The 115,343-nt window shown below is 71.7% G+C and carries 84 protein-coding genes, 3 pseudogenes and 1 riboswitch (2 of these 88 cut by a window edge); of the genes and pseudogenes, 54 read left to right on the top strand and 33 right to left on the bottom strand.

Annotated elements, in window-relative coordinates:
* The 12 genes and pseudogenes from ACA514_RS00620 to ACA514_RS00565 form a co-directional block, all read left to right on the top strand.
* Positions 1-419 carry the 3' portion of a nuclear transport factor 2 family protein gene (locus ACA514_RS00620; RefSeq protein ID WP_375038954.1) on the top strand. It extends 118 nt beyond the left edge of the window, so 419 of the gene's 537 nt are visible here — the last part of the coding sequence; its start codon lies off the left edge, out of view; its stop codon occupies positions 417-419.
* Positions 420-510: 91 nt separating this feature from the next.
* Positions 511-894, top strand: a pseudogene (locus ACA514_RS00615) (SDR family NAD(P)-dependent oxidoreductase); the annotation flags it as partial.
* An 85-nt stretch (positions 895-979) separates the two neighbouring features.
* A complete protein-coding gene (locus ACA514_RS00610) occupies positions 980-1,318 on the top strand; it encodes an SDR family oxidoreductase (RefSeq protein ID WP_375038953.1) in 339 nt (112 codons plus the stop codon).
* A 386-nt stretch (positions 1,319-1,704) separates the two neighbouring features.
* Positions 1,705-2,859, top strand: coding sequence for an acyl-CoA dehydrogenase family protein (locus tag ACA514_RS00605; RefSeq protein ID WP_375038952.1), 1,155 nt, complete (start codon positions 1,705-1,707; stop codon positions 2,857-2,859).
* A complete protein-coding gene (locus ACA514_RS00600) occupies positions 2,856-3,788 on the top strand; it encodes an acyl-CoA dehydrogenase family protein (protein ID WP_375038951.1) in 933 nt (310 codons plus the stop codon). The genes ACA514_RS00605 and ACA514_RS00600 overlap by 4 nt, the downstream gene beginning before the upstream one ends.
* Positions 3,781-4,569, top strand: a complete 789-nt coding sequence (locus tag ACA514_RS00595; RefSeq protein ID WP_375038950.1) for an enoyl-CoA hydratase/isomerase family protein — start codon at positions 3,781-3,783, stop codon at positions 4,567-4,569. Before ACA514_RS00600 ends, ACA514_RS00595 begins: the two co-directional genes overlap by 8 nt.
* On the top strand, positions 4,569-5,753 hold the full coding sequence (locus tag ACA514_RS00590; RefSeq protein WP_375038949.1) for an acyl-CoA dehydrogenase family protein: 1,185 nt from the start codon (positions 4,569-4,571) through the stop codon (positions 5,751-5,753). The genes ACA514_RS00595 and ACA514_RS00590 overlap by 1 nt, the downstream gene beginning before the upstream one ends.
* Positions 5,750-6,946, top strand: coding sequence for an acyl-CoA dehydrogenase family protein (locus ACA514_RS00585; RefSeq protein ID WP_375038948.1), 1,197 nt, complete (start codon positions 5,750-5,752; stop codon positions 6,944-6,946). Before ACA514_RS00590 ends, ACA514_RS00585 begins: the two co-directional genes overlap by 4 nt.
* Positions 6,943-7,200 (top strand): annotated as a pseudogene (locus tag ACA514_RS00580) (acyl-CoA dehydrogenase family protein); the annotation flags it as partial. The gene ACA514_RS00585 and the pseudogene ACA514_RS00580, both read left to right, overlap by 4 nt.
* A 53-nt stretch (positions 7,201-7,253) precedes the next feature.
* Positions 7,254-8,039 (top strand): acyl-CoA dehydrogenase family protein, encoded by a 786-nt coding sequence (locus ACA514_RS00575; protein WP_375038947.1) that lies wholly within the window; start codon positions 7,254-7,256, stop codon positions 8,037-8,039.
* Positions 8,040-8,108: 69 nt separating this feature from the next.
* Positions 8,109-8,873, top strand: coding sequence for an SDR family NAD(P)-dependent oxidoreductase (locus tag ACA514_RS00570; RefSeq protein WP_375038946.1), 765 nt, complete (start codon positions 8,109-8,111; stop codon positions 8,871-8,873).
* A gap of 275 nt (positions 8,874-9,148) precedes the next feature.
* Positions 9,149-10,171 carry a Rieske 2Fe-2S domain-containing protein gene (locus ACA514_RS00565; protein ID WP_375038945.1) on the top strand — a complete coding sequence of 341 codons (1,023 nt, stop codon included), beginning with the start codon at positions 9,149-9,151 and terminating at the stop codon, positions 10,169-10,171.
* 59 nt (positions 10,172-10,230) lie between these two features.
* On the opposite strand, the gene ACA514_RS00560 is transcribed toward ACA514_RS00565, so the two are convergent.
* A complete protein-coding gene (locus ACA514_RS00560) occupies positions 10,231-10,995 on the bottom strand; it encodes an enoyl-CoA hydratase/isomerase family protein (RefSeq protein ID WP_375038944.1) in 765 nt (254 codons plus the stop codon).
* Positions 10,996-11,122: 127 nt separating this feature from the next.
* Here ACA514_RS00560 and ACA514_RS00555 point away from each other — a divergent pair, with 127 nt between their 5' ends.
* Positions 11,123-12,292, top strand: coding sequence for an acyl-CoA dehydrogenase family protein (locus tag ACA514_RS00555; protein ID WP_375038943.1), 1,170 nt, complete (start codon positions 11,123-11,125; stop codon positions 12,290-12,292).
* 100 nt (positions 12,293-12,392) lie between these two features.
* Here ACA514_RS00555 and ACA514_RS00550 read toward each other — a convergent pair whose 3' ends face one another.
* Entirely contained in the window at positions 12,393-13,265 is an 873-nt protein-coding gene (locus tag ACA514_RS00550; RefSeq protein WP_375038942.1) for an SDR family NAD(P)-dependent oxidoreductase, read from the bottom strand.
* Positions 13,266-13,333: 68 nt separating this feature from the next.
* Here ACA514_RS00550 and ACA514_RS00545 point away from each other — a divergent pair, with 68 nt between their 5' ends.
* Entirely contained in the window at positions 13,334-14,557 is a 1,224-nt protein-coding gene (locus tag ACA514_RS00545) for an acetyl-CoA C-acetyltransferase (protein WP_375038941.1), read from the top strand.
* A gap of 64 nt (positions 14,558-14,621) precedes the next feature.
* Here ACA514_RS00545 and ACA514_RS00540 read toward each other — a convergent pair whose 3' ends face one another.
* Positions 14,622-15,503, bottom strand: a complete 882-nt coding sequence (locus ACA514_RS00540; RefSeq protein WP_375038940.1) for a hypothetical protein — start codon at positions 15,501-15,503, stop codon at positions 14,622-14,624.
* 88 nt (positions 15,504-15,591) lie between these two features.
* Here ACA514_RS00540 and ACA514_RS00535 point away from each other — a divergent pair, with 88 nt between their 5' ends.
* A complete protein-coding gene (locus tag ACA514_RS00535) occupies positions 15,592-17,712 on the top strand; it encodes a hydantoinase B/oxoprolinase family protein (RefSeq protein ID WP_375038939.1) in 2,121 nt (706 codons plus the stop codon).
* Positions 17,713-17,789: 77 nt separating this feature from the next.
* Here ACA514_RS00535 and ACA514_RS00530 read toward each other — a convergent pair whose 3' ends face one another.
* The 3 genes from ACA514_RS00530 to ACA514_RS00520 are packed head-to-tail and all read right to left on the bottom strand — an operon-like array spanning position 17,790 to position 21,631.
* The gene (locus ACA514_RS00530; RefSeq protein WP_375038938.1) at positions 17,790-18,806 is read right to left on the bottom strand and encodes a hypothetical protein; all 1,017 of its coding nucleotides are present in this window, start codon (positions 18,804-18,806) and stop codon (positions 17,790-17,792) included.
* Positions 18,807-18,830: 24 nt separating this feature from the next.
* Complete coding sequence (locus ACA514_RS00525; protein ID WP_375038937.1) at positions 18,831-19,571, bottom strand: enoyl-CoA hydratase; 741 nt, start codon at positions 19,569-19,571, stop codon at positions 18,831-18,833.
* Positions 19,568-21,631 (bottom strand): hydantoinase/oxoprolinase family protein, encoded by a 2,064-nt coding sequence (locus ACA514_RS00520; protein WP_375038936.1) that lies wholly within the window; start codon positions 21,629-21,631, stop codon positions 19,568-19,570. Before ACA514_RS00520 ends, ACA514_RS00525 begins: the two co-directional genes overlap by 4 nt.
* A 307-nt stretch (positions 21,632-21,938) precedes the next feature.
* On the opposite strand from ACA514_RS00520, the gene ACA514_RS00515 reads away from it, so the two are divergent.
* From ACA514_RS00515 to ACA514_RS00470, 10 genes are all read left to right on the top strand, one after another.
* Positions 21,939-23,126 carry an ABC transporter substrate-binding protein gene (locus ACA514_RS00515; RefSeq protein ID WP_375038935.1) on the top strand — a complete coding sequence of 396 codons (1,188 nt, stop codon included), beginning with the start codon at positions 21,939-21,941 and terminating at the stop codon, positions 23,124-23,126.
* Positions 23,127-23,136: 10 nt separating this feature from the next.
* Positions 23,137-23,889 (top strand): ATP-binding cassette domain-containing protein, encoded by a 753-nt coding sequence (locus ACA514_RS00510; protein WP_375038934.1) that lies wholly within the window; start codon positions 23,137-23,139, stop codon positions 23,887-23,889.
* Complete coding sequence (locus ACA514_RS00505) at positions 23,886-26,600, top strand: ATP-binding cassette domain-containing protein (RefSeq protein WP_375038933.1); 2,715 nt, start codon at positions 23,886-23,888, stop codon at positions 26,598-26,600. The genes ACA514_RS00510 and ACA514_RS00505 overlap by 4 nt, the downstream gene beginning before the upstream one ends.
* Entirely contained in the window at positions 26,597-27,607 is a 1,011-nt protein-coding gene (locus ACA514_RS00500; protein ID WP_375038932.1) for an LLM class F420-dependent oxidoreductase, read from the top strand. Before ACA514_RS00505 ends, ACA514_RS00500 begins: the two co-directional genes overlap by 4 nt.
* A 31-nt stretch (positions 27,608-27,638) precedes the next feature.
* Positions 27,639-29,225: a class I adenylate-forming enzyme family protein gene (locus ACA514_RS00495; RefSeq protein ID WP_375038931.1), complete on the top strand. Its 1,587-nt coding sequence runs from the start codon at positions 27,639-27,641 to the stop codon at positions 29,223-29,225.
* A complete protein-coding gene (locus ACA514_RS00490) occupies positions 29,225-30,280 on the top strand; it encodes a phosphotransferase family protein (RefSeq protein ID WP_375038930.1) in 1,056 nt (351 codons plus the stop codon). Before ACA514_RS00495 ends, ACA514_RS00490 begins: the two co-directional genes overlap by 1 nt.
* Entirely contained in the window at positions 30,277-31,974 is a 1,698-nt protein-coding gene (locus tag ACA514_RS00485; protein ID WP_375038929.1) for a class I adenylate-forming enzyme family protein, read from the top strand. The genes ACA514_RS00490 and ACA514_RS00485 overlap by 4 nt, the downstream gene beginning before the upstream one ends.
* Positions 31,975-32,060: 86 nt before the next feature.
* Positions 32,061-34,391 carry a hydantoinase B/oxoprolinase family protein gene (locus ACA514_RS00480; protein ID WP_375039373.1) on the top strand — a complete coding sequence of 777 codons (2,331 nt, stop codon included), beginning with the start codon at positions 32,061-32,063 and terminating at the stop codon, positions 34,389-34,391.
* A 34-nt stretch (positions 34,392-34,425) separates the two neighbouring features.
* Entirely contained in the window at positions 34,426-36,534 is a 2,109-nt protein-coding gene (locus tag ACA514_RS00475; RefSeq protein WP_375038928.1) for a hydantoinase/oxoprolinase family protein, read from the top strand.
* Positions 36,535-36,659: 125 nt separating this feature from the next.
* The gene (locus tag ACA514_RS00470) at positions 36,660-37,322 is read left to right on the top strand and encodes a TetR/AcrR family transcriptional regulator (RefSeq protein ID WP_375038927.1); all 663 of its coding nucleotides are present in this window, start codon (positions 36,660-36,662) and stop codon (positions 37,320-37,322) included.
* A 313-nt stretch (positions 37,323-37,635) separates the two neighbouring features.
* On the opposite strand, the gene ACA514_RS00465 is transcribed toward ACA514_RS00470, so the two are convergent.
* Positions 37,636-38,160, bottom strand: coding sequence for a PaaI family thioesterase (locus ACA514_RS00465; RefSeq protein ID WP_375038926.1), 525 nt, complete (start codon positions 38,158-38,160; stop codon positions 37,636-37,638).
* Between the two features lie 284 nt (positions 38,161-38,444).
* Here ACA514_RS00465 and ACA514_RS00460 point away from each other — a divergent pair, with 284 nt between their 5' ends.
* The 5 genes from ACA514_RS00460 to ACA514_RS00440 all read left to right on the top strand — a co-directional run bounded on the left by ACA514_RS00460 (position 38,445) and on the right by ACA514_RS00440 (position 43,054).
* Positions 38,445-39,599: a CaiB/BaiF CoA transferase family protein gene (locus tag ACA514_RS00460; RefSeq protein ID WP_375038925.1), complete on the top strand. Its 1,155-nt coding sequence runs from the start codon at positions 38,445-38,447 to the stop codon at positions 39,597-39,599.
* Between the two features lie 60 nt (positions 39,600-39,659).
* On the top strand, positions 39,660-41,258 hold the full coding sequence (locus ACA514_RS00455; RefSeq protein ID WP_375038924.1) for an AMP-binding protein: 1,599 nt from the start codon (positions 39,660-39,662) through the stop codon (positions 41,256-41,258).
* A complete protein-coding gene (locus tag ACA514_RS00450; protein ID WP_375038923.1) occupies positions 41,255-42,100 on the top strand; it encodes an enoyl-CoA hydratase/isomerase family protein in 846 nt (281 codons plus the stop codon). The genes ACA514_RS00455 and ACA514_RS00450 overlap by 4 nt, the downstream gene beginning before the upstream one ends.
* 134 nt (positions 42,101-42,234) lie before the next feature.
* Positions 42,235-42,831: an LLM class flavin-dependent oxidoreductase gene (locus tag ACA514_RS00445; RefSeq protein WP_375038922.1), complete on the top strand. Its 597-nt coding sequence runs from the start codon at positions 42,235-42,237 to the stop codon at positions 42,829-42,831.
* Positions 42,800-43,054, top strand: coding sequence for a hypothetical protein (locus ACA514_RS00440; protein WP_375038921.1), 255 nt, complete (start codon positions 42,800-42,802; stop codon positions 43,052-43,054). The genes ACA514_RS00445 and ACA514_RS00440 overlap by 32 nt, the downstream gene beginning before the upstream one ends.
* Before the next feature lie 201 nt (positions 43,055-43,255).
* Here the strand turns inward: ACA514_RS00440 and ACA514_RS00435 are convergent, their stop codons facing one another.
* The gene (locus ACA514_RS00435) at positions 43,256-44,005 is read right to left on the bottom strand and encodes a TetR/AcrR family transcriptional regulator (protein WP_375038920.1); all 750 of its coding nucleotides are present in this window, start codon (positions 44,003-44,005) and stop codon (positions 43,256-43,258) included.
* A gap of 103 nt (positions 44,006-44,108) precedes the next feature.
* On the opposite strand from ACA514_RS00435, the gene ACA514_RS00430 reads away from it, so the two are divergent.
* Positions 44,109-44,666 (top strand): dihydrofolate reductase family protein, encoded by a 558-nt coding sequence (locus ACA514_RS00430; RefSeq protein WP_375038919.1) that lies wholly within the window; start codon positions 44,109-44,111, stop codon positions 44,664-44,666.
* A gap of 187 nt (positions 44,667-44,853) precedes the next feature.
* Complete coding sequence (locus tag ACA514_RS00425; protein ID WP_375038918.1) at positions 44,854-45,228, top strand: CU044_2847 family protein; 375 nt, start codon at positions 44,854-44,856, stop codon at positions 45,226-45,228.
* 36 nt (positions 45,229-45,264) lie between these two features.
* On the opposite strand, the gene ACA514_RS00420 is transcribed toward ACA514_RS00425, so the two are convergent.
* The 3 genes from ACA514_RS00420 to ACA514_RS00410 form a co-directional block, all read right to left on the bottom strand.
* Positions 45,265-49,197, bottom strand: coding sequence for a trypsin-like peptidase domain-containing protein (locus ACA514_RS00420; RefSeq protein WP_375038917.1), 3,933 nt, complete (start codon positions 49,195-49,197; stop codon positions 45,265-45,267).
* 70 nt (positions 49,198-49,267) lie between these two features.
* A complete protein-coding gene (locus ACA514_RS00415) occupies positions 49,268-50,581 on the bottom strand; it encodes a DUF6236 family protein (protein WP_375038916.1) in 1,314 nt (437 codons plus the stop codon).
* 436 nt (positions 50,582-51,017) lie between these two features.
* Entirely contained in the window at positions 51,018-51,209 is a 192-nt protein-coding gene (locus ACA514_RS00410; protein WP_375038915.1) for a hypothetical protein, read from the bottom strand.
* A gap of 217 nt (positions 51,210-51,426) precedes the next feature.
* Between ACA514_RS00410 and ACA514_RS00405 the strand changes: the two genes are divergently transcribed.
* From ACA514_RS00405 to ACA514_RS00380, 6 genes are read left to right on the top strand one after another with little or no spacing between them, the layout of a single operon-like run.
* On the top strand, positions 51,427-54,099 hold the full coding sequence (locus tag ACA514_RS00405; RefSeq protein ID WP_375038914.1) for a hypothetical protein: 2,673 nt from the start codon (positions 51,427-51,429) through the stop codon (positions 54,097-54,099).
* Between the two features lies 1 nt (position 54,100).
* Positions 54,101-58,795 (top strand): DUF6603 domain-containing protein, encoded by a 4,695-nt coding sequence (locus ACA514_RS00400; RefSeq protein ID WP_375038913.1) that lies wholly within the window; start codon positions 54,101-54,103, stop codon positions 58,793-58,795.
* A gap of 37 nt (positions 58,796-58,832) precedes the next feature.
* Complete coding sequence (locus tag ACA514_RS00395; protein WP_375038912.1) at positions 58,833-59,993, top strand: Kelch repeat-containing protein; 1,161 nt, start codon at positions 58,833-58,835, stop codon at positions 59,991-59,993.
* Positions 59,990-63,184: a hypothetical protein gene (locus ACA514_RS00390; RefSeq protein ID WP_375038911.1), complete on the top strand. Its 3,195-nt coding sequence runs from the start codon at positions 59,990-59,992 to the stop codon at positions 63,182-63,184. Before ACA514_RS00395 ends, ACA514_RS00390 begins: the two co-directional genes overlap by 4 nt.
* Positions 63,181-68,400, top strand: a complete 5,220-nt coding sequence (locus tag ACA514_RS00385) for a hypothetical protein (RefSeq protein WP_375038910.1) — start codon at positions 63,181-63,183, stop codon at positions 68,398-68,400. Before ACA514_RS00390 ends, ACA514_RS00385 begins: the two co-directional genes overlap by 4 nt.
* Complete coding sequence (locus ACA514_RS00380) at positions 68,393-70,195, top strand: hypothetical protein (RefSeq protein WP_375038909.1); 1,803 nt, start codon at positions 68,393-68,395, stop codon at positions 70,193-70,195. The genes ACA514_RS00385 and ACA514_RS00380 overlap by 8 nt, the downstream gene beginning before the upstream one ends.
* On the opposite strand, the gene ACA514_RS00375 is transcribed toward ACA514_RS00380, so the two are convergent.
* Positions 70,163-70,984, bottom strand: a complete 822-nt coding sequence (locus tag ACA514_RS00375) for a BTAD domain-containing putative transcriptional regulator (protein WP_375038908.1) — start codon at positions 70,982-70,984, stop codon at positions 70,163-70,165. The two genes, ACA514_RS00380 and ACA514_RS00375, sit on opposite strands and share 33 nt — an antisense overlap.
* A gap of 407 nt (positions 70,985-71,391) precedes the next feature.
* Between ACA514_RS00375 and ACA514_RS00370 the strand changes: the two genes are divergently transcribed.
* Entirely contained in the window at positions 71,392-73,398 is a 2,007-nt protein-coding gene (locus tag ACA514_RS00370; protein WP_375038907.1) for a hypothetical protein, read from the top strand.
* A 399-nt stretch (positions 73,399-73,797) separates the two neighbouring features.
* Here ACA514_RS00370 and ACA514_RS00365 read toward each other — a convergent pair whose 3' ends face one another.
* The 9 genes from ACA514_RS00365 to ACA514_RS00325 all read right to left on the bottom strand — a co-directional run bounded on the left by ACA514_RS00365 (position 73,798) and on the right by ACA514_RS00325 (position 86,736).
* Positions 73,798-75,657, bottom strand: a complete 1,860-nt coding sequence (locus ACA514_RS00365; protein WP_375038906.1) for an FAD/NAD(P)-binding protein — start codon at positions 75,655-75,657, stop codon at positions 73,798-73,800.
* Entirely contained in the window at positions 75,654-76,874 is a 1,221-nt protein-coding gene (locus ACA514_RS00360) for an amidohydrolase (protein WP_375038905.1), read from the bottom strand. Before ACA514_RS00360 ends, ACA514_RS00365 begins: the two co-directional genes overlap by 4 nt.
* A gap of 11 nt (positions 76,875-76,885) precedes the next feature.
* On the bottom strand, positions 76,886-78,886 hold the full coding sequence (locus ACA514_RS00355; RefSeq protein ID WP_375038904.1) for a hydantoinase B/oxoprolinase family protein: 2,001 nt from the start codon (positions 78,884-78,886) through the stop codon (positions 76,886-76,888).
* Positions 78,883-81,012: a hydantoinase/oxoprolinase family protein gene (locus ACA514_RS00350; protein ID WP_375038903.1), complete on the bottom strand. Its 2,130-nt coding sequence runs from the start codon at positions 81,010-81,012 to the stop codon at positions 78,883-78,885. Before ACA514_RS00350 ends, ACA514_RS00355 begins: the two co-directional genes overlap by 4 nt.
* A complete protein-coding gene (locus ACA514_RS00345; protein ID WP_375038902.1) occupies positions 81,009-81,878 on the bottom strand; it encodes an ABC transporter permease in 870 nt (289 codons plus the stop codon). The genes ACA514_RS00350 and ACA514_RS00345 overlap by 4 nt, the downstream gene beginning before the upstream one ends.
* Complete coding sequence (locus tag ACA514_RS00340; protein WP_375038901.1) at positions 81,871-82,752, bottom strand: ABC transporter permease; 882 nt, start codon at positions 82,750-82,752, stop codon at positions 81,871-81,873. Before ACA514_RS00340 ends, ACA514_RS00345 begins: the two co-directional genes overlap by 8 nt.
* 2 nt (positions 82,753-82,754) lie before the next feature.
* Positions 82,755-83,966, bottom strand: a complete 1,212-nt coding sequence (locus tag ACA514_RS00335; protein WP_375038900.1) for an ABC transporter ATP-binding protein — start codon at positions 83,964-83,966, stop codon at positions 82,755-82,757.
* Positions 83,933-85,018 carry a PotD/PotF family extracellular solute-binding protein gene (locus tag ACA514_RS00330; protein ID WP_375038899.1) on the bottom strand — a complete coding sequence of 362 codons (1,086 nt, stop codon included), beginning with the start codon at positions 85,016-85,018 and terminating at the stop codon, positions 83,933-83,935. The genes ACA514_RS00335 and ACA514_RS00330 overlap by 34 nt, the downstream gene beginning before the upstream one ends.
* A 92-nt stretch (positions 85,019-85,110) precedes the next feature.
* A riboswitch (SAM riboswitch) is annotated at positions 85,111-85,226 on the bottom strand.
* Positions 85,227-86,268: 1,042 nt separating this feature from the next.
* A complete protein-coding gene (locus ACA514_RS00325) occupies positions 86,269-86,736 on the bottom strand; it encodes a hypothetical protein (protein WP_375038898.1) in 468 nt (155 codons plus the stop codon).
* Positions 86,737-87,043: 307 nt separating this feature from the next.
* Between ACA514_RS00325 and ACA514_RS00320 the strand changes: the two are divergent.
* A pseudogene (locus ACA514_RS00320) lies at positions 87,044-87,169 on the top strand (IS5/IS1182 family transposase); the annotation flags it as partial.
* 52 nt (positions 87,170-87,221) lie between these two features.
* On the opposite strand, the gene ACA514_RS00315 reads toward ACA514_RS00320, so the two are convergent.
* Positions 87,222-87,839, bottom strand: coding sequence for a TetR family transcriptional regulator (locus ACA514_RS00315; protein ID WP_375038897.1), 618 nt, complete (start codon positions 87,837-87,839; stop codon positions 87,222-87,224).
* 107 nt (positions 87,840-87,946) lie between these two features.
* Between ACA514_RS00315 and ACA514_RS00310 the strand changes: the two genes are divergently transcribed.
* Positions 87,947-88,666, top strand: a complete 720-nt coding sequence (locus ACA514_RS00310; RefSeq protein ID WP_375038896.1) for an alpha/beta fold hydrolase — start codon at positions 87,947-87,949, stop codon at positions 88,664-88,666.
* 29 nt (positions 88,667-88,695) lie between these two features.
* Here ACA514_RS00310 and ACA514_RS00305 read toward each other — a convergent pair whose 3' ends face one another.
* From ACA514_RS00305 to ACA514_RS00270, 8 genes are all read right to left on the bottom strand, one after another.
* Complete coding sequence (locus ACA514_RS00305; RefSeq protein ID WP_375038895.1) at positions 88,696-90,615, bottom strand: hypothetical protein; 1,920 nt, start codon at positions 90,613-90,615, stop codon at positions 88,696-88,698.
* A gap of 142 nt (positions 90,616-90,757) precedes the next feature.
* Entirely contained in the window at positions 90,758-91,069 is a 312-nt protein-coding gene (locus ACA514_RS00300; RefSeq protein ID WP_375038894.1) for a hypothetical protein, read from the bottom strand.
* A 317-nt stretch (positions 91,070-91,386) separates the two neighbouring features.
* Positions 91,387-92,250, bottom strand: a complete 864-nt coding sequence (locus tag ACA514_RS00295) for a S8 family serine peptidase (protein WP_375038893.1) — start codon at positions 92,248-92,250, stop codon at positions 91,387-91,389.
* Positions 92,247-92,558 (bottom strand): hypothetical protein, encoded by a 312-nt coding sequence (locus ACA514_RS00290; protein WP_375038892.1) that lies wholly within the window; start codon positions 92,556-92,558, stop codon positions 92,247-92,249. Before ACA514_RS00290 ends, ACA514_RS00295 begins: the two co-directional genes overlap by 4 nt.
* A 20-nt stretch (positions 92,559-92,578) precedes the next feature.
* Positions 92,579-92,827 carry a hypothetical protein gene (locus ACA514_RS00285; RefSeq protein ID WP_375038891.1) on the bottom strand — a complete coding sequence of 83 codons (249 nt, stop codon included), beginning with the start codon at positions 92,825-92,827 and terminating at the stop codon, positions 92,579-92,581.
* Positions 92,824-93,723 carry a hypothetical protein gene (locus ACA514_RS00280; protein ID WP_375038890.1) on the bottom strand — a complete coding sequence of 300 codons (900 nt, stop codon included), beginning with the start codon at positions 93,721-93,723 and terminating at the stop codon, positions 92,824-92,826. Before ACA514_RS00280 ends, ACA514_RS00285 begins: the two co-directional genes overlap by 4 nt.
* A complete protein-coding gene (locus ACA514_RS00275; protein ID WP_375038889.1) occupies positions 93,720-94,004 on the bottom strand; it encodes a hypothetical protein in 285 nt (94 codons plus the stop codon). The genes ACA514_RS00280 and ACA514_RS00275 overlap by 4 nt, the downstream gene beginning before the upstream one ends.
* 14 nt (positions 94,005-94,018) lie before the next feature.
* On the bottom strand, positions 94,019-95,014 hold the full coding sequence (locus tag ACA514_RS00270; protein WP_375038888.1) for a hypothetical protein: 996 nt from the start codon (positions 95,012-95,014) through the stop codon (positions 94,019-94,021).
* 872 nt (positions 95,015-95,886) lie between these two features.
* Between ACA514_RS00270 and ACA514_RS00265 the strand changes: the two genes are divergently transcribed.
* Positions 95,887-96,090, top strand: coding sequence for a hypothetical protein (locus tag ACA514_RS00265; protein WP_375038887.1), 204 nt, complete (start codon positions 95,887-95,889; stop codon positions 96,088-96,090).
* Between the two features lie 84 nt (positions 96,091-96,174).
* On the opposite strand, the gene ACA514_RS00260 is transcribed toward ACA514_RS00265, so the two are convergent.
* A complete protein-coding gene (locus tag ACA514_RS00260; RefSeq protein ID WP_375038886.1) occupies positions 96,175-96,723 on the bottom strand; it encodes a hypothetical protein in 549 nt (182 codons plus the stop codon).
* 737 nt (positions 96,724-97,460) lie between these two features.
* Here ACA514_RS00260 and ACA514_RS00255 point away from each other — a divergent pair.
* The 4 genes from ACA514_RS00255 to ACA514_RS00240 all read left to right on the top strand — a co-directional run bounded on the left by ACA514_RS00255 (position 97,461) and on the right by ACA514_RS00240 (position 102,694).
* Positions 97,461-97,934: an SHOCT domain-containing protein gene (locus tag ACA514_RS00255; protein ID WP_375038885.1), complete on the top strand. Its 474-nt coding sequence runs from the start codon at positions 97,461-97,463 to the stop codon at positions 97,932-97,934.
* A 100-nt stretch (positions 97,935-98,034) separates the two neighbouring features.
* Positions 98,035-98,415: a hypothetical protein gene (locus tag ACA514_RS00250; protein WP_375038884.1), complete on the top strand. Its 381-nt coding sequence runs from the start codon at positions 98,035-98,037 to the stop codon at positions 98,413-98,415.
* 947 nt (positions 98,416-99,362) lie between these two features.
* Entirely contained in the window at positions 99,363-100,157 is a 795-nt protein-coding gene (locus ACA514_RS00245) for an ABC transporter ATP-binding protein (protein ID WP_375038883.1), read from the top strand.
* Positions 100,157-102,694, top strand: coding sequence for an ABC transporter permease (locus ACA514_RS00240; protein ID WP_375038882.1), 2,538 nt, complete (start codon positions 100,157-100,159; stop codon positions 102,692-102,694). Before ACA514_RS00245 ends, ACA514_RS00240 begins: the two co-directional genes overlap by 1 nt.
* 557 nt (positions 102,695-103,251) lie before the next feature.
* On the opposite strand, the gene ACA514_RS00235 is transcribed toward ACA514_RS00240, so the two are convergent.
* Positions 103,252-103,569, bottom strand: coding sequence for a hypothetical protein (locus ACA514_RS00235; protein ID WP_375038881.1), 318 nt, complete (start codon positions 103,567-103,569; stop codon positions 103,252-103,254).
* 873 nt (positions 103,570-104,442) lie between these two features.
* Here ACA514_RS00235 and ACA514_RS00230 point away from each other — a divergent pair.
* The 8 genes from ACA514_RS00230 to ACA514_RS00195 all read left to right on the top strand — a co-directional run bounded on the left by ACA514_RS00230 (position 104,443) and on the right by ACA514_RS00195 (position 112,557).
* Positions 104,443-105,666 (top strand): MFS transporter, encoded by a 1,224-nt coding sequence (locus ACA514_RS00230; RefSeq protein WP_375038880.1) that lies wholly within the window; start codon positions 104,443-104,445, stop codon positions 105,664-105,666.
* 26 nt (positions 105,667-105,692) lie between these two features.
* Positions 105,693-106,097: a MerR family transcriptional regulator gene (locus ACA514_RS00225; protein WP_375038879.1), complete on the top strand. Its 405-nt coding sequence runs from the start codon at positions 105,693-105,695 to the stop codon at positions 106,095-106,097.
* A 447-nt stretch (positions 106,098-106,544) separates the two neighbouring features.
* Positions 106,545-106,778 carry a hypothetical protein gene (locus ACA514_RS00220; protein ID WP_375038878.1) on the top strand — a complete coding sequence of 78 codons (234 nt, stop codon included), beginning with the start codon at positions 106,545-106,547 and terminating at the stop codon, positions 106,776-106,778.
* Positions 106,779-107,052: 274 nt separating this feature from the next.
* The gene (locus ACA514_RS00215; RefSeq protein ID WP_375038877.1) at positions 107,053-109,596 is read left to right on the top strand and encodes a DUF4132 domain-containing protein; all 2,544 of its coding nucleotides are present in this window, start codon (positions 107,053-107,055) and stop codon (positions 109,594-109,596) included.
* 105 nt (positions 109,597-109,701) lie between these two features.
* Positions 109,702-110,124: a VOC family protein gene (locus ACA514_RS00210; RefSeq protein WP_375038876.1), complete on the top strand. Its 423-nt coding sequence runs from the start codon at positions 109,702-109,704 to the stop codon at positions 110,122-110,124.
* Between the two features lie 326 nt (positions 110,125-110,450).
* Positions 110,451-111,245, top strand: coding sequence for a muconolactone Delta-isomerase family protein (locus ACA514_RS00205; protein ID WP_375038875.1), 795 nt, complete (start codon positions 110,451-110,453; stop codon positions 111,243-111,245).
* Positions 111,246-111,425: 180 nt separating this feature from the next.
* Complete coding sequence (locus ACA514_RS00200) at positions 111,426-112,118, top strand: type 1 glutamine amidotransferase domain-containing protein (protein ID WP_375038874.1); 693 nt, start codon at positions 111,426-111,428, stop codon at positions 112,116-112,118.
* A 31-nt stretch (positions 112,119-112,149) separates the two neighbouring features.
* Positions 112,150-112,557, top strand: coding sequence for a nuclear transport factor 2 family protein (locus ACA514_RS00195; RefSeq protein WP_375038873.1), 408 nt, complete (start codon positions 112,150-112,152; stop codon positions 112,555-112,557).
* A gap of 211 nt (positions 112,558-112,768) precedes the next feature.
* Here ACA514_RS00195 and ACA514_RS00190 read toward each other — a convergent pair whose 3' ends face one another.
* A protein-coding gene (locus tag ACA514_RS00190) for a LamG-like jellyroll fold domain-containing protein (RefSeq protein ID WP_375038872.1) crosses the window boundary here: on the bottom strand, positions 112,769-115,343 show its 3' portion. The gene runs 6,053 nt beyond the window's last position; the window shows 2,575 of its 8,628 coding nt (coding positions 6,054-8,628); the start codon falls outside the window, past its right edge; it ends in the stop codon at positions 112,769-112,771.

Genomic DNA, 115,343 nt, shown 5'->3' with positions numbered 1-115,343 from the left:
TTCAATCCGTTTATGCGGAAGGCGGTACCGACCACCACGGGCCGTTCGACGGGCCCGGCGTCGACTTCGCGCATGTCGTCGTCGATGGCGCAAGGACCGTGTGGGACGCCGTAGGCAACCACCACATCACCAACCATTACATCCAGTTGGAGGACGACAAGGCCCGGGCCGAGGTCTATTTCCTGGCCTGCCACCCGCACATGGACAACGGCCGCCCAGAGCTCGCGATCATGTCAGGGCGCTACCTCGACGAGCTGGAGAAACGGAATGGAAAGTGGGGAATCGTCCGGCGGATTGTCATATCCGACTGGACCAGGAACCACTTGGACGGTCCGGACTGGGAGAAGACGACCGAGCGCGGCGGGTACATCGGCGGCCGGCGGGGCAAGGCGGACCGCTCCTACGAGTTGTTCGAGTGAACGCGGCGGCGCGCTGAAACCGGGAACGGTCGTGCGGAATCCCGCCGAGCCGTGCGCTCGAACTTCGAGACAGAGCAACGCGGAGGGATACATGGGGCGTCTGACGGGCAGAGTCGCTTTCATCACCGGGGCCGCGCGGGGGCAGGGACGGGCGGAGGCCGTCCGGTTGGCCGCCGAAGGCGCGGACGTCATCATGACCGACATCGCCGGCCCGGCGAGCGGTTTTGTCCGCTATGACGCCTCCACGCAGGCCGATCTCGATGAGACGGTCAGGCTCGTGGAGGCGCAGGGGAGGCGGGCCGTGGCGTGCAGGGCCGATGTGCGGAACCTGGACGAGCTGGATGCCGCGGTTCGGGACGGCCTGGCGGAGCTCGGCCGGCTGGACGTGGTGGTGGCCAACGCCGGAATCGTCAACTGCGGCCGCACCTGGGAGCTCGACGAGGAGCAGTGGCAGGACGTCATCGACACCAACCTCACCGGGGTGTGGAAGACGGTCAAGGCCACCGTGCCGACGCTCATCGAGCAAGGGCAGGGCGGTTCCGATCATCATCACCAGCTCGGTGGCGGGCCTGAAGGGGCTGCCCTTCCTGGCGCACTACGCCTCGTCGAAGCACGGCGTCGTGGGCCTGGCGAAGGTCCTCGCCAACGAGCTGGGCGAGCACGACATCCGGGTCAACACCGTCCACCCGCACGGGGTACGGACCGGGATGACCGACGGCTCGATGAGGGAACTGCTGGCGCAGAGCCCGATGCTCGGGCCCATCTACATGCCGGCGCTGCCCTACGAGATGGTCGAGCCGGAGGACATCGCGAACATCGTCGCGTTCCTGGCCTCCGACGAGGGCAAGTACATCACCGGCGCCCAGCTGCCCGTCGACCTCGGCGCCCTCAACCGCTAACAGGACCACCCCGCCAGCACGATCAAGCGCCGCTCAAGTGATCGAGCACTGGCTGCCTACCTGGTTTTCGAGCGTCGACGGCCCTCGTACCCAACCAGGTTACCGATAACGAGGTGGGTTGGGCTCTCCTCGGGATGGAGCGCTGCGGCGGACGTCCGCCGCGGCTTCGACCGGCGTCGGGGTCGATGAGACCGCCGCACATCAGTGCTTGCCTGCGCCGTCTCGACTGTGATGGGCACCGGCTCGTTCTGCGTGACGCACATCCCAGGAGGCTGATCCGTTCGCGGTAGGACCGGTCATCGACTCCACGCAGATAGCAAATCGACCGATTGGTTGGTTATACTCGCGATGCCTCCTACTTCGGCGACGACAAGGATCGAGACATCGTGCCTCTGGATTTCGAGATGGGACTTAGTGCCGGTTCCCTGCGTGGTGAGCTGCGCCGGCTCGTCGCGGAGCACGTGCCCGCGGACTTCCTGGGCGCCTTCACCGACGACCCCGCGGACCTGGAGACCGCCCAGCGGTTCTGCCGGGTGCTGGCCGAACAGGACATGCTGTGCCTGGCCTGGCCGGAGGAGTTCGGGGGCCGCGGCGCCTCGGTATGGGAGCAGACCGTGGTCCGCGAGGAGATGTGGGCGCACCATGAGCCGCGCGGCGCGCAGTACATGGGCGTCAACTGGGTCGGCCCGGCCATCATGAAACACGGGACGCCCGAGCAGCGGAGCCGGCATCTGCCCGCCATCGCGCGCGGCGAGGTGATCTGGTGCCAGGGGTTCAGCGAGCCCGACTCCGGCTCTGATCTGGCCTCGCTGCGCACCGCGGCCCGGCGCGAAGGCGACGGGTGGTCGGTCACCGGCCAGAAGATCTGGACGTCCTACGCCCGGATGGCGCAGTGGTGCTTCCTGCTCGCCCGGACCTCGACGCGGGAGCGCAAGCAGCACGGCCTCACGGTCTTCCTGGTTCCGATGTCCGCCCCGGGCATCGAGGTCAGGCCGATCCCGGCGATGCTCGGCCCGCACCACCTGAACGAGGTCTTCTTCGACGGCTTGCGGGTCACCGAGGCCGATGTGCTCGGTGAGGTGGACCAGGGATGGGCGCTCGTGCAGGAGGTGCTCGCGTTCGAACGCGTGGGCATCGCCCGCTACGCGCGCTGCGAGCGGCTGCTGCTCGCGGCGCCGCACGTCCTCGGCGGGCAATGGGAGGCCCTTCCGGAGGAACTGCACGCCCGGTGGGCGCGGATGCTCGTGCACTGCCGGCGGGCGCGCATGCTCGCCTACCGCGTCATCGCACTCCAGGACGCGGGCGCGGTCTCCCCGCCGGACGCCGCGGCGTACCGGATCGCCGTCACCAGGCTGGACCAGGAGAGCGCTGAAGTGCTGATGGACATTCGCGGTCTCGCGATGCTGTCCGGGCCGGACGGCGACTGGTTCCGCGCCGAGGTGGAAGACCATTGGCGCTATTCGCAGGCATCGACCATCGCCTCGGGCAGCATCGAGATGCAGCGCATCCTGCTGGCGCGTTCGCTGCTGAAGGCGTCATGAACGTCGAACTGAGCGAGGAGGCCCTCGCCTACGGGAGCACGGTGCGGCAGGCGTTCGCGGACGCGGGCGGTGACCGGCTCGTCCGGGACGCCGAGCTCGAGCCGGCCAAGCGTGAGAGCGCATACGCGCCGGTTCTCGCCGAGGTGGGCGCATGGGAGCTCGAGCCGCGCGCGGACGGCGACGACCTGGAAGCGTCCGCGGCCGTCTGCCGGGCCGCCGGGTACTGGTGCGCCGCCTACCCCGTGGCCGAACGGCTCGCCCGTCCCGCGGACGGGGAGGCCGACGGCCTGCTCGTGGTCGGGGCACCGGTGCGAGCGGCCGCCGTCGCAGGCCTCGACCTGCGCTGGGCCACGGTGACGGTCGACGGGCGGCGGGGGCTCGTCACCGCCGTCCGGCCGGACGGTGCCCCGCGCACCACGGCATTCGTCGGCGAGCTCGAGATCGCCGACGCCGCCGGGGACGGGGCCGAGGACCTCGCGCTCGGACTCGTCCTCCCCTGCTGGACGCTGCTGGGGATGCTCGACCGAGCGCTCGATCTGGCGCGTGATCACGTGCTGGTCCGCGAGCAGTTCGGTCAGCGGCTGTCGTCGTTCCAGGGAGTGCAGTTCCAGGTCACCGAGGCCGAGGTCGAGCGCGCCGGCCTGGAGATGCTCGCCAAGTATGCGCTGTGGTCCGTCCGCACCCGCCTGCCGGCCGCGGTCGCCGACGCGCTCGCGCTGAGGCTGGCGGCGATCGAGGCGGCGGAGGTGGTCTTCCGGGTCGCTCACCAGCTGCACGGCGCGATCGGGTTCTGCGATGAGACGCAGCTGTCGTGGCTGTCGCGCTACAGCCAGCCGTTGCGGAGGCTGCCGCTCGGCCTGTCGGCGACCCGGTCCGCACTGGTGAGGAAGATCGGCCGGCAGGGACTCCCGGGCCTGTTCCATGAGTGACCGTTACGACCTCCCGGACGAGCTCACGGTCACCCGCGACGGGCCGGTGCGAATCGTGACGCTCAACCGGCCGGAGCAGCTGAACACGATCGACGAACGGTTGCACCGCGCCCTGGCCGACGTCTGGCGGCGGCTGTCCGCCGACCGGGAGGCGGCCGCCGTGGTGCTCACCGGGGCGGGGCGCGCGTTCAGCGCGGGCGGTGACCTGGAGTGGATCTCGTCCTTCCTGGACGACCCGGTGGCCCGCGACGAGAGCCTGCGCGAGGGCGCACAGATCATCGAGGAGCTGCTCCGCTTCCCGCTGCCGCTGATCACCGCGGTGAACGGTCCGGCCGTCGGGCTGGGCTGCAGCGTCGCGGTGCTCAGCGACATCGTGCTGATCTCCGATCGCGCGTTCCTGGCCGACCCGCACGTCTCGGTCGGACTCGTCGCCGGGGACGGCGGCGCGGCGTTCTGGCCGCTGCTCACGCCGATCCTCCGCTCGCGCGAGTACCTCTATACCGGTGACCGGATACCGGCGCGGGTGGCGGTCGAGTTGGGGCTCGCCTCCCGGACGGTGGCCGCCGACGAGCTGCTGTCATCGGCGCTCGAACTGGCGCACCGGTTGGCGAGGCAGCCGGCGCAAGCGCTCCGTGACACCAAGCGGGTCGCGGGGATGCACCTGGCCCAAGCCCTGTCGGGCGCGATGCAGGCGGGTTTCGCCGCCGAACGGCAGACCATGATGAGCGCCGAGCACCGCAGGCGGGTCCTGGCACTGCGGAAAGGAGCGGGAGCGAGCTGATGCCGATCCCGGAGACAGATCTCGACGACTTCCGATCAGCTGTTCAGGAATGGTGCCGTGAGCACGTCCCGGCCGGCTGGCGAAAGGCGCAGACCGGCGTGCCGGACGAGGAGTACATCGCCTTCCAGCAGTGGTGGTTCGCGCGACTGCGCGAAGCCGGGTACGCCGTGCCGCATTGGCCGGCGCGGTGGGGCGGCGGGATGCCGCTCGCGCAGCAGGCCGTGCTCTACCAGGAACTCGCCGCACATGATGCGCCCCGGCTCGTGCTGGCGTTCGTCGCGATCCACCACGCGGCGGCCACGTTGCTGGAGGCGGGGACCGAGGAGCAGCGCGCCCGGCACCTGCCTGCCATCCTCGACGGTGAGATCTGGGCCCAGGGGTTCTCCGAACCCGAGGCCGGGTCGGACCTGGCCTCGCTGCGCACCACCGCCCGGCCCGACGGCGACCGCTACATCGTCAACGGCCAGAAACTGTGGGCCAGCGGCGCCGCCTACGCGGACTGGTGCCTGCTGCTCGCCCGCACCGATCCGGCCGCGCGCAAGAGGGACGGCATTTCCTATTTCCTACTCGACATGCGCACGCCCGGCATCGATGTCCGCCCGATCCAGAACGCGGTCGGCGAGTCCCACTTCTGCGAGATCTTCCTCAACGACGTCGCCGTCCCCGCGGCGAACCTCGTGGGAGCGGAGAACACCGGCTGGCGGGTCGCGCAGGCGACGCTCGGCGCCGAGCGCGGGCTGACCATGCTCGAACTCGCCGAGCGGTTGGGCAACGCGGGGTTCCGGTGGCTGGTCGAGGCGTGCGGGCGGCTCGGCCTGCTCACCGACTCGCTGACCGCCGACCGGCTCGCCGGGTTCGAGACCGAGATCACCGGATTGCGCGCCCTGTGCCAGGACCTGGTCGAGCGGCATGAGAGCGGACGCGCGGGCCCGGCCGACGCCTCGATCGTCAAGCTGTACTACAGCGAACTGCTGCAGCGGATGACCGGGTTCGGCGCGGAGGTCACCGGCCTGCCCGCGCACGCGCTGCTGCACAAGCCGGCGTCGAGCGGATGGGAGTCCGGTGCCTGGATGCTCGACCACATCGGCTCGTGGGAGTGGACGATTCCCGGCGGAACCAGCGAGATCCAGCGGAACATCATCGCCGAGCGCGGACTCGGCCTGCCGAGGGAGGCGTCGGCATGACGGTCGATTTCGCCGATGAGCCGGCCGAGATCCGCGCCGAGCTGCGCGCGGTCGCCCGTGCCGTGCTCGGCAAGGCGGGACGAGGGGCCGCCGCGGACTGGTCGGCCCTCGCCGCATCGGGGTGGCTGGGCCTGGAGACGCCGGGCGCGCTCGGCGGCGCGGACGCGACGTTCGCCGAGGTCGGGATCATCGCCGAGGAACTGGGCAGGACGATCACCCGTGCCCCGTACCTGGGCGCGATCGTGCTCGGCGTCGGCGCCCTGTGCGCGGTCGCGCCCTGCGACGGCCGGGACGACCTGCTCGCCGCGGCGTCGGCGGGCGAAGCCGTCCCGGTGGCGGTGCTCACGGAGGACGCGGCCTTCCGCCTCGAGCGCGGGCCGGACGGACGACTGCGGCTGTTCGGCCGTGCGTCCTTCGTCCCGGACGCGGCGGAGGCCTCGCGGCTGCTGGTCGCGGCCCGGCGGGACGGACGGGGCGAGCCGGTGATCGCCGCCGTCGGCCCGGAAGCCGCCGGAGTCACGGTCACGCCCAGGGCGGTGCTGGACGAGACGCGCAATCTCGCCGACGTCGACGCCGACGGCGCCGACGTGCCACCGCAGGCGGTCTGGCCGTTCACCGGCGACACCCATGCCGCCGTGCAGCGCCTCCTCGACCGCGCCGCGGTGGCGCTCGCCTGCGACAGCCTCGGCATTGCGGCGGCGATGCTCGAGGCCACAGTGTCCTACACCCAGGTCCGGCACCAGTTCGGCCGTCCCATCGGCTCGTTCCAGGCCGTCAAGCACGCTTGCGCGGACATGCTCGTCCAGACCACCGTGGCCCGCGAGCTGGTCGCCGCCGCGGTGACCGCTCTCGCCGGACCCCGGGTCATGGACGCGCGCGCGGCCGCGTCGATGGCGAAGTCCTACGCGTGCGCCGCGGCGGTCGACGTCGCAGGTAAGGCGATGCAACTGCACGGCGGAGTCGGGTACGCGCGGGAGAGCGGCGTCCACGCCTATCTGAAGCGAGCCGCGCTGAACCGCGCCCTGTTCGGCTCACCGAGTGCCCATCGCGCGCGGCTGGCGGAGCGGTACCGATCGGTGAGCACCCCGACTCCGAACGAACGGCCGGAGACCGCTGACGGGATCGGTGCCGAGCGGCGAAGCGGGCCGCCGGTCCGTGCGGGAGCGGAACACGGGCATCCCGGTGCCCGGTGAGAGGAGACCCAGTGAGAACGGCCCTGACCGACACCGACCTGACCGAGGACGAGGCGTTGCTGGCCGAGTCGGTGCGCGCCTACTTCGACGACTTCGTCGACAACACCTACCTGAACCGTCAAGAGGAGTCCGGCGACGGCTACGACCATGGGCGCTGGAAGCAACTGTGCGACCTCGGCTGGACGGGCGTCAACCTCCCGGAGCGTGTGGGCGGCGGTGGCGGAACGCTCGCCGACGCGGGAATCGTCGCCCGCGAGTGCGGCCGTGCCGCCTTCGCCTCGCCCGCTCTGCAGACCGCTTCGACGATGTGCTCGGCCGCGTCGCCCAGGGCGCACCCGCGGCGCTGGTCGCGCCGCCGGAGCGTACCCTCCGCGCGACGGCGGCAGGCGGCGGTTACCGGATCTCCGGCGAGCCGGCCATCGTCGAGTGGCTCGACCAGAGCGAGGACGTCGTCCTTCTCCTGCCCCTCCTGGAGGCGGGCGCGTGGCTGTGCGCCGTTGTGGGCCGCAGCAGCCTGGACGGCCGGAGCACCGCCGTGCCGAGCATCGACAACGAGCGCATGGCCCGCCTCGACCTGGACGGCTTCGAGTTCGCGCCCGGCTCCGCCCGGCTCGTCGAGGTACCGTCGGCCGCGGCGGAGAACGCCCTCGCCCGCGCGAACCTCCTGCGGGCGAGTTCGATGGTGGGCGGCTGCGAAGCGGTGCTGGAGCGCACGGTCTCCTACTCCCTCGAACGCGCCCAGTTCGGCCAGGTGATCGGTGCGTTCCAGGCGGTGCGCCACCACGTGGCGCGGATCGCCATCGCGGCCGACGCCGCGCGGCTGGCGTGCAACGACGCGCTGGCCCGCGCGGACATGGGGGAGGACACGACCGCGATCGGGGCCGTGGCGCTGTTCGCCGCCGGCCGGTCGTACACGAGCGCCGTGCTGACCGCCGCGCAAGTCCACGGCGGTGTCGGCACCACGATCGAGCATGTGCTCCACCACCACTTCCGGCGCGCGAAGGCCATGCAGCTGCGCTCAGGGAAGCCGGCCGCCCGGCTCAGGGAGATCCACCGGGCCCTGGTGGTGCGCCACGAGGGCAGCCTGTGGTGACCGCGCCGGACCCGCCCGCCGGACCGTGCACGAGGAGGAACGATGGGGCGTGAGCACAGCAGGGTCGCCGTGGTCACCGGCGGCGGCCGCGGGCTCGGCCGTGCCATCGCGCTTCGGCTGGCCGCGGACGGCGCCGACGTGGCGGTTCTCGCCCGCTCGCTCGCCGAAGTGGAGGCCGTCGCGGACGAAGTTCGGTCGTGCGGTGTACAGGCGCTCGCGCTCCGAACCGACGTCACCTCGACGCAGGACGTCCAAGAGGCCCGCGAAGAGATCGAGGGCCGGCTCGGAGCGGTCAGCGTCATCGTCAACAACGCCGGGACCGTGCTGTACAAGCCTTTCGTCCCGCTGCCCGGCAAGCAGGCCTTGCTGCCCGGCTGGGAGCAGCCGATCACCGACCAGGAATGGGACGACATCCTCGCCGTCCATCTCGGAGGTGCCATCCGGTTGTTGCGCGCGTTCGGTCCCGGGATGCTCGAGCGCCGCCATGGGCGCGTCGTGAACATCGCATCCAACGTCGTGCGGCGCACTGTTCCGTACACCATCGCCTACGACACGGCCAAAGGCGGCCTTGTGCAGTTGACCCGCTCTCTGGCGCGCGAGTGGGGCCGCTACGGGGTCACGGTGAACGCGGTGGCGGCCGGCCACTTCGAGACGGCGATGAGCAAGCCCCAGTTCGAGGATCAGGAGACGCAGAAGGCGATGCTCCGCCGGGTGCCCGTCGGCCGTGCCGGCGAGGTGGAGGAGCTCGCCGCGCTCGTGGCGTTCCTTGCCGGAGACGCCGGCGGCTTCATCACCGGCGAGACCGTCGGCATCGACGGCGGCGAGACGCTCTGACCCCTACGGCCGCCGCCCGCCCGGCGTCCGGCGGCGCCGCTCGGGACGGACGGCCCGCCGCAGGGCTCCGAGGACGAGCGCGATCTCCCCGCTTGATCCAAATAACCATCCTCCTAGTTGAATATCCTGCCCAGCGGCCGGGAGGGCTCGGGATGAGTGGCCGGAGACTCGTGAGCAGCAGGTGAGCAGCCGTTCTTCGCAGGAGGTTGACGCGGCTTCCAGTGGTGCCTACATTACCAACCAGATGGTTGAGTACGACTGATCGGAGAGCGTAGATGAAGGACTGGCCGTACGACGTCTTCCCGACCGGCTGGTACCAGATCGGGTACACGGCCGAGCTGGCCGCGGGCGATGTGCGCCCGGTGAAGTACTTCGACCGGGAGCTCGTGCTGTTCCGTACGCAGGAAGGCGAGGTGGCACTGCTCGACGCCTACTGCGCCCACCTCGGAGCGCACCTGGGGTACGGCGGCACGGTGAAGGGCGAGTGCATCGAATGCCCCTTCCACGGCTGGCTGTGGACGCGAGAGGGCTCCCTGGCGCAGATTCCCTACGCGCCGGGCGAGGCGCGCCGCGTCAAGCTCGACGCGTGGCAGACGCGGGAGATCGACGGTCTCATCCTCGTCTGGTACGACTCGTTCGGCCGCGACCCCTGGTGGGAGTGGCCCGGTATCCGGGAGTTCAAGGACACCGCCGGCTGCTACCCGATCTACCCGCAGGGCGCCGACCACATCGGCATCAGGAAGATCATCCCGCAGTCCCCGGTCGAGAACACCCCGGACTACTACCACTTCATGTGGGTCCACGGTGCCGGCCAGCCGGGCAAGCCGCTGCTGTGGGAGGAGGACGGCCACTTCCTGCACACCCGCATCGGGTTCGTGTTCGGGCACGGCAAGACGTCGACCTGGCTGACCCCCGACGGCCCGGTCACCGGCGAGATCGAGACCGAGGCGTGGGGCCTCGGCCTGTCGAACGCCCGGTTCGTGCTCGACGACTTCGTGACTTCGCAGCTCACCGCCGCGACGCCGGTCGACCGGGAGCACTCGCAGCTCTTCGACACGATCACCTGCACCCGGGAGCCGGGCAGCGACGCTCCGGAACCGACCGGCACGGCGGCCCGCATGCTGGAGTTCCAGAAGGGCCAGATACGCCAGGACTTCGCGATCTGGGAGAACCAGCGGTACGTCGAGCACCCGCCCTTCGCCGGAGGCGAAGAGGAGCACTACGCACGGTTCCGCCGCTGGTCGCGACAGTTCTACGAGAACGCGCCGGAGCCGGCGCGCGAGCCCGAGCCGGCTTGAGGGCGCGTCCCGCGCGAGGGCGCGGCGGCGGCCCGCCGCCGCGCCGCCTCGGACCGCCGTCAGCGGCCCTTGAAGACGGGCGCGCGCTTCTCCCGCAGAGCCGCGAACGCCTCGGCGGTGTCCTCGGCGGCCATGTTGGCCGCCGCCGCCGTCGCCTCGCGGTCCAGTGCGTCGTCGAAGCCGATCGTGGAGGACTGGTTGAGCAGGTCCTTCGTCAGGGCCATCGCGATGGGCGGGCCGTCCGCGAGCCGCCGCGCGAGGCGCGTGGCGGCCGCGTCGAGCTCTTCGGGAGCGACCACCTCCGCGGCGATTCCGAGGCGCGCGGCCTCGTGCGCGTCGATGATGTCGCCGAGCAGCGCCAGCCTCTTGGCCGTGTGCAGGCCCACGATTCGCGGCAGGAGCCACGAGCTGCCGAAGTCGGGGGACAAGCCGCGCTTGACGAAGACCTGGCCGAACTTCGCGGCGGTCGACGCGACGACGAGGTCGCATCCGAGGGCCAGGCTCATGCCGGCACCGACCGCGTGGCCGTTGACGGCGGCTATGCACGGCTGCGGCATCCGGTGGAGCACGCGAGCGGTCTCGTTGATCCGCCGCATGAGGACGATGGGCGGCACCTGCGGGCCGTCGGACGGGAGGAAGGCGCCGGCGCAGAAGGCGGTGCCCTCGCCGGTCAGCACGACCGCCCGCTCGCCCGGGGACGCCGCGATGGAGGCGAGGACGTCGCGCAGCTCGGCGAACTCCTCCGGCGTGAGGGCGTTGCGGCGTTCGTGCGCCGCCAGGGTGACGCGGGCGATCCCGTCCGCGCTCTCGAACTCGATGCTCATGCGGGCATCGTAGCTGACCGACTTGTTGGTTGGTTATAATCGCCGTCAGGCACGGCGACGCCACGGCTCGGCGCGGAGCCGCCGGCGCATGGACGGCCGTCACGCCGGCGGCCCGGGAGGACAATCGATGAAGACGGCGATCGGAACGCGGCAGCTCGAGTTCCTCGCGGAGTTGCGCGCCTACCTCGACGGACTCGAGCCCGAGCTGATCGAGGCGGCCCGGGCGGAGAACACCGAGGATCCCATGCAGCCGCGCGAGCACGGCAGGCGCTTCCTCAAGCGGCTGGGCGCGGACGGCTGGCTCGGAATCTCCTGGCCGCGCGAGTACGGAGGTCAGGGCCGGACGCCGATCGAGCAGTGGCTCTTCGCGGAAGAGCTCTATGACCGCCGCCTCCCGAACGGGCTGCTGACGCTCAACTCGATCGGCCCAACGCTGATGCTGATGGGCACCGACGGGCAGAAGGCGGACTTGCTGCCGCGCATCCGCGGCGGTGAACTCGAGTTCGCCATCGGTTACAGCGAGCCGGACGCGGGCAGCGACCTGGCGGCGTTGCGCACGCGGGCGGTCCGCGATGGGGACCATTACGTGGTCAATGGGCAGAAGATCTGGACCACGGGCGCGTCGGTGGCGACCCACCTCTGGCTGGCGGCGCGGACCGGTGCCCAGGAGGCCAGGCACCGGGGGGTCAGCCTGTTCATCGTCCCGATGGACGCCCCGGGGATCAGCGTTACGCCGATCATTACCCAAGGGGGCGAGCGCACCAACGCCGTCTTCCTCGACGACGTGCGCGTTCCGGCGTCAGCGATGATCGGTGAGGAGAACGGCGGCTGGGAGGCCGTCACGGCCGCGCTGAACTTCGAGCGGATGTTCTACCACAACGAGGCCAGGTGGGAGTTGCGCCAGCTCGAAGAGTGGGCCTCCGCCCGCGGGCTCCTGGACGGCGACGACGCCGAGGCCCACATGCTTCAGGTGGTGATGGGCGAGCACGCCGTCGATGTCGAGATCTGCCGTCTGTTCGCGCTGCGCGGTGCGCGCATGCTCGCCGCGGGGAAGGTGCCTTACGCCGAGGCCTCGATGAACAAGATCTGGTGGGGGGAGTTGCGCCAGCGGATCTGCGACACCGGCCTGGACCTGAGCGGCGAGGAGGGCGCGATCGCGACGGGATCGGAGTACGCCCCTGCGCACGGCCATCTGGAGCACGGCCTGCAGTCGTCGCCGGTGTGGCGGTTCGGCGGCGGCACCAACGAGATCCAGCTCGACATCATCGCCACCCGGGGCCTGGGCCTGCCGCGGTGATCAGGAGCCCTCAGACCGTGACGCGGCCGTGAGGGCCCGGCGGGTCGGGAAGGAAGCGTGCCGCCTTCCCGACCCGTTCCGTCCGGGGGCGAGGTCCGGGTCAGATGTCGGGCGTTGCCAGCGCTTCGGTGGGGATCGTCCACTCGGAGGTGTCCATGATCCGGCCGAGGTTCGCGGCGATGTCCTCGACCGTGGCTCCGGGATTCCTGTATCCGGCGGTCTGGATGATCAGGTCGCGGGCGTAGTTCCCGGCGGCCGCGAAGAAGATCTCGCCCGTGACCGCGCAGGACTCGTGGCAGAGGTAGCCGACCATCTGCGCCACCCGGTCGGGGGACATCGCCGCGTGCAGCTCCGCGGGCAGTGCCGCGGAGGTCATGTCGGTGGCGGCGCCCGGGGAGACGATGTTGACCTTGATGTTCTTCCGTGCGCCCTCGATGGCGAGCGTCCGGCCGAGGCCGACGAGGCCGGCTTTCGCGGAGGAGTAGTTCGCCTGGCCGAAGTTGCCGAACAGGCCGGCGACGGACGTCGTCATGACCACGCGCCCGTACTGCCGCTCCGCCAGGTGCGGCCAGGCCGCCTGGGTGAGCCGGAAAGAGCCGAGCAGGTGCACGTCCAGGACGGCCCGCAGTTCCTCCTCCGACATCTTGGCGAACGACCGGTCCCTGACGATCCCGGCGTTGTTGACGACGATGTCCACTCGCCCGAACGCTTTGAGGGCGGTCTCCACCGCCTCCGTGCCGGCGCCCGGTTCGGCGATGGAGGCGTCGAAGGCGATCGCGGTGCCTCCCGCTTCGCTGATCTGCTCGCAGACGACCGCCGCGGGCGTGCGCCCGTCCTCGCCCGGGCGGTCGATGTCGTTGACGACGACCGCGGCGCCGCGCGAGGCGAGCAGCCGCGCGTGGGCGCGCCCCAACCCGGCTCCGGCTCCGGTCACGATCGCCACCCGGTCGTCGTAACGCAGTTCCTCGGTCACCGAACCTCCTCGAGATGTGGTGAGCACACTATAGCCAACCAAACGGTTGGCTTGATAGTGTCGGTTTCATGCAGAGTGCCGTGATCGTCGACGTCGTCCGCACGCCCCGGGGGAGGGGCAAGCCCGGCGGCGCGTTGTCCGGGATCCATCCGCAGGAACTGCTCGCCGGGGTGCTCGGTGAACTGGAGAAGCGGACCGGGCTGGACCCGGCCGATGTCGAGGACGTGCTCACCGGCTGCGCCAACGCCGTCGGAGACCACGGCGACTGCATCGCCCGGCTGTCGGTGCTGGCCGCGGGCTGGCCACAGCACGTGCCCGGCCTGACGATGAACCGGTTCTGCGGTTCCGGCCAGCAGGCGGTGAACACGGCCGCGATGATGATCGCCGCCGGGCAGGCGGAGACCGTGGTGGCCTCCGGCGTCGAGATGATGTCCCGCTATCCGGCCGGCGGAGCCCTCACGCTGGACGGCGGGAACGCGAAGCTGCGCTCCCGCCATCCGCTGGTTCCCCAGGGCATCTCCGCCGATCTGATCGCGAGCCTCGACGGAGTCGGCCGCTCCGACGTCGACGCGTACGCGCTCGAGTCGCAGCGCCGGGCCGCCGCGGCCATCGCGGACGGCCGGTTCGCCGGATCGATGGCGCCGGTGCTGGCCGAGGACGGCTCCGTCGTCCTGGACCGCGAGGAACTCCCGCGGGCCACCAGCGCGGAGAGGCTGGCCGGGCTCCAGCCGTCCTTCGCGCGCATGGGCAGCGCGGTCCTGGAGGGCTACGACCGTTCCTTCGACGAGATGTGCCGGCAGGCGTACCCCGAGCTGGCGGTGGTCGATCACGTCCACCATGCGGGGAACTCCTCGGGCCTCGCCGATGGCGCCGCGGCGGTCCTCCTGACCAGCGAGGAGACGGCGCGTGAGCGCGGCTGGCGCCCCCGCGCCCGTGTGCTGTCCACGGCGAGCGTGGGCGCGGAACCGGTGATCATGCTGACCGCCCCCGCCCCGGCGACGTCCAGGTGCCTCGCGCGGGCCGGGATGACGATGGCGGACATCGACCTCTTCGAGGTCAACGAGGCGTTCGCGTCCGTCGTCCTGCGCTTCATGCGCGAGACCGGGGTGGACGCGTCGAAGGTGAACGTCAACGGGGGCGCCATCGCCCTGGGGCATCCGATCGGCGCGAGCGGCCCGATCCTGCTCGCGACCCTGCTGGACGAGCTGGAGCGCCGCGACCTGTCGACCGGCGTCGTCACGATGTGCACCGGCGGTGGCATGGCCACGGCCACGGTCATCGAGCGCATCTGACCGTCGCGCGATGGCGCGGCCCCGGGCCGGCGGGCGATGACGCACCGCCCGCCGGCCCGGGTCGTCAGAACGGATCGGGTAGTTCGAGAGCGGGCTCGGTCGCCGGTGCGGCGACGGTGAGGCGCGTTCGCCGCTCGACGAGGCCGAGGCCGGTGACGCCCGATCGGACGAAGACGAACGGCGCGCAGCTCCACACCGGCAGGCCCGGGGTGCTCGGGTCCGGCCGCAGGGCGGTCACCCGCTGCTCCGGGTCCCGGATCTCGGCCGCGGCGCCGGCGGGAGACGGGCCGCCGGCCGCCCAGGAGACCGTCCGCCCGAGCCGCTCGGACCCCGCGCTCCGCACCGCGAAATCGTGGACCGTCACCGCCCGGATGCGGCTGTTGTGGACGAGCGCCGCGGCGAGCCCGGTGGAGGCCGCGGTCACGAAGAGCGCCGACCCGTCCTGGAAGACCGCACGTGCCCGGCGGTCCCCGGGCGCGCCCGGGCCGTCGGCCGACCAGGCGGACCCTTCGACGCGATGGATCACACTGCCCACGGCCACCGAGCCGGCCCCTCGGGCCAGGGCCACGCGTTCTCCAGGTGCCGTTCCCGATTCCAGCACCAGGTGCCCGGAAGCCTGCTCGAAGGCGATGTCGATGGAGACCGGTACCGACGGTCCCGTGGCGGCTCCATCGTCGATCGGGCGGTCGGGGGCGGCCACCGGTACCGCCCGCGCCGACAGCCGCAGGCCGTACCGGCCGCCGGAGCCGCGGCTCCGGACGGCGAGTGCGGCCGGGGAGCCGCCGCCGAGCGCGGGATCGACCCAGAGCGCCCGGCCGGACGCCGGGAAGATGACGGCCCGCTCCAGTACGGGACGCTCGTCGCCGCGATAGGTCACGGCGACGACGGTGCCGGTGTCCGCGCACATGAAGACGAGGTCGTGGCAGGCCGTGATCGAGTCGTTCATCCGCTCACTATAACCAGCCGATTGGTTGACTACAACGACGGGCGGTCCTAAGCTCCTCGCATTACCAGGCTGTTCGCGGAGGTGTTTCGTGGCCCAGGAAGGCGCAGTCGGAAGGGATCCCTTCGATGCGGTCGGTCTCGAGATCCTGCGGTCCCGCCTGCAGGCGGTGGCCGAGGAAGGGGCGATCGCGATCGAGCGGACGGCGATCAGCACGGTGATCACCGAGTGCCGCGACTACTCCTGCACGCTGCTCGACGCCACCGGGGCGCTCATGGTGGCGGGCGGCGCGGTGACGCACCATTTCGGCGTCTGCCGGTACGCGGTGCAGGTGACCATCGAGACGCACGGCGACACGATCACGGAAGGGGACGTCTTCTTCGCCAACGACCCCTACAACGGCGGTGGCCTGCACGCCCAGGACGTCCTCGTGCAGATGCCGGTCTTCGTGGACGGGCGGCTCGTGGCCTGGGTGGTCAACTCTGGGCATGTGATGGACATGGGCGGCATGGTCTTCGGGTCGTGGACGCCGGAGGCGACCGACTGCTTCCAGGAGTCGCTGCGGCTGCCGCCGGTCCGGCTGTTCCAGGCGGGCGTCGAGCAGCGCGACATCTGGCAGGTGCTGCGCACCAACGTCCGCATCCCCGACGTCGTGGAGATGGACGTCCGCAGTCTGGTGGCGGGCTGCGAGGTGGCCGGAAACAAGCTCGCCGAGATCGCCGCGACGATCGGCGCCCAGGGCTTCGTCGACGGGACGGACCAGTTGCGGCGGCTCGCCGAGCGCGAGATGCGCCGCCGGATCTCCCAGCTCGCCGACGGCGTCTACCGCACCACCACCTGGACCGAATGGGGCGAGGAACTGTACGAGGTGCCCTGCGAGCTGACCGTCGCGGGCGACGCGATGACGTTCGACTTCACCGGTGCGCCGCCGCAGGCCACGCACTACTTCAACACGCGGCCGCACATCGTCGTCGCCGGCGTGGTGGCCGACCCGTCCGACGCGTTGACCTGGGACATCCCGCTGAACGAAGGCATGTTCGACCCCATCACGGTCATCTGCCCGCCCGGCACGATCGTCAACAGCTCGCCGCCGGCGCCGATCGCGTCCGCGCACTGCGACGTCGCCATGAACGCCGGCATGACCGCTGAGGCGTGCGTGATGCTCGCCATCGCGGCGTCGCCGGACTCGGAGGTCCGCCGGCTGCAGACCGGGCCGGTGGCGCACACCGCGATGGGCATCCAGACGTGGGCCTACACGACGCCCGACGGCCACCCCGACGGGTGGATGATGCTGGACGGCGCGATGGGCGGCGCCGCGGGGAGCATCGACCGCGACGGGACCGACATGTGGACCTTCATGGTGACGCGCAAGCCGATCATGGAGGCGATCGATGTGGAGATGCTCGAGGCCTTCTACCCCGTCCTCGTCGACTTCAAGAAGATCCGCAAGGGCACGTTCGGCGCCGGCGCCCACCGCGGCGGCGGAGGGTGTCACATGCGGTTCCGCCCGCACGGCGCGGAGGCCATCGTCGGCCAGCTGATCGGCATCAGGGAACGCCTGCCGCTCAACGGCTGGGCGGGTGGCGGGCCCGGCGCGGTGAACACGGTGATCCGCCACCGGGCCGACGGTTCGGCGGAGGAACTCCCGCCGAAGAGCAGCAACGTCACGATCGCCGCCGGTGAGAGCATCGAGTTCGGCCTGCCGTCCGGCGGCGGCTGGGGGGACCCCCTCGACCGCGATCCCGAGGCCGTGGCCCGCGACGTGCGGCAGCGCCGCCTGACGGAGCAGGAGGCCGGTCGCGTGTACGGCGTGATCGTCGACGGCGGCGTCGACCTGGCCGCCACGCGGGAGCGCCGGGCACGGATCCGGCTCGAGCGCCTTGCCGCCGCCGCACCGGCCGTGTCCCCGGTCACCGGCCCGGCTCGCCCCGGCGACCTCGATCTGGCGCCGGTGCCGCTCTTCCCCGGGGTCGAGCAGCGAGGGATGAGCGCGGTGGCGAGCGAGAGCGGCGCGGTCCTCGCGCATGCCCCCGGAGCCTGGACCGACGGTTGCCCCGTCATCGAGACGAAGGTGGTGGACGGGCTCGTCGAGCGGACGTATCTGGACCCCGCCGGCGGCCGGGCGCTGATGGCCGAGGTCGTCCCGGAGACCGCTCCGTGCAGCGTCGTGAGCCTGCCCGCCCGGTGGACCGGCGCGACCGTCCGAGCGTAGGCCGCCCGCCCCGGAAGACGCACAGCCGCGACCGCCCTGCTCTGCCGGGCGGTCGCGGCTGTACGGAGCCGAGCCGGCTATCGGGTCATCGAGACCGGACGGCCGTCGACCAGCCGATCGAGGACCTCGACGATGCCCAGGCCGCGGCGCCCGTCACCGAGGTGGAAGTCGTACGGCGAGTACCCGATCCGGGTCACCCCCTCCGAGGTTCCCTCCTCCGCTCGATGGTGCCGCAGCGGCACGAACCGCTCGGGCCTACGGGCGGTGGCGGTGAGCCGCAGGTCTCCCAATGCACTCTTGACCGGGCAGGACAGGCGGCGGCAGAAGCCGTCGCCGGTCCACTCCATCGTCACCTCGCCGAGCTCCGCCTCGTACGCCACCCCTCCCGAGGCGACCGCGGCGCGCAGCGTCATGCCCCCGTCGGGCCGGGCGACCTGCAACCCCATGACGGCGAGCCCGTCGTCGAACGAGGCGGAGATCCACCGGTAGTACAGCGGTCCGGCCCAGTCACGCGGTCCCCAGGAGTGGTCGCGCAGCCCGCCGCCCTTGATCCGGTACTCCCGGTCGTTGACGCGCAGGACGCCGTCCAACCGGATGAACTGCTCGTAGTGGCCCAGGGCCATGCTCTCTTCGAGCACGTTGGCCGGATCGTCCCCGCCGGCCCCGAAGGAGTCGCCGTTGCCGGTGACCGCCAGGTCGAGGCGCACGTCCGCGACCGGCGCCTCGCGGAACGCCCGCCCCGGGTCCGCCAGCACCCGCGGGTCGGAGAAGACCGACACCGAGTCCTCGAAGGTCAGCCGCTGCCTGCGGTGCGGCTCCTGGATCTCGATCTCGATCGGGCCCACCGCGAGCGCGTCCGCTCCGGTCTCGCCCACCCGCCTGAACGTCATCAGCGTCTCGCCCTCCGGCAGGAAGAGCAGCGCCGTCGCCTGCCCGGCCGGCCGGTTCGGCTGCACGGCGATGCGCAGCCAGCCGACGACCCCGGAGTCCGGCGAGGTGAAGTTGTAGTAGGTGGACTCGTTGTAGGCGGGCGTCTCGTCCGGCGTGTGCCGGTACTCGTGGACGGGGTCGATGGACTCGACGAACATGGACATGGGTTCCCCTTCGGTGCTCTCGTGTTACGTCCGAGGCTCGTCCCAGGTGACGTGGGACGCCCGGGCCTCGGCTTCGAGGGCCTCTCCGCCGGAACCGTCGCGCGCGATCGTGTAAAGGTCGCGGATGCGGCGCGCCGTCTCCGGATCGGTCCGCGCGATCAGGCCGGCGAGTTCGACGGCGCGGTCGATGAGCCGATCGTGGCGGACCACTTCGTTGAGCAACCCGATGCGCAGTGCGGTCCCGGCGTCGACGAACGATCCCGTGAGGGAGATCTGGCGTGCCCATGCCTGACCCACGGCCTGCGGCAGCCGGGCCGCCATGCCCCAGGCGGGCGTGAAGCCCAGCCGCGCGTGGGTGTCGGCGAAGCGCGCCAGCTCGCTGCCGATCCGGAAGTCGCAGGCCAACGCGAGTTCGAGGCCGCCGGTGACCGCCGCGCCGTTCACCGCGGCGATGACGGGGACGGGCGCCGTCCGCAGACGCCGGATCGCGTCCGGCGGGAAGTCGTCTCCCGCCGCTATGCCGTCGAGGTCGACACCGGCGCAGAAGGCCGGATCGGTTCCGGTGAGCACGACGGCACGGGTCGCGGGTTCGTCGAACCACGCTCGGAGCAGCGCGTCCAGTTCGGTCAGCAGAGCGGCCGACAGCGCGTTGTTCTTGGCCGGCCGGTTGAGCGACAGCATGACCACACCGGCGGCCGGGCGGTCGACCACCATGAGGGGGCCGGCGTCTGTGGGACGCGCGGCCCGGTCCGCCTCGTCCGTCACGTCGCCGCGCTCAGGTGCAGCGTGCGCAGCGAGTCGACCGAGGCGATCTGGCCCTCGGGGACCCACACCGTGGTGTCCGGCGCGTCGACGAGTGCGGGTCCGGCCAGCTGGTGTCCGGGGCGCAGGTCGGCGCTGTTCACGACCGGCACGCGCAACGGGGGCCGCTGCTGGGAGACGTGGACGGGCCGGTACCTGCTGATCGGCGCGGCATCCGCGGTCTGGGCGGTGTCCGCGGTGAGAGTCGCGCGGACGGTCCGGCCCGTGCCCACGGCGTGCAGCGTCACGATCTCCACGGGCGCCCCGGACACGATGGCGCCCCTGCCGTACCTGGATTGGTACTCGGCACGGAACCGTTCGAGATGCTCGGCCTGGTTCGCGGCGTCGAAGCCGCCGGTCCACGGTATTTGCAGCTCGTGCTTCTGCCGGCTGAAGCGCATGTCGGCGACGAGTTCGACGTGCATGGCGTCCGCGCCGATGCCGTCGGCGGCCAGGTCCGCGCGGACCTCGGCGGTGAGCCGGTCGGCGACCTCGGCCAGCGGTTCGGCCGCGGCCGGGACGACCGCGGTGACGGAGCGGCTCCGCTCGCGTCGCACATCGGAGGTGGCCGCACCGAAGGCCGACATGACGGACGCGAGATCGGGAATGAGCACGCTCCGCAGCCCGAGCTCCTGGGCCAGTGGAGCGCTGACGAGGGCGCCGCAGCCGCCCATGCTGATGAGGGAGAACCCGCGGGGGTCGCATCCGCGCTCGGCGAACCGTGCGCGCAGTGCTCTGACCATGGTCGCCTTGGCCACCTCCCAGATGCCCCATGCCGTCTGGAGGGCGTCCATGCCGAGTTGCGCGCCGAGCCGGGCGCAGGCCTTCAGCGCGGCGTCGCCGTCCAGGACCATGTCGCCGCCGAGGAACATGTAAGGATCGATGTAGCCGAGGACCACGAGGGCGTCGGTGACCGTGGGGTCGGTGCCGCCCCGCCCGTAGCAGGCCGGGCCCGGCTGCGCGCCCGCCGAGCGAGGTCCGACCCGGAGGATCCCGAGCGCGTCCGCCCAGCCGACGGATCCGCCGCCCGCGCCGACGGAGTCGATGTCGATCATCGGCAGCGCGGTCCAGACGCCCATCAGCTCGCCGCGGTTGCGCCGGGTCGGTTCGCCCGCCGAGATGAAGGACACGTCGAATGACGTGCCCCCCAGATCCGCGGTCACCGCGTCGGTGACGCCGGTGGCGGCGCAGAAGGCCAGTCCCGCGACGACCCCGGCGGCGGGCCCGGACTCGGCCAGCGTGGCGGGCGCGCCGTGGCCCTGCGCGACCGAGATGGACCCGCCGCCGGAGTGGACCAGCAGCGGCGGGTTCGGCAAACCGAGTGCCACGAGGTCCTCGACGAGCGTCTCGACCCCGGCCAGGGCTCCGGAAGTGTAGGCGTTGAGCAGCGCGAACTGCGTCCGCTCGAACTCACGGACCACCGGCAGGAGTTCGGCGCCGGAGAACACCTGGACGCCGGGGAACGCGGCCCTGAGCAGTTCGGCCGCGGCCCGTTCGTGCGCGTCGTTCGCGCACGACCACAGGAACGAGACGACCAGCGCCTCGGCGCCGTGGCCGTGCACGAGATGCCGGCCGGCGGCCTCGACCTCGCCCGCGGCCAGACCGGTGATCACCGTGCCGGTGCGGTCGATCCGCTCGGTGACGCCCACGATGCGCTCGGGATCGATGAGGCCGGCGGGCGGCATCAGCCAGCCGTCGCCCGACGGCACGCGCAGCGCCTTGGCGATGGGGACGAGATCCTCGAACCCGGCCGTGGTGACCAGGCCGATCCGCCGGCCGGTGCGCGAGGCGATCGCGTTGGTGACCGCGGTGGTGCCCAGTCCGAACCGGGCGACGTTCGGAAGCAGGGCCTCCAGCGTCGTGTCCGCGGCCGCCGCGACGAGCCGGCAGGCGTCCAGGACTCCGCGGCCCAGGTCGCCCGGCGTGGTCGCCGCCTTGGCCCGCCACACGTGCGCGCCGTCGGAGAGCACCACATCGGTGAACGTTCCGCCAACGTCGACGCCGATGCACGTGGCACCCGTCATCATCCTCACCACCGTGTCAGAGTCGGGCGATCTCGGATCACCTATTCTCAACTGAATGGTCGATTAAAGCAAGAAGTCGGATGGCGGCCCAGTGATGCACTCCTCGGGCTTGCGGCAGGTCGCACCGGCTTTATCGGGTCGAGCATTGACGTCCGCCCGCGACATTGCTAGCTTCCCCAGCCAACTGGTTAGTCGGTGACGCCAAGGTGCTCGCTGATCGCCGAGGGGAGCGGATCGCGATCGCCGCGCCATCGAGTCCTACCTGACCGGTCAGTTGGGTCATGTCCCGACGGTGAGAGGAACACCCGTGAGGCGAACGACCACCCCATTCCTGGCCTGCGCACTGATCGCGGCCCTCGCCACGGCCTGCGGTAACTCCGAATCCGGGGCCGGCTCCGCGGCGGCGGACTCCCCTGTGACGATCATGGTGTCCGGCACGCTGTCGAGCCCGAACCTGTCCTACCCGCAGGCCGCGACCGGCGCGCTGGCGGCGGCACAGGCCATCAACAAGGCGGGCGGTGTCGACGGCCACCCGATCAAGGTCGTCCAGTGCAACGACCAGCTGAACCCGTCCACCGCGCTCGCCTGCGTGCGGAAGGCGGCACAGCAGCGCGTGGTCGCCATGGTGGGGGGCATCGACCTGTTCACCGCCCAGCTCTGGCCCACGCTCAAGGCCGCGGGCATCCCCTGGGTAGGTCTGGACGTGATCTCGGCCGACCAGGCCACGAACGCGATGTCCTACCCGATGACCGGCGGGACCGTGACCGGCTTCTACCAGGCCGGACGGCTGGCCGTGCAGAAGGGCGGCAAGAGGGTCGCCATCGTCAAGCACGAGAACCCGCAGTCGGCCTTCGTGGCCGGCCTCATCTCCGCGGGAGTGGCGGCCGCCGGGGGCACGGTGGCCGGCCAGGTCGTCTCCAAGATCGGCAACTCCGACCCGTCGCCCGCCGCCGCCCAGGCCACCGGCAAGAAGCCCGACGCGATCGCCTGCGCCTGCAACGCCGGGGACGGTGCGCGCATCCTGAAGGCGGTCCGGCAGGCCGGGTTCTCCAAGCCCTTCGCCGCCGGATACCCGACGCTGCTCGACACCGACATCCAGAGCCTCGGCCCGCTGGCCGACAACACCTACACGCCGAGCGACATCGCCGACCCCGGCGATCCGAAGGCGTCGATGTTCTTCACGCAGATGCAGGCGCAGGACCCGAAGGCCAGGCGGGACGGCATCTCCGCCGGCGCCTGGCTCGGCACGTACGCGATCGCCCAGCTGCTCAAGGGCCAGTCCTCGCTGACCAGCGCCACACTGGTCCGCCGGCTCAACACGGCGCCGGCCATCGACACCCACGGACTCACCGGCGGATCGATCAGCTTCGCCAAGCCCGGAGTCCTGCCCCAGTACCCGCGGATCGCCGACCCGTACGTCATCGACTACGGGGTGACGAACGGCAAGCGGACCCCGGTCACCAGGTCGTTCGTCAGCGTCTACGGCGGGGCATAGGAGGCGGGCGGTGGCGACGGCGCGCAACGAACCGGCCGGCGGAGACGACCCGTCGCCCGCCCAGGTCGTCCTCCAGACGACGGCGCTGGCGGTCGGCTACCAGGACCTTCAGGTCGTCCAGGGCATCGACCTGGCCGTCCGGAAGGGAAAGATCACGGCCCTCCTCGGGGCCAACGGCTCCGGCAAGACCACGGTGCTGCGCACGGTCGTCGGACTCCAGCGCCCGCTGGGCGGCGAGATCCGGCTGTTCGGCGAAGTGACGCGAGCGGCACTGCACGCCCGCGCCCGCGCGGGACTGGGCTACATCGCCGAGAACCGGTCGCTGATCCCCGCCCTCACCGTCCGCGACAACCTCCGGCTAGCCAAGGTGGACACTGCCGCCGTCGTGGCCCTCGCGCCCCCGTTGGAGAAGCTGCTGAGCCGCCGGGCGGGACTGCTGTCCGGCGGCGAGCAGCAACTCCTGAGCGTCAGCCGGGCGCTCGCCAGGCGCCCCCGCCTCCTGGTCGTCGACGAGTTCTGCCAGGGGCTGGCGCCGCTGGCCGCGGAAACGGTCTCGGCCCTGCTCCGCCGGGCCGCGGAAGCCGGAACGGCCGTGCTGCTCGTTGAGCAGGTGCTCCAACGGGCGCTGGCACTGTCCGACCGGTTCCTGGTCCTGCGCCAGGGCGCCGTCGCCCTGGCGGGCCCCTCGGCCGACTACCGGAACCGGACAGAGGAGATCGAACGGCTGACGATCGCCACCGACGACAGCGCGAGGCTGCCATGAACGTTCTGCTCTACGCGATCATCGGCCTGGGCGGCGGCGCGATCTACGGACTGCTCGCCCAGGGGATCGTCGCGGTCTACCGCAGCTCCGGCGTGCTCAACTTCGCGCAGGGCGCCATCGCGATGGCCGGCGCGTACGTGTTCGTCGACCTGCACACCCGTCTCTCCATCCCGGCCGCCGCGTCCGTCGCCATCGTGACCGCGCTCGCCGCCCTTTTCGGCGTGCTCTTCCACTTCCTCGTGATGGCGCCCATGCGCCGGGCGTCGGCCCTGGCGCGGGTAGCGGCCACCCTGGGCCTGTTCATCACCCTGCAATCGGCGGTGGCCCTGCACTACGGCACCGACAGCCGGCTCGTGCACAGCTACCTGCCCAGCTCCGCCGTCCACCTGTGGAGCGGTGCGGCGGTCGGCGTGGACCGGCTCATCCTCGTGGCCATCGCCATCGTGGTGACGGCGATCGCCTGGTACGCCTACCGGTTCACCCAGTTCGGCCGGCTGACCACGGGGGTGTGGCACGACCCCGACGCGGTCGCGGCGCTCGGCGGCTCGCCCCGGCTCGTCGCGGCCGCGAACTGGGCGGTCGGCAGCGGGCTGGCCGGGCTCTGCGGCTGCCTCATCGTCCCGTTGACCGGTCTGCAGACCGAGACGCTGCCCATGCTCGTGGTGCCGGCCGTCGCGGCGGCCATCGCCGGCGGGTTCTCCTCCTTTCCCGGTGCCCTGGCCGCCGGCCTGCTGCTCGGGGCCGCGGAGTCCGTCGTCGGCAACTACATCTCCACTCCGGGCTGGCCGCAGGCGGTCCCCTTCCTCGGGATCGCCGCCCTGTTCGTGGCGCGCGGCCGGAGCCTGCCGGTGCGCGCCGAGATCCAGGAGGCCCTGCCGAAGGTCGGCCGGGCCGCCTTCGGACGCACCGGAGTCCTGGGGGCCGTCGCGGCGCTGTTCCTGGCCGCCCACCTCGGACCGGCGTCCTGGGTCGGCCCGGTCACCACGACGAGCATGGTCGCCATCGTCGGGCTCTCGATCGTCCTGGTCACCGGGTACGCGGGCCAGCTGACCCTGGCGCCGTACGCGCTCAGCGGCATAGGCGCGCTGCTGGCGGCCAACGCCGCCCACTCCTGGGGCTGGCCGCTCGTTCCCAGCCTGCTCGCCGGAGGACTCACGGCCGTCCCGGCCGGGCTCCTGGTCGCCATCCCCGCCCTGCGCACGCGTGGCGCCAGCCTGGCCGCCATCACCCTGGCCCTCGGGGTCGTCGTCAACGATGTCGCGTTCAACAACACGGACTGGACCGGCGGCTTCACCGGGCTGACGACCGGGCCGCTGTCGGTCTTCGGCTGGTCGGTGGACACGGCGCTGCACCCCGTCCGGTACGCCGACCTGGTGCTGGTGATCCTCCTGCTGGTCGGGCTGCTGATGGTCCACATCCGCAAAGGGGCCTTCGGCCGCCAGCTCCTGGCCGTGCGGGGCAACGAGCGCGCCGCCGCCTCCATCGGCATCAGCGTCCGGTCGGCCAAGCTGGTCGCGTTCTCCCTCGCCGCGTTCATCGCCGGGCTCTATGGCGTCCTGGCCTCGTTCCAGACCGGCGTCGCCACCTTCACCGGCTTCGGCGCGTTCAGCTCCATCCTGCTGGTCGGCACCGTCGTGCTGGGCGGCGTCGGCTACGGCGGCGGTGCCGTCATCGGCGGGGTCATCGCCACCGGCGGCATCGTGTCCACCTGGCTCGGCTTCACCGGCATCGCCGACTACCTGCCATTGATCAGCGGTTTGGCGCTCATGCTGACCCTCGTCATGCAGCCGAGCGGGATCGTCCCCGAGACGTTCGCGGCCTGGCGGCGGATCGGCGCCCTGCTCGCCGAGCGCTTCCCGTCCGCGATGCGGCCGCGTCACCGCCGCGCGGTCTCGCACGAGGCGGCCGAGCCGGAAAAGGCGGTTGCGCGCGTGCGCCCCCTCGGACTGCGGGTCGAGGATCTCGGCGTCCGGTTCGGTGAGGTCCGGGCCGTCGAGGAGCTGTCGCTGACCGTGCGGCCCGGGGAGATCCTCGGACTCATCGGCCCGAACGGCGCGGGCAAGACCACGGCGATCGACGCCATCTCCGGTCTCGTCCCGGCGCGCGGCCGGGTGTTCCTCGGAGACGAGGTCATCTCGGACCGGCCGCCGCACCGCCGCGCGGGCACCGGGCTCGCCCGGTCGTTCCAGGGCATCGAGCTGTTCGACGACCTGACGGTCGGCGAGAACGTCATGGTCGGGCACGAGGGCGGCCGGTTGGGCGGTCTGCTCATGGACCTGGTCCGGCCGGCCCGCAGCGAGCTGTCGGCGACCGGCCGGGCGGCGGTCGGCCTCTTCGGGCTGGAGCGGTGCTCCGCCGACATGCCGGGCGAGATCTCCTTCGGCCTGCGCCGCCTCGTCGGGATCGCCCGAGCCGTGGCAGGGGCGCCCTCGGTCCTGCTCCTCGACGAACCGGCCGCGGGCCTCGGGCCGGGGGAGGTCCGGGAGCTCATCGTCCTGCTGCGCAGGCTCGCCCGCGAGTGGGGCATGGCCGTCGTTCTCGTCGAGCACCACATGGAGATGGTGATGACGGTCTGCGACCGCGTCCAGGTGATGAACCTGGGCCGGACCCTCGCGGTCGGCACGCCCCAGGAGATCGAGCGGCATCCGGCCGTCCGGGCGGCCTACCTGGGCGGCGGCGAGCCGTTGACGCCGGGGACGGTGCCGTCGTGACGCCGCGGCTCGCCGTGAGCATGACCGGCGCCGACGAGCGGCTGGACCAGGTCGGTGAGAGGGTCGAGGAGTTCACCGCGGCCGGGTACCGAGAGCTGTGGACGAGCGAGCTGACCGGTTCCGACGCCTTCGCCCCGCTGCTCGCGGCGGCGGTGGGCCGGCCGTGGCTGCGGCTCGGGACCGCGGTGGCCTCCGTCTTCACGCGCTCGCCGGGCCTGCTGGCGATGCAGTCGCTCAGCCTGGCCGAGTCCAGCACCGAGCCGGTCCACGTCGGCATCGGCGCATCGAGCGAGGCCGTGGTCGCCGGATGGCACGGCGTCCCGTTCCGTCGCCCGTACACGCGGGTCAGGGACACGGTGCGGTTCCTGCGCGAGGCGTTCGAGGGCGGCCGCGTCACCTTCCGCTCCGACAGTTTCGACATCGACGGCTTCCGGTTGGCGCGGACGCCGCCGCACCGGCCGCGCGTCCTGGTCGCCGCTCTGCGGGAGAAGATGCTGCGCCTGGCCGGAGCGGAGGCCGACGGCGCGGTCCTCAACTGGCTCAGCCCGGACGACGTCCGGAAGGTGGCGCCCCTCGTACTGGAGGGCAACCCGGACGCGGAGGTCGTCGCCCGGCTGTTCGTCGTCGCCGCCGGGGACCGCGAGTCCGCCCGCGAGTACGCCCGAAGGCATATCGCCGGCTATCTCAACTCCGGCGTCTACGCGGCCTACCATGCCTGGCTCGGCCGTGGGGACGTCCTGGAGCCCATGACGACGGCTTGGCGGGCCGGTGACCGCAAGGGCGCCCTGGCCGCCGTTCCCGACTCGCTGGTGGACGAGCTCTTCCTGATCGGAGACGAGGCGCAGATCCGGGCCGGCCTCGCCGATTACGTCCGTGCCGGCGTGACGCGTCCGGTGATCTCGGTCATCGGCCCGGACCCGGGGCCGGCCCATGCCACCTTGCTCCGGCTGGGACCGGCGGGGGGCGTTGACCAACAGCCGAGGTCAGCGCAGAATAACCAACTATAAAGTTGATAAAGATGTGGGGAAGGGGACCGGGATGAGCGCAGGGGAAGGACCCGCCGCCGGCGGCGACGCGCTGCTGGAGGCGTCGGTCGGAGATGTCCTGAGGCAGCAGGCGCTCGTCAACGGGGACCGGCCGGCGGTGCTGTGGGAGGCGGGCGGCGCCCTGCGCCGGCTGACCTACAGGCAACTCGAGGCACGCGCGAACGCGGTGGCGTACGGGCTCAGCGATCTGGAGCCAGGGGACCGGGTCGCCGTCTGGGGCCGCAACTGTGTCGAATGGGTTCTGCTGGAGCACGCCTGCGCACTCCGCGGGCTGGTGCTGGCGCCGCTGAACACCGCGTGGACCAATGCCGAGGCCGCCGCGGCGATCGAGCTCGCCGAGCCGTCGGTGCTGTTCACCGGTGAGGACGGCCGAGGCGTTCCGCTGGAGGAACGTGCCAGGCTGCTGGCCGGCGGCACGGGCGTGCGTACGCTGAGGGAGCTGTCCGGCCAGGCCGACGCGCCGCCCGCCAGGAGGGACGTCCCGGCCGGTGCGCCGTTCCTCATGCAGTTCACCTCGGGCACGACCGGCAGGGCCAAGGGCGCACTCCTCAGCCACCGCTCCGTGCTCAACGCCGCTCACCTGCGCGAACGGCGCGACCTCGCCAGCGGCGGGGTGTGCCTCAACAGCGTGCCGTACCACCACATCGGCGGGTCGCTCTATGTCGTCCTCGGCGCGCTCACCAGCGGCGGCGCCTTCATCGTCGTCGACAGGTTCGATCCCGAACAGACCGTCCGCCTGCTGTCCCTCGCCGGGGTCACCCACCTCGGCGGCGTGCCCATCATGATCGAGCGGGTCCTGGACCGCCCCGGCCTCCGCGACGCCGCACGCACGGTCAAGACCGTCGCGCTCGGCGGCGCCGACATCGGCCCGCGGCTCGTCCGGCGCATCCAGGACGAGCTCGATGCCGGCGTGCTGACCACCTACGGCCAGTCCGAGTGCCCGATCATCACGTGCAGCACCCCGTCCGACGATCCCGAGTCGCTGGCCACCACCGCCGGACGGCCGGTCGAGGCGACCGAGGTCCGTATCGTCGACCGGGCCACCGGCCGCGCCGTCGCGCCGGGAGAGACCGGCGAGATCCTGGTGCGGTCGCCGCTGGTGATGGAGGGCTACTTCCGCAAGCCGGAACGGACCGCGGAGGTCCTCGCCGGCGACGGATTCCTGCGCACCGGCGACCTCGGCTCCATGGACGCCGACGGCAATGTCGTGATCCGCGGCCGGAGCCGGGAGGTCATCATCCGCGGCGGGGAGAACATCTATCCGGCCGAGGTGGAGGCCGCGCTGTCCGAGCACCCCGAGGTGGCGGCCTGTGCGGTCGTGGGGGTGGCCGACCCGGACTGGGGTGAACTCGTCGGCGCCAGCGTCGTGCCACGGGGCGACCCGATCGACCCGCAGGAGCTCGAGGCGTTCCTGTCCGGGCGGATCGCCCACTTCAAGATCCCGCGGGTGTGGCGCTTCGTCCCCGGCCTGCCCATGACCGCGGCCGGAAAGTGCCGCCGCACCCAGGTCAAAGAGGAGATGAACACGTCCGTGGACCGCCTGGACGCCCGGCGGACGCCCGGACGGAGCGGCTCTTGATGACAGGCGCCCGCTCGCTCGAGGAACAGGTCCCGCCCGCGCTCGCCCGCTGGCTGGCGGACGCGCTTCCCGAAGCGGTCCCGCCCTTCGCGTTCACCCGAATCGCCGGCGGTTTCTCGATGCTCACCTGGCGGTTCGACGACCGGGCGGGGCACGGCTGGGTGCTCAGGCACCGCCCGCCCGGCACCCACCGGGGCCGGGCGCACGACACGGCGCGCGAGGCTCGCGCGATCGCGGCCCTGGCGAATACCCCGGTCCCCGTGCCGCGGCTGCGGGCCGTCGGCACCGACGACGACCCGCTCGGACTCTCGTGCCATGTCACCGACTTCGTCCCCGGCCTCGTCCTCGCGGACGCCGACGAGGCCAGTACCTGCGTGACGCCGGAGGCGCTCACGGTCGCCTCGCGGGGCGTCGTCGCCGCGCTCGCCGCCCTCCACGCGGTCGACCCGGACGCCGTGGGCCTCGGCGACCTCGGCCCGCGCACCGGCTACCTGCAACGGCAGTTCCGGCGCTGGAGCGGTGTGGTCGACGACCTGCCCTTCCAGGACGGCACGGGCGTCGTCGAGCTGTTCCAGGAAACCCGCGACCGGTTGCTGCTCCGGATGCCGCCGGACCGCGCCTGCGGCGTCGTCCACGGGGACTACCGGCTCGGCAACGCCATCATCGGCGAGGACGGAACGATTCGCGCCGTCCTCGACTGGGAGCTGGTCACCCTCGGGGACCCGCTGGCCGACGTCGGCATGATGGCGGCCTTCTGGGACCCGCCCGCCGAGGCGATGCTCGGCACCCGGATGCCCACCGCCGCCCGTGGGGCGATCCCCGTCGACGAGGCTCTCGACCTTTACGCGCGGCTGTCCGGGACCGGTCTGGAGGGCATCGAGTTCTATCAGGCGTTCGCGTGCTGGCGGCTGGCCGCGACAGGACTGCGCAGCTGGACGCGGTACGAATCCGGTGCGATGGGCGAGGACTACGACACCTCCAAGTTCGTCACCGCCGCCCTGGCCTGGCTGGACTACGCGAATCAGATGCCGACCGGGACGAAGGGGCGGGCATGACGGAACTCACCGTCGACGCTGCGCGGGCCGCGCTCATGGCGCCGGGCGCGCCGTACGAATTGAGCGACGTCGTCATCGCCGGGCGAGCGGTGCGCTGCTACCTCAACGCCCCGCCGAACCTGCGAGCCGTTTTCGAGTCGATGGGGCAGTACGCCGACCGGGACGCCATCGTCTACGAATCCGAACGTCTCACCTTTGCCGAGCAGCGTGCCGCCGTCGCCCGCATGGCCGCGACTCTGCGCGCGAGCTTCGGCGTCGGCAAGGGGGACCGCGTCGTTCTGGCGATGCGAAATCTGCCGGAATTCGTCATCGCCTTCTGGGCCTGCCAGGTCCTCGGCGCGGTCGCCGTCCCGCTCAACGCCTGGTGGACGGGGGGTGAGCTTTCCTGGGCGCTTGGCGACGTGGATCCAGCGCTGGCCGTTCTGGACGGCGAACGCTGGCGGCGGCTGCGCGAGGCCGGGTACTCGGCGAAGAGCCTTCCGGTCGTCGTGACCCGTGCTGCGGAAGCAGAGTTGGCGGGAGCCGTCCCGTGGTACGAGATCGTTCCCGACTACCGCTACGAGGGCGATCTCCCGGAATGCGAGATCGCGCCGGACGACCCCGCCACGATCCTCTATACGTCCGGCACCACGGGCCGCCCCAAGGGTGCGGTCGGGACGGCGCGCAACCACTGCTCCCTGCTGATGGCGGCCGGGTTCCAAGGCGAGGTCGGTCGGCTGACCGGGACCCATCCGCCCCGGCGGGGCACGTCCCCGAGGCCTGCTCTGCTCAACCCGTTTCCGTTCTTCCACATCGGTGGCCTGTCGTCGATGTACGCGGCGGGCGCCAGCGGAGTCAAGCAGGTCTTGTTGTACAAGTGGGACACGGCCAAGGCCTTGGAGGTCTGTACGCGGGAGCGCGTCACGAACCTGGCCGTGGTCCCGACGATGCTCCGCCGGATGCTGGAGGCTCCCGGCAGCGAGAAGTACGACCTTTCAGCGATCGAGGCCATCGGGATCGGCGGCGCGCCGGGCTCCGCGGAACTGGCCGGAGCGGTCGCGGAGCGGTTCGGGCCCGGCGTCTCGGTCAACCACGGGTACGGGCTCACCGAGACGACCTCGTCGGCCTGCCAGCACAACGGCAGGTCGTTCCTGGAGCGGCCGGACAGCGTCGGCCTGCCCACTCCGGGCACCGCCGTGCGCATCGTGGGGGAGGACGGCGCCGACCTGCCGCCCGGAGTGGCGGGCGAGATCTGGGTCCGCGGCCCGCAGGTGGTCGCCGGTTACTGGAACAACCCCTCGGAAACGGCGGCCGCGTTCTCCGAGGGCTGGTTCCGCACCGGGGACATCGGCGCCCTTGACGAAGCCGGTTACCTGACCGTGCTCGACCGGGCCAAGGACGTGATCATTCGCGGTGGGGAGAACGTCTACTCGGCCGAGGTCGAGGCGGTCCTGCAGGAGCATCCGGCGGTGGAGGAGGCGGCGGTCGTCGGCCTGCCCGACCGTGACCTCGGGGAGATCGTGGCCGCCGTCGTGGTGCCTGTCACGGGGGCTGCGGTGACCGGTGACGAAGTGCGCGAGCACGCCCGCGAGCGGCTCGCCGCCTTCAAGGTGCCGGCCGTGGTCGCCGTCCGCGACACACCGCTGCCGCGCAACGCGACCGGCAAGAGCCTCAAGCGCCTGCTGCGCGCGGAACTGGCCGAACCGGCCCCGTAGCGCCTGCGCGACGCCCTCGGTGGTCGGACGCGGCGCGCGATACCAACCAACTATTCGGTCAGATATCTCCTCGGAGCGTGAGCGCGATGCCCCTCGAAGTGACGAGCCCGAACGACCCCGCCTATGACGACATCGTCTGGGACGGCCTGATCCACAGCTACCGGCCGGCGGCGGACTGGAAGACCCGCGTGTCGCCCGGGCTCAAGTTCGCCACGGCCGCGGACGACGAGATCGACCCGGTCACGTTCGAGGTGCTGCGCAACCGGCTCTGGACCATCAACCTCGCGCACGGCGACACCCTCACGCGGATGTCCGGCTCGCCGGTGTTCCAGGGCCTCGACTTCAACATGTCGGTCCTCACCGAGGACGGCGAGATCGTGATGAGCGCACCGTTCATCCAGTACCTCAACACCGGTTCCCCGCTGGTCGTCCGCTACCTGATGGAGAAGTTCAGCGAATCCCCCGGCATCGAGGACGGCGACGTGTTCCTGGCGAGCGATCCATGGATCGGCGCGTCGCACCAGATGGACGTGTGCATCGCCGCTCCGGTGTTCATCGACGGGGAGCTCTTCGCGTGGGTGTCCAACGCGGCGCAGCAGTACGACCTGGGCGGGATCGTGCCGGGCGGCTGGCCGCAGAACGCGCCCGACATCTTCAGCGACCCGATCGTCTTCCGGCCGTTCAAACTCATCGAGCGCGGCGTCCTGCGCGATGACCTCGAGCAGATGTACCGGCGGCAGTCCCGGACGCCGGACATGGTCGCGCTGGACCTGCGGGCGCAGCTCGCGGGCTGCCGGTTCGCGGCCGGCCGGCTCAAGGAGACCTGCGAGGAGTTCGGTGCGGCGACGGTGAAGGCGGCCATGCGCCGGATCCTGGACAACGCGCAGGCCGCGTTCGCCCGCAAGCTGGAGCGGATCCCGGACTGCACGCTCAGCGAAGTGCTCTACTTCGACGAGAAGCTGCCCGGTGACCGGACGACGCACCGGGTGCAGTTCAACGTCACCAAGCGCGGCTCCCGGCTGATCGTCGACAACGAGGGCACCGAGGAGCAGAGCGACGGCCCCAACGGGTTCACCTTCATGAACTTCATGGGGATCGTCCTCGGCATCTCCGGGCTGACCCTGCTCCACGAGCACACCTTCTCGATCGGCGGCGCCGACCGGCAGATCGACTTCCGCCCGCTGCCGGGCACCCTGACCTGCTGCGACTACCCGGCCGCCGTCAGCGGCGGCGTGCTCAACATCATCAGCGCCTTCGAGCGCCTGCAGAACGTCTTCGCCCGGATCATGGCATGCGATCCCGAGATGAAACAGGATCTGGTGGTCTCCGGGCCGGACCATCCGCTCCTCGTCCTCGCCGGCATGGACGACCGCGGGAACTACTTCGGCACCGCGATGCTCGAAGGGGCCGGCGCCGGCGGCGGCGCGCGCGCCCACGCCGACGGGGTGAACTCCTCGGGCCTGTCGATCGACCCGCTGATCAGGATGCCCAACGTGGAGGAGACCGAGCAGTTCTACCCGCTGCTCATCCTCTACCGGAAAGAGGCCCAGGACAGCGGCGGCGCCGGCAGGTGGCGCGGAGGAGCCGGCATGGAGGTCGCGTTCACTCCCTACCGTGCGCGCGGCATCGAGGCGATCACCAATGCCGGCGGCCAGGGCATCTCCACCAACCAGGGGATGGGCCTGTTCGGAGGCCATCCCTCGCCGACCGCCCACTACCAGGTGTTCACCGGTACGGACGTGGATGCCCAGTGGCAGGCCGGTCGCATGCCGCGCGGGGTCGACGAGCTGTCCCGAGCCGAGCACCTGCGGTTGCGCGCCAAGTCCAACGGCACGCCCCTGACCGCGGGGGACGTTCTGATGCTGGTGGTGTGCGGCGGCGGCGGGTACGGCGACCCCCTTCAGCGGGTTCCGGCTCACGTGGCCCGCGACGTCCTCGACGATTACGTGTCCCGGACCGCGGCGTTGGAGGTGTACGGCGTCGGCGTCCATGACGACGGGACCGTCGACGAGGCCGCCACGGCCGCGCGGCGGGAGGACATCAAGGCAGAGCGGAGAACCTGGCCGCGCGCCGCCGACCGCTTCGGTCCGTCCCCCGAACCGCCGTCCGCTCCCGCGACCGGTGCACCGCCCCGCGAGGTCCACGAATACGTCACCGCCGTGGACCACGGCGGTCATAGGGTCCTCTCCTGCTCCCGCTGCGCGACCGTCCTCGCCGGCTACCACGGCAACTACAAGGCCGGGCTGTGCGTCAGCGAGACCGGCGTCGAGATCATCCCCCGCAGCGGCGACCCCCGGGACTTCCTGGACGAGGACATGGTGCTGCGCCGCTACTGCTGCCCCACCTGCCAGACGCTCATGACCTGCGAGGTCGCCCGCCGGTCCGAGCCCATGCTCGAGGAGATCCGGTTCCTGTGAAGCAGTTCCGCCCCTACGACGAACGGCACGGTCAATGAGCACCTACACCATCGGCATCGACATCGGCGGCACGTTCACCGACTGCGTGGCCGTGGACGGCGACGGCGGCATCGCCATCGGCAAGGTCGCCTCCACCCCGCCGGACTTCCACCACGGCTTCATCGCGTCGATCGGCGCGGCCGCGGCACGCCTCGGCGTCACACACGCGGAACTGCTGTCCCGAGCGCAGGACATCCTGCACGGCTGCACCGTCGGGACGAACGCGCTCGTGGAGAAGCGGACCGCCAAGGTGGCTCTGCTGACCACCGCGGGACACCGGGACAGCATCTACACGATGCAGGCCGGCCACCGGCTCGTCGGATCGGACCCCCGCGACATCGCGCACCTCGCCGCGCACATGAAGCCGGAGCCGCTCGTACCGAAGTCGCTCGTCGTCGAGATCGACGAGCGGATCGCCTCCGACGGCAAGGTCGTCGTGGAGCTGGACGAGGACCGCGCGCGCGAGACCGTTCGCCGGCTGGCCGCCGACGGCGTCGAGGCCTTCGCCATCGCCCTGCTCTGGTCGACGGCCAACAACGTCCACGAACGCGCCCTGGCGCGGATCGTCGCCGAGGAGGCGCCCGCGGCCTTCGTCTCGGTCGGGTCCGAGGTGGTGGCCCGGGTCGGCGAGTACCAGCGCACGGTCGCGACGCTGATCAACGCCCTGATCGGCCCGGTCACCAGCGGCTACCTCGCCCGCCTCGAGGGAGAGCTGCGCGCGCTCGACTTCACCGGCGCACTGTCGATCATGACGTGCACGGGCGGCCTGATCGACATCGCCCACGCCCGCCGCATGCCCCTGCTGACCATCGGATCGGGCCCCGTGGCGGGGCTGATCGGCGCGGGCCGGCTCGCTCGCGCCGTGGCCCCCGGCGAAGGTGCCGCCGTCAACGTGCTGACCGGTGACGTGGGGGGCACGACGTTCGACGTCGGGGTGATCCGGCGCGGCGAGCCCGTGACGAGGTCCACCACGCGGTACGGACAGTACGAGTATTTCGTCCCCACGCTCGACGTACGGTCGGTGGGCGCGGGCGGCGGTTCCATCGTCGCCTACGACCAGGACACGCGCAGCCTGCGCGTCGGCCCGCGCAGCGCCGGTGCGGTCCCCGGCCCCGCCGCCTACGGGCGTGGCGGGACCCAGGCGACCGTGACCGACGCCGACCTGGTGCTCGGCCACCTGAACCCCGACTTCTTCCTCGGCGGCGCGCTGGAACTGGACGCGGGCGCGGCGCTGGAGGCGCTGGAACGCGCCGGCCGCCCGCTGGGCTTCACCGCGCTCGAGACGGCCGCCGCCGCCGCGCGCATCGTCGACGACCAGATGGCGGACGCCATCCGCCTGTCCAGCATCCACCAGGGCTACGACCCGCGCGCCTGCGTCATGTACGCCTACGGCGGCGCCGGGGGAGTCCACTGCCCGATGGTGGCGCGCAAGCTCGGCATCAGGACCGTGGTCATGCCTCTCGGCGACCTGGCCGCCGGCTGGTCCGCCTTCGGCGTGGCGTCCGCCGACGCCATGATCGTGCAGGACGTGCCGCTGCTGACCCCGTCGCCGTTCGACCCCGAGGTGCTCAACACGGCGTGGAAGCACCTGGAGGACAAGGTCCGCTCGGCGCTCCCGGAGTCGCTGCCCCACGACGAGGTCGTGCTGGAACGCTTCGTGGAGATGCGCTATCGGCTGCAGGTCAACGAGCTGCGGATTCCCGCTCCGCCGGGCGTCTACGGCGAAGGGGAGATCCACGAGCTGGTCGCGGCGTTCGAGCGCGAGTACGAACTGCTCTACGGGCCGGGGAGCGGGTACCCGCAGGCGGGCTTCATGATCACGGCGATCCGGGTGAGCGCTCGCGCCCGGGTGAGCGCGGACCGGCTCGCGGCAGTGGAGGGAGGCGAGCCCTACGATGCCGAGCCCGCGGGCACGCGGGACGTGGTGTGGTACGAACTCGGCACCGCTCCGCGGCCGACCCCCGTCCACGATGGCGGGCTGCTGCGCCCGGGGGCCCGCGTGAGCGGTCCGGCGATCGTGGAGTTCGTCGACACGACCCTCGCCCTGCGGCCCGGCCAGCTGGCCACCGTGGACCCGTGGGGCAACATCGTCATAGCCGCCTGAAGCCGCCTCCCTGCCGTGTAAGATATCGACCAGTCGGTTGGCAAGGAGGTGCCTTCCCGCCGACGCGACCAGCAGCCAGTGAGGGCCTCGGTGCGCAGTGGCCGCGGCTCGCCAGGAGGACTCCCTTGCCACGACCGTCCCGCCGATCCGAAGTGTGCGCCACCGCGGCGCGGCTCTTCCGCGAGTACGGCTACGCCTCGGCCACGATGGACCTGATCGCCGACGAGGTGGGGCTCAACAAGGGGACGCTCTACCACTATTACCCGGGCAAAAGCGCGATCCTCTATGAGTTGCTGTCCAAGCAGGTCGACGCGACGCTCGAGTTCCTCGAACGGGTGCCGGCCGAGGGCACGATCACCGAGAGGACGCGTGAACTGGTGCGACTCCAGGTCGACCACGTGTCCGGCAAGCATGACGAGGTCGTGGTGTTCTTCCAGGAACTGCCCTGGGTGGAGAAGCACCTTCCGCCCGAGCAGGCCGCGGACCTGCGGCGCCGCGTCCGCCGCTACGAGCACTTCACCAAGCAGTTGCTGACCGCCGGCGTGCGGTCCGGAGAGTTCCGCCCCGTCGACGTCGCCATGATCATGTCGTCCATCGTCGGCATTCTGGCCTACGTTCCGGTCTGGTTCCGGGTCGCGTCCGGAAAAGCCCAGGTCACACTGGTTCAGGAGCTGACCGATTTCATCATGAACGGCATCATCGCCGTGCCGCCCGCCGAGACCGTCGCGCCCTCGCCGCAGCGATCGGCGCGCCGCTCGGATGCCGGCACCGGCGGCCGGCGGAACTGATCGCGGTCGGCTGAGCGCCCGCCGGCCGTAGGGCGGCGGGTAATGCCGGTCCTTCGATCGCGGAGGCGGGTCGGCCTTGAGGCCTGTCATCGGGGTACTGAAACGGAATCCCGATCGAATGGTTGGTTACCTGTGCGGAAGGTGCCCGGTCTGACGGGCGCGTACGGGGAGGCCGATCCGGCGACCGCGGGAGAAGCGCGGACCGGGAAACGCGAGATCACATGGTTCGACGACGCGGAGCAGAAGGCTCCTCCGGCGACGTCCGAGGGCCGCTGTCCGTGAATCTACGCCCGTGCCTTGCAGACGCCGGCCGTCAGATCTGCTGGAGGCGGAGGGTGAGGAACAGGGCGGTCGCCTCGGCGCACAGCAGGTCGCCCTGCCGCAGCGTCCCCGCCAGGTACAGCTTGCGCCCATGGACCTCCGCAACGCGCGCCTCGACGGTGAGCGGCTCGTCGAGCGGCGTCGCGCTGCGGTAGTCCACCGACAGGTTCGCCGTCCGGGCCGGAGGCGTGTCCCCGATGCTGACGAGACGGCCGAACAGGTCGTCGAACAGCAGTGCGATGCCTCCGCCGTGCGCGGCGGAGTTGCTGCCGGAATGAAAGCGGCCGAATACGGTCTCCCCGGTCAGCCTGCGCTCGGTGATGCTGGTGAGGCGTATCGGAGGACTGAAGGTCTGCCCCCGGTCGGGTTCCGGCAGCGACCGCCCGAACAGCTGGTCGTCGTCGCCGACCTCGTGCTGGGCCAGTACCGCACGCGCCCGCTCCAGCAGCGTGCGCACCTCCGCCACAGCCATCTGGGGCGGTGAGGAGGCGGCGAACGCGTCCTGGAGATCGGCCATCTCTCGCACCAGGGCGGCCCACCCCGGGGCGGCGTGCCGCGCTGCGCGTGCGCTCCATTCCGCCCAGTACCCGTTCAAGGGAATCGCGACGTGCGGTCGCGGTCTTCGGCTCTCGGCCATCCATGCTCCTGTTCGATGCCGCCCCAGCGGACGGAACCAACCCTAGCAAGCCAACTCTATAGTTGATATAAGCCGCAGGAGGACTGGGGTCAGGGTATTGTCACCAGCCCGATCCCTTTGGTCTAATCAACCTGATGGTTGGTTTATCTGGATGGAGTGCGTCGATGACGGAGCAGGCCACGGGGCCGCTGGCGGGCGTCCGGGTGCTCGAGATCCAGGCGATGGGCCCGGGCCCGTTCTGCGCGATGATGCTGAGCGACTTCGGGGCCGAGGTGATCCGCGTCGACCGCGTCGGCACGGCCGACGCGGGGAACGGCGTCGACGCGTCCGCCGACGTCCTCTCCCGCGGCCGCCGCTCGGTGGCGGTGGACCTGAAGCGGCCGGCCGGCGCGGACCTGGTCCTGCGCATGGTCGAGCATGCCGATGTGCTCATCGAGGGCTACCGGCCCGGTGTCATGGAACGCCTCGGCCTGGGACCGGACGCCTGCCTGGCGCGGAACCCGCGACTCATCTACGGCCGGGTGACCGGCTGGGGTCAGGACGGCCCATGGGCGTCGCATGCCGGCCACGACATCAACTACATCTCCCTGGCCGGGGTGCTGTGGCCGATCGGCCGTGACGGCGACGCGCCGGTCCCGCCGCTGAACTACGTCGGCGACTTCGGCGGGGGAGGCATGCTTCTGGCGGTCGGCATCTGCGCGGCGCTCGCCGAGCGCGCGTCCTCAGGACGCGGGCAGGTGATCGACGCGGCGATGGTCGACGGGGCGGCGCTGTTGAACAGCTTCATGTACGGCATGCGCGCCGCGGGCCAGTGGAGTGCCGAGCGCGGCCGGAACCTGCTCGACACCGGGGCGCCGTTCTACGAGACGTATGAGACCGCGGACGGCAAATGGGTCTCGATCGGATCGATCGAGTCGAAGTTCTTCCGCAACCTGGTCACGCGCCTCGGTCTGGAGATCGACCTGGGGATTCAGGGGGACGAGGCATCCTGGCCGATTCTTCGGGAGGAGCTCGCCGCCGTGTTCCGCACCCGCACCCGCGACGAGTGGACCGCCCTTCTCGCCGACGCGGAGGGCTGTTTCGCCCCCGTCCTGTCGCCCTGGGAGGCGCCCGAGCATCCGCACAACGCGGAACGCGGAACCTTCGTCGAGAGTTTCGGAGTCACCCAGCCGAGCCCGGCCCCGCGCTTCGGGCGGACGCCTGCGGCGATCGGCGGCCCACCTCCGAGGTGCGGGGAGCACACCGACGAGGTCCTTGGCGAGTTCGGCCTCGACGTCGCCGAGATCGCCCGGTTGAGAACGGCCGGGGACATCGCCTGAACGCCACCCCGAGCCTGCCGCGACCGATGTGATGACCCGAACGAGGAGCGAGGAGTGAGGATGGCGCCTCCAGCAGGTGCCGTCGCGACGGGAGCGACGGTCTACGAGGTCTTCCGCGAGCGCCTCGCCCGCGAACCTGACGCCGAGTTCGTCAAGTGCGGCTCCGATTGGCTCACGTTCGCCCAGCTCGACGCGCGTGCCGACCGCCTCGCGGCCGGACTGGCGTCCCTGGGCGTGGGCCGGGGCGCGATCATCGCCACGCTGCTGCCGAACCGGATCGAGACGGTCGAGATCCTGCTCGCGGTCGCGAAGCTGGGCGCGGTGCAGGCCCCGCTGAACTACTGGCTCAAGGGCGCGTTCCTCGAATACCAGCTCGGCGACTGCGGGGCGTGCGTGCTCGTCACCGACGGCCCGGGGTACGCGACGGCCAGAGGTCTCCTGCCGAACACCGCGATTACGCACACCGTCGTGGTGGAGGGGCCGGCTCCCGCCAACACGATCGCTTACGCGGACCTGCTGGGCGAGCGGCGCTCTTTCGAGCCCGCCTCCGAGCCGGGCGACCTGATGTCGATCATGTACACGTCGGGGACCACTGCGGCGGCCAAGGGCTGCATGCTGTCCAGCGGCTACTACGTGTCGGTCGGCCGCGCCTACGGCGCTCGCCGATGGTGCGTCCCCGGGGACCGTATGTACACGGGCTTCCCGATGTTCCACACCAGCGGGCAGATGGTCGCCTTCATGACGGCCTTGGTGAACGGCGCGTCGATCAGCATCGCGCCGGAGTTCCACGCCTCGACCTTCATCGCCGACGCCGCCGCAGACGGTGCGACCACGCTCGTGGGCGTGGGGGTGATGGGAAACCTGCTGCTGGCGCAGCCGCCGAACGAGGCGGACGGTGCTCATCCCTTCCGGCTGGCCGTCTGGGTGCCGATGGGGGAGGAGGAGCAGCGGCGATTCGAGGAGCGCTTCGCCACCCCGGTCATCTCCGAGGGCTACGGGCAGACCGAGTGCGTGCCCATCACCGTCAGCGCGCCCGACGGGATGCGCGCACGCGGGACGTCGGGTCTGGTCTCGCCTCTGCTCGAGGTCGCGATCGTGGACGGCGCGGACAACCAATTGCCCCTGGGGGAGGCGGGCGAGATCGTCGTCCGGCCCAGAGTTCCGAACGCGATGTACAGCGGGTACTGGGGGAAGCCGGACATCACGCTGGCCACCTGGAGCAGCCTGTGGCACCACACCGGTGACTTCGGGCGGTTGGACGCCGATGGCTTCGTCACGTTCGTCGACCGCAAGAAGGACATGCTGCGGCGGCGCGGTGAGAACGTCTCCGCCCTGGCTCTGGAGAACCTCATCCGGACGCACCCGGCGGTCGAAGACGTCGCCGTGTCCTCGGTCCCTGGGCCGTTCGGCGACGACGACATCAAGGCGAGCATCGTGCTCGCGGCCGGGGCGACCCTGGAACCCGGGGAGTTCTGCGAGTTCCTGAAGGACAAGGTCGCCTACTTCGCGATCCCCCGCTATGTGGACCTCCGTGATGAGCTTCCCGTCAACGCGCTGAGCCGTGTGATGAAGCACGTCCTGTGCGATGAGGGAGTCACCGAAACGATGTGGGATCTCGAACGACGAGGCCTCGCCGCGGCCGAGGAGGACAGCGCATGAGAGAGGGCACCGAGTCGGACGTCCTCACCGAGCGCCATGGAGGGGTGCTCCTTGTGCGCCTCAACCGGCCGCATCGGCACAACGCCATCGGCGGGACCATGCTGCGCGACCTCTTGGCGGCGTTCGACCAGGCGGCGGCCGACGACACCGTCCACGTCGTCGTCACCACGGGCACCGGCCCCACGTTCTCGGTCGGCGCGGACGCCGCCGACCTGGGCACCGGGACGCTACCGCCGGCGCGTGAACTGCTCGCCGGCGACGCCGTCGGTGGCGAGAAGGGGCTCCCGCCGCTGTCTCCGCACGGCAGGAGCCTGGACGATCTCGGCAACGCCGGGCGTTGGACGCTGCGGATGTGGGAGTTGGAGAAGCCGACGATCGCCGCGATCAACGGGTCCGCCGTGGGCGGCGGGTTCGGCATCGCGCTCCTGCACGACATCCTGGTCGCGGGGGAGTCCGCCCGGCTGGGCGCCGGGTTCGCGCCGCTCGGGCTCACCGCCGAACTCGGCATCAGCCACCTGCTGCCCCGCGTCGTCGGCGCGGTGGCGGCGGCGGACCTGCTCTTCACCGGCCGGCTGGTCGGGGCCGACGAGGCGAAGGACCTCGGCCTCGTCGCCGAGGCGGTTCCCGACGACCGGCTCCTCGACCGGGTGATGGAACTCGCGCAGCGGATCTCCTCGATGCCGCCCCTCGGCGTCCAGTCGAGCAAGCGGCTGCTGCGCAGGTCCATGCGCGGCGACCTCGTCGATCAGTTGCGCGCGGAGCACTCCGCCCAGTCGATGCTCTTCGACCACCCGGACACGCGAGCCGCCTTGGACCGGCTCGCCGCCAGGGTGAAGCGGTAGCCCGCGCGGTCAGGAATTCGATGAGCCCTCCGCGCTCGCCTCAGCTCGGTGGACGCCCCGCTTCCGGTAGCCGACGGGGTCGATGACCGTCCGCGGCAGGCGACCTGTTCGGCCGACGACGAGGCAGGCAACCTGTGGAATCCGGCAAGGTCGAGCTCACGGTCGGGCTGCGCAACTTCGCTCCGGCCCCGCCGGGCGACTGGCGACACCTGCTCGACCAGGCCCGGGCCGCTGACGCGGCCGGGATCGACCGGGTCTTCGTGAGCGACCACGTGGCGTTCGGTCGTGACCTGGGGTCCTATGCCGATCCGAGCCGGGGCGGGGTGGCCGGCGGCCGCCAGCCCACCGGCCCGGACGGCGACTGGCTGGAGGCCCTCACCGTCCTCACGGCCATGGCCGCCGTCACCAGCCGGGTCAGGCTGGCCACCAATGTCCTCGTAGCGCCACTGCGCCCGGCCGTCGTGCTGGCCAAGACCGCCGCGACCATCGACGTCCTGTCCGCCGGACGCTTCGAGCTGGGGGTCGGCGTCGGGTGGCAGCAAGCCGAGTACCGTGCCGCCGGCGTCGACTTCGCCCGGTGCGGACGGCTCCTCGACCAGACGCTCGAAGCGTGCCGTGGCCCGCCGACTCACGCGCTACGGCACCGGCTGGGTTCCCTGGGGCACCACGCCTGCCGCGTTCGCCGACGCCGTCGCGGACATGCGCGAACTCGTCAGGGCCGAGGGCGGTGACCTGAGCGACCTCCAGGTCGCATATCCGCTGGTCAATGCCTTCCTGCTGGAAGGGGGCGTTGATTACGCGACCATGTTCGCAGAAGTGCCCCGGCTCGCCGCGAGCGGCGTCACCGACTTTCGCACGCTGCTCCGCGTCCCCACGGAGTACGAAGCGGCTCGCACGATGCTCAGTGAGTTGGCCGACCGGTTCGCGGAGGCGTCGCGCACCTCACATCTGTGAGCCCACGGTCGGCGCCCACGGAATGCCCCAACGAGCTCCCCGAGCCGTAGACGTTGAGCCGTTCACGCGTCGACGCCGCCGCTCGCGGGCCTTGGGGGCCGGTAGGACGCTCCTGCTCCCGCCTGTCCCTCGGGGAGCCCGAAAGGCCCCTGCCTAGGGGGTGATGGTGGGCGGCCGTGGTCTGGAGCCGCACACTTGCACTCATTCGTCGCCGTTGTCGCGGGTGCGTTGGGTGATGGTGTGTTCGAGACCTTCGAGGAGGGCGTGTAGGCCGAACTCCCGGGTGGTGGTGGCCGAGGGGGTGGCCACGGTGGTGGCCAGTAGCGGGAAAAGGTCGGCGTTGAGGAGCAGCAGGTCGCGCATGATGGGGGCGGCGCTGCCGTTCGTCCAGGTCTGCGTGCCTTGAATGGTGGCGGCCGGGTGGGAGGCGCGGATGTGGTGGGACACCAGCATGACCGCGTCCAGCCGTTCGCGTTCGGTCAGGGGGGTGTCGGCCAGAGCGCTGAGGGCTCGTTCGGACCATCCGGTCTCACGTGGGCCCATGACGCGGTCGCCCACGGTGATCGACGGCAGCCAGGGATGGCGTCGCCAGGTGGCGGACAGCCGGCGAGCGTACTCTTCCAGCTTGGCCCGCCAGCCGGTCGCCCCGCTCAGGTCGGGGGGTGTGCCGACCGCCGCCTCGATCATGATGGCCACCAGTTCGGTCTTGCCGTTGACATAGCGGTACAGGGCCATTTTGGTGAGGCCGAGCTCGGCGGCGACCCGATGCATGGAGACCGCCTCCAGCCCCTCGGCATCGGCGACCTTGACGGCGGTGTCGGCTAGTTGGGCGAGGTCGAAGGCGGGCCTGGGGCCTCTGGTGCGCGGCTTGCGCAGGCCCCACAACAGTTCGGCCAGTGCCTTGGGATCCTCGTTCACTGGCATCGCAGCCTCCCGCTTGTCATCCGCCATAACTGTCTCTACAGTACACAGTGTCCAAAGGACGCAGTTAGTCTTCGAGCTGGGGAGCAGGGTGCGGCTGAGGGGCCGCGCCGTCGCAGACAGGGAGCGGGCTATGTCCAGATCAGTGCTCGACATGTCGATGTCCCTCGACGGGTACATCGCCGATCCCAACGACTATCTCGGTGGCGAGGACGGCGAGCGGCTGCACAAGTGGGCGGACTCGGAGACCGGGCCGGTCCAGCAGTTCCAGGGCGAATGGAAGGCGGCCGGTGCGATCCTGGCAGGACGGCGGACCGCCGAACTCATGGACCACTGGGGCGGCGATCACGACGGCGCCCCGATCTTCGTCCCCAGTCACCGGCCGCCCAGCCCGGCCGCTCGTTGGGGCTATCCGCTGGTGACCTATGTGAGCGACGGAATTGAAAGCGCGATGGCACAGGCGAAGGCCGCGGCAGGGGACCGGGACGTCCAGGTGCGTGGCGGCGCGTCCACGGTGCGGCAGGCACTTGAGGCCGGAGTGCTGGATGAGGTGCAGATCCATCACATCCCGGTGCTGCTGGGCGCCGGCCGCCGGCTGTTCGACGTCCTGCCGTCGGAGATCGAACTGGAGATCGTTCAGGTGATCGACACTCCGGAGGCCACCCATATCCGTTACCGCGTGCGCCGCTGAGCCCATCGCGCCTCTGGGGCGGCGGTGTCTCTTGAGGAGGGAAGAGGCCCCAAGGGACACGGCTGCTTCTCGACATCGAGATCCGCTGGAACCGCGACGCCCCGCGCACGATGCAAATGGGCTGAACCGTCGTGGACGTGGCAGCGTCTGTGGGACGTGACGTGCGCCGAGACGCTAGGAGGGGCGGATGGCCGAGGTGGTGCGGTACCAGCTGGACGACGGGACGCAGGTGGAGTTCGAGACCGTCCCACAGGCCGGGTTCCGGCCGGCGGGAGTCAGTGAGGTCGCGGGGCATGTACGGGACGCGGTCGAGCCCGTGGTGGGGGCGGCTCGCGTCGTTCTGGAGCAACTGAAGGAGGCCGCGCCGGACGAGGTCGAGGTGAAGTTCGGCGTCAAGGTCACCGGCAAGACGAACTGGATGGTCGCCCAGGCGGCCACGGACGCCAACTTCGAGATCAAGCTCGTCTGGCGTCCCGGGGCGCCCGCGCCGGTGGCGCCGGTCGAGGAGGCTCCCGCCGAAGAGCCTCCGGAGGGCGAGGCTCAGGACACTGGCGCGTCCTGAGCAGTACCACTGCCGGAGAGCGCACCTTGTGGTCTGTCATGCGTCCATGGACAGATCGACCGCCAGGACGCCGTGGTCCAGGCCGATGGCCAGACCCGAGGGAATCGCGGCCATCGCGAGCACTTCGCGCAGCACGGGAATGGCCATCAGCTTGCGACCGCTGAGATCCCAGATCTGGACCGTGTTGTTCTGCCCGCCGGTGACGAGGAAAGGGTCGCCGTCCGGACCCGGGACGGTGCAGAGCGCGTTCAACAGGTCGGTGTGTTTCATGGTGACGATCGGTTCGTCCGGCCGGCGCGGGTCCCTGACACGCAGGACGTGGTCGTTGCCGGTCGTGGCCAGCAGGACGCGCCCGTCGCGCAACGGCACCGGGCACATCGTGAACACGTACGCGCGATCGGTGAACGCCCTGGTGACCGTTCGTTCCGCGGTGTCCCACAGCATGACCGAACCGTCGGTACACGAGACGGCGATCAAGGGACGACCGGGTGCGGGCACCGCGCAGGCCGCGAGCACGTAGTGCGGTTCACTCGCCAGTGAATGGAGCACCGTGCCCGTATCCGGGTCCCAGATCCGCACCACGCGGTCCTCGGCGTCCGTGATCAGCATTGTCCGGCCGCCGGGCCACGGCGCGGCCCAGGCACGGCGTACGCGAGCGGGGTGGCCGAGCTCACGGATCGGGGTCGCCGCAGCGGGGTCCCATACGGTCACTGAGTGGCCGTTGTCCGCCGTGGCCAGCAGCGTGCCGGCCCCCGCTCGGGGGAGCGCGCATGCGACGGGCGTGCTGGTCCATTCGCCGGTATCGGCCAGCGTGCGCATAGGGGATCCGGTGCCGAGATCCCACATGCGCACGGCGCCGTAATGGTCCGCCGTGACGAGGAGGGGCGGCGTGCCCGGCTCGTCCAGAGCGCAGACGGCCGCGACCCTCCCAGGGTCGGCGTCGGCACGAGCGGTCGCCTCGGGGCTCCAGATTCGCACCGTCCGGTCGTTGCCGCCGACGGCCAGCAGGGTGTCGCCTTCGGGACCGGTGTACGCAGTGATCGTTTTCGGCCAGCTCGGGGTGGTGATGACGCGAACGATCTCGGCGGTGGCGAGGTCCCAGATCCGCACCTCCTCCCGTGCGTTGGCGGTGGCGAGCAAGGTGCGGCCATCCGGCTGCGTCCAGCCGCACACCGAGGCGGCCCCCTGCGGATCCCGCAGGGTCTGGACTTCGGTGCCCGTCTCCGGATCCCAGATCCGCACCGTGCTGTTCCGGATGGGGCCGGACGGATGCTCCGCGGTGGCCAGGCGGACGCGTCCATCGGGCAGCGTCCAGGCGCACAGAGCCGTCGCCCACCCGGCGTGGTCCAGCGAGCGGACGGTCGTGCCGGTCTCGGGGCACCAGATGGAGACACGCCCCTTCGCGATCGTCGCCAGGGCCGGTCGTTCCCCTGGCCTGGAGACTCCGCACATCTCGGCGAAGCCCTGGTCGAGGGCGATGGTGCGAGCCGTGGTGGCGGTGTCCGGATCCCAGATCCGCAGCGTGCCCGATTCGGCGGCCCAGCCGGCCGCGGTGGAGATGGCCAGAAGGGATCGCCCCTCGGGTCCGGGCAGCTCACAGATCGCGGAGATGTGCTCTGTGGTGAAGGTGATGGTGTGCTGAGCCGTTGAGGTCGCGGGGTCCCAGATCCGCAGTGCGGCGTCCCGGCCATGGATGCTCCCGCTGGCGGAGACCAGAAGCGTGCGATCACCGGGCTCGCGGAGCGTGCACATGGCATGGACCGGGTTCGTGTGCTCGGTGTAGGCGGCGAGTTCCGTCCTGACGCGGGAGACGGCCCATGCCGCGCGGTACGGCGCTCGCCGAGATCGTGCGGCCATGGAGAAGTCGCGTCCGAGGCTCCGCTCCATGCACTCGGTCAGCCCGAACGCGGAGAGGCGCTCGGCAGGGCCCGCTCCGAGGGCGTGCGGTGTGAGGCGCAGCAACTGGATCCGGTCGCGCCGGTTCCGCGCCGCATTCCCGACCGCGAGTAGACGCTCCAGGTCCGCGTGGAGCAGATAGCCGACGTCGTCGAGGAGCGCGTCCAGGACACCTCCGGCGGCTGCGTGCACCGACAGTGAGCGCAGCAGGTACTCGGGGGCGTTGTCCCAGCCGACGCTCGCACCATGGTCCTGGAAGGCTGCGGCCATGGCTCGGTGGTCGTTCGCGCGGCCGGTGATCCGGGCGCGGTCCTCCAGAAGGGTGTCGTTGAGCGACTGGTGGAAGAGCTGAAATGTGTCATCGGCGGACCGGACGAGGAAGTTGGCCGCAGATGAGCGCGCGAACCGCTCCAACTGCCGCTCGCTGAGCGTCGTCCCGGTGAGAACGCGTACCGCCGCGCACCACAGCGGTACCGGGAGGCCCGGCGCCTGGGCGAAGGCCAGTGCGGTGAGGATGTCGGCGGCCGGGACGCCCTCGACGGGCGGGACTCGGCGCAGGAATTCGTGCAGGGCGTTGTTCACCCTGTTCGAGAACGTCAGTGTCTCCGGGTCGGCCGGTACATGGTCGTACAGTCCGTGACTGCGGGCGACGAGTCCGGCGACCAGGAAATTGCGGCCCGCCAATGCGGCGATCCGCGCCGCCAGCGCGGCGGCGACCGGCCGGTCGGCGTACGGGTTTCCGGGACGCTCCATGCCGCGCAGCTCCAGCGTCGCCAACGCGTAGGCGATCAGGTCGTCGGCGGCGAAGAAGCGGGGGTCGTCGAGATCGACCTCCAGCCCGGCGAGACCGAACAGAGGGAGCAGGTCGCCGGCATCGTCGTGCTTCCGGGTGCCGACGATCATCCGGACGCCCACGTCCGCGCAGGTCTGCGCGAGCGGCAGCACGAGCTCCGTGGCGATCGCTCGAGCCTGGACCGGCGTGCTCGCCTCGTCGAGGGCGTCGATGACGACGCAGAAGGGACCGGACCGTGTGCCGAGTGCGTCCCGCAAAGCCGGTGGCAGGTCGCCGATCCGCGCGGGGAGCGGGAGCGAGGCCGCGCGGGCGATCTCGGCGGCCACCTCGAGCGCGGTCTTGCCCTTGGCGTGGACGGCGCAGTGCACCGAGCCGGGACGGGCCCTGACGGCGGTGTCGTCCGGCGGCAGCCGCCGGTGGAGCGAGGGGTCCGCGGTCGTCACGATCCGGCCCAGGACGGCCGATTTCCCCGCCCCGGGCGCGCCCGTGACCACGAGCACGCGATAGTCGGGAGACGCGCGGTTCATCCAGTCCACGATCCGCGTCAGCGCCGCGCGGCGGCCGTGGAACCGGTGGCCGGGCTCACTGCCGATCAGCACTCCCCTGGCCTTCGGGTCCCAGCGCAGCGCCTGGTTCGGGTCCGGCGACAGGCTCCAGGCGGACCGCGCCGATCCGTCGGCGTCCGCCGGACTCCACGAGCTGATCCTGTCGATGCCCGCGTCCGGGAAGCAGGAGACCGCCCGGTGAATGGTGATCGCCTTGCCGTCCCCCTGGTGTTCGAGGACCACGACCGCCACGACGGCCTGGTAGTCGGGAGACCAGACGCCGCTTCCGCTGAACCCTTTCCTCAGCACGTTGCGAGAGCCGGGATGGGCGTCGAGCCGGACGAATCCGCGCCCGAGCACGCTGCCTCCGACGGTGCCGTGGGCGTCGTTGCCATGCGGTTCCCCTAGAGGGAACCCGAAGGCCGACCAGGCGCGGTCCAGGAGACCGTCCGGTGCGGTGTGCCGCAAGGGAGCGGCGGGAACTCTCGCTGGTTCCCCCAGTGTGAGCAGCGCGAGGTCGTGCCGGGGGGCACGCTCGACGTGGGCCACCTTGATACGGCGTTCGTCATTGTGCTCGGCCAGGGGGAACTCGACCCAGAGGTCGTCGCCGGTGGCCACATGATCGCACGTCAGCAGATGCGTCTCACTGATCAGTATCGCCGTGCCCCGCCACGTGTCGGCATCATCGGCACCGGCGCGGACCATGGCCGCCCACGGGCTGCTCGGGGGGAACACGCTCTCGTTATGAGGGGCCATGCACATCCTCGAACAAGTGCACCTCCGGCCAGAGGTTGGAAAGACAAGGTTATTGGTCGGGCGGCTGATGCGGCCGGGCGTGGCCATGTGGGGGAAGGCGGCGGGGTGCCAGGTGCCGCGCCGCATGGTGCGCCCGTTGCAGGAGCCCCTGCGGGGTGAGTCCGGTGTGGAGCCGGTGCAGATACGCCATCGGAGCGCTTGTGAGTGCCTGTTCGCGCTGGTGTCGCTGTTGCACTGCTGCGGCCCACACGCCGACGGCGAAACTGCCTAGACCGACGGTGGCGGTCTGTGCCGGGGAGGGATGGGTGGCCAGCAGCAGCGCGGTCGACACCGCCGGTGGTGCGGCGGCTTGAAGGTTGATCGCACCCCAGGCCGTCTGGAACCGCTGCCCGCGCATAGCCCGCTCCAGGTCCTCGAGTGCGGGCCGGATTCGGGTGTCGTAGCGCGCTTGCAGATGATCGAGCAGCACATCGGGATCGGTGATGTCCTCCAGGTGGGCCGCCTCGTCGACCATCGCCTCAGCAGCATCGCGGAATCGAGCGCGCTCGCCGGCGTACCGGTCGCGGAAGTCGATGATCTGTTCTGCGCTGATGTGGTCGATGTTGCGCGGCAGGACCGCGCTCACCGCCAGATTGATCAGGAGGGCGGTACGCTCATCGGCCCGTGCTTGCGGCATGGGATCGCCCAGGACTCCGGCGACCAGGCGTCGTGCCGCCAGCCCCGTGACGGCGTGATCGAAGGTGGCACGGGCCAGCGGTACGGCGCCGTGGCGAGGCGCCGTATGAGTCCCGAGCAGCAGCAGATAGGCGTGCACAAGGGTTGAGTGCATCAGCAACCGGCCGTGGGAAGCCGGTTCAGCAAGTCCCATCTGCTCTAGACGACGGATGAAATACAGCGTCATCTTCCATCGAGACAGGCTGCGGGGATCCGCTACTTGGACGGCTTGGCGTCGTTGCCCGGCGGCGCGCTCCTCTGCAGCGAGAGGCGTGAAAAGGTCCTGTGGCGCGGGGTTGAAGCCGTACCAGTCGGGCAGTTCGTCGGCCAGGTCGCGGTCGCGAGTCCATGCCGGTTGTTCGGGGACCTGGTGGGAGGAGAGCCGGTACGCCGAAAGGTCTACATCTTCGACCGCCGAGAGGAATTGGTCGGCCGCCCATTCGAAATCGTCTTTGCGCGGGGTTGTGGCCTTGAGGAATCCGTCCGCGGACAGGACGGCTTCGGTACGGCTGATGCCTGGAGGGTCGTCAGATGGATTCTGTGCGGAGTCGAAGCGGTAAACTCGCTCCCAGTACAGGGCGGTCAGCTTCAACCAGCGTTCATCCCAGACGTGCACATGCCGGTAGTGAAGACCGAACCATTCGCTCACACCGATGCTCCCGTCGACTTGGCTGCTCCTTGAGGACCTGCGCCCCGCAATCGGCCTGCGTCCTCCTTTTCTCCCACGCTCGTCAGCTGGGAAGGTTCCGTCGCCGTACTGTTGCTTCCTCGGCCATCTCGGCCCAGAGTTCCGCACGGGATGGGGAGGGGCAAGCGACCGGGACATCGGGAATCGTCCACTCGCCGGAAAGACGACTCTGCGCGTCACCCGGGTATCTACGGAACCCGCTGCTCGTGGCTGTGGTTGATGATCTTTGGCGGGCATTGACGCCTAGCGCAGAGGCGCGAGCGGTTGGTCCAGGGCTGGCCATGGCGGCGGGCAGTACGAGGGGGGTGACTACTGAGCGCTACGCCTGTCAGCGGTAGACCGCGCCGTGCCAGAACGCGGTGAGCTCCGGTGAGAGGCGCCCCTCGGACGGCAGCCGTCACAAGGTGCCGAGCGTTCCGGCGTCCAATGCGACGAGCCCGCTGTCGGTCTGGTGGCACAGGACGGTTCGGGCTTCGTCGAAGACGCATCGCCAGGAGTCCTTCTGCCCCGCGATCAGCCCGCCGTCCAGCCCGAGTGCGCTGAAGCCGTACCGGACCCGGCGCATCCTGTGGGGCGCCAGGTCGGCCACCGTGGTGCTGCCGTCTCAGCTCGGCACTGCGGTCGTCGGGTCCGTTCCGACCACCTCGACCGGGTTTCCCGCGGAGGCATCGCCCCTGGGCAGCGGCAGGTGGGACTTCGGCGGTGCGGACACGGGCTCCGCCCGGACTGTCGATGGGTTGTCGACGGGTTGTCGACGGGGGCGGCGAGGCTTGTGGTCAGTCGCCTCGCAGTTGGGAGCCCGGCCGATGGAAGAGCCCGTGTCCGGCGATCCGAGGGCCGCCGCCGATGCGCCGGATCCCGTGGACCCGCCGCACGTCGACCTGCTGATGTTCCCGCACCTGGACATGCACGCGGTGGTCAACGTGCCGCTCCAAGTGGACGTGGTCCTGCGGCAGCTCGAGAAGGTCACCGCGAACGTCTTCACGCTGGTGGAACAGCTCCAGAACTGCACGTTCGAGTTCATCGCGCCGCACAACCCGACCGGGCACCGGTTCGACGACCTGCCGACGGTCGTGAACGGGTCCGTCCAGGCCGCCAAGCCGGGCGTGTACCTGTTCCAGGTCCGGGTGGAGGACAAGGTCCACCCGAGCATCGGCAAGATCGGCTCGCTTGTCGGTCGGCTCCAGGTGCACTCCGCGCTCGTCGACTGGTGGTTCGGGATCGACTCCATCACGACGGCGGTGGACGGGAAGTTCGGGCACGCGCAGCCGTCGGTCTACGCCCAGTTCAGCGAGGACCCCGGGACGGGGTGCGACCTGGTCGGCGACATCACCGGGCACAGCTACGTCACGCTCACCTCGCCCAGCCCGAAGGTCGTGGTCATGCCCTGGGGGCGGCTGCGCGGGGTGACCGAGACCGTCGCGGGCGAGACGGTCCAGGTCACCGGCGCCGTCGCCGGCGTGCCGAACCCGACCCAGCCCCCGGTCCTGCCGGTGCGCGTCTTCGACTACACCAGGGTCCGCAACGACCTGGAGCCGGTCGGCAAGGTGGACGCGGCGGGCTTCGAGGACATGTTCAACATCGTCTTCCTGGCCGAGGGCTTCACCGCCGCCGACAAGCCGCTGTTCGACCGGGCGGTGGCCGCCGCGAAGGCCCAGATGTTCGACCGGCCCCGGCACGAGCCCTTCCACATGCTGTCCGGCCGGTTCAACGTCTTCAAGGCGTTCACGCCCTCGCAGCAGCGGATGATCACCTGCGGCAACCGGGTGACCGACAACACGGGCCCGGCGCAGGGGAAACGGGACCTGAAGGGGCTCCAGATCCCGTTCCCGTTCCCGCTCGACGGCCCGGGCGCGATGGGCCTGAACGCCCTGGTCGAGCGGGTCGGCCTGCCCAAACGGGGCGAGAACCGGCCGAACCTGCCCGCCATCTGGGCCGGGCAAAGCCTGCCCGGCGGCTTCGACGTCAACGCCCTGGACGCCGACTCGGTCGAGGTGTGGAAGGCCCACCAGGCGGCCGGCATCCTCCAGGCGGCCGACACGATGTTCGGCCTGTACGTCGGCGACCGGCTCGCCGACGGCAGCAGGGTCCGCCCGCTGACGTCCCTGGGCGCCCCCCGGCCCGCCGCCGACACCCCGTCGGACCAGCTCACCGCGTTCATCGGCCGGGTCTACGACTTCTACAAGATCGATGTCCGCCAGTCGCTGCGGCTCGACCCGCGCCGGCATCCGCCGGAGCTGTTCGCCCCCTCCGACCTCACCTGCCCCGGCAACGCCGTCCTGAACTACGCGGGGAACCTGGCGTACTCCCTCGTGCCGCACCCCGCCGTCGGCAAGGTCTGGGTGCCCGACGACACCGCCTTCAAGCGGAGCCGCGGCTTGGTCGCGATCATCTGCTACGACGATGTCGCGGGCGGCGAGAACATCAACAACACCACCCTGACGGCCTCGACCCTGGCCGACGAGTTCCGGGTCGCCTCCGACTATCCGCGCAAGCCGCACACGAACCCGAACGTGTACCGGCGCACCGACAAGGACCTCACCGCCGCCTTCAAGTCCGACCGCTTCGTCAGCAGGACGGTGCACGAGTTCGGGCACACGTTCAACCTGGGCGACGAGTACGAGGAGAACGGCGGCGACGCCGACCCGTTCATCGCCACCGCGGCGGTCGACATCGGCTTCGACAACCTCTCCACGATCGGTTTCCTCCGCGTCTCCCCGGCGCCCGACCGGCATCTCGACATCAACAAGGTCAAGTGGTTCGGGCTGCCGCGGGCGACGGTGTCCGGACGGCTCCAGGCGGCGTCGTCGAACGTGGCGGCCGGGCTCCAGGTGTCGGTGGGCCCGAAGGGCTTCGACCGCTGGGTCAAGGTGTTCCAGGACAAGGACGAGGTGGTCCTGCGCAGGTTCGAGCCCACCAAGAGGAAGGGACAGCTCCCGCTGCTCGACGGGAACGACCACGTCCTGGCCAACCTGCGGATCGCCTCCGTGGTCGACCAGGCGACCGGCACCTTCGTCCTCAGCCTTCTCGGGTCGCCGCCGCCGGCCGCGGTGCCCTTCCCCGCGGGGTCGGCCGTCTACGTCCCGAAGAAGGACGCGTCCGGAGTCGTGGTCCCCATCGTCCCGCGGGACGTGGAGCACTACCTCACCCTGCCGCCGGACGGCCCGCACGTCCGGCTGCCGCTGAACGCCGACACCGAGATCCGGGTGCCCAACCCCGGGGACGACGTCCCGGCGCCCGGGCCGTTCCGGCGGCCCCTGCTGAACTCCTTCCGGCTGGTCGGGATCTTCGAGGGCGGCGGGCACTTCTCGCGCGGCGTCTACCGGGCCTCGGGCGCCTGCAAGATGCGCACTCCGAAGACCGTCGGCGACGTCATGGAGCACGCCGCCTTCTGCTACCTGTGCAAATGGCTGATCGTCAACCTCGTCGACCCCGGCCAGCACGCCCTGCTGAGCGACTCGTTCTACCCGGAGCTCTGACATGACGCGATTCGGCACGTTCGAGACGGTCCTCGCCGAGGTCGGGCAGGCGCTGCTGCCGCTGCGCGACGCGCTGGCCACCCCGGCCGCCGCCATCGGCCTCCTGCGCGAGCTGGGCTGGGCCACCGACACCGTCCCGGCGCCGCTGACGGCCCTCGGCACCAGCGTCGACACGCTGCACGACGCGCTGCGCCGGGTGCTCGGCGACGGCGGCGTCAACGAGGGCGGCACGGTCGGCGACCCGGGGGCCGCCCCGGCGGCCGGTGCGTCCGCCGACGACGCGGCCCGGGTGCTGGCGGCGGTCCAGGGCCTGGTCACGGCCGTCCGCGCGATCGCGAACGCTCCCGCCTCGGCGATCCCGCCGGCCCTGGCGGCCGACGGGTTCGCGGCGAAGTTCCCGCCGCAGCTCCTGGACCACCTGGTCATCACCTACCTGCGGCGCTTCCATCCCCGGATCGCCTTCGCCTTGCGCGCGCTCGGCGTCTCCACCGCCGCCTTCGCGCCGGCTCAGGGCAACCGTCCGGCGTACACGCTCCTCGCCCTCGAACCGGCGCGCGCCTCCCAGGCGCTGGCCGACCCGTCGGTGGTGCTGCGGAACGCCTTCGGCTGGGGCACCCCCGACCTCGACACCGGCGCGCTGACGGCGGTGCTCGACGACCTGCTCATGACGCTGGGCTTCGACGTCCGCCTCGGGCAGGTCTCGACCTCGGCCGTGGCGGCGATCCAGGGCCCGGACGCCGACACCACCGTCCCGCCGGCCGACGTGACGAGCGTCATCGCGTTCGACCGGGCCGTCGGCGACGACGCCAGGACGACCGCGGTGGTCAGGCTGCTGCCGGTCCCGGCGGGCCCGGACGGCTCGCCGCCCGGGCTGGCGCTGCTGCCCGAGTTCGCCGGCGAGCTGGGCGCCTCGATGGCGCTGACGCCCGACCTCACCCTGACCGTGCGCTCCGACCTGGACCTCCAGGGCGGCGTCGGCCTGGTGGCCAGGCCGGGACGCGGCATCGACATGATCCTCGGCTTCGAGTCCGCCGGCGTGCCGGTGCACGACACCGGCACCATCGAGGTCGTCGCCGAGCGGACCGTCGACGACGGCGACCAGCCGACGCTGGTGTTCGGCAGCCCGGACGGCACCCGGCTCCAGTTCAAGGCGATCGGCGCCACCGGCGGCGTCCGGCTGGCCGGGGACGACGTCGACGTGTTCGCCGAGCTGGACGTCCACGGGCTGGAGTTCGTGCTCAAGCCCGACGACGCCGACGGCTTCATCGCGGCGATCCTGCCCGCCGACGGGGTGCGGTTCGGCGCCGACCTGGCCGTGGGCGTCTCGCACCGGTCCGGCTTCTACTTCCGCGGCACCTCGAACCTGGAGATCCAGCTACCGGTCCGCGAACGGATCGGCCCTCTGGAGATCCAGGGCCTCACCATCGCCGCCCGCCCGTCCGGCGCCGGCGTGCCGGTCGACCTGGGCGCGTCCTTCACGATCGCGCTCGGCCCGGTCACCGCCGTGGTGGACCGGATCGGCCTCACCGCGACCTTCACCGGCAGGCCGGACCACGACGGCAACCTCGGCCCGGTCGACGTGGCGGTGCGGTTCAAACCCCCCGGCGGCGTCGGCCTCTCGGTGGACACCGGGGTGGTCAGCGGCGGCGGATTCCTGGCGTTCGACCCCGCCCAGGGCCAGTACGCGGGCGCGGTCGAGCTGGAGTTCGCGGGCCTCCTCGCGCTCAAGGGCATCGGCCTGATCACCACCGGGGACGCCGGGTTCTCGCTGCTGGTGGTGCTGTCGGCCGACTTCGGCGACGGCATCCAGCTCGGCTACGGCTTCCGGCTGCTGGAGGTCGGCGGGCTGATCGGCCTGAACCGCGGCATGGACCTGAAGGCGCTGGTCGAGGGGGTGCGCACCGGCGCCATCGAGTCGGTCGCCTTCCCCAAGGACATCGTGGCCAACGCGCCGCGCATCCTCAGCGACCTGGCCCGCTTCTTCCCGCAGGAGCAGGGCACCTTCCTCATCGGCCCGATGGCCAAGATCGGCTGGGGCACGCCCACCCTGGTCAGCGTCTCGCTCGGCGTCATCATCGAGATCCCCGGCGACATCGCGGTCCTCGGCGTCCTGCGGGCGGCGCTGCCGACCGAGGAGCTCCAGCTCCTGGTGCTCCAGGTGGACTTCGTCGGCGCGCTGGAGGCCGACAGATCGCGGCTGTGGTTCTTCGCCAAGCTGTTCGACTCGCGCATCCTGACGATGACGATCGACGGCGGCATGGGCCTGCTGGTGGCCTGGGGCGACAACCCCGACCTGGTGCTGACGGTCGGCGGCTTCCACCCGGCCTACCGGCCGCCGCCGCTGCCCTTCCCGGTGCCCGAGCGGCTGTCGGTGGACATCCTCAACCAGCCGGGCCGGCTGATCAGGGTGTCCGGCTACTTCGCGCTGACCGGCAACACCGTCCAGTTCGGTGCGCGGGCCGAGCTGCGGCTGAGCTTCTCCGACTTCCGCATCGAGGGGCACCTCGCCTTCGACGCGCTGTTCCACTTCTCGCCCTTCGCCTTCGTGATCGACATCTCCGCCGGAGTGTCGCTGAAGGCGTTCGGCGTGGGCCTGTTCGGCATCGACCTGCGGTTCAGGCTGGAGGGCCCGGCGCCCTGGCGGGCGCACGGCCGCGGCTCGATCGGCTTCCTGTTCTTCGAGATCTCGGCGGACTTCGACATCACCTGGGGCGAGTCGCGGGTGACCACGCTGCCCCCGGTCGACGTCCTGCCGCTGCTGGCCGCCGAGCTGCACAAGATCGAGAGCTGGGTGACGCTGCCCCCGGCGGCCGGCACGAAGCCGCTGGTCAACCTGCGGCCGCTGCCCCCGGCCGGCGACCCGGTCCTGCACCCGCTCGGCACGCTGGTGGTCCGGCAGCGCGCGCTGCCGCTGGACGTCAGGGTGGACCGGATCGGGGCGCAGAAGGCGGCCGACGGCCGCCGGTTCAGCGTCGCGCCGGGACAGGGCAGCGGGCTGAGCCGGGCGTCGGTCACCGGCGACCGGTTCGCGATGGCGCAGTTCCAGACCATGGACGACGCCGCCAAGCTGTCCCGCCCGTCCTACGAGACGCAGGACGCCGGGATCGAACTGGCCGCCGCCGCAGGGACACTGGCCTCGCCCCGCGTGGTCCGCCGCAGCACCCGCTACGAGCTGCACATCGTCGACAGCGGCGCCGCCGCCGCTCGGACGGCCGCCGCGGGGACCGCCACGGCCGTCCGGCCCGCGAAGGTCACGGCGGCGCCGCCCAAGCGGTTCCACAACGTCAACCCGGCCGTGTTCGGCGAGCTGCTGCGCGGCGGCAGCACCGCCCGCTCCCCGCTGTCGCGGCGGGAGGCGCTGCTGCGGCAGCCGTTCGCCACCGCCGACACGGTACGGGTGGTCGACCAGCGCTACGTCGTCGCCTACGTCCGCAGCAACCTGCAGGCGTTCCCGCCCGGCTCGCTGAGCACCCCGACGAGCTTCCGCAGCCGCACGACCGCCGCCGACGCCCTCGCCCAGTGGGTGGACGCCGACCCGGCGCTGGCCGGCCGGCTGCACGTCATCGCCGAGTCGGAGGCGGCGGCCTCGCCGGCCCCGTCCGGCACCTGGTCGGACGCGGGCGCGATGCCCGCCGCCGCCGAGGGCGTGGACGCGGTCCCGCTCGCCACCGGCAAGGTGCTGGTCGCCGGGGGCGCCGACGGCACCGGGACCGCCCTGGCCACCGCGTCCCTGTTCGACCCGACCGGCAACGCCTGGGCGGCCACCGGCCCGATGACCGCCCCGCGCAGCCGCCACACCACGACCCTGCTGAACGACGGCCGCGTCCTGGCCGCGGGCGGCACGACCGCCGGCGGGACGGCGCTGGCCTCGGCCGAGATCTACGACCCGGCCGCCGGGACCTGGACCGCCGTGCCGGCCGCCATGCGCGCCGCCCGCGCCGCGCACTCGGCGACCGTCCTGCCGGACGGCCGCGTGCTGGTGACCGGCGGCGCGCACGGCGCCGGGGCGCTGGCCTCGGCCGAGCTGTTCGACCCCGCGACCCGCACCTGGACGGCCGCGCTCCCGATGATTGACGCCAGGTCCGGGCACCGTGCCGTGCCGGTACCGGGCGGCCGGGTGCTGGTCGCCGGCGGCGTCGTGCCCACCGGGGACGGCGGCGACCGGGCGCTGGCCCGCTGCGAGATCTACGACCCGGTCACCGGCGCCTGGTCGGCGACCGGCGACCTGGCCGCCGGCCGCAAGGGCCACCAGGCGACGGTCCTGGCCGACGGCCGGGTCCTGGTCACCGGCGGGGACCCGGTGGCCGCCGCCGACGGCACCTTCAGCCCGCACAGCCTCGCGTCCGCCGAACTGTTCGACCCGGCGGCCGGCACCTGGGCCGCGGCGGCGCCGCTGCCCGGCGGCGGCCGGAGCCGGCACCGCTGCCTCCTCCTCGGTTCCGGTGCCGTGCTGCTCATCGGCGGCACGGGCGGTCCCGCGTTCGCCTCCGGCCACCGGAGCGTCCTGGTCTACGACCCGGACGCCGGGACCTGGACCCCGACCGGCGCGCTCACCACCGGACGCTGGTCGCTCGGCGCGGTGCAGCTCTCCGACCTGCGGGTGCTGGCCGCCGGCGGCGTGGCCGCCGCCGGACCGGCCGCGCCCGGCCCGGGCACCACCCTGCCGGCCGCCACCGCGGAGGTCCTCATCCCATGACCCGGCACACCCCATTTCGGACGAAGGGCTCGACGCCATGACCGTTACGCCTGTGGCCACCGCCGCGGTCTGGACGGCCAAGGCCGTCCTGCCCAAGGCCGCCGCCTGGTACGGACAGCACGACGGCGCGATCGCGCTGGACGGCACCGGACCGGTCCTCGTCGCGGGCGGCGCCGACGCCGCCTCGGCCGGGCTGGACCTGAGCGCCGTCTTCGACCCGGCGACCGGCGGCTGGAACCCCGCCGGCGCCCTCGCCGCCGCGCGCAGGCTGCACACGCTCACCCTGCTGAACGACGGCCGGGTGCTGGCCACCGGCGGACTGAGCGGCGCGGCGGCCGGGCCGGGGCTCCGCAGCGCCGAGATCTACGACCCGGCGCACCACGCCTGGGGCCCCGCCGACCCGATGGTCACCCCGCGCTGGGGGCACGCGGCCGCCCTGCTGCCGGACGGCTCGGTGCTGGTGTCGGGCGGCACCGGAACGCGGTCGGGCACGACCACCAAGGCCCTCCGCTCGGCCGAGCGCTTCGACCCCGGCACCGGCAAGTGGCATCCCGCCGACGACATGACCGACGCCCGCACCAGGCACACGGCGGTGCCGCTGGCCGGGGGCAGGGTCCTGGTCGTCGGCGGCTCGGCGCCGGTCGGCACGCCCGACGACCCGGCCCTGGCCTTCTGCGAGCTGTACGACCCGGCCACCGGCCACTGGACCCCGACCGGGAGCCTCCTGCGCGGACGCCGCCACCACCAGGCCACCCCGCTGTCGGGCACCACCGTCCTGGTCACGGGCGGGACGGCCCCCGGCGCGTCCGGCGACGGCCCATTCGACCCGTTCAGCCAGCGCACCGCCGAGCGCTACGATCTGGCCACCGGCACCTGGACGGCGGTCCGGGACATGCCGTCCGGCCGGGCGTTCCACCGGGCCGTCCCCTTCGGCGCCGGCAAGGTCCTGGTGGTCGGCGGCACCGCCGCCGACCGGGACGAGGCCGGCTACCGCAGCGCCATCGTCTACGACACCGGCACCAACATTTGGACGCCGCTGGCCGGGCTCGGCCTGGGCCGCTGGTCGCTGGCAGCCGCCGCGCTCAGCGAGGGCCGGGCCGTGGTGGCCGGCGGCGTCGTCCGCTCCGGCCTCGCCGCCGCCGACCCCGCCGTCACCGAGCTGACCGACGGCTCGGAGCTCTACGGGAACCAGCCGTGACCGCCAACGCCTACTCCTTCCTGCCGTGGCTGCGCACCGGCATCGCGACCCAGATCACCGCGGACCCCGGCGCCGCCGCCCGCGCCAGCGTCCCGGTCCATCTCGTGGTGACCGGCGAGGGGCTGAACGGCCGCCCCATCACGCAGGACGTCCACCGGGACGTCCAGCTCTACGGCCCCGGCGACGTCGTCGGGGTGGACCCGCGCGCGATCTCGCGGACCGAACCGCGGGCCGGCGTGACCGCCATGGAGCCCAACCTCCTGGCGCACATCGAGTTCACCGACGAGGACTTCCCGTGGCGCTACAGCCCGGCGGTGCCCGACCCGGCGACCGGACGGCTCACCCCCTGGCTGGCGCTGGTCGTCCTGGCCGTCGGCGCCGACCCGGCGGGCGCCGACGCCGAGTTCGCCGACAGCCCGCAGGGCACCGGGCCGCTGCCGGTCATCGCGGTCACCGACCCGGCCGCGCTGCCGCCGCCCGAGCAGCTCGGCGCATGGGCGCACGTCCACGTCAACGGGTCGCTGGACGACCCGGTGGCCGAGGACACCGACCCGGCCGTGCTGGCCGCGCTCGGCCATGTGCTGGCCACCGACGGCGACAGCGCCTGCGCGCGGGTCATGTGCCCGCGGCGGCTGCGGCCCGACACCGCCTACGAGGCGTTCCTGGTCCCGGCGTTCGAGACCGGACGGCTCGCCGGCCTCGGCATCGACCCGGCGGTGTCGCCGGCCGCGCTCCAGGCCGCCTGGGGACCGCACTACCCCGGCCGCCCGGCGGAAGGGCTGCTGCCTTACTACTACCGGTGGGCCTTCACCACCGGCACCACGGGCGACTTCGAGTTCCTGGTCCGGCTGCTCCAGCCCCGGCCCGCCGACCCGCTGGTCGGGCACCGGGAGATCGACGTGCACCGGCCGCCCGGCCTCGGCCTGCCCGGCATCGACGCCTCCGGCGGCGTCCTGCGGCTGGGCGGCGCCCTGCGCGCTCCCGGCGTCCCGGACCCGGCCGAGAACTGGGACAACTGGCACGGCGACCCGGCACCGGCCCCGCCGTATCCGCACCCCTTCGAGCAGGCGCTGGCCGATCTCGTCAATCTGGCCGACGACTACCAGACCCAGACGCCCGAGGCCGCGCACGCCCGGCTCGCCGCCGTCGACGACGGCCCCGACCCGGTGATCACCCCGCCGCTCTACGGCCGCTGGCACGCGCTCACCTCCCGGCTGCTGGCCGACCGGGACGGCACACCGGTCACGCCGGAGGTCGCGCACGGCTGGACGCACCGGCTGAACCTCGACCCGCGCTTCCGGGTGGCGGCCAACCTCGGCACCGAGGTCGTGCAGGCCCGCCAGGAGGAGCTGGTGGCCGCCGCGTGGGCGCAGGTCGGCGACGTCCTGGCGGCCAACGCCAGGATCCGCGCCGCCCAGCTCGCCCGCGAGGTCGGGCACGCCCTGCAGGTCAAGCACCTGGACCCGCCCACCGGCGCCACTGCGGCGGCGCTGGCGGCGGCACCGCCGTCGGGGCGGCCGCTGCGGCTCACCGCGCCGGCCCACTCGCGCGTCGTCGCCCCGCTGCCCGAGGACCCGGACGACCCGGACGCCGGCGTCACGGAGAACGTGGCGATCGGCTTCCGGGTCGCGGCCAGCCGGGTCGCCGCCGCTCCGGTGTCCCCGGCGATGCGCCGCATCACCCGGCCGGGGTCGCGGCTCATGCGGACGCTGTCGCGCACGCCCCGGCAGCTCGGCGACACCCTGGTCCCGCGCATGGACGACCCGGTGGCCCCGGTCACCGCCGCCGCGCCCAAGGCCGCCCCGGCCGCCGTCGTGACACCCGAACAGCTCGACGCCGCGCTGCACCCGGCCCCCGGCGTGACCGCCGCGCCCGGTCTGACCGCCGCGCCCGGTCTGGTCGCGAGTCCGGTCGACTCGCTGCCCAGCAGCCCCGACTTCGTGATCCGCGAGATCGGCGACCCGGTCGTCCCGACCCCGGGGGCCGACGACAGCGCCGAGGCGACCCGGTTCAAGGCCGCGCTGCGCGAGCTGTACCAGGGCTTCGACACCGCGACCGGCGTCGGGCGCGCCGAGCAGCGGCGGCGGCTGGACGTCGTCGGCGCCACCGCCTCGGCGCTGGACGGTCTGCGCGCCGACCAGACCGTGCCGAAGTCGCTGCTCGGCTCGGTGGACCTGCCCGAGCGGCTGCGCCCCTTCGCCGACCGGTTCATCGAGGCGATGGCCTACCCGGTCTTCGACCTGCCGATGTTCCAGGCGCTGCTGGACCGCTCGGCCGACGACCTGGTGCCCAACGTCGGCCTGCTGCCGGCGAACTCGATCACGCTCCTGGAGAACAACCGGGAGTTCATCGAGTCCTACCTGGTCGGGCTCAACCACGAGATGGCCCGCGAGCTGCTGTGGCGCGAGTACCCCACCGACCAGCGCGGCACCCCGTTCCGCCAGTTCTGGGACCCGCGGGCGGCGCTGCCGCTGCCGGACGAGACGCCCGGGCAGCGCCGCGAGCGGGGCTACGACATCCCGCCGATCCACACCTGGCCGGTCACCACGTTCCTCGGCCGGAACGAGAACCGCCCGGCGGGCGCGCCGCAGAAGGACGACCTGGTGCTGGTCATCAGGGGCGAGCTGCTCAAGAAGTACCCGACGGCGGCGATCTACGCCCAGCGGGCCGCCTGGCCGCCCGGCGAGGACGGCCTGCCCGACCTCACCCGGCAGCGGGTGCCGGTGGAGCCGCCGGCGGACGGCACCCCGTCGCGCGACCTGATCCGCCTGCCGCTGTACGAGGCCAGGATCGAGCCCGACCTCTACCTGCTCGGCTTCGACCTGGACGCCGCCGAGGCGCTGGGCGACCCGCCGGACGACGCCGGCTGGTTCTTCGTCCTCAAGGAGCGCCCCGGCGACCCGAGGTTCGGCGTGGACGACGGCCCTGCCGCGCCGGTCGAGGTGTGGAACGACCTGACCTGGGACGACGTCGACCCGCACCACCGCGGGTTCATCGAGCTGGACCCCGGCACCACGGTTCCCCTCGCCCCCCTCGACGGGGCCGGCGACGAGGAGAAGGCCCAGCAGCGCGGCGAGGACGAGAACCTGCCGCTGTGGTTCTCCGGCCTCGGCTCGGCCGACCTCGCCTACATCCTCTTCCAGGTCCCGGTCCTGGTGGCCGTACACGCTCAGGAGATGTTGCCGCGATGACCAGCCCGCTGAGTGACGACTTCCCGGTGCTGCTGGGCCCGGTCCGGATCGAGACCCGGTTCACCGCGACCGAGCTGCTCGTCCGGGTGTTCCCGGACGAGTGGGCGGTCGACAAGTTCGAGCCGCGTCCCACCCGGGCCGAGATCGCCGCGCTGGACGCGTACTGGACCGCCCGCTGGACCGCCGCCGGCGACCCGGCGGGAGTCCAGGAGGCGTTCCGCGAGCTGGCCGCCAGGGTCCCCGCGGGCCGGGCGACCTGGCTGCTGCGCACCCGTACGCCGGCCGACCCGGCAGAGGAGCCCTCCGGCCTCGCCCCCGGGACGACCGTGCTGGTCGTGGTGTCCGCCCAGGCGCCCGCGATCGCCGACCGAGCGCCGTCGGTGGCGTACTGGACGGCGGTCTGGCGGGCGCACGGCGACCGGCAGGCGCTGCGGGCGGCCGACGCCGCCCTGCTCACCGCCGTCGGCGCCGCCAGGGCGGCCGCGATCAGGGCCGCCCGTCCGGCGGGCGTCGACGCCGCCGCGGTCGCCGCCGGCGACGCGGTCGCGGTCGCGTTCCTGGTGCTGCCGCCGGTCACCGACGTGGCGGCCGACTCCTGGACGCAGGCCGCCCGCGCGCGGCTGCTGCCCGACCGTTTCACCGTGCTCGGCTATGTGGACGGCACCCAGGTGCTGTCGGCCACCGGCGCCCAGGTGCCGGCCACGCTGCCGGTCAGCCCCGATCCGGGCGCCGGCGACCAGCTCAGCGTGGACGAGCGGACGGGACAGCTGCACGTGCCCGACGAGCTGCGCTGGCTGACCGACTTCGACCGCGCCGTGCAGATCGGCATGGGCCTGCGCATCCCCCTCGACGACTCGACCCGGGGCGGCCTGGACCGCCTGGTCGTGCTCGGCCTGCGCACGCGGACCGGTCCCGCCCAGGGCGCCGCCGACCTCGCCGACCTGATCACCCGCCAGGTGTGCAGCCCGGCCGGGTTCGCGCTGCTGCCCCAAGGCACCCCGACCAACAACAGCGAGGACGCCCCGGCGGGGCAGGACGAGCGGGCCGAGGCCGACGCGAGCCTGGCCACCGCCGGCGGGCTCGACGCGCACACGGACTGGACGACCGAGACCGACGGGCACCGGCTGGTGGGCCTGCTCGGCCTCGACCCGGCCGTCCTGGACGGCATGCCGAACGCCGACCTGACCGACCAGCGCGACGCCCGGGCCGCCAACACCGCGCTGTGGCCGGCCACCTGGGGCTACTTCCTGCGGACGGCCCTGCACCCGATCCTCGGCGCCGGCGCCATCGACGAGACGCGGGACTTCTTCCTGCGGTACGTGTCGGGACGCGGCCCGCTGCCCGCCGTCAAGATCGGCCGCCAGCCGTACGGCATCGTGCCGACCACGGCGTTCTCCCGGCTCGCCTGGCCCGACTCCCGGCCGCACCGCCGGGCGCTGAACACCGTGCTGAGCGCGGCGGCGCAGGACTGGGCGGCGGTGGCCGAAAAGGTGCCGCATATCGGCGCCGACGCCGACGACACCCACCAGCTGCTGCTGGACATCCTCGCCCAGCACCCGACCTCGGCCGAGTTCTACCAGCGGTACGCGCAGAGCGTCGAGGACGTCTTCAACCGGGAGAACCTCGGCGGCCTGGGCGCGACCGTCCTGCCCGCCCTCGACCGGCTCGGCATGCCCGGGCCGCTGCGCGCCCTGCTGACCCGACTCGGCCACCCCGACGGCGGCGAGGCGCAGGACCCCGACCTGCTCCGCCGGCTGTTCGTCGACTTCCAGCAGCCGCTGCTCGCGCCGCTGGTGGACGACCGGCCGCTGTCGGAGACCGACCCCGTCCGCGACTACACCCCCGACCACCGCAACTACCTGCGGCTGCTGGCCGACAACGCCGGGGCCGACCTCGACGCCGTACGGCTCGACCTCGGCTTCACCGGCGACACGCCGCCGGCGGCCCTGCTCTACCTGATGCTGCGGCACGCGGTGCTGCTGGGCTGGGCGGACGCCGCGCGGAACCTGGCCGTCGCGGCCGGGGTCGCCGACCCCGGCGAGCTGGCCGCCGACCCGGCGTTCATCCACGTCCGCATCCCCGGCGCCGGACGGTCGCTGCCCAGCGAGAGCAGGTTCCGGCGGCTCTACACGCCCGAGCCCGCCGTCACCGGCAGCGCCGACCGGCTCCTGGTCGACTTCATCCCGGGCGTCCTGCACCAGTCGCCGGCCACCGCCCAGCTCGCCGAGCAGGTCGCGGCGATCGGGACGCTGGCCGGCCTGCCCACGGCCGCGCTGGAGCGGGTGCTCACCGAGCATCTCGACCTGGCCACCTACCGGCTGGACGCGTGGCGGCTCGGGCTGGCCACCGAGCGGCTCGGCGAGCTGCGCTTCGGCCCGGACGGGACCGCGCCGGCCGCCACGGGTCTGCACCTCGGCGCCTACGGCTGGCTGGAGGACGTCCGGCCGCGCACCGACGAGCTGACCCCGGTGCAGCTCACCGGGCCGCTGGCCGAGGTCTTCAAGGGGCCCGCGCCGCTGCTCCAGGACCCGGCCAACGAGGGGTTCGTGCACGCGCCGTCGCCCGGCCACGCCAGGACCGCGGCCGTGCTGCGCGCCGGATACGCGGCGGGCGCCTCGCCGCAGACGCCGGACGCGTTCGCGGTGGACCTCGGCTCGGCCCGGGTCAGGACCGCGCTCGGGCTCCTGGACGGGCTGCGGCAGGGCCAGCCGCTGGGCGCGCTGCTCGGCTACCGGCTGGAGCGCGGCCTGCACGACCGGCACGGCCGGGCCGAGGTGGACGCGTTCGTCGCCGCGCTGCGGCTGGCCTTCCCGCTGCGGGCCGGCAAGATCCCCGACACCGTGCCCGACCCCGCCCGGCCGGTCCGGATCGACCAGGTCGAGGCACGCAACGTGGTGGACGGCCTCGCCCTCGTCCGGCACGTCACCCGGGGCGACGTCGAGCAGCGGTACCCGTTCGGGCTCGAAGGCACGCTGCCGGACGCCACCACCGACCAGGCCGACGCGATCACCGCGGAGGTCCTCGCGCTGATCCAGGTGAACGACGCGCTGGCCGACCTCGCCGTGGCCGAGGGCGCCCACCAGGCCCTGGCGGGCAACGCCGAACGGGCCTCGGCCACGCTCGACGCCTACGCCAAGGAGGGCTTCCCGCCCGAGCCCGACGTCGTCCGGACGCCGCGGAGCGGCACCACGCTGACCCATCGGTTCGCCCTGCGGCTGACCCCCGGCCTGAACCCCGACCACGGCCCCGGCATCAGCTCCGCGCGCTCGCAGGCCGAGCCGGCGGTGAACGACTGGCTGCCCGGCCTGCTGCCGGACAAGACCGACGTCGCCGCGCTGGTCACCTGGACCGACCCGGTCGGCGGGAAGCAGGAGCGCCGGGTGGTCAGCCAGAACGACATCGGCCTCCAGCCGATCGACCTGCTGTGGACCGTGCGGCCGGTGGCGCGGGCGAGCACGACCGAACTCGACGACCTGATCATCGGCGAGGTCCTCGACCGGGAGCATCCACGCCCCGACGCCGAGCTGACGATCCACTACACCGAGCGGATCGACGGCAAGGTCGGCTTCTTCGAGCTGTCGCCGCTGATCGCCGCGCTGCGGTCGCTCCTCACCGCGTCGCGCCCGCTGCGGCCGACAGACCTGATGGCCGCCTCCGGCGTGACGACCGTGGACCGCGGGATCGACGACGCCGTCTCGGTGGACCGGGACCGGCCCGCCGCGGTCATCGACACGCTCACCGACCTCGGGGACGACGTCGCCGAGTTCATCGCCGACCTGGGCAAGCTCTACCCGGCGCCGCCGGCCGCGGTCCGCCGCTCCGACGTCCTCGACCAGATCGACGCGTTCCTCACCCGGTACGCCGGCCTGGCCGGCGTCGCCGCGCGCTTCGGGCTCACCACCGCCGGCTGGAGCGAGCTGGCCGCCTGGCGGCGGGGCGTGTTCACCGGTGTGCTGGCCCAGGTCGCGGACGCCGCCGCCCGCCTGACCAGGGCACTGTCCGCCGCCGACGCGGTCCTCGCCGGCTACGACGCGCTGAAGTCCGGCACGCTCGACTCCGAGCGTTACCGCATCCTGCGCCAGGCCGAGCGGCTGCTGACGACCCATCCGGTCGCGACACCGCCCAACACCCCGGCGAAGTACCGCACGGCCGTCGGCAACCTGCGCAAGACCTTCAACGGCCGCGTGGAGAAGCTGGACCAGATCGCCGGTAGCAGCCGCGACACGCTCAGCGGGCTGCTGCACGACGTCGCCGGTCTCCTGCCGATCACCGACATCGACCCCGAGGGCCTGGACCTCGCCCCTACGCAGGACCAGGTCGTCGCCTACGGCCGGACGCTGCTGGACCGGGCGAAGGCGGCGCAGGCCGAGATCGCCGCCCGGCTGGCGGCGGCGTCGGCCGCGATGGCCCGCCACGACCAGGCGGTGACCGGCCCCGACCGGGTCACCGCCGCCACCGACGCGCTGCGCGCGCTGCTGGGCGCGGACGTGCTGGTGGTCCCCGAGTACACGCCGCCGGACGCGCTGGCCGCCGAAGTCCGCAAGGCCCGCGACGGCAGCGCGGACCTGGTCGCCCACCTCACCCGGCCGCCGGTCGCCCGGGACTTCCCGCTCGACGACTGGCTGCACGGCGTGGCCAGGGTGCGCGACAAGCCGCGCCTGTGGGAGCAGACCCTGCTGCTGGCCGGCGCGCTCGCCGGCGACGAGGGCGTGCTGGACGACGAGCCCGAGCTGGTCCCGATCCAGCTCCCCTGGCGCGCGGACGACCACTGGCTCGGCATGGAGTTCGTGCCCGGCACCGCCATCACCGAGGACCGGCTGCTGTTCACCGCGTCCTACACGACGCAGAACTCGCCCGGCCAGGACCGCACCCAGGTCGGCCTGCTGATCGACGAGTGGACCGAGGTCGTCCCGGCCGACCGGGAGACCACCGGCATCGCGGTCAACGTGGACCGGCCCGACTCCGAGCCGCCGCAGGCGATGCTGCTGGTCGCCCCGCCGGTGCGGACCGGGGCCTGGGACGTCGGCGACCTGGTCGCCGCCGTCAACGAGACCTTCGACCTGGCCCGGAGCCGGGCCGTGGAGCCCGAGCACCTCGACGACACCCCGTACGCCCAGCTGCTGCCCGCGACGGTGATGTCGGCGACCCGGCAGCCGATCACGATCAGCACCGACCTCGCGGTCGCCAACGCCCGATGGAAGGCAGCCCATGACTGAGCCGCGGATCGACGACCTCCCGGCCGCGCTCGCGCACCGCGACCACCCGACCGTCGGGGTGTGGAACCGGCTGGAGGGCCGGCCCCGGACCACCGACTTCGGCCGCGCCCTGCGGGCCGAGGTGCGCGACCCGCTGTGGATGCTGACCCGGCAGTGGCAGCTCGGCGAGTTCCGCGGGTCCGACGCCGGATCGCCGGTGACGATGACCTACTCCGTCGCCACCAGCGCCCCCGGCGGGTTCCGGCCCGGCGACGGCCCCGCCGGGCCGCTGCCGCCGGGACGGCCGCTGCAGACGGCCGCCGAGCGGCGCCCGCTCTCCTTCGACCACGGCGGCGAGCCGGTCTCCTACGACCTGCGGCAGGCCCTCGGGCGCCGCTGGGTGAAGCTGCTCCAGCGGTCGCAGAAGCTGCGCCCGCACCGCTTCGCCGAGCAGTACGTCGCGCTCTACCCGATCGCGGTGCCCGACCCGGAGTCGCCCGGCGACATCGAGCGGACCGCCCACCCGGCGGTCTGGGCGTCCCTGGAGGCCGCCGCCGGGCGCGCGATGGACGGCTACCTGCTCTACCGGCACGTCAAGGGGGGCGGCCGCGCGTCCGACGGGATCAACGACCCCGGGCACCAGCACCTGGCCGAGCTGGACGCGCTCGGGCCGGTGCTGACCGGCTGGTTCGACGCGCTGATCGACCAGCCGGGAGCCGCCCGGTCCTTCGACCCGCGGCGGCTCGAACACCGCTTCGCGATCTCGGCCGCCGCGCCGGCGGGCGGGCAGACCGTCCTCACCGCGCCCGAGTACCCGGGCGGCGAGGTGGACTGGCACACCTTCTCGGTCGACACCGGCGGGCCGCTGGGCGGCGCGACTCCGCCGGCACCGGTCACCTTCAACCGGACGGTGTTCCCGGCGCCGGTCCGCTTCGCGGGGATGCCGCTGCCGCGCTGGTGGGCGCTGGAGGACGGGCGGACCAACTTCGCCGCCGTCACGCCCGACAGCACCGACCTGGCCCGGCTGGTCTTCCTGGAGTTCGCGCTCGTCTACAGCAACGACTGGTACCAGATCCCGTGCGACCTGCCGGCCGGCACGCTGGCCTCCGTCCAGGGACTGGCGGTGACCGACGTCTTCGGCCGGCGGGTGTGGGTCACCCGGGCCGGGACGGGGACCGGGCAGAAGTGGCAGCGGTGGACGATGTTCACCCTCGACGGCGGCGACGCCGGGCTGTTCCTGCCGCCCGCCGTCCCGAAGGTCGCGACCGGTCCGGCGCTGGAGGACGTGGCGCTGGTCCGCGACGAGAACGCCAACCTGGTCTGGGGCATCGAGCAGACCGTGCCGCTGGCCACCGGCGAGGGCCGCCGCGGCGAGGAGACCGCCGCCGAGACCCTGGCGCAGCGGCGCCGGCTGCACCAGGCCCCAACGCCGGACGCGCCGCGGGCGCCGATCGCCTACGAGGTGATGAGCTCGGTGCCGGAGAACTGGATCCCGTTCATCCCGGTGCACGTGCCCGGCGACAACCGCAGCGTCCAGCTCCAGCGGGCGGCGATGCCGGGCGCCGTCGACGCCGTCCCGGTCCGGCCGCGCACGTCGCTGCTCCGCGAGGGCCTGGACGCAGGCCACTCGTACTTCGTGAACGAGGAGGAGGTGCCGCGCACCGGCACCCGCGTCACCGTCGCCTACAACAGGACGCGGTGGAGCGACGGGCGCCCGGTGGTGTGGCTTGCCGCCCGCCGCGGCCTGGGCCGTGGCGAGCGCTCCAGCGGGCTGGGGTTCGACCTAACCGTCGACACGCCCGGCACGGACGGCTGAGGCGGACCGGTCGAGATCCAGCGCCGGGTCCTGCCGCAGGACCCGGCGGTGGATCTCGACCAGCGCACGGGACGGCTCCACGCCGTGCTCGCCGACCAGCACCCGCCTGGCGGACCGGTACGCCGACAGGGCGTCGGCCTGCCGCCCCGACCGGTACAGCGCGACCATCAGGCCGCCCCACAGCCGCTCCCGGGTCGGGTGGTCGCGGACCAGCTCCTCCAGCTCGGCCGCCACCTGCGCGTCGAGCCCGAGCTGCAGCGCCGCCTCGGCCCGCGCCTCGATCGCGGTGAGCCGCAGCCGCTCCAGCCGGGCCGCCTCGGCGGCCAGGCCGGGATGCTCGCCCACCTCGCTGAACTCGGCGAACGGCTCGCCGCGCCACAGCTCCAGCGCCTGCGTGAGCCGCTCGGCCGCGACCCGCGGCCCGGGCGCGCGGCACCCCTCGGCGACCGCCCGCTCGAACCGCACCGCGTCGATCGCGACCTGCTCGGTCCGCAGCTGGTAGCCCGGCGCCCGGGTCACCAGCAGCTCGTGCGGCCCGGCCGGCCTGAGCGCGGCCCGCAGCCGAGAGACGTAGGTGCGGACGGTCCGGTAGGCGTCCTCGGGCGGCCGCGGCCCCCACAGCTCGGCGACCAGCGCGGCCACGCTCACCGTCCGGCCCGGCACGACCGCCAGCCGGGCCAGGACGCCCCGGATCCGAGGCCCCCCGAGCCCGACCAGCCGCCCGCCCGCGACCGCCTCGAACGGCCCCAGCACGCGCAGCTCCAGCACTTCCATTTCCGGCATCGTCATGTGGCGCCCCTTTATGAGTAGGGCGTTCCACGCCGTTCCATCCCGGACGCAGGCCGTCCGCGACGTCCTGGAGCCGCTACCTGAGCTGTGACCGTTCGCCGCGAGCGCGTTGCTCCTCTTCGGTACGGTCGAGTTGGAGGCAGGCCTCGCCGACTGGGACACCGGGCGGCGGCCCGCGCTGACTTCCCGCTCCGGCGGCGAGGGGAACTGAACGACATGACCGGCCGCGACGACCCGGCGACCGTTACGCACGTCGCCTGACCGGCAAATCTGCACCTAGGGTTTCGGCCGCCTTCCGGACAGTTATCGGGTGTCGGCCGAGCAGGCGAAGGCTTGCCCTCCGCGATCGGACTTGAGTTGAGTTGTGAGAGTTGCTCAGAACCTCCCTGAACCCAAGGCGGTGCCGCATGCCCGGCGAGCGCGACGAATTCTCCGACCAGATGTTCGCCATCCAGATCGTGACGCGACGGGCCCCCGGCGGTGGAACGGGAGCCGACGTCGTCGTGGTGGACCAGCTCCTCGTCGGGGGCCGGCCGCCGGGGCTCTATGGCGCCGCCCACAAGAGCCACCTGTCGCCCTGGCACGGCTTCACGGACATGGTGCGGTCAGAGGTGGTCGGCCAGACCCCGGCGAACGCGCTCGAGAACGTCATCGAGCTGTGCGCCTACATCGGGACACTGCCCGGGCATCGGTACGGAGAGTTGCTGCGCGACGTCCCGTATGCCTATCTCAAGAAGTCGCTGACCTGGCAGTCCACCCTCGGCAAGATGGACGAGGCCCTGGAGAGGACTCCGCTGGAGAGCGACTTCGGCTATGAGCCGAGCGAGAAGGACCGCAGCACCGCCAAACGGGTGAAGTGGACACCGGCTTCCGGTTCTTCCAGCTCCAGCTCGTCCAGCTCCAGTTCGACCTCTGACTCCACCATGTCCGGCCCGATCTCGGGCGATGGCGGCGCCGGAGTCGAGGAGGACGTCGAAGTGCCGCCCGCGATGGCCAAGGACCTGAGCCCGGCGGCGTGGTACGCGAAGGCGCAAGAACATCTCAAGAAGGCTCTCACCAGGGCCCGGTCGATGCCCGCGGTGGACAACGACAGCATCGTGGTCGAGCTGCAACGCGTCATCGTGGCCCTCCTGCACTTGCGCAACACCGTCCCGCTCACAGCGATCGACATGCCGCTGCCAGGCGGCCCACGGCCCAAGTCCACCAGGACGACCCGGGTGGAGGAGGCCGCCCTCCTCGCGGAAGAGGAAGAGCTGGCCATTCAGCCGAAGGAGGAGCTCACCGCGGCGCTCTGGGACGTCTTCGACACCCGGGCCGTATGGCACGCGGCGGATTCCGATCCCAAGCGGCTGCTGGACCCGCGCAAGTTCGGAACCGGCACGGCCTCGCTCGAAACGCTGCCGGCGCATGCCATCGCCGACCACATCCTCAGCATGGAGCTGACCTATCCGCTCTGCTGCAAGGCCACCGACTTCCGCGGCACCGCGCTGGCCGGCGTCGACAAGGTGCGGGGCGAGGAGGTCGAGCTGGCAGCCAAACTGGTCGCCGAACACCACGCCAAGCCGGTGACCCGGCCGCGCCGCGTGTTGCGTCTCGCCCCGCCCGAAGGGTACGTGGACCGGTACGAGCGGTTCGCCGTGCAACTGACCTTCACCCCGGCCCGCAAGGTCTTCGGCCTCTACGTCGGCGACCGTCCCAGGTCGATCAAGGGGCGGCACTCGACGGCCTGGGTCGCGCTGTGCGACTACACCCGGGCGTTGCTGACCGGGAAGTCCATCACCTCGATCGGCGCCCGGCTGAACCAGCAGCGCGACGTCATCAACGAGATCGCCGTGGGCGTCGGCCTGACCGGCCCGGCGCTGCTCGTTCACCGCTCAGACGACTCGGACACGCTCGCCGACGCCCAGCTCCGGGTGGCCGAGTTCCTCGCCGACCTCAACGCGCTGCCCGGCTCGATCGTGGACACCGGGGACAACGCCGACTCCGACGCCGAGCAACGCGCCCGCGACCGGGCCCGCAACGGCGAGGGCGGGATCGAGTCGCTGATCGGGCTGTTCGACAGCCGCACGATCAGCGCGGTGCTGACCTCCACGACGCCGGCGGTGATCGCGCTGCGGATCGCGCTGCACTTCCACTTCACGATCACCGCCTACGTCAACCATCCCGAGATCCACGGGCTGGCGACCGAGGCGGGGCTGGCGGCCGTGCTGCAGCCGACCGGCATCGGCTCCACCGCCGCGCACAACGTCGGCACTCGGACGCTCCGGGCACTCCGGGCCGAGCCGTACGACCCGGCGCTCTATCTCGCGGCGATCCAGGCGGCGGCGGCCGAGGAGCCCGGCACCGGTGCGAAGTCCAAGGGCAAACGGAAGGGCGACGGCGACAAAGAGTGGACCGAGGACCAGGGGTGGTGACCTGCGCTTGCCGAAAACTACGTCTGCACAGGTCAAGCGGCATGCTCGTACTCAAGCTGGAAAAGGCTCAGTGTGGACGCCCGGGGGCCACAACGTAAAGAGCACGGCTTGTTTCTGCAAACAACAGTGTGAGCACCTCCGAATACATTTTCAGATAAGGAACTAATCCCTCGTCGAGGAGTGCGCCTAGATTCTTGACGGGGGTCCCGTAACGCTGACCGGTCCGCGGATGCGGCTACTGAGTGTCATACCTGTCATAGGGTCGCGTGGTGTCAATTGGGGGAGATCGCAATTGTCTTAAGCTGCGGGTTCTTGGGCTCCTTGGGGAGCGCAAGAGGTGTTTCGTAATGAGGGAGGCGGGCGACCGGGCGTGCCGCGCGGTCGCCCGGGGCGCCGTGTTCAGCGGACGGTCAGGGCCGCCCTGGCCACCGCGTCGGCCTGGACGAGCATCGCGGCGTTCGAGGCGGGCTTCGCGCCCATGGCCGTCAGCCAGTCGACGGACTCGATCGGGAGGCCGAGCGCGAAGCGGCGCGGATGTTCACGTCCCCGCGCGTCGATGATGCGGAAGGAGCCCGCGGCGACGTCCATGCCCCGCGTCTGGTACGGCGGACCGCCGGGGGTGGGGATGCGGTAGGGGCGGCAGGCGCCGTGGGCCCGGAGGCCTCGCAGCAGGGGATCGGCGGTACGGCCGAGGTCGGGCGGCGGCAGGTGGGCCTCCAGGAAGGCGGGCGCCGCGACCGGGTCCGCGCCGGTCCGGGGTGAGGAGCCGAGGAACACGCCGGCGACCGGGTCGGCGGTCACGGTCAGGTCGGGGCCGGCGAACCGCAACAGTCCGGCGTCGGCCAGAGCGAGCATTTCGTCCACCCGCCCCGCGGGCGGGCCGCTGGCCACGGAGGCGGCGAATCCCTGGAACCAGCCGTCCAGGTCCCGGCGGTGCGACCGGCCCGTGAGGCCGCCGTGCGCGACGAGGCGGCGGACCGGTCCGCGGGTGGCGCCGAGCGCGGTCATGGCGTTCTTGAGGGGGCTGCGGCGTGCGTCGCGCGCCTGGGCCAGGTCGGCGCGCACCAGGGCTCGCACTGTTTCGTGGACGGGTTCGCCGTCAAGCGGTAGGCCGTCCAGCGGGCGGTACAGGGCGGCGAAGTCGAGGTGGACGGCCGGGTCCGGGAACGCGGAGCCGATGAGTTCGGCCATGGCCGGGTCCTCCCAGGGGAGGGCGTCGAACCGTTCGCGGAAGCGTTCGGCGGGCATCGCGCAGGCGGTGGGCTCCTCGCGGATGAGGACGTCGTAGTAGACGGCGGCGGTCTCCTTGGCGATGAGCGGCCAGACGTCGGCCCGGAAGTCCACCGGTCCGGACGCGCGCAGCCGGGCCACGGCGGCGTCGTCGAAGTAGCGGGCCGGGACCACCGGCGGCATCCGGCCGTAGTCGCCGCGCGCCAGGTACGGCACGCCGCGCCGGGAACCGGCGTACAGGACCGGCTCCCGACCGGACGGGTGGTAGCGCAGCCGCTCGCCGTGGTGCTCGAAGCGTCCGCCGCGTCCGGTCGTCAGCAGCGACATGTGGTCGAAGAAGTTCATGCCGAGCCCCCGGACGAGCAGCGGTACGCCCGGCGGCACCGCGTCGAGGGACGCGTCGAGGGGGTTGGCGGGCGGTCCGTAGAAGAGGCCGTGGTCGGCGGCGAACCGGGCGTAGGCCTCCTGCTCGGCGGTGGGGGCGAGATCGGTGTGGCCGATCGCCAGGATCACCGCGTCGACGGCCAGCGGACCCGAGCCGTCCTCCAGTGCGACGGTCTGGCGGCCGGCGGCGTCCTCGGTGAGCGCGACGGCGCGGGTCCGGTGCTCGTGGATCGTGATCCATTCCGGCGCCGTCGCCTTGACGCGGTCGTACACCCAGGCCAGGTAGTGGCCGTGGAACCGGCGGGTCGGGTGCGACCAGGGCAGCGTCCGGGCTGCCTCGTCGCGGACGGCCGGGTCGCGATGGCCGTCCCGCGCGATGCGGCGCGCCCACTCGTACAGGCTGGGGCCGGGGACGATCGGTCCCGCACAGCGCACGCTGTCGTCGGTGAACAGCGTCGTGCCGGCCGCGACGGTGTTCATCAGCAGGTGGCCGGGCTGGCCGGGCTGCCACACGTGCCCGCCGCCGGGCGGGTACGGGTCGACGACGTGCACGTCGATCCGCCGTCGTGGGGCGTTGGCGACGATGCCTTCGACGAGCGCGGTGCCGCGCGGGCCGGCCCCGACGACGCAGACGGATGCGGTCACGGTGTGCCGAGGAACGTGCGGGCCGCCGTGGTGAGGGCTTCGACGCCCGTCGGCAGCGTGGGCTCGATCACGGGGGCGAACTCGGGGGAGTGGTTGCCCGGCGCATCGCCTTCGGCGAGCCGGGCGGGGTCGGTGGCGCCGAGTCCCCAGAACACCGAGGGGACGCCGGCCGCCTCGCCGAAAAGGCCGAAGTCCTCGCCGCCGAGCATGGGGTCGAGCGCCGCGACCCGCGCGGAGCCGAAGCGGCGGGTGAACGCCTCGCCCAGGCGGGCGGTGGCGTCGGGGTCGTTGCGCAGGACCGGGTAGGAGCTGAGGGGGCGGATCCGCGGCGGGCGGGGCGCGCCCGACGCCGCGGCCTCGGCGTTGACGACGCGTTCGACGGCGGACAGCAGCGTGCGCATGACCTCACCGGTGAGTGCTCGCAGGTTCAGCGTCAGCACGGCTTCGTCGGGGATGACGTTCTCCTTGTGGCCGGCCCGCACTCGCGCCACGGTGATCACGGCCCGGTCCGCCGGTGCGACCTCCCGCGCCACGATCGTCTGCACGCGCATGATCACGGCGGCGGCGAGCACGACCGGGTCGACGCCGCGCTCGGGCTGTGCTCCGTGCGTGCCCCTGCCGAACAGCCTGACCTCCAGATTCTCGGTCGCGCCGACGACCTGGCCGGGGTGCAGCAGCAGCGTCCCCGCCGGGTGCGGGAAGACGTGCTGGGCGACCGCGATGTCCGGCGCGCCGAACCGCTCGTACAGGCCGTCGTCCAGCATCGCGCGCGCGCCGGCCGCGATCTCCTCGGCGGGCTGGAACACCGCGAGCACCGTGCCGCGCCATCGCGCTCGCGTCCGGGCGAGCCGTTCGGCCGCGCCGACCAGGCACGCCACGTGCATGTCGTGACCGCAGGCATGCATCAGCGGCACGCGCTCGCCTTGCTCGTCGGCGGCGGTCACGGTACTGGCGTAGGGGAGGCCGGTCTTCTCCAGCAGGGGCAGGGCGTCCATGTCGGCGCGCAGCAGGACGGTCGGCCCGTCGCCGTTGCGCAGCGCGCCGGCCACGCCGGTGCCGCCGATCCCGGTCGCGACGTCGAAGCCCGCCGCGCGCAGCCGTCCGGCGGCGATCCGCGCCGTCCGGACCTCGCCGAACGGCGGCTCGGGATGGCGATGCAGGTCCTGGTAGAGGGCGGCGAGATCGTCCCGGCCGCTCGTCACACTGCCGCTCGTCACGCCGCCGCCCGTCACGGCGCCCTCCGATCCAGCCGTTCGATCTGGTCGAGCAGGCGCGTGCGGGCCGCCTCGGCCTGTGCCGGACCGGCCGGTTCGCGAGGGAAGTCCGCCGGGAGATCCACCAGGACTCTCGCATAGGCCTGCGAGCGGAGCCGGGACCGCTGCGCGGCGGGCTGCCGGAACAGGGCCGCGACCAAGCGGTCCACCAGCTCGGTCGGGAAGACCGACTCCCAGGCGGCGCGCTCGGGCCCGAACTCGGTGCCGGGTTCGGCGCGGCCGGTCCGCGACGCGCGTTCCCGGCCGGTGGCGTCCTGGTCGACGGCGGAGCCGCCGGCGGCCAGCACGACGCCGTAGTCGCGGCGGGCGGCCTGGGCCGACACCATGCCGCGCCGCACGTCGGTGAGGACCGCCGCGGGGTCGCGCAGGAGCGGATCGCCGTACCCGCCGGCACCGGACGTCAACAGCGTCACGACGTCGCCGTCGTCCAGCGGCAGCACGTCGATCTTGCCAAGGGTCCGCTCCCGCTCCGTGCCGGCGTTGAGGACCAGCCGCGCGGGGACGCCCGGCCGCCCGCCGGCCACGCCCCAGGGCCGGAACCGCATGCGCTCCAGGCCGCGGGCGAGCAGCCGGGACCCGGTACCGCGCACCCGGAAGGTCAGTTCGAGTCCGCAGCCGCCGCGCCACCGGCCCGCGCCACCGGAGTCGCGCCGCAGCCCGTACCGGAGGATCTCGACGCCGATCTCGGTCTCGACGGTCTCCACCGGGTTGTTGGAGAGGTTGGAGATCCCGCTGTCGCGCCCGTCGACGCCGTCCGCCCCGTCCCGCGCGCCGGTCCCGCCGACCATCGGCTCCAGCACCTGGACGTTCTCGCCGTCCGGGCCGTGCTCGGCGACCACGACCGGGACGACCAGGCCGCTGCCCGCCGCGGGCAGGACGGACGGGGCCGCCAGCCCGAGGGCGCCGCCGAGCGCGTCGTTGACGCGGGACGCGGCCGCGTGCCGCACCCCGACGGCGGCCGGGTGCACCGCGTTCACCACCGAGCCCTCCGGGGCGGTGACCTCGATGGGCCCGATGAGGCCCGCGTTCAACGCGATCTCCGGATCGAGCGTGCAGATGAGCGCGAGCACCCGGGTGGTGATCCAGGCGTGCACGCGCCCGAGGCTGGCGATGTTGAACGCGGCGGGCACCTGCGGATCGGTGCCGGTGAAGTCCAGGTGCAGCCGTCCGCCGGTGAGCGCGGCGGTGACCGACACCCGCACGGGGACGTCCGAGACGACGTCGTCGTCGAGGTAGTCGACGAACCGGTGGGTGCCGTCGCCCAGCCGCGCCAGCGCCGCCCGCGCCTTCTCGGCGGTGTAGGCGACGAGGTCCTTCTGCGCGGCCAGCACGGTGTCCGCGCCGTGCTGGGCGATCACGGCCGCGAGCCGCTCGCGCCCGGTGGCGAGCGCGGCGCGCATCGCGCGGATGTCGCCGAGGTTGGCGTCGGGTGTGCGGGTGTTGGCGGCCAGGAACGCCTCCACGTCGCGGCTCGGCTCGCCGGCTCGGACGAGCTTCACCGGCGGGATCCGCAGCCCTTCCTGGAAGATCTCGTCGTTCACCGGGGACAGGCTGCTCGGCACCCGCCCGCCGATGTCGGAGCAGTGGATGAACGCCCACCCGTAGCCGGCGAGCCGTCCCTGGTGGAAGTAGGGCTCGATGAGCTGGATGTCGGTCAGGTGGGTGGCCAGCCCGCCGGAGGTGTACGGGTCGTTGGTGATGATCACGTCGCCGGGTTCGAGCGGGCCGGCCGCCTCGACGGCGGTCAGCACGTTCAGCCCGACGAACCCGGAGACGCCGATGCCGCGGGGGTAGGCGACGAAGCCGCCGTCGACGCCGGCGAGCGCGCAGCAGAAGTCCGCGGTCTCCTTGACGTAGAGGGACCTGCTGGTGCGCTGCAGCGTCAGGCACATCTCCTCGGCGAGCGCGCCGAGCTTGCTGCCGACGATCTCCAGGGTGACGGGGTCCAGGGTCATGGTCGCGGTCTCCGGTGCAGGTGCAGGTCGCCCGCCGCGCCGACCTCCAGCGACCAGCCGGGCGGGACGAGAACGGTCGTGTCGTCCTGTTCGACGATCACCGGCCCGGTCAGGGCGTCGCCGTGCCGCAGCCCGCCGCGGGCGAAGACGGCGGCGTCGAACCGGCCGGCCGGCAGCAGGACGGAGCGGTGCCCGGCCGGGACGGGCGCCGCCCCGCCCGCCGGGACGGCGGGACGCGGAAGCCCACCGGTCGGGGCGGTGATCGCCAGCCGCGCGGTGCCGAGTTCGATCGGCGCGTCCGGATCACGGAACCCGTAGAGCCGCTCGTGGTCGGCGTGGAAGGCCTCGGCGACCGACGCCGCGTCGAGCGCGCCGGCGTCGAGCGCGCCGGCGTCGAGCGCGCCGGCGTCGAGCGCGTCGGCGTCGAGCGCGTCGGCGTCGAGGGGGACGCGCAGCTCGTACGCCTGGCCGGTATAGCGCAGGTCCGCCGAGTACAGCAGCTCCGGCGCCCCGGTGACGGCGCCCTGCGCGGCGAGCCACGAGCGGGCCTGGGCGGCCAGGCCGGTCAGGACCTCGCGCAGGCGGGCGGCCCCCGCGTCGTCGAGCCGCTGCCGGATGCTGCGCGCCAGGTCACGGCGCAGGTCCGCGCCCGCGGCGCCGAGCGCGCAGAACGTCGCGGCCGTGGGCGGCACGACGATGTGCGCGATCCCGACCTCCTCCGCGAGCACGGCGGCGTGGGTGGGGCCCGCCCCGCCGTACGGGACGAGCGCGAACCGCGCCGGATCCAGCCCGCGCTGCGCCAGCGTCTTGCGCAGTTCGACGGCCATCCCCGCCGTCGCGACCTGGAGGGCCGCCGCGGCGGCCCGCTCGGTCGCGTCCGCACCGTCCCAGCCGAGCCGCGCGGCGACCTCGGCCAGCGCCTTGGCCGCCGCGCCCGCGTCCAGCGGCATCCGGCCGCCGAGGAACCCGGCCGGATCGACGACGCCGGCGACCAGATAGCAGTCGGTGACGGTGGGCCGGGCGCCGCCGCGCCCGTAGGCGACGGGCCCGGGGTCGGCGCCGGCGCTGTGCGGCCCGACCTTCAGCACGCCCTGCTCGTCGACGCGGACGACCGACCCGCCGCCCGCCCCGATGGCGCCGACGGCCACCACCGGCAGGATCAGCGGCAGCCCGCCGACCGTGGTGTGCGTGGCGAACTCGGGCCGGCCTCCCGTCACCACGGCGATGTCGCTGCTGGTGCCGCCCATGTCGAAGGTGACGACGTCGTCGAGTCCCGCCGCGGCGGCGAGCCGCGCGGCCGCCGCCACGCCGGACGCCGGTCCCGACAGGATCGTCTCCAGCGGCCGCTCGGCCGCGCCGGCCAGACCCAGCGATCCGCCGTTGGACGCCGCGATGTAGACCGGCGCGGTGACGCCCAGCGCGCCCAGCCGCTCCACGAGCCGGTCGAAGTAGCCGCGCATCAGCGGCTGGATGTAGGCGTTGAGGCAGGCCACCAGTGTCCGCTCGTACTCGCGCACCTCGGGCCAGACGGTGGCGGACGCGGCCAGCCGCATTCCCGGCAGCCGGTCGCGGAGCCGGGCGGTCACGTCCTCCTCGAAGGCCGGGGCGGCGTAGGCGTTCAGCACCACGACCGCCGCCGCCTCGGCGCGGGTGGCGGCCAGCGCGGCGGCCACCCGGTCGAGTTCCGCCTCGTCCGGCACGGTGGTGGGGGCGCCGTCCGGACCGAGCCGCGCACCGATCTCGACGATCCGCTCGCGCGGTACAAGCGGTTCCTCCTTGCCCGCGTACAGGTCGAACGAGGACGGCATCCGGCTCCGGCCGATCTCCAGCACGTCGCGAAAGCCCTCGGTCACCACGAGCGCGATGCGGGCGCCGCGCCGCTGGATGACCGCGTTCAGCCCGATCGTGGTGCCGTGCGTGACGCCCGCCAGCGCGCCGGGCCGCAGCCCCGCCTGCCGCAGGATGGCCGCCAGCCCGTCCGCGACGGCCCGCGACGGGTCCTCCGGTGTGCTGGGCTCCTTGTGGTGCAGGACGCGCCCGTCCGCCGGGACGGCAAGGACGAGGTCGGTGAACGTCCCGCCGACGTCGATGCCCACCCGCGGGCCGGGTGCGGGGCCGCCGGTCACAGTACCTCCGAGATCTTGGCGAACCTGTCGGCCACCACCATCACGACCACGCTCGCGACCAGCAGGACGGTCGACACCGCCGCCACCGACGGATCGAGCTCGAACTGCGCGGAGGAGAAGACGCGGAGCGGGACGGTGGTGGTGTGCGCCCCCGCCACCAGGGCGGTGACCGCCACCTCGCCGAGCGAGGTGACCGCCGCGAGCAGCGCGCCGGCGAGGATGCCGGGCCGCAGCAGCGGCAGGGTGACGGTGAGGAAGACCCGCGTGCTTCCCGCGCCCAGGCTCGCCGCGGCGCGTTCGAGCGTGGGGTCGAGCCCGGCGGCGCTGACCATCACGGCGCGGACGGCGTAGGGCAGCGCGATCAGCGAGTGGGCCAGCCACAGCCCGGGGACGGTGTCGACCAGCCCGATGCCGTGGAAGTAGTACAGCAGCCCGAGCGCCGTGATGATCTCCGGTGTCATCAGCGGGGACAGCGCGAGCGCGTGCACGGCGCCGCGCCCTGGGAAGTTGCCGCGCGCCAGCCCGTAGGCGGCGAGCGTCCCGATCACCGCGACGGTGGGCACGACGAGGAGCACCAGCAGGCCGCTGAGCCGGAAGGAGACCAGCCAGTCGGGGGAGGTGAGGACGCCGGTGTACCACCGCGTGGAGAAACCCTGCGGTGGGAAGGCCACGGAGGCGGTCGTGTTGAACGAGCTGGCGACCAACACCACCAGCGGCGCGAGCAGGAACAGGAACACGAGCGCCGCCAGGAGGCGCCCGGCGAGGGGCGCCGCCCGGTCCGCGGCGGCCCTGCGCCGCGACACCGGGGTACGGGCGGTCCGTCGGGTCTCGGCCGCGCGTTCGTCGGCCACGCGTTCGTCAGCCATGCAGGCGGCGCTCCCAGGTACGGAAGGCGGTGCCGAGCCCGGTCGTGCACAGCACCGTGATCAGCAGCAGCACGAAGCTCAGCGCGGCGGCCACCGGATAGTCGAAGACGGTCGAGATCTGGTCGTAGACGCGGATGCCGGCCAGCGGCTGGTTCGCGCCGCCCACCAGCAGCGGAGTGATGTAGATCCCCATCGCGAGCGCGAAGACGACGAGCGCGCCGCTGAGCGCGCCGGGCAGACTCAGCGGCACGGTGACCCGCGCGAACGTCCGCACCGGTCCGGCGCCCAGGACCCGGGAGGCCCGCAGGACATCGCGGTCGAGCCCGCCCAGCGCCGTCGCCAGCGGCACGATCGCGAAGGGCAGCAGCACGTGCGTCACCGACACCACGACCGCCGAGTAGCTGGTCAGCAGGTGCGCGGGCTGGTCGAGGACCCCCAGCGCGACGAGCGCCCGGTTCACCGGCCCGTTCGCGCCGAGCAGCACGATCCAGCCGTAGCTGCGCACCACGACGCTGGTCAGCAGCGGCGACAGCACGATGACGAACAGCAGCGTGCGCAGCAGGCCCGGCCGCCGCCGCGCGAGGGTGTACGCCGCCGGGTAGGCGAGCACGACGCACAGCACGGTGACCAGTACCGCGGTGAAAAGCGTGCGGACGAGCGCCTCGTAGAAGAACGGCTCGGTGAACACGCGGACGTACTGGTGGACGGTGTAGCCCGGCCGCGCCGCGTTGTTCTCGTCCACCGGGCGGAAGCTGAGCTGCAGGAGCCGGACCAGCGGCGCGACGAACAGCGCGAGGAGGAAGACCAGCAGGGGCGCCGCGTACGCCGCGCCGCGCCGGCGCGTCCGCCGCTTCCCGGGCGAAGTGTGGGCCATCGCTACCGCCCCGCCCTCAGATCAAGGACGATGAGGTCGGCGGGGTCCCAGCTGGCGGTGACGGCCGTTCCGGCGCCCGGCGGGTCGGCGCCGCCCGCCCCGGTGTCGGCGACGCGCACGGTGAGCGCCAGGCCGCCCGCCGTCCGCACCTCGACCTGCCAGGCGTCACCGGTGAACGAGCGGTAGGCGACGGTCCCGGTCAGACCGGTCACCGGGGTCGCGGCGCGCGCCCCGTTCGGACCGGCCGCCGCATCAGCCTGCGTGCCGGTGACGGGCGCCAGGCGGATCCGCTCGGGCCGGATGGCCACGACCACCTCCCGCCCGGATTCCGCGTCCGGCAGGCCGAGCGGGACCGCGACGCCTCCGACGTCCAGCGCACGGTCCGGGCGGACCGTCCCCTCCAGCACGTTGGCGGCGCCTATGAACTGCGCCACGAAGCGGCTCGCCGGCCGCCGGTACACCTCGTCGGGCGTGCCGAGCTGCTCCAGCCTGCCGCCGTTGAGCACCGCGATGCGGTCCGACAGCGACAGCGCCTCCTCCTGATCGTGCGTGACGAAGACCATGGTGGTGCCGACGCTCTGCTGGATCTTGCGCAGCTCGACGCGCATCTCCCGGCGCAGCTTGGCGTCGAGGTTGGACAGCGGCTCGTCCAGGAGCAGCACTGCCGGACGGGTGGCCAGGGCGCGGGCGATCGCCACCCGCTGCTGCTGGCCGCCCGAAAGCGCCCGGGGGCGCCGGTCGGCGAACTCCTCCAGGCCGACCAGGCGCAGCGCATCGGCCACCCGCTCCGCGCGCTCCCGCTTGGGCACCCGGTGGACGCGCAGCCCGTAGGCGACGTTGCTCGCCACGGACAGGTGCGGGAACAGCGCGTAGTTCTGGAAGACCATGCCGAGCCCCCGCCGGTGCGGAGGCAGGGCGGTGATGTCGTCGCCGTCGACCAGGACGCGGCCGCTGTCGGGCGCCACGAACCCGGCGATGGCGTTCAGCAGCGTGGTCTTGCCGCAGCCGCTCGGCCCGAGGATCGACAGGAACTCGCCGCGCCGCACCGACAGCCGGTCCAGGTCCAGGACGGGCTGGCCGTCGTAGCCGACGGCCAGATCCTCGATCTCCACGTGCCCCGCTGCGGGCCGCCCGGCTTCGACGTGCCCGGCGGCCGGTCCGCCGGCCGCGGCCGCGCCGCTCAGCGGAAGATCTCGTTCCACCGCTGCTGCCATTCGTTGAGCTTCGGCGTGGCGACGTCGTAGTCGACCCAGTGGAACGTCCGGTAGACGTCCGTGCCGTACTTGATCTTCGCCTTGAAGGCGGGACTGTAGTCGATCTTGCTGTTGGAGCCGGCGTACCAGTTCCCCTCGGCGAAGGGCTTCTGGTACGTGGCGTTCGCGATGTACCCGAGGAACTTGTAGGCCAGGTCGTTGTTCTTGCTGCCCGAGGCCAGGAAGTAGCTGCTCAGTGCGCCGACCGCGCCGGACTTCGGATAGGTGAAGCCGACCTTGCCCCCGGCCTGCGCCATCGCGAAGGCCCGCCCGTCCCAGTACGGGACCGCCCACGCCTCGCCGTTCTGGATGGCGCTCTGCACCGCCGTCGCGTTCGCCGGGTAGGACGACACACAGCCCTTCAGCTGCTCCAGCTGCTTGAACGCCCTGTCGACGTCCGCGGGGTCGGAGAGCTTCCCGCCCTGGCCGGTCACCAGGGCGCTGAAGAACTCCAGTCCCGGGTTGTAGGTCAGCGGCGGCAGCGCCACGTGCCCGCACAGGTCCTTGCCGAAGATGTCCTGCCAGTCGACCGGCGCCTGCTTGACCTTGTCGGTGCGGTAGAGCAGCCCGGTCGAGCCGATGGTCAGCGGGACGCCGTAGCTCTTCCCCGCCACCGTGGTCTTCTCGATCTCCACCGGGTCGAGGTCGCTCCAGTTGCTCACCTTCGCCGTCTCCAGCGGCTGGACCAGCTTGCCCGCCACGGCCGGACGGGCCGCGTCAGGGGTCAGCACCACCAGGTCGAACGGCGGGTTCTTGCCGCCGGCGGCGCGCAGCTTGGTGAGCCACTCGGCGTTGGCGCCCGGGACGAGGTTCACCTTGGCGCCGGTGTCCCGCTCGAACGGCTCGACGAAGGACTTCTTGAACAAGTCCTCCCACGGTCCGGAGAAGACCGTGACCGTCAGCTCCTTGCCGCCCTTGCCCGAACCGCCGGTGTCGGCGGTGTCCACCCCGCACGCCGCGGCCGCCAGCAGCGCCACCGCGCCGATGACGGCGAACGCCGATCGCCTTCCCACGTCTCACTCCTCCATGTCCGAGCCGGCACAGCGATGGGCCTCCGTCGCGCGCACGTCACCGTTCCCGAGGTCTCGGGGAACGCGGCCCTGCGAACCCGCGCTTGTCGTCGCATGTCCGGCGGACGACCGTGTCCTCACCCGGAGCACCCCACCGCGGTCGGAGGGTTGCCGCCCAGCAAGCCGGGGCTTGGCGCTGGAACTCGTGACGGCAGGAACATACCATATAAAAACGGTCTGAATACCCTGATTACGGATGACCGAAGCTCCGGAGGGCAGGGCATCCTGCCGGTCGCGGATGCGGACGCGTGTGATGGTGCGGCGATCAGCTCAACTCGGCTTCGACCGCGCGGCCGATCGCGAGCAAGGGCCGGTCGTCGAACGGCCGGCCTTCGAGGCAGGTCCCGCTGCGCCGCTGGCGGAGGGCCTGCCGGCACCGTGAGCAAGGGGAAGGCCGGCCGCGGTTCCTGGGCCCGCGGCCAACTGGATGATCGGTAAGGCCCGGATCATTCTGCGCCTGGAGGCGCGACGCTGGGCCGATCGGGGTCAGCGGCAACTGGAAGGACGCCGATCCCGACGCCGAGGGCGCGCTGGGCGTGCACGGCGCCAGGCGGGAACGCCATGCTCGGCCCGACCGGCATCGACGCGGTGATGTCCGCCAGTGCGTCGCGCAGGTAGGCGCCGCTGAACCGGAACGTGTCATGAACGCGGGCGCGCCGGACTCGAGGGCGGCGAGGTGGACGTCCATTCACCGCTCCACTGTGTTTTTCGTGCTCAGGCTGATCTTTGTATCCAATTATCGAGGAATGGTCGACAGGCCGGTTGATACAGGTATTGTGACTTCAGCCCTGAGCATAAATGAGCGACGCGGAGCGGAGTGTCGTATCGTGTCCGACTCGGCCGTGACGGCGCACCTTCGACCATCGCGGCGCTCTTCGCTACGCGCGACACAGGATTCTGCGGCGACAGCGACGAGATCGCCTTCTCGCCGAGGGGCGCACCCAGACAAAGGCCTGTAGTGTCAATTGGTTCGAGGATGAGTACTGAGCCCTACGCCCGGCATGGATCTGCGAGGTCACGGGTTCGAACCCAGTATTACCCACGTCAAGTTTCCGCAGGTCAAAGCACGTTTCGTGGTTGACCTCAGCGGTTCTCTGTTGATTTCTTCGTAGGTTCGGGAGCCAATCGGGGGGCCGCTTCGGGTCTCCCGAAGAAGTCACTCAAGCCCCCTCGGCGCCGATGTGGCCGCCGATTCACTGTCCGTTGCGGTGCATCTGTTCCGCCTTGCGCCAGCCTTCTCGGCAGGCGGCCAGGAAGGCCGATCTGCCCGCGGGGAACTTGCCGCCGCCTTCAACACCCTTGGTGTAGGACTTCTCGCAGAAGTTGGGCTGGGGGTTGTCGCCCATGGTGTAGCGCATGCCCGCGGCCAGTTGCGCCATCGTCGTGTACGTGTACTTCTTGCCGTCCGGGTCGATCATCACGATCTGCTTGCTGTTCGGGAGCTTGGGTTCGGTGGTAGTCGGCGCTGGGGTCCCGGGAGCGCTCGTTGTCGGGGTGGTCTGTACCGGCGCAGGCGTCGTCGTGGTCGCTGTCGTGGTCGCCGTCGTGGGCGGGGCGGAGGACTTGCCGGCCGCCGCGGTCTTGTCGTCGCCGTTGCACGCGACGGCGCCGACGAGGACCAGGCCGCCGAGGACGAGGTGGATCGCGATCTTCTTTGGCACGGAGGCCTCCGGAGGCAGGGGGTGTTGCGGACGGAGATTAACAGAACACGCGGCGGCACAACGATCAGGGACGATACGGCCGACGGTCCGGCTTCGCGGGTGATGACGCAGGTCGCTCCTCCACCCGTCGGCCCAGCCCGGGTCGCTTCGACCGCAAACAGCACGTTGGCCGTCTTGTACTGCCCGCAGGCCGGCCTCGGATCGTGGAGGGAAGACGAAGTTCAGGTCGTCGAAAACCACCGGGCCCTCAGTGAGCCCTTTTTCAGCAGCGGGGCGGTGACTGCTGATCGCATGATGGTCGCGGGCGGAACGAGCGAACGCCAAGCTCAAGTCATGGCGAATCCTGCGGAAGCTGCGCTGCTGCCCCTATCGCGCCGGTCACGTCGCCGAGGCCGTCCACGCCCTGCAACTCCGCGAGACCACATCACGCTGAAAGGACTCAGTGTCGGTCGGTTCGAGAGGGCTGCTGAGCGCTGCTTCTGTCGTCAGTGGCTTGTGCGCCGGTCCTTGGGGGAGTGGCCCGCGGCGGCTGTCGCGTTGTCGGCGGTCAGGCGGTATACAGCGCGTTCGAGGACGGGCAGGATCTCGGTGATGTCGAGTTCACCGGCGGCGAAAGAGCCCACGACGGAGTGGCCCAGGTGGGTGAGGACGAGCGCGATGTCCTCCGCGTACTGCGGGTCGAGTTTCTGGAGCATCGCCCTTGCGACGGGCTCGATCGCCCACCAGGCCTGGCGGCGGAGCCGTTCCCCGCTGGGGCCCGCCTGCGCCCGCTGGTAGACCTCCAGCATCCGCGGGTTGCGCTCCCATGGTTCGAAGACATGCCGGAACACCCGCATGAGGCCTTCGTACAGGGACTCGCCGGGAACGGTCGGGATCAGCTCGGCGCACACGTTGGCCGCCATCCACCGTTCCACGGCCGTCACGATCAGCTCGTCCCGCGTGGGGAAGAACTTGTAGATCGTCGCCAGGGAGACCTTGGCGCGCCGGGCCACCTCCCGCAGATGGACGGCCTGGTAACCGCCGTCCTTCAGCAGTTCGAGCACGGCGTCCACGATCGCGTCATGCGTGTGGTTCTGGACCTTTCGCTCCGCCTGCGCCGTCACCGATCACACCTATCTCCGCGCCCACCACGAGAGTAACCTGGTTACTCAGTAACGAGGTTACTCACCCTCGGCCGGTAGTCCGGGCACCGCGCCCACGAGGAGACGCCATGGCTACTTATGTGCTGGTCCACGGCGGCGGTCACGGCGGATGGTGCTATCAGCCGGTCGCCCGGTTGCTGAGGGCCGCCGGCCATGAGGTCTACACGCCGACGATGACCGGGCTGGCCGAACGCTTGCATCTGTTGGGCCCGCACGTTGACCTGGACCTGCACATTCAGGACATCGCTGCCGTACTTCACTACGAGGACCTGCGCGAGGTGATCCTGGTCGGTCACAGCTACGGCGGCATGGTGATCACCGGTGCCGCCGACCGGGCGGCCGACCGCGTCGGCCGCCTGGTCTACCTCGATGCCGCCACACCGGTGAACGGCCAGTCGCTGCACGACGTCGCCGGACCGGTCATCGACGCCGCCCGCCCGTTCGGGCAGGTCGTCGACGGCATCGAGCTCGTCCTGACGCCCGCCCCCGGTGCCGGTGCCTTCTATGGGGTGAGCGACCCCGACGTGCTCGCCTGGATGGACGCCCGGTTGACCGCACACCCCTGGAAGTGCTTTGAACAGCCACTCGAGCTCACCAACGAGGACGCGCTGTGGGCGATTCCCCAGTACCACATCGTCTGCACCTCCACCCTGGCCACCCGTGCCCCGGACCTCATCGAAAAGGCGCGCTCGGAAGGCCGGCTATGGGACGTCGACACCGGGCACGATCTCATGATCACCGAACCCCGGGCGGTTGCCGACGCTCTTCTGGAAGTGGCGGCCAGTTAGCACGAACAGGCTCATTGTCGGGGTTGGTGTTATGTCGGGATGACCCGCTCGTCTCCATGTCGGCTGAATCCGGAGGGGCTGTAGTACCGCGTGATGTTTCCGGCCTTGTCCACTTCGTGGCGGTAATGGCGCATGAATTCCCAGAGCATCGGTGTCTCCTCCGGGATGTTGTTGTGGGACCGGTACAGGTTCTTGGTCACCTTGACGACCGGTGCTGGAAATCCCGGCTTGCGCCACGTCCAGGTCCGAAAGCGGTTGTGCCAGCCGCTGGGCCGCCCCTCGCGGCGGTCGACATCGTCCAGTGCGAGCCCGTTGACCCCGAGGTGGTAGGCGGCCCAGGCGTCGAGGTCGTTCTGGATGTCGTCCCAGAGGTCGCCCTTGAGGAATGCCAGGTCGCCGTAGCCGTATGCCAGGTAGGTGGGTATCGGCTGTCTGGCCGCCGGGTATGCGGTCCCCTCGAAGGTGATGGTCCCCGACTTGTCGGGGGCGGGGGCGAACGAGGTCGAGGCGACGGCCGCGAAATACTCCGGTTTGGCGGCCGCGAAGAACTGGGTGACCCCGCTTCCGGCGGACTGCCCGGTGCAGTAGAACCGGGTGGGATCGACGTCGTACTTCCTCGTCACGAGTTCACGCAGCTGACGGAAGAACACGTCGGAGTTCTTGTGGCTCACTGAGATCGCGGAGCTGCTGTACTGCTCGCAGGCCACCACGAGAACGCAGCCTTCCTTCTGGGCGACCCGCCACCACTGGGCGGAGTCGAAGAACACCTTGTCGGTCTGGGTGTTCCCTGGCCAGACGAAGACCACGGGTGCCCGGCGGTTCCAGAGCCGGCGTGCGGATTCCGGCACGTAGACGAGGAATTCGCGGAGTTGGCCCTCGACGGTCATGGTCTGGACCTCGACGCCGAGCCGGTCGTAGTCGGCGCGCCGCACGAGCTGGTTGCCGTAGGCGAAGAAGTTCTCGTACCGCGAGTAGGGCGTGAGGAAGGCCAGTAGTTCCCGGGTGGTGTGCTGGTTTGCGTAGTCGGTCGGCCGTTCCCGTACCGCCACCTTGGAGATCGGTCCCGAAAAGGATGTCATCCAGCGCCGCGAGTTTCGGCGTTGGCGGTACACCGTGCCCAGGAGCCCGTCACGGGCACCGGAATCGCCGGTGTCGTTGGCGCGACGCCAGTAGGCGAGACTGGAGGAGGCGCTCCGTTCGGGATTGAGGTACCAGGTCGGGACCACTACCTCGTCGTGCCGGATCAGGTCGAAGCCGTCAGGGAAGACCACGTCGGTGTAGCCGTCCTGGGTGGTGCCGTCGAACTCCTGGGAACCGATGTCGCGAAGATAGGCGGCGGGGAGGCCGGGGGAGTCCAGGTACACCTGGCCGATGACCTGTAGCGGGAAGGCCGCTGCCCGCGCTTCGAGAGCCGGAGCGCCGGCCCCGTACCCCACCAGGTAGTCCAGGCCGAATATCGAGAAGTAGGGGTTGGCCTGATAGAAGGCCATTGCGGCGTCCACGTAAGCGCGCTCGGCGGCTGCGGCACCCCATCCGGACTCGCCCGGTTCGAGGACGAACAGGCCCTCGCCGCGTTCGTCGGCGATGTCCCGCCATCCCGTCCGGCGCAGGAAATCGCCGGTCTCAACGCCGTCTGGGACGGCCAGTACCGTGTAATAGGAGCGGATCGGCGTTTCGGGTGAGATGTAGACCTTGGCGGTGCGCGGCACGCCGTTCAGGTCGAAGCGCTTCTCCCAATATCCGGTCATCTCGCGGGGCAGTTTGTTCGCGCGGCTGTAGTCGTAGCCGGGAGCCGGGCGCCCGTCGAGGGGCTTGGCGGTGCCGAGACTCGACGGATTCGCGGCGGGGGCCGCCGCAGCCGGAAGCTCGGTCACGGCCTGGCCGATGACGGCTCCGAGCGCGGTGGCGGCGGCGCCGCGCAGGACGGTGCGACGATGAAAGGTGGTCATGGAGCCGCTCCCTGCCTCGCAGTCAGGTCCACCTGGTGGACCTTTTGGTCCGTTATAGCTACATCGTTGACCTTCCCATGCCAAGTGGAGATCGACAAGACCGCTTTCCAGGCCGATCCCCCTGCGTTCCGGTGCCCGCATGTCAACCGCTAGAGGCCAGCGGACGACCGCGTACGCGTGGACGGCTTGCCGTACGAGGAAACAAGACTGTTGGGCGAGCGGTCGACGCGCCGGGTGCCGAGTCGGCGAACTCTCCGGCGTCGTGGTTGGGCGCGGCCAGCAGGACGGGCAGTTGGCCCTCGGCCTTGAGACGGACGCCTCCCAACTCGATGTCGCGGGTGACGTGGCGGCCCGGTGCGACTGCCGCCTCCATGCGCAGGATCTCTTCCACCGCTTCGGGGATGCGGCCCGGATCGTCGATCCGATGCTGCCGTTGGGTGGCGTCGGCTGACACAGTGCTGGAGCGTCGCCTTGCCGAAAAGCGGGTGCGGTACTGCGGCGGATCGGGCGCTGCTCACGGCGCTACTGCAACGGTTGCCTTCCGGCGCGCTGCGGCGGATGCGGTTGCTGGTGCGTCCGGACACGGTCTTGTGCTGGCGCCGGGACCTGGTCGCGGGCCGGCACGCAGCGCGCTCCAGACCCAAGCGGCCGGTGGTGGCCGGTGACCGTGCTGCCGTCATCAACCCGCACCTGGTACGACACGGCGTCCGGCACCTTCGTCACCATCATGTGTGTTGTCGTCAGATGACGGCCGCGCAGAGGGGACGGTCCTCAGAGACCGAGGGTGCGCCGCGTAGCGGTCGCGTCGAGAAGTGGCGGGATGATGCTCCGGCGGACGATGTCGGGACGCAGGAGCGCCGCCCGGATGCGGGCGGCTGGGAGCGCGGGCTGAAGCGACCACAGCAGCGCGGCCGCACCGGTCACGAACGGGGCGGCCACGCTGGTGCCCGACATGCGGGCGTGCTCGCCGTGCGGAGCCGTGCTGACGATGTCGAGGCCCGGGGCCAGGAGCCCGCGCCGGCCTATCCCGATGCCGAGGTTCGACGGGCTTCGCGGCCGGCCCTGCGTGTCGCACGCCGCGACCGGGACGAGCCAGGGGTGGGCCATCAGAGGGGCTGGGCCTATCCGGCCGTGGTTTCCCGCCGCGGCGATGACCACGACTCCGCGGTCCCTGGCGTTGTCGATCGCGGCGTCGAAGGCGGGGCTCCGCTGCAGGACTGGTGAGGCGAGGCCCAGGCTGATGTTGATGAGGCGCGCTCCGGCGGCCACGCAGTCCTCCACCGCTTCGGCGAGTGCGGTGGGCGTGGTGTCGGGACAGGGATGTCCAGGGACCGGCTCGCAGAGGACCGACCGGAGCAGGAATGTACATCCCGGGCAGATCGCGGGCGCGCTGCTTTCTCGGGCCGCCGCGAGCATGCCCAGGACGAACGTGCCGTGCAGGCAGGCCGTGCCCATCGGCGACCGGCAGGATGACGGCGCCGTGGAGGGGAGGGCGGGATGGCCGGTGTCGGCGGGACCGTCGATCACGGCCACGGTGACCGCGGGATCGCCCTCGCCGTCCGCCATGAGCGCGTCGAGCCCGGTCAGGCGGAGGCTGTGCGCGTTCGTGCCGCTCAGTTCGGCCGCCTGCGTCATTCGGCCTCGTAGGGCTGGCAGACGGGGCTGCCCTCGGGATCGTGCTGGCACGGCTGTTCGGGGTCGCAGCAGTCGAAATCGAAGGCGGCATAGGTGTCGTCGAGTCCCCAGCAGGCGTTCGTGCCGGGCGGGCACGGCGAGGGCATCTGCCCTGTCTTCCGCTGGTGGACCGTGGTCAGTGGTTCGGGATTGTTGTTGATCCGGAGGACCGCCATGGGCTCCAGTCCGGTGCCCTGGTCCGCGGAGCGGGTGGCGTACTGGCCGAGCGCGGGCCCGATGGACCTCTCAGCGGTCAGTTTGGGAAGCATGTCCGTTCCTCCATGGCCCGTCAGGTCGCCAAGCAGGCGCTCAGGCAGTCGGTCTGGGAGACCCCGGCGCAGCGGCGCCAGCAGTCAAGGTCGGCGCGGCATTGGACGCCGCAGCGGATCGCCGTGCCGGGCCCCACGCAGGACGACAGGCAGGACAGGCTCGCCATCGGTGCCACCTCGGCACCGTCCGGGGGCCGTGTCGTGCCGGTGGCGTACGTTCCAAGCGGCGGGCCGAGGGCGTGTTCGGCTGTGAGCCTGGGGAGGTTCATGGCGCCTCCGCCGTGGCGGTCTTGCGGACGAGCGTGACCAGGTCGGCGATGATCCAGGCCGGTTCGGTGCCGGGTTCGCCGTCGCCGAGCCGCAGATGGTTGCCCGTAGGAGGCTGATATCGGACGGGCAGGGTCCCGGGGCCGGGGTCGGCGTAGTCGAACGCGGTGACCCCGTACCCCTCGTTCATGCGCCAGTCGCCGGCCAGCGACTGCCGCGCGCCGCCCTTGGGGCCGATCGGGGCGTCGTACATGTGCGCGGCGGCCGCCGCCGAGCTCAGTGCGACCGTCCACAGCCGCATGCGGGTGATCATCCCGGTCAGGGGGCCGAGGTCGGGCAGGCCCTCGGGGTACTGCGCGGTCGGCAGGTTGCCGACGGTCAACAGCCGGTCCTCCGCGGCCGGGTTGGGGGTGATCTCCAGTTCCGCGGTGACCGGCGCCCGTACCGGCCCGCCGTCGCTGACCAGTAGGCCGACCTGCCCGTGCGGGTGATCGTCGGCGGGCGGGCCGTAGACGCTCACCACGAAGACCCAGCGCCTCAGGTAGGGCCGCAGGTCTACGGCGAGGGCTCCCGGCGCCGAGCCGGGCACGGCGAAGCCCAGGGTCAGGTCGCGCTCGATCGACCATGTGGCGAGCGGGCCCCGGGCGCCGCGGATGTCGGCGACCACCATCGGCCCGGAGATGGTCGGCGGGTCCGCCCCCTTCTCCAGTACCGGTTGCACGTTCAGCCAGAAGGTGAGGGAGAAGGCCGCGCCTCCGGCGGTCCCCGCGGGGATGAGTGAAGCGGGAAGGACCGCCTGCGCGAATGCGCGGTAGCCGTCGAAGGCCAAGGCCATGTCGTCCACCGGCGCGTAGCGGGCTATGGACGGGCCGTGATCGGCCAGGCGGAGGGCCGTCACTGCAGGCACTGCCGGATGCAGCCGGCGACGGCCGAGGGGGCGCGCTCGATGTAGCAGGACGGGTCCAGGCCGCATTGGCTGACCAGCGAGACGGCATTGGGCAGCCCGCATCCGATGAGGCAGGGCACCTTCGACAGGACGCCGCCGAAGATCCCGCCCAGGCCGTCGAGGAACCCCATCGGGGCGACGGCACCGGCGGACGTGCTCTCAGGGCCGGTTCCGAGGTAGGTGTGCAGGGGCGGGCCGATGCTGTATTCAGCGGTCAGACGTGGGGTCGTCATGGCTTTTCTCCGGCTCACGGATGGTCGTAGTAGACGGATAGGTCGTTCACCATGAAGGGGAACTGGCCGCTGACGTCGATCCGGGTGAAGTAGCGCTGGATTTGCGTGGTGGTCGTCGACGCGTAGAGCAGGATCACGTCCTGGATGCGGCGGCCGGCGGACAGCGCGTCGGGGTGGGCCTGGACGGAATTCAGGGTGAATCCGTTCAGCTCCATCTCGATTTCCTTCTTGTAGAGCGCGAGCGACTTGAAGGTGAGGTAGTTGATCGCCCTGTGCTCGTCGGTCTGGCCTGCGTTGTCCGACAGGAGAGTGAGGGCGGAAAAGGCGTTCCCCGCGGCGGCGGTGACATATTCCTCGGGTGTCCGGGCCGTGCCGCCGCCGGCGCTTCCCAGGTGATCCCTGATCTTCTGCATGAGGTCGCCGTCACCGGTGACCTCCGCCGTGATGCTGTTGATGAACGCCTGTCCGGTGAACCCGAACACCTGGTTGCAGGTGACGATGGGCAACTGGGCCCCGTTGCACATCCCCGGTGGCGCGATGGGGCCCAGCGTGCCGATGACCAGGGCGAAGCTCACCTGGCCGGGAGCGGGGGACAGGGCCGTCACCAGGCCGGTCAACTCGACGTAGGAACGCGGCTGCAGGACGTAGAGATCGATGTCGCCGCTCTGGAAGACCCAGCACATCTCCCGCGCCAGATAGAGGTTCTGTCCCTGGCTGAGCACGGCGAACTTGTCGGCATCGCTGATCGTCAGGGTCTGCTCGGGGTTCTTTCCCCACGCCTGCATGAACTCCTTCTCGAGGTTCAGCGACGGGAAACGGGCGGTCACGGTGCCGATCGCGTAGACGTTTCCGGGAGCCGTCGCGCCGGCGGCGCCGCCGCAACTGCAGCTTCCCTCGGTTCCCCCGCAACCGCATCCGTCGGCCCCGACAATCGAAACTGCGGGTTCCTGAAGTCCTGGAATCACCATATCCTGCTGGACCGGCTCGCCCGCAGAAACTGTTTCGGTCATATAGAGGTTTCACCTCGTCTGGATTTATCGTTTCCGGTGATGCGCCATGAGTCTGATCCGAACCGGACGGGGAGTCAATACTCATTCCGGACATGGCCATCCGCCCGACATGCACACGGATCCGGGAGGAGCGACGGAAAGAGCGTGGAGTTATCGTTGAATCTTCCGGTATCAGTGTGGTTGGAGTGGCTGCTGAAAACGGGGCTCGATACGGGCCGTGTATGGCGTGATGTGGTCAGGATCTTCTGTCCATATCGGCCTATAGTGGCGAGGGATTTGTGAAGATTCAGCTCCGGAATGTCGTGCTCGCGCACCGGGACGGCGTCCGGTCGCCCGAACGCCGAGAAGGGGCTTCGCCGTGACACTTCCGCGCTTGACCGCCGAATGCGGCATCGGACCGGCCACCGGCGGATATCAGACCCGCGCTCCCGCGGCGGCCGGGTCGGCGATCGCGACGATGGCCGTCGGCGATCACGGCTTCGGCGGCGACTTCGTCGCGGCCCTTGAGGCCTGTCAGCCGCCCAACACCCTGTGTGAAGGCCTCCCGGGCTGGGCCGGCGCCGGATACTGGGTCTGCTGCGAACCGGGCGCGACCTGCGTCCACGACGGTCACGGGCGCCCCCTCTGCGGCCCCTAGATCGTTGATGTGGGTTCGCTGAGCCGGCCACGGGCCTGGCGAAGGGCGGAAGCACGGTACAACAGCATGCGAGGCCTCCGGTGTGGACGGCGCATTGTGAAAGACAACCGTCCCACCAGGGGTTTCTCGATGCCCTAGGGGACCAAGGGCCGGAGCCTTCCGCCGGGCATGCAGGATGTGGCGAGGCGGGCGGGCTCGGGGCAGGAGGAGGGCTACGAGCAGGCCGATCGCCATCGTGCCTGTCGCGATCAGGAAGGAGACGCGGAAGCCCTGCCTGGTCGGGACCGCGACCCCGTTCACGTCGTTCGCGATGGCCATACGGATGACGGCGCTGGAGGCCGCGGAGCCGATCAAGCGCATCAGGGTGTTGAGGCCGTTGACCGCGCCCGTCTCCGAGGCGCGGATGGCGCCGGTGATCAGGGCGGGGAGCGAGGAGTAGGCGAGACCGATGCCCGGACCCAGGATCACCGTGATGCCGTACATCGCGGACAGCCGGGCGTAGACGGGGCCGTGAGCATCATGGTCAGGCCGAGCGCTGCAAGGAGAAGGCGGCGACGACCATCGACTGGCCGAGGCCGCCGGTGGCCTTCGGTAGCTCGAGCAGCGGGGGAAGGATCAGCGAGGCGGCGAGAAAGGAGATGTCGACCGTGATCGAGGCGAGGTTGGTGCAGAGCACCGCGGGGCGGGCCGTGGCGCGCAGGTTCACCAGCAGTGCCTTGAGGTGTAGCTCCATCCCGGCCCACAGAACGAGGACGACCGCCGCCGCGATGAACAGCCCGAGGGTGGTCCCGGAGGTCCAGCCCCATTCGCTGCCCTTGGTGATCTGGAGTCTTCGCTCGGGAGGGCTTCTGCTCCGATGCCTTCGTGGGCTCCCCGGCATCGCGACGATCTGCACGGAACCGGTGACGACGAACGACTGCTCGCCGGCGTCGACGAGTCCAGGGTCCTCGCCGCCGACCTTTGGCCAGATCGAACGCCCGCTCCGAGCCGTTGGTGTGAGGGCTGGGACGATCCGGACGGGCGCGCTGGCTTCGGAATCCGGCAGCCCGACCGACCCCACGGCGGACAGCACCCTCGTCGATCAGTACCCGCACATCTGCGGCGGTAGGTGCACACAGTGTGGAAGATCACCCGCATGTACCCCTCGGTCTGTCGCAGGACCGAGACGAGCGAGTTCTGTCAGATCCGGATCTCCTCGGTCCCGGCTTCGACGTCCAGCCCGTACCGGTGACGCTCGGACCGGGTGCGGTGGGCGTATCTGATCATCCGCTCAGACCGGCCGCCGGGCTCAGCGTGCCCAGGGTTCGCGCCCGGGCGGACTCGATGTGGCGCTGCCCGGTTCGATCGACCAGGTCGTCTTCTCGACGTGGCTTTAGCGAAAGCCGTTTGCCGTGCGGGGTTAAGACTTCTGCTGCGCTGCGAATCGCAACTCATATGCCGGGACTACGTTCCTCGGCCCGGTTCGATGTCACCCGCGTTCATCGGACCTCAAGTTTTCGCGAAGGACGGCGACGATCGACGTCGTCCTCGGCCCTGACGCCGATGCGCGCGGCATCACGCAGGAGCAGTTCGCGCACCTCATGTCCGGCGTGAGTCACCGCAAGGGCGCCACCACGCCGGCGGAACTCGCCGCTTTCGTCGCCTCCGACCGGGCGGCCGCGATGACCAGGACCGTGGTCGACCTGACCGGTGGAATCATCGTGGACTGATGCCGGCATCCGAGGCCCGGGCGCCCCGAACAAGTGGACTTTTCCAGGCGTCCGGCCTCGGGCAGCGAAACTCGTGCCGGCTTGCTGACACACTGAGCGCGTGTTCAAGAAGCGGCAGATCCGCAAGAACGGCTTACTCGCCCAAGCGCTGGTGGTCTCCGCCGGGCGTCGCTCTCACTGGACCTCGAACGAGTACCAGAAGTACGACTTCGTCCTTGAGGTCCGTCCGGAAGACCGGCCGCCGTTCCGAGCGACCCTGCGGCAGCAGTTTTCGATCATGGAGCGGAAGCCCGAGGAGGCCGAGCTCGTCCCGGTGAAGTACGACCCTCAGACCCACGAGGTGGTCTTCCATTTCGACGGGGACGCCAGGTTCGACCTCGAGGCGATGCAGGCGCGCACGGCCCGGATCCGCTGGGAGACGCTCCAGCGGCAGGAGCAGGGGAACGTCCCGCCGGCGGGGCAAGGAGCGTCCCCGGTCGAGGCACTCGAACGGCTCGCGCGCCTCCGCGACTCGGGAGCGATCACTCCGGAGGAGTTCGAGCGGCTCAAGGCCAAACTGATGAACGGCCTCTGACAGGACGGCCGCCTCGATCGATCCCGTCCGATGGCACAGCGTCGCGCCCGCTGATTTCATCACCAAAACGGCTCAACCGGCGGTGTCTGGCGGCGCGGACGTGAGCGTGTCCCAGGCGGCCATCGCACAGGTGATGGCCGCTTCCAGTTCGGCGGATCAGGTGGCCGCCGAGGCGGAGACCGGCCCGCCACGGCGATCGCTCTGGCGGGCATTGGCGTCGACGCGCAGCACGGCCGACAGCTCCTCGGGCGTCGCCGCGATCGTGGCGAGTTCGGGGGACGTGCATGGCTCTCCCCTGGTCAGCGCAACGGGGAAGGTCCGCATTGATCGCTCGGAGCGACTTTACGGGTGGGAGGCCGACTGGCAACGCACATCCGAGCAGACTGCAGGTCCCCTTCATGCCACTCCGGCAGGGATGGACGTCACCACTGAAGAGCAGGGCTGCCGCGCTGTCGCGCAGCCTGACAAGGATTGCCCCTGATCCCCATCTAGATCACCGGTCTCAGTAGCCAGCCCGCGCGGGCGACGACGGTTCCTACGAGCGGGGCTGATCTGGCACGGGGTGGGGCTTGGCGCGACGCGTCCCGGCGTGATGTCGTCCAGCAGGGCGAGCAGGCGGCCGCGCCGGTCGCTAGCCGTCAGGTCCACATCGGACTCGGCCGCCGCCGGCGAGCGACGGGCCCCAGATCCTGGGGGATCGGCGCCTGGCCATGGTGCTCGGCGAGTATCTGGACCATTACAACGGCCATCGGCCACACCAAGCCCGCGGCAACGATCTCCAGATGCCGAATTTCCGCTCACCAGGACTCCAGTTGAAATCACAACGACCTGCGATCCATCGGCGAAGACCCGTCGTCACGGGCGTGATCAACGAATACCACCACGCCGCATAACCCCAACTCAAGCCGCCTAACTCAGTAATCAAGCGGGACATCTCCCGAGAATGAATTGTGTTCACTGAGAAAGGCTTCTGCTGCGCCTTCGTCGGCACCGACCCCGTCTCCCTCTCAGGTGTGAGTTGCGGGTTCCCCGTGCAGGATGATGCGTGGCCGATCCCGTGCGGTTCAAGCTTCCCTGCATGAAGTCGGTGTCGAAGAATGCAGGGCTGCTGGTGGACGGGCTCGCCGCGGTGGCGACCGGCGGGACGCGCCGGGACACGGCAGAGGGCGTCGCCGGGTGCGGGCTCGGGTTCCCTGCCGGTCGCTAAGCAGGGCCAGCCCCATGTTCCGAGCGGCAAGGCTTCGCTAGTGCGATCACCTGCACCGTGATTTTTCGCTACGACCTGCATATCTGTCGCATTCATATATCCGGTTCAGGGTGTGGTTTCTACCATCTTCGACGTCCGGCCCTTTCTGTGTCGATCGGGTCGTAACGCTTTCTGTGGTCGGCCCGTAATGAGGATATTCCTTGAGAGGTAGGAGATTGTTCATGCGTTCGGCAAATGAGCGGCCGACCGGGGGCGAGTTGCTGCGTTTGCAGGACGTGCGCAAGGTGTACGGGCGGTCGCGCAACAGTGTGACGGCGCTGGCCAGCGTGTCGCTCGGCTTCCAGCGCCGCACATTCACCGCTGTGATGGGTCCGTCCGGCTCTGGCAAGAGCACCTTCCTGCACTGTGCGGCCCTTCTGGACCGGCCGACGTCCGGCAGCGTCCTCCTGGAGGGCCAGGACCTGACGGCGATGAACGAGCGCGCGCTGACCAAGCTGCGCAGGAACCGGATCGGGTTCGTCTTCCAGAGTTTCAATCTGCTGCCCGCGCTGACCGTGGTGGACAACGTGACGCTGCCGCTGCGGCTGGCGGGCGAACGCCCCGACCGCAGGCGGGTGGACGAGGTCATCGAACGCACCGGCCTCACCTCCCGCCGCAAGCACCGTCCGGGCGAGCTCTCCGGTGGACAGCAGCAGCGCGTGGCGATCGCCCGCGCCCTGGTCACACGGCCGGTCCTGCTGTTCGGAGACGAGCCGACCGGCGCCCTGGACACCCAGACCGCGCTGGAGATCCTGGGGCTGCTGCGCGAGGCGGTGGACGCGGGTGAGCAGACCGCGGTGATCGTGACGCACGATCCGGTCGCCGCATCGCATGCGGACCGCGTGGTGTTCCTCGTCGACGGCCAGGTCAGCGCCGAGCTGCAGCGCCCCTCCGCCGAGCAGGTGGCCCGGCAGATGACGCAACTCGGCTCGTGGGCCCGGACGCGGCGCCCCATGGGCGCCGAACGGGTGAACTGATGCTGCGTCTCGCGCTCAAGTCGCTGCGTTACCGCAAGGGCGCGTTCCTCGCGTCGCTGATCGCGCTGTTCGTCGGCGCCGTCGTCGTGCAAGGCTGCGGCGGTCTGCTGGAGACCGGCATCCGGGCCAATGTCAAGGCCGAGCGGCTGGCCGCGGCGCCCGTCGTGGTGACCGGCAGCCAGGATTACCCCGGCCACGCGGTCGGCATCGCCACCGACCCGATGACCGAGCGCGTGCTGCTGGACGAGAACCTGGTGGGCGCCGTGGCCGCGGTGCCCGGTGTGGCCGCGGCCGTGCCGGACATCTCGGTGCCGATCACGGCGCTGGCCGGCCGGCCCGCCTCCGCGTCCGGGCACGGCTGGTCCAGCGCGCCGCTCTCGCCGTACACGCTGGTCGCGGGCGCCGCGCCGACCGCGTCCGGCGACATCGTCGTGGACGGCGCCACCGCGAAAAGGTTGGGCGTGCGGCCGGGCGCGACGTTGCAGGCGTCGGTGCGCGGCGACCCGCATGTCTTCCGGGTCAGCGGGATCGCCGAGAGCCGGACCGTCACCCGGTCGGTGCTGCTGTTCTCCGACGGTGAGGCCGCTCGGCTGTACGACCGGCCCGGAAAGATCGACGACATCGGGGTGCTCGCCGCCCCGGGCACCGACCCGGCCAAGCTCGCCAAGGCGATCGGTGACGCGGTCGCCGGCCGCGGTGCCCAGGTGCTCCACGGTGACGATCGGGGGGTCGCCGAGTTCCCGGCCGCGATCAGCGGCAAGGAGAGCCTGATTCCGGTCGCGGGCGCGTTCGGCGGCCTGTCCACCATGGTCGCGATCTTCGTGGTGGGCAGCACCGTGGGCATGCTGATGCAGCAGCGCCGCAAGGAGATGGCGCTGCTGCGCGCGACCGGGGTCACGCCCGGGCAGTTGCGCCGCATGGTGATGGCGGAGACGTTCGTGATCGCGCTGCTCGCGGCCGGCCTGTCGCTCGTGCCGGGGCTCGCGTTCGGTCGTGTCCTGTACGACGTCCTGGTCGGGCAGAACCTGATGCCGAGCGAGATGATCTTCAGCCAGGGACGCGTTCCGCAGCTCGCCGGCTTCGGTGTGACACTGGTCGCCGCGCTGGTCGCCGCGTTCGTCGCCTCCCGCCGGGTGTCGAAGGTCCGGCCGACCGAGGCGATGGCCGAGGCGACGCTGCAGACCCGCTGGATCAGCCCGGCCCGCATGATCCTGGCGTTGGTCTTCCTGGGCGGCGCGACCGCACTCGCGATCGTGACGGCCTCGGTGATGACCGGGCCGATCGCGGCGAGCACGGCCGGACCCGCCGCGATGCTGTGGGTGGTCGGGATCGCCCTGGTGTCCCCGGGCGTGTGCCGCTGGCTGGCGGCCGTGCTGCGCTGGCCCGTCGGCCGGTTCACCGGGCTGCCGGGACGGATGGCGATGCTCAACGCGTCGGTTCGCCGGGTCCGGCTGGCCTCGGCGGTCATTCCGATCATGCTGGCGACCGGACTGGCCACGGCACTGATCTACCTTCAGACCAGCCAGGACGCGGCCGCCGACCGGATGTTCACCGCCGGCCTGGACACGGACGCCGTGGTCGCCTCGCAGAACGGTGCTCTTCCACCGTCGCTCGTGGACGCGCTTTCCCGGCTGCCGCAGGTCGCCGGCGCGTCCGCTTCGGTGTCCAGCGCCGGGCGGATGGAGACCGTCCTGACCGGGGATCGTCGGGTGAGACCGGCGGAGATCGACCTGCGGGGGGTCACGGCGTCCGGCGCCCGGCAGACGATCGGATACCGCGCGGCGCAGGGCGACTACGGGAAGCTGACCGGGGACAGCATCGTTCTGCCCGTCGGCGTCCTGCGCGACCTTGGCAAAAGCGTCGGCGACCAGGTACGGCTGCGCTGGGGCAACGGAGACATGAGCATGATGACGGTCGTCGCGTCGTTCACCCCGCCGCGAGGATACGGCTACGCGATGGTGCCCGCCTCCGCGCTGCTGCCCCGCACGACGACCGGCGTACTGCAGCAGATCGTCGTGAAGGCGAAACCGGGCGTGTCGCCCTCGGACTTGGTCGCGGCGGTGCGGAAGGCGGCGACCGGTGTGCCGGGAGCCGTCGTCGCGGACCGCGCGCAAGCGAAAGCGGCCCATGCCCAGGGCGATGAGACCGGCCGGGTGGCGAGCTTCCTGCTGGCCGCGGTGGTGGTCGGCTACGCGGTGATCGCGCTGATCAACTCGCTGATCGTGGCGACCGCCGAGCGACGCGGCGAGTTCGCGCTGCAATGCCTGATTGGCTCGACCCGCGGCCAGGTGATGTGGATGATGTCGGTCGAGGCACTGGTGACGGCGCTGGCCGGGATCATCCTCGGCACGGCGGCCGCCGCCGGGGCACTGCTCCCGTTCGGGCTGGCACTGGGTGGGTCAATGCTGCCCAGCGGGCCCGGGTGGATCTACCTGACGATCGTCGGAAGCGCGGTGGCGCTGACGTTCGCGACGACCCTGCTCCCGACGTCGCTCGCGCTGCGGGCGAGCCCTGTGGAAGCCACCGTCGCTTCATGACCACGGTCGGTCGGCGCTCCACCCTGACCTGGCCGACGAGGTGCGGCACGCCGAACCGGTAGAACACAGAGGGGCCATCGCGTGCTCTTCTCCTTCGGCCTTGGTCGATTCGAAGGATCACGCGATGGCCGCCTCGCGTTTCTTCGGTATCGGCCGGAGCGGAAGGAGATCAGTGTGATGCGCAGAGCAGCACTCGCCCTCGCCGCCTCCGTCGCCGCGGCCGGCCCCTGACCTCCCGGTCTCATCGAGGCCCGGACCGGGCGATCGGTCCGGGTCTCCATGCGTTCCCGTCGAGGCAACACCACCCCGCCTCCCGACCCCGCCGGTTTCGGGTCGCCGTGGCGGAGTCCCACACGAGCTGATCAGTTGGACATAACCAGCCTCGCCGCACCTTTCGGCCTCAGTGAACGACGCGTGATCACCGATGCCCGCCTCTCCCACAATCAAGCTCGAGGATGCACATCACCGGCCAGACCGCCGGATCTACCGTCCGGCTCCGATCCAGACGCCTGACGCCGGGGCAGCGGTGAGGGCGAGCGGACGAACAGGAGTTGCTACTAGCGCGGGTGGACGCGGCGGCCCTCGGCCGGGAGCTGCGCCGCCGGTACGAGTCGGACGTGCGGACGTCGGGCGGCGCGGCGAACGTGGACCCGTACCCGTACTACGTCTGGATGACCGCGCAGGGCCTGCTGGCGGGCCCGATCACGCCCGGGACGAAGGTGACGCCGTACCGGGTGCCGGCCGGGCAGCAGGGGGTCCGCCCGGACGGCGCGGTCGCCGAACCGCTCGGCGGCCGGGACGCGGCCGTCTTGCTGGAAGGGGCCGGGCGGGCGCATCCGGCTGGTCATCGACCCGAAGACTGCGGAGCTGTTCACCTACGAGTCCTTCGTGGGCGTGGACGGCGTCCCGGAGCTGTCGGAGACCTATCGCGGACGGGTTGGGTGGAAGCGTTGGACGAGCGACTCTGACCGCGGGGCCGCCCCGGATGGGCGGAGGCCGCCGCGCGGCTGGCGTTCGGGCCGTGACCTGGAACGGGGGAGCGCTAAGGGGAGAGGATCCTGATCCCGCTCGACGGCAACGCGATGACCGGAGTCGATGGCATCGCGCCCCGCGATATCGCCTCCGCCGCGGCGGAATTGCTGGGTGGGCTGCAAGGCGATCTCGAGGTCGACCGGTTCGTTCCGTGCCAGGTGCGGGAGAAGGCGATCCCCAAGGCGCCGGGCAAGGTCTGGCGCCTGGGGATCGAGTTGCGCCTGCCCGACATCCGCCGCGCCGGCTCCGACCTCAACGCCTCCCGCGTCCTGCACATCAGCGCCGTCCGCGCCTTCGCCTTCCCCCGAGGGGCGGGCCCTGATTGCCCAGGTCGAGCTCGTCAAGACCGGCATCTCCGACGACACCGGCTACATGCTCGAGGTCACTGCCGGGTGGAGGGTCGGTGGCTGGCGCCGGAGGGCGTCGAGAGCGGCATCATCGGCTTTCCCAAGAGGCGTTCATCCGGTCGCGGAACACGGCGTCGCGGTCCAGCCGCGCCTCCATTGGCCGCCGGGTCTCGGCGATCGGGTCGCGGCCGGCTCGTGGCGTCGAGCAGAGCTCGTCGATCTCCGGCCGGTCGTTTGGCCGCGCCGGCTAGCCGCCATCCCGCGGTCCGCTGATCCGTGCAGGCTGTGGAGGCGGTGGTGTGGTCTGCGCCACGGATGGGAGCGTCGGCCTTGACCTTCACGCCGACGTGAAGGTCAAGGCTTTGCGGCATGGGAACCACGAATCACTCCCGGGCCCTGGCGGTACTGACGCTGTGCGCGTTCACGTTCGGCACCGGGGAGATCATGATTGCCGGGCTGCTGCCGGAGATAGCCGGGTCGGTGGACGTCTCGCTGGCCACAGCGGGACTGCTGGTGAGCGTGTTCGCCGCCACCGTGGTGGTGGGCGGCCCGCTGCTCGCCTTGGCAACGGCGCGGACACGGCGCAGGCGGATGCTCGTCGCGTTGATGCTCCTGTTCGTGGTGGGCAACACCGCGGCCGCGCTTGCCCCCTCGTTCGCCGCGCTGGCAGCGGGACGCATCGCGGCGGCGTTGGCGCATGCGGCGCTGATGCCGTTGTTCTTCGCGGTGGCCGCCGATGTCGCGCCCCCGGAGCGCCAGGGCTCGGCGGTGGCGCGGGTGTCGCTGGGGTTCAGTCTCGCGATGATCGCCGGGCTGCCGCTGGGTACCGCGCTCGGTCACTGGCTGGGCTGGCGGGCGACTTTCTGGGCCATGGCGGCCCTGGCGACGGTGGCGCTCGCGCTGGTCACACCGATCGTCCCCGATACCCCGGCAGGCGGGCCGGGCGGCCGCGCGGCCGAACTGCGGGTTCTGGCCGACCGGCGGGTCCAGTCGGTGATCACGGTGACGGTGCTGGGCGCGGCCGGGGCCTTCACCGCCTATACGTTCGTGACACCGCTGCTGACCGGGATAACCGGATTCGGCGCTACGGCCGTGACCGTCCTGCTGCTGCTGTTCGGCGCGGGCGGGACCGTCGGCGGCCTGGCCGGAGGGCGCATGGCCGACCGGTCGGTGACCGGTGCCACCGTCGCGGGCATGGCGGCGCTGGCGGTGTCGCTGCTGGGACTCGGTCTGCTGGCCGGGGACCGGGCCGGGGCGGTGGTGTTCCTGCTGCTGTTCGGCGCGGCGTACTACGCGGTGATCCCGGCGGTGAACACCCGCATGATCGAGGTGGCGTCCCACCGTGCGCGGACGCTGGCGCTCACCGTCCAGAGCTCGGCGTTCAACCTGGGCATCGCGTTCGGCGGCTGGCTTGGCGGGCGCGTCATCGACGGCCCAGGCCTGCGCTGGACCCCGGCCGCGGGCGCGGCCGCCGCCGCGCTGGGCTGGGCGGTCGCCCTGGCGGAGCACCGCCGGTCCGCGACCGCCCCGCCCGCCGCCGGACTGCCCGAGGCACCGAGCCGCTGGGATGATGGGCGTGTGGCACGGCGTTGACTCACCGCGAAGAGAGAGGTGACGACATGCGCATCGGGGAGCTGGCGCGCAAGACGGGAACGACGACGCGTGCGCTGCGCTACTACGAGGAGCAGGGGCTGCTGCGTCCGCAGCGGTCGGCGAACGGGTACCGCGAGTACGGCCCCGAGGCCGAGCGGGTGGTGGCCAACATCCGGCTGCTGCTGGCCTCCGGGCTGACCAGTGAGGACCTGCGGGCGATCGGCGGCTGTCTCGGCGATGAGCTGTTCGGCGATCATGTCTGCGCCGACCCGGGCCCGAAGGCCGAGGTCTTCGAGCAGCGGCTCGCGTGGCTGCGGTGGCGCATCGGCGAGCTGGTCGCGGTGCACGACCGGCTCGCCGATCGGCTGGACCACCTGCGCGAGGACGCCGCCCGACCGCGCTGTCCACAAGCCGGCCAAGCGGTCGCCTGAGCACGGCCCGGGTGCACTGACCACAGAGGTCGAGGCCATGGCGACATGCAGTCGATGATCTTGGAATGAGGGAGGGCCTTCGGGCTCGGTGTGGATTGCGACATGTACACCGGACTGCCAGGAGGCCCTCATGCCCCACCGCAACGCCCCGCTGCCCGAGGCCTGACGGCTTCGGCCGCTCCGCTGCGCGGTCGGGGGCGGCTGGCCGCTGCCGCCCGCGCCGGCCGAATTTCCGCGAGGACGCCGTCACCCACACCGGCGGGCGCGGCGAGGCTCGTGAGCGGCCAGGCGGTCGGCGCCGTCATCGCGGACACCGTTCGCGTTTCGCGACCACGCGGGCAGAGCGCGGCGCCAACCGTGGGAAACGATCGCCGGTCTAGAACGGGTCCTCGGACGGCGGGCCAACCTCCAACCGGAAGGCGGCCGCCGCCCGGAAGGGATCTCGAAGTGAAACGTGTGACATCGGTCCGCCTTGCCGCTGTTGCCGCCGGACCTACCGAAGGTGTTCGACAACCCGGCCCCCGGCGCGCCCCCGGCTTCGTCGCCTCCACCTATACCTCTCCCGACGGCCGGATCCAGTTCGCGGTGTCCATGACCGTGGCCGGCGACACGCAGCAGCGGGAAGCGGCCAGCAGGCGCATCTCCGACGCGGTCAAGACCGTGTTCTGCCCCGGCACCTGAACCGCCCGCAACAACCGGTTCGGCCGCCGTGGCGGAGTCCCCGGCGGTCGGGCCCCGGCGCCTGCGTTCGCGCATATGGTCTCGTTGCAGCGCCGCCAGGTCCCGGCCAAGCCCGGCCCGGCGGAGCGCTTGAGAGGTTCCGCCTCGTCGATAATCGCAACGCATGTGCGGCCCCACGGCCGGACGAACCGTTTTCGGCCCCGGGCCCGTCCGCGGGCGGCGGTTTCGTGTTCGGGCGGTCCGATGTCGGGGTTGCGGGCTACGGTGCTGCGGCATGGATGATCGAACTTTGCCCGAGGATCCGCCGGTTGGTCCCGGATACTTCCCGCGTCGCGGCGGAGCCGCCGGTGACGTTCCCGAGATCGATTCCCAGGCCACCGCGGCCGTCCGCGCGGAGCTGGAACGCAACGAGGCCCTGATCGAGGCGGTGCTGCGCGGCGGCGGCACCGACCCGCGGATCGCGGAGCGGGTGCGGCGCCACCTGTCCGGCGAGCCCGATCCGCTGGGGGCGGGAGCCGCCGGGGCGATCGTGGTGGGGCTGACCGACCGCGGCAACGGTCCCGTCCTGGTAGACGCCTGGCTTAGCGAACACGGGCTCGCGTTCGCGGCGTGCGCGTTCGTCGAGCAGCACGCGGTCATCGTCGAGAAGGCCGCGCCGCCGCGGTGGATCCGGCCCCTGGCCGAGGCTCCCGCCAACCCCCGGCACTGGGTGGACGATGCGGCTGCGCGCAGACTGCGGCAACTGCTGGCCGCGGCTACCGAACAGGAGCATCGGGCCGCGGTCGCGCGACTCGACGGGCATCGCCGGGATCCGCTGCGCAGAGCCCTGGTGTCCTTCCTGGTCCCCGACCGCACCGACTGGGTGGCCGAGTGCTGCGCCGAGGACGCGGGCGTCCAGGCCGACACGGTGCACTGGCTGCTGATGTGCTCGGTCGGGTCGGCCGAGCACCTGGACCTGCTCGGTGCACGTGCGGCGCTGCGTCCGGACGAGGCCGTCTTGCCCGTGATGAGCACGCTGATCGAGGGCGTCGGCGCCGCCGCCGCGCCGCTGCTGGGCGACGTCATCGCCGAAACCAAGACACCGTGGCAGGTCATGCAGGTGCTCGCGGGCATGCCCAGCGACGAGGCGCTGCGGATCCTGCTGACGCACGCCCGGGACGAGCGCGCCTATGCGCAGGCGGTCAGGGCGATCGAACGGTTCCCGGTGCGGGCCGTGCCCGTGCTGGCGCGGCTGGCCAGGACGCGCCCGGTGGTCGCCGAATTGCTCGGCCGTCACCTGCGTTCGCATCCGGAGCTGGCCGGGGCGGTCGTTGCGGTGTTGCCGGAGGCCGACCGCAGGACGGCGGAGAGGCTGGGGCCACCGTCGCCGCGTCCTGAGAAGCCGGTCCCGTGGACGGCACCGGAGCTGAAAGCGGTCGAATGGGTCGACGTCGCTCGGCTGCCGCAGATTCTACTCAAGGGCCGCGAGTACGCCCTGCCCGCGGACGCCACCGGCCAGTTCGTCGCGATGCTCGCGGAGGGGCACCCCGACATCGAGACCGTCGCGCAGATGTGCGACCCGGGCTCGCTGGCCGAATTCGCGTGGGCGGTGTTCGAGACCCGAGAGTTCCGCACACTGCCCAGGCCGAGTGCCGGCTGGATCCACGAGGCGATCGGGCGGTTCGGCGACGACACGACGGCGCGGCGCCTCGCCCCGATCGTCGCCGACTGGCCGAAGAGCAAGCGGCACCGGGAGGCCCAGGTCGCGCTCAGGGTGTTCTCCGAAATAGGCACCGACGTGGCGCTCCGGCAGCTCGACCGCCTCGCCCGCAAAGCCAGGTTCGGGGGCCTGCGGGACGCGGCGCGGCGGGAGCTGGACCGGGCCGCACGCGAACGCGGCCTCACCGCCGAGCAGCTCGCCGACCGCCTCGTCCCCGACCTGGACCTGGACGCGGACGGCACCCTCGTCCTGGACTACGGCCCGCGCCGCTTCACCGTCGGCTTCGACGAGCGGCTCGCGCCCTACGTCACCGACACCGGCGGGAAGCGCCGCGCATCACTGCCCAAGCCCGCGGCCACGGACGATCCCGAGACGGCCCACGCCGCCTACGAGCGCTTCAAGCAGCTCAAGAAGGACGTGCGCGCCATCGCCGCCGACCAGGTCGCGCGCCTGGAGCGGGCCATGGTGGACGGCAGGTCATGGACGGCGGCCGAGTTCCAGGCCCTCCTCGCCGGCCATCCGCTGGTCCGGCACGTCGCACGCCGCCTCGTCTGGGCCACCGGCGAGGGCGTGACGTTCCGCCTGGACGATGACCGCACGCTCAGCGACGTCCGCGACGACGCGTTCACCCTGCCCGCCACCGCCCGCGTCACCATCGCGCATCCCGCGCTGCTGCCCCTCGACGCATGGTCGGAAATCTTCGCCGATTACGAGATCCTGCAACCGTTCCCGCAGATCGGCCGGACGGTGCACGCCCTCACCGGCGACGAGCGCAAGGGCAGCCGCCTCGCACGTTTCGAGGGGCGCACCGTCCCCCTGGGCCGGGTGCTGCAACTGGACCGTCGCGGCTGGGGCCGCCATCGTCCGTCCGATGGCCCGGAGCAGGTCTGGGTCTCCCGTCCGGTGGCCGACGGCCTGCACGTCGTGGTCACGCTCAGCCCCGGCATCGCGGTCGACCCGGAGGAGCGCGTGCCCGAGCAGCGGCTGACGGACGTCTGGATCAACGACCGGCCCGCCGGGTTCCGCGACCGCGTCGGCGCCCACACCTTCGACGAGATCGACGCCACCACGGCGTCCGAGATCCTCGCCGACCTGATCGGCCTCACGGAAGGAACGTGACCCCGACGTCGTCCTAGCAGATCGCCTGTATCAACGAGTGGCTGTGATCGGTTCCAAAACAAGCCCCCAGGCGCCGGATGGCGGCTGTACTAGAGTTGATTGGTCATGCCTGACCTGCACGGAATCAACCATCTGACACTATCCACGACCGACCTCGACCGGCTCGTGACGTACTACACGGAGTTGCTCGGAGCACGACTCGCGTTCGGACGCGCTGCAACTGCTTCTGATCCCCGGATCGCCGTCCTCGATGTCGGCGGGGACGACCATCTGATGATCGTCGAAACCGCTACCGCCCCCACCACTGATCTCGACCCTCTGAGCCGGGCGGGATGGGGACTGCGCGTCGGAACGTACGCGCGACTGTGTGAGATTCGCGAACAAATCCTGGGTGCCGGATGCCCGGTCGGAGAGATCGAGACACTGCCCACGCAGTGGACGATGACGGCTCGCGATCCCGATGGACGCCCTGTGGATGTCCGGGCCCATCGCCCCCGCATCGCATCGCCGCCACCGACCACCGGCTAACGGCTCCTCCGACTTCCAAAACACTAGGTCGTGTTTAGAAAGTGCTGTTGGACGGTGGCTTCGTAACGGACGGCGAGTTTGTCGTAGCGGAGGCCACCGCGCGGTGTTGCTTGGGTAGGTTGATTCCTTCATTTTTTGAAGGTCCGATTAAACGATGGAAAGGCAAGGGGTAGTCCCTGGTGGGTTGGAGGGTTGTGAGAGATCAACCGTCCCACCAGGGCTTCTTCGCGTTCCAGGACTTGCCGGACACCGCCCGCGATCATGCTGTGATCACCCGCCCCACGGATGCTGCTGGAAAACGTTCACTGCGGACCACGAAACGCCCTGTGGAGGAGGCGGTGGCCCACGTTGGCTCGCTGACCGCCCTCGATATGGTGAAGATGACCGGCGCTGAGCACGCCTTCCGGTCCGCTGTCCGCCTCGGGGTGAAGGTGACCGTGGTCCGCCGCAGCGAGCCGGAGAAAGGTCACAACGTGCTGGCGCGATCAGCTATTTCGCCCGTATTTGGAGCATTCAGCATGGAATATCTCGTCGACATGACGACGAACGTCCCGGACGGGACGGCGGACGAAGCCGTCACCGACATGCGCGCCCGCGAGGCCGCGCGCTCCAGCGAACTCATCGCGCAGGGGCACCTGGTGCGCCTGTGGCGTCCACCGCTCAAGCCCGGTGAATGGCGCACTTTCGGGCTCTTCGCCGCCGCCGACGATGAGGAGCTCGAAAGCGTCCTGGCCTCGATGCCGCTGCGGGTATGGCGCACCGACGAGGTCACCCCGCTCTCGCCGCACCCGAACGACCCGGTGCCGTGGCCCGCGCAGGGACCTCCGGAATTCCTGACCGCCTTCACCCGCACGGTTCCGGAGGGCACTCCTCGATCGGAAGTCGATGACGCCATCGCGGGCGAGGCGCGCAGAGCGCGTGAGCTGGCCGCGCAGGGTCACCTGCTGCGGCTGTGGGCGCTGCCTCCGGGGTCCGGTCCCGACGCGTTGGGGCTGTGGCGGGCCGGGGACGCGGCCGAGATGCAAGCGATCATGGAGTCGCTGCCGCTGTACCCCCTGATGCGGGTGGAGATCACGCCGCTGACCGAGCATCCGAGCGATCCCGCGCGGGCCGGCTCGTGATGGACGCCAGGCCGCCGCCCATCGCCCGGGGCCCGCAAGGCGCCGGTGTCGGGAACGGAAGCGGGGCTGGGCTGCAACAGCGGCCGACGCCCCCGCCCCGCACCCTCTATCCCGATATGACATTCTGTAGTCATACATGTACATGTAGTGGCGAAGTGGGAACGATGGAGGTGGTTGTCGATGGCGAAGCTTCTGTTCGTGATGTCCGGCACGGCCTATTGGACGCTCAAGGACGGCACCAGGCATGCGACGGGTTACTGGGCCGAGGAGTTCGCGGCCCCGTACAAGGCGCTCACCGAGGCCGGCCACCAGATCGTCGTCGCCACCCCCGGGGCGGTCGTCCCGACCGTGGACATGATGAGCCTGCGCCCCGAGATGGCCGGCAGCGCGCAGGCCGCCCTGGACCTGGAAGCGATCATCCGCACCGCGGAGGAGATGCGGCGGCCGATCCGGATCGCGGACGCGCGCCTGGAGGACTACGACGCCGTCTACTGCCCGGGCGGTCACGGCCCGATGGAGGATCTGTGCGTCGACGCCGACACGGGTCGGCTGCTGACCGCCGCACTGGCCTCCGGCAAGCCGCTGGCGATCGTCTGCCACGCCCCGGCCGCGATGCTGGCGACCAGGATCCGCGGCGTCTCGCCCTTCGCCGGCTACCGGATCACCGCGTTCACCAACGAGGAGGAGAACGCGGTCGGGCTCGGTCCCAAGGCCCGCTGGCTGCTCGAGGACGAGCTCATCGACCTGGGCGTCGACTTCACCAAGGGCGAACCGTGGAAGCCCTACACGGTGGTCGACCGCACCCTGTTCACCGGCCAGAATCCCGCGTCGGCGGCAGTCCTGGCCGAACGGCTCCTCAAGGTCCTTCCGTGACGGCGCGCCGCTCGCAGAGGCGCGGTCGACCATGAGCCGCACCGGCCGCACGGATCGTGACGCCGGTACCCGGGCCAGGCTGGAGCAGCACTGGGAGGCCTCTGAGCGCGGCGACATCGAGGCCGAGCACGCGATCTACGCGCCGGAGGCGATCCTGGACTACCCCCAGTCCGGGGAGCGCTTCCGCGGCAGGTCGACCATCCAGGCGCAACGCGGCGGACACGCGGCCGAACGCCACTTCGCCGTCATGCGGATCCAGGGCGGCGGCGACCTTTGGGTGAGCGAGTGCGTGATCACCTATGACGGTGCGCCCACCTGGTCGGTGAGCATCATGGAGTTCACCGACGGCCTGGTGACGCACGAGACCCAGTACTTCGCCGACCCGTTCCAGGCGCCCTCCTCGCGCGCGGCCCTCGCCGACCCGATCCCTGATCGGTGACGGCTTCCCGCCCCTGGCGTTCCCGACCGGCCGAGCCGTCCGCGATCACGCGGTGATCAGCGGCCCTCACACCTCTCCTCCGCGCCCGCCCGCGCAGGCCGGCACCGTCGCGGTGTCCTGAATCTTCCATGCCGATCGCACGAGTCGGTCGGGAGCATCGCCGGGGAGACGCTCTGCGTGAAGCCGCCCAGCGGGTGCCTGCGGGCGGTGGTCAGGTGGTCGGGGGGATGTGGGTCGAGCCGGAAGGGGTGAGTTTTTGGAGGGTGTACTGGGGGGCGCGGGTAGGGCGGGCGGAGTCGGTGAGGTGGAAGACGGCGCGGCGGCGGACCACTTCGGTGCGGAGGTCGGCCGGGTTGACGAGTTCGACGCGCTGGGCTTCGGGGGCCCAGGCGAAGCGAACGCATTCGACGTAGGTGTGGTCGCCGGTCTTCTGCTTGCGCAGGAGAGCGTAGGCCGCTTCGGCCGCGGGGATGACGGGCGCCTCGACGATGGTGATGTCGAGCTGCACCACGGCTGGCTTGACCGGTCCCGAGTCGACGTGTAGGACGAGTCGCAGGCGCTCGCCCGGGGTGAAGGGGCCGTTCAGGTTCTGGATCGCGGCCAGGGAGAGCTGGTAGAGCTTTCCCGGGACGAGGGTGCCCGCGGGGTTCGGGGCGGTCAGGTCGCGCGGGGTCTGGTCCAGGTCGATCTTCTGCAGCGTCAGCGTGACGTTCGGGGTGCCGTGGGGCGGTTGGTCCCAGTCGAAACGCAGGGCCAGCGTGCTCGTCGCGTTGCACTCGCGCCGCTCGGCGGAGAGCGTGATGGTGCGCTGCGGGCTGGTGCCGGATCCGGGGAACTGCACCGAGACGCCGGCGTGGGCGGACGGGGAGGCGAGGCGCCGGTTGTATTCGGGGTCCTCGAAATGGACGTGGCGCGGGACGAGGGGCAGGGCCGGCGCGTTCGGGTCGGCCACGCGGAGCGGGAAGTGCAGCTCGTGGCCGTAGCCGTCGTGGTACCCCTCGGCGCCGGGCTGGTGCGGGGCGAACTGTGCGGTGGCGCGCGCGAGGACGGAAGCGCCGGGTGGCAGGGCCGCGATCAGCTGGCGGGCTCGGGCGGCGCGGGTGTCCGGGGCGCCCGGAAGGGCGAACTGGCAGATCGCGAACTTCGTCGTGTCGATGGTGTCGGCGTCCGGCACGGCCACGCCGACCGCACTGAGCTGGGCGCGCAGGGACGGAGTGAGGACGAGGGCCGGGGTGGTGATGTTCTGGAGGGCCGTGACCTGTCCGGCGGCGACGAGCTCCAGTGCCAGAATCCAGTCGGGGATGCCGGACGCCGGGGTCTCCGGCTGCTGCCCGCCGACCAGGGGGACGCTGCCGTCGATCCGGTAGACGAAGGTCAGGACGCCGTCCCACGCCACGTCCAGGGAGTGGCGCTCGCCCGCGGCCAGCCGCATCCGCAGGCGCTGGGCGGTCTGCCGGTAGGTCGGGTTCTCCGGCGGGTCGGAGAAGGCGGCGCGGAACGCTTCGTCGGCGGGCGACGGCGTGACCAGCGCGAGCTGGTCGGGGTCGAAGTGGCCGGCCCAGGTGCGCAGCGCGACCGTCTGCCGTCCGTCGATGTTGGCGGGCAGCGGTACCGGACGCGGCGCGCGGTGCTGTACCGGCAGCCCGCCGGAGAGCATGCCCAGGCCGCGCGGGCGCACGTGCTCGCCGGTCAGGACGATGCCGCTCTGGCGCAGGAGCTGGTTCCGCAGTGTCACGAAGACGCCGGGACGGATGCCGGTCACCAGGTAGCGCAGTCCGCCGGGCAGGACGGGCTGCCAATGGCCCAGCGCGGGGCCCTCCGGGGCGCCCGGCGAAGCGAGGGGAGGCTGGTCGAACAGCGCTCCGGTCAGCGCGGGCAGGGGCGGGTCGGGCGGTGCGGGGAGCAGACTGTGGACGGCGGGCGCCCGGAAGCGGCGCGGCAGGCCGCCGGTGGGCCGGTCGGTGTGCAGCGCGGAGCGGAACTGCACCGTCCGCTGGACGGTCTGCCACCAGAGCGTCCGGCCTGCCGCCCCAGGGGTGGCCGTGCCGATGACGCCCTGCTCGTCCTTGGTGTAGCGGACGCCGACCCGCAGCGCGCTCAGACCCCAGGGCCACGCGGGCAGGCCGGCGCGAGGGCGCTGGGTGAGGTAGAGCGGCTGCACCCCGACCGTCTGCGGCGGTGCGAGCTCGAAGTCGCGGGCGCCTGCGGGCAGCGCCGCGATGTTGCACTGGCCCTCGCGGTAGCGCAGGGCGGCGAGGGCGGGACGGATGCGGAACAGCCGCTTGGCCAGCGGCGACGCGCTCGTCACCCGGACCAGGGCGAAGGCGTGGCCGGTGGTCAGGGCCGCCTCTCCCAGGTTGTCGGGGCGGATGTTGTCGCTGATGGTCCGGTAGCGCAGCACCCCGATCGGCGACTCCGGCGCCAGCAGGCGCTGGGACTGCGCGGCCCAGCTCTGGGCCTGGGCGCGCAGGTGGCTCTCGTCGGCCAGGTCGGGGTTGCCGGGCTGGACGCTCCACATGCGGCTCGCCACCGGCTGCAGCCGTGCGGTGCCGGGCGCCAGGCAGAGCAGCTCGGCCACCAGGAGCCGGGGCGCCAACGGGGACGGTCCGCCCGCCGGGATCGCCGGGGCCGGACGCCACTGGAGTCCCAGGTACGGGCTGACCACGATGTTCAGCGGACGCGGGTTGGCGGCGCCGTCGAGCGAGAGCGGGGCGGGGATGAGCGTGGCCGCGGGATAGCGGCGGGGCCCGTCGGCGGGAGGCTGGCCGAGCAGTCCGCTACTGGCG

It is taken from the genome of Actinomadura sp. NTSP31, assembly GCF_041951385.1.
In the GTDB taxonomy this organism is placed as follows: domain Bacteria; phylum Actinomycetota; class Actinomycetes; order Streptosporangiales; family Streptosporangiaceae; genus Spirillospora; species Spirillospora napierensis.
This window is presented reverse-complemented; position numbering and strand designations above follow the sequence as displayed.

Excerpts from the sequence above, each read along its gene's own strand:
- ACA514_RS00600 (WP_375038951.1), top strand. The coding sequence starts at position 2,856 with ATGAACGTCGAACTGAGCGAGGAGGCCCTCGCCTACGGGAGCACGGTG.
- ACA514_RS00595 (WP_375038950.1), top strand. The coding sequence starts at position 3,781 with ATGAGTGACCGTTACGACCTCCCGGACGAGCTCACGGTCACCCGCGAC.
- ACA514_RS00590 (WP_375038949.1), top strand. The coding sequence starts at position 4,569 with ATGCCGATCCCGGAGACAGATCTCGACGACTTCCGATCAGCTGTTCAG.
- ACA514_RS00585 (WP_375038948.1), top strand. The coding sequence starts at position 5,750 with ATGACGGTCGATTTCGCCGATGAGCCGGCCGAGATCCGCGCCGAGCTG.
- ACA514_RS00565 (WP_375038945.1), top strand. The coding sequence starts at position 9,149 with ATGAAGGACTGGCCGTACGACGTCTTCCCGACCGGCTGGTACCAGATC.
- ACA514_RS00560 (WP_375038944.1), bottom strand. The coding sequence starts at position 10,995 with ATGAGCATCGAGTTCGAGAGCGCGGACGGGATCGCCCGCGTCACCCTG.
- ACA514_RS00555 (WP_375038943.1), top strand. The coding sequence starts at position 11,123 with ATGAAGACGGCGATCGGAACGCGGCAGCTCGAGTTCCTCGCGGAGTTG.
- ACA514_RS00545 (WP_375038941.1), top strand. The coding sequence starts at position 13,334 with ATGCAGAGTGCCGTGATCGTCGACGTCGTCCGCACGCCCCGGGGGAGG.
- ACA514_RS00540 (WP_375038940.1), bottom strand. The coding sequence starts at position 15,503 with ATGAACGACTCGATCACGGCCTGCCACGACCTCGTCTTCATGTGCGCG.
- ACA514_RS00530 (WP_375038938.1), bottom strand. The coding sequence starts at position 18,806 with ATGTCCATGTTCGTCGAGTCCATCGACCCCGTCCACGAGTACCGGCAC.
- ACA514_RS00520 (WP_375038936.1), bottom strand. The coding sequence starts at position 21,631 with ATGACGGGTGCCACGTGCATCGGCGTCGACGTTGGCGGAACGTTCACC.
- ACA514_RS00505 (WP_375038933.1), top strand. The coding sequence starts at position 23,886 with ATGAACGTTCTGCTCTACGCGATCATCGGCCTGGGCGGCGGCGCGATC.
- ACA514_RS00495 (WP_375038931.1), top strand. The coding sequence starts at position 27,639 with ATGAGCGCAGGGGAAGGACCCGCCGCCGGCGGCGACGCGCTGCTGGAG.
- ACA514_RS00490 (WP_375038930.1), top strand. The coding sequence starts at position 29,225 with ATGACAGGCGCCCGCTCGCTCGAGGAACAGGTCCCGCCCGCGCTCGCC.
- ACA514_RS00485 (WP_375038929.1), top strand. The coding sequence starts at position 30,277 with ATGACGGAACTCACCGTCGACGCTGCGCGGGCCGCGCTCATGGCGCCG.
- ACA514_RS00480 (WP_375039373.1), top strand. The coding sequence starts at position 32,061 with ATGCCCCTCGAAGTGACGAGCCCGAACGACCCCGCCTATGACGACATC.
- ACA514_RS00475 (WP_375038928.1), top strand. The coding sequence starts at position 34,426 with ATGAGCACCTACACCATCGGCATCGACATCGGCGGCACGTTCACCGAC.
- ACA514_RS00465 (WP_375038926.1), bottom strand. The coding sequence starts at position 38,160 with ATGGCCGATCTCCAGGACGCGTTCGCCGCCTCCTCACCGCCCCAGATG.
- ACA514_RS00460 (WP_375038925.1), top strand. The coding sequence starts at position 38,445 with ATGACGGAGCAGGCCACGGGGCCGCTGGCGGGCGTCCGGGTGCTCGAG.
- ACA514_RS00455 (WP_375038924.1), top strand. The coding sequence starts at position 39,660 with ATGGCGCCTCCAGCAGGTGCCGTCGCGACGGGAGCGACGGTCTACGAG.
- ACA514_RS00450 (WP_375038923.1), top strand. The coding sequence starts at position 41,255 with ATGAGAGAGGGCACCGAGTCGGACGTCCTCACCGAGCGCCATGGAGGG.
- ACA514_RS00440 (WP_375038921.1), top strand. The coding sequence starts at position 42,800 with ATGCGCGAACTCGTCAGGGCCGAGGGCGGTGACCTGAGCGACCTCCAG.
- ACA514_RS00435 (WP_375038920.1), bottom strand. The coding sequence starts at position 44,005 with ATGGCGGATGACAAGCGGGAGGCTGCGATGCCAGTGAACGAGGATCCC.
- ACA514_RS00430 (WP_375038919.1), top strand. The coding sequence starts at position 44,109 with ATGTCCAGATCAGTGCTCGACATGTCGATGTCCCTCGACGGGTACATC.
- ACA514_RS00425 (WP_375038918.1), top strand. The coding sequence starts at position 44,854 with ATGGCCGAGGTGGTGCGGTACCAGCTGGACGACGGGACGCAGGTGGAG.
- ACA514_RS00405 (WP_375038914.1), top strand. The coding sequence starts at position 51,427 with ATGGAAGAGCCCGTGTCCGGCGATCCGAGGGCCGCCGCCGATGCGCCG.
- ACA514_RS00400 (WP_375038913.1), top strand. The coding sequence starts at position 54,101 with ATGACGCGATTCGGCACGTTCGAGACGGTCCTCGCCGAGGTCGGGCAG.
- ACA514_RS00395 (WP_375038912.1), top strand. The coding sequence starts at position 58,833 with ATGACCGTTACGCCTGTGGCCACCGCCGCGGTCTGGACGGCCAAGGCC.
- ACA514_RS00385 (WP_375038910.1), top strand. The coding sequence starts at position 63,181 with ATGACCAGCCCGCTGAGTGACGACTTCCCGGTGCTGCTGGGCCCGGTC.
- ACA514_RS00380 (WP_375038909.1), top strand. The coding sequence starts at position 68,393 with ATGACTGAGCCGCGGATCGACGACCTCCCGGCCGCGCTCGCGCACCGC.
- ACA514_RS00375 (WP_375038908.1), bottom strand. The coding sequence starts at position 70,984 with ATGACGATGCCGGAAATGGAAGTGCTGGAGCTGCGCGTGCTGGGGCCG.
- ACA514_RS00370 (WP_375038907.1), top strand. The coding sequence starts at position 71,392 with ATGCCCGGCGAGCGCGACGAATTCTCCGACCAGATGTTCGCCATCCAG.
- ACA514_RS00355 (WP_375038904.1), bottom strand. The coding sequence starts at position 78,886 with ATGACCCTGGACCCCGTCACCCTGGAGATCGTCGGCAGCAAGCTCGGC.
- ACA514_RS00345 (WP_375038902.1), bottom strand. The coding sequence starts at position 81,878 with ATGGCTGACGAACGCGTGGCCGACGAACGCGCGGCCGAGACCCGACGG.
- ACA514_RS00340 (WP_375038901.1), bottom strand. The coding sequence starts at position 82,752 with ATGGCCCACACTTCGCCCGGGAAGCGGCGGACGCGCCGGCGCGGCGCG.
- ACA514_RS00335 (WP_375038900.1), bottom strand. The coding sequence starts at position 83,966 with ATGGCAGCAGCGGTGGAACGAGATCTTCCGCTGAGCGGCGCGGCCGCG.
- ACA514_RS00310 (WP_375038896.1), top strand. The coding sequence starts at position 87,947 with ATGGCTACTTATGTGCTGGTCCACGGCGGCGGTCACGGCGGATGGTGC.
- ACA514_RS00305 (WP_375038895.1), bottom strand. The coding sequence starts at position 90,615 with ATGACCACCTTTCATCGTCGCACCGTCCTGCGCGGCGCCGCCGCCACC.
- ACA514_RS00295 (WP_375038893.1), bottom strand. The coding sequence starts at position 92,250 with ATGACGCAGGCGGCCGAACTGAGCGGCACGAACGCGCACAGCCTCCGC.
- ACA514_RS00290 (WP_375038892.1), bottom strand. The coding sequence starts at position 92,558 with ATGCTTCCCAAACTGACCGCTGAGAGGTCCATCGGGCCCGCGCTCGGC.
- ACA514_RS00285 (WP_375038891.1), bottom strand. The coding sequence starts at position 92,827 with ATGAACCTCCCCAGGCTCACAGCCGAACACGCCCTCGGCCCGCCGCTT.
- ACA514_RS00275 (WP_375038889.1), bottom strand. The coding sequence starts at position 94,004 with ATGACGACCCCACGTCTGACCGCTGAATACAGCATCGGCCCGCCCCTG.
- ACA514_RS00270 (WP_375038888.1), bottom strand. The coding sequence starts at position 95,014 with ATGACCGAAACAGTTTCTGCGGGCGAGCCGGTCCAGCAGGATATGGTG.
- ACA514_RS00245 (WP_375038883.1), top strand. The coding sequence starts at position 99,363 with ATGCGTTCGGCAAATGAGCGGCCGACCGGGGGCGAGTTGCTGCGTTTG.
- ACA514_RS00240 (WP_375038882.1), top strand. The coding sequence starts at position 100,157 with ATGCTGCGTCTCGCGCTCAAGTCGCTGCGTTACCGCAAGGGCGCGTTC.
- ACA514_RS00230 (WP_375038880.1), top strand. The coding sequence starts at position 104,443 with ATGGGAACCACGAATCACTCCCGGGCCCTGGCGGTACTGACGCTGTGC.
- ACA514_RS00225 (WP_375038879.1), top strand. The coding sequence starts at position 105,693 with ATGCGCATCGGGGAGCTGGCGCGCAAGACGGGAACGACGACGCGTGCG.
- ACA514_RS00215 (WP_375038877.1), top strand. The coding sequence starts at position 107,053 with ATGGATGATCGAACTTTGCCCGAGGATCCGCCGGTTGGTCCCGGATAC.
- ACA514_RS00210 (WP_375038876.1), top strand. The coding sequence starts at position 109,702 with ATGCCTGACCTGCACGGAATCAACCATCTGACACTATCCACGACCGAC.
- ACA514_RS00200 (WP_375038874.1), top strand. The coding sequence starts at position 111,426 with ATGGCGAAGCTTCTGTTCGTGATGTCCGGCACGGCCTATTGGACGCTC.
- ACA514_RS00195 (WP_375038873.1), top strand. The coding sequence starts at position 112,150 with ATGAGCCGCACCGGCCGCACGGATCGTGACGCCGGTACCCGGGCCAGG.